The following is a 110,914-nucleotide window of genomic DNA, read 5'->3' on the forward strand; positions in this document are numbered from 1 at the left end:
TCGACAAGCAGGGAATGAAGGATGAGGCCGGCACCGCCGGGCATCCAGTGTTCGCGGCTGGGGTGATTGCGCAGCCCGTCCAGATGGACCCAGCTTTCACCGCCATCGGTGCTCTTGAAAAGCCCGGCCGGCTCCACGCCTGCATAGATCGCATCAGGCGCGACGCAAAGACTCCAGACGGCCTTCACCGGATCCTCGCCCTCCCCATAGGCAAGTCCCTTGCTCGAATGCGTCCAGCTTTTGCCGCCGTCGGTGGACTTCCACACGGCCGGCCCGAACCACTCATTGCCGCCGGCGGCGTAGATCGCCCCGGTTTTCGGATCCCCGACGACATGGTTGGTCGGCCACGTTTCGCAATGCGGCCCCGACATTTCCCACTCGCGGCGCTTCTCATCGCTTCTCAGAATAAAGGCACCTTTGCGGGTGCCGATCAGCAAATTGATGGATTGTCCCATGACGAGCCTCCCGCTGACTGGACATTTACGTTGATATCAACATTATATGGATATGTCAAAATCCGGTGATTTGCCTTTCTCAACGACGATCGAAGTGCGTGACCGCTGCCTGTGCCTTCGAGTCCAGCGGGCAGCGCGCCGTCTGGCCCGGCGCTTCGACGAGGCCCTGCGCCCGTTCGGCCTGACTCACGGGCAGTTTTCGATACTGATGGCGCTCAACCGACCTGCCCCGCCAACCATCGGACAGCTCGCCGATTTCCTGGCGATGGACCGCACGACGCTGACGGCCAATCTGAAGCCGCTGCATCGGCGCCAGCTCGTCACTCTCGCCATCGACAAGTCCGACAAGCGAAGCCGGCTTCCGTCATTGACGGATGAAGCGAGAGCCCTACTCGCAGAGGCCGCCCCCATCTGGCGCGCGACCCATGACGATCTGGATGCCGGCCTTACCGATCCTGTCGAACTGCGCGAACGGCTGGCCGAGATCGCCTGACCCCGACCGTCGCGCCTTGACCGTGCTTGGGCTTCTGATTATCGATACATGCAAATGGATATTTCCTGGCTGGGAGAGGATTGGCATCTGCCAAGCTTGCCGGGATCATGGGAGGACGATCATGAACAAGCTGACGCTTATTGCATCTGCATGCCTGCTGCTGACGGGCCCTGCGCTCGCTCAGGAAACCACTTTGCGTGCCGTTTCGGGCTTCGCCACGGGAACGGCCTTCTCCAGGCCTTATGAGGCATTGGTCCAGTGGATCAACGAGAACGGCGAAGGCGTGCTCCAGATCCAGAGCGTCGGCGGGCCTGAATCCATTCCGCCATTCGAAGTCGGGAACGCTGTTTCGTCCGGGGTCGTCGATATGGCCAATGTGACGGCGGCCTTCTACACGAACGTGCTGCCGGAAGGCGATGCCCTGAAACTCGCCCAGACCACAATTCAGCAACAGCGCGAGAATGGCTGCTATGAGGCCGTCGATACGCTTCACCAGGAAAAGATGAACGTCAAATATCTGGGCCGCACCGGCGATGGCGTGAACTTCCACCTCTATCTGACGAAGCCAATCGAAAGCGCGGACCTCAGCGGGCTCACCATCCGCACGACGCCTGTCTACCAGGCGATGTTCGAAGCTCTTGGCGCCACCCCCGTCACGACCGCCCCAGGCGATGTCTATACCGCGCTTGAGCGCGGCACGATCGACGGATATGGCTGGCCGATCCAGGGCGTGCTGGACCTCGGCTGGGACGAGCAGACGAACTACCGCGTCGACCCAGGCTTCTATCAGGTCGATGTCGAAATCCTCGTCAATCTCGAAACGTGGGAAGGCCTGAGCGACGAGCAGCGCGCACTGCTGGAGGAAGGCATGGCCTGGCTGGAAGAGCAGAACGCCAACAACGTTGACCTGAACGAGCAGGAGCGCGCAGCGCAGGCAGAAGCCGGGATCGAGACCATCGAACTCAGCGAGGCGGATTCGGCGACTTGGCTTCAGGCCGCGCAAGATGCCGGCTGGGAAAGCGCGATGACGGTCAATCCCGCATTCGCGGAAACGCTGCAGGGCTGCTTCCAGGAATAAGCCAGGTTCATGCGCACGCTTGCCCGCCTGCAAGACGCGACGATCCACGCTTTCGCCGTATTGGCGGGGATCGTTTTCGTCCTGATCACGCTCGTTCTCGTTCTCAATGTCGGCCTGCGGTTCTTCGCGGGCCAGAACGTCTACGGCATGATAGACGCGATCGAGATGGGACTGATGGCGGCGACCTTTCTCGGTGCGCCGTGGGTCCTTCGCAAGAATGCCCACGTCTCCGTCGACATCGTGCTGTCCGGCCTTTCGCCGGCGCGGCGACGGCTAGTCGATCGGCTCACCTCCCTTTTGGGCGCACTGCTGTCGGCGCTCTTCACCTGGGCGACGCTGAGCGCCTTGATGATCGCGCTGTCTCGCGGGTCGATGATGCGCGGCGTCCTCGTCATCCCCGAGTGGATACCGCTCTTGGCACCCTTCATCGGCGGACTTCTTTTGACGCTGGAATTTCTGAGACGCGCGGCGGTCGGTCCCGAGACCGAAGCGCATCAGGCAGGGCTTTGATATGGATTGGGCGCTGACGCTCTCATTGATGCTCGGCGCATTGATCCTGCTGCTCGCAACAGGTCTGCCGGTCGCGTTCGCTTTCATCGCCGTGAACGTCGTCGGCGCCTATTTCATCTTGGGAGGCGAGAGCGGCCTTATCCAGATGGCGCGAAACGCATTTCAATCGGTTGCGAACTATTCCCTCGCACCCATCCCGTTGTTCATCCTGATGGGCGAAATCCTGTTCCAATCGCGCGTCGCGCACCGCGCGATCGATGCGGTGGAGCGGCTGGTCACGCGCATTCCGGGCCGTCTCGCGGTTGTGACCGTCTTCGGCGGCACGATTTTCGCCGCGCTCTCCGGCTCGACCATCGCCAATACCGCCATGCTTGGCTCTACGCTGATGCCGAGCATGCTGAAGAAGGGCTATCATCCGACGCTGGCAATGGGCCCGATCATGGCATCCGGCGCCATCGCAATGCTGATACCGCCCTCTGCCCTCGCCGTACTGCTCGGCAGCCTCGCCGGCATTTCGATATCGCAAATCCTCGTTGCCGGGATCATACCGGCGCTGATCCTGTCGGCGGCGTTCGTGCTGATGATCGTCATCGCCGCGTCGATGCGGCCCGACCTGGCGCCGTCCGAAGACCTGCCGCAAATGACGATGTGGGAACGCTGGCGGCCGTTCTTCGTCTATGTCGTTCCGCTGTCGGGCATATTCGCAACCGTGATCGGCAGTCTCATAATCGGCATCGCGTCTCCTACCGATGCGGCCGCGCTCGGATGTCTTGCCGCGGTGATCGCCAGCCTCGCCTATCGGTCGTTGACCTGGGCCAACCTGGTCGAAGCGGTGATGGAGACTGTCAAGCTCACGGTGATGATCATGTTCATCATCGCCGCCAGCCAGACCTTCAGCCAGATCCTGTCATTCAGCGGCGCGACCAGCGGCCTCATCGGCCTGATCAATGGATGGGAACTGACATCACTTCAGGTCCTGATCGGAATGATCCTGCTGCTTCTGTTCCTAGGCTGCTTCATCGATCAGGTGAGCATGCTGATGATCACGATCCCGATCTTCATCCCGCTTGCAAACTCGGTCGGGATCGATCTGCTCGTGCTGGGCGTCATTTATCTCCTGACAATGGAGATCGCGCTTTTGACGCCACCGTTCGGCCTGCTGCTCTTCGTAATGCAGGGCGTCGTCCCGTCAACGATCACGATGCGCCACATCTACGCTGCAGTCGCACCGTTCGTGGCGATCAAGCTTGTGGTGCTGGCGCTGATTGTCGCCATGCCGCAACTCGGCACGTGGCTGCCGGGCCTTTTAGCGCGCTAGCCTACCAGCGATCGAGCCTGCGATCCCACAATTGGTCGGGACGCTGCACGTCCGGATCGGGCATTGGGATGTCTGAAGAGGCGGCCTGGGACGGCACGATCAGATCGCCGTCGCCGATCAGGACGCGCGGCTCCAGCGAAGCATTGTCCGGGTTTACCTGGGACTCTGGATGAAGACTTGGACTGGTCATTTCGCTAGCACCTCAATTGCGCGGTGTTCGGCAAAATAACACGGTGTCTGGGCGATTGTTCCGCCCCGCCGAAACCGGCGGCGCGGAACAAATTCGTTTGGCCTAGAGGGCCGGAAGATGGTCGAGCAGATCTTCCAGGTGGATCGGGAATTTCCGTGCCCGATACCCCGTCGCCGCATAAACGGCGTTGGCGATCGCCGGTCCCGTGCCGCAGATGCCGAGCTCGCCGATGCCCTTGCTGCCCAGAGGGTTTGAGGCCTGGTCGAACGTATCCAGCATCTTCACCTCCAGCCGCGGCACATCTCGATTGACGGCGATGTGGTACTCGGCAAGGTCCCGGTTCATGAACGACCCGAACCGCATGTCCATCAGGCTTTCTTCCATCAGCGCAGCGCCGAGCCCGAAGATCATGCCGCCCATCAACTGCGAGCGCGCGGTCTTCTCATTGAGAATACGGCCCGCATCGAAGACGCCGGAAAGACGCCGAACCCGGATTTCGCCGGTGTCGGCATGGACGGAAACCTCTGCGAACACACCGCCATAGGAATACTGGGCGAGTTCCTTGTGCGCCTTGCCGGGCTCGACCTGCCCCTTGCCCTTGAAGCTGTCGCCGCCGATGGCGTCGAGGATCGCGCCAAGTGACAAGCTGCGTCCGGCAACGATGGCATTGCCGTTCTCGATCCGCAGATCGCCGGAATTGACGCCTGCCCAATCGCTGTCCACCCGTGCGGCACGCTCGATGATCGTATCGCGGATCGACGCACATGCCTTGGAGACCGCCGTACCCGTGCTGCCGGCGCCAAACGAGCCACCCGACCCGCACGTCTTCGGATAGTTGGTATCGCCCAACCGCACCGCCACCGCATCCGGATCGAGACCAAGCGTTTCGGCCGCGATCTGCGTCAGGATGGTGTAGGTGCCGGTGCCAATATCCGTCATGTCGAGCTCGACGGTAAGACGCCCGTCCCGATCGAGTTCCGCTGCGGCTTCTGCCGGCTGCATCATGTTCGGCCGGATCGCCGCGGCAAGTCCACGGCCGATCAGAAGCGGTCCTTCGCGCACTGCACCAGGCGTTACGGGACCTTTTGTCCAGCCGAAAAGCTCCGCACCCTCGCGCAGGCACCGCGCAAGCGTGCGGGTGGAAAACTCCTTGCCGGATGCAGGCTCCTGTTCGGGCTCGTTCTTGAGGCGAAACTCGAGCGGGTCTATGCTGCACTGGACAGCCAGTTCATCGATGGCGGTCTCGTAGGTCAACGTACCGATCGCCTCCCCGGGAGCCCGCATCGAATCCACATGAGGGATGTCCGCCGCAACCACGCGATGGCGGATCTTCATCGCTTCGACAGCGTAGCTGCCCATCGTGGGTGAAGCGGCCGCCTCGGCAAACGGATAATCCCGCGACATTGCGCCGAGCGTCTCATGGGCAACGCCCAGTAGCTTGCCATCCGCAGATGCACCAAGGCGGACGCGCTGGCGATGGTTGGTGCGATGCGGGCCGTTAGAGAAGACATGACGGCGGGTCTGCGCAATCCGCACGGGCCGCTGAAGCTTGCGCGCCGCTAGTGCAGCCAGCACGCCCTCGCTGTGCACGCCGAGCTTGGAGCCGAAGCCGCCGCCGACGAATGGCGCGATGATGCGCACATTGGCCGGATCAATCTTCAGTGTGTTGGCGAACGCCTTGCGCGCCGAAGACAGGATCTGCACTGCGATGTGAACGGTGAGCTTGTCGCCATCCCACTCGGCAACGGTCGCATGAGGTTCCATCGCCGCCGCATGCTGAGCGGCCGTGTGGAAGGTGGCGTCGAGCGTTTCGGCGCTATCGGCCAATGCCGCATCGAAATCGCCTTTGTCGATATCCGCTTCCTCGGCGCCATCGAGGCTGTCAGGTGCAAAGGCGTCGTCCTCATGCTCGAACGCATCGAAGACGCCATCCTCGGCCGCGTAAGTGACCTTGATCAACCCTGCCGCATGACGCGCCTGTTCGAGCGTGTCGGCGACGATGAACGCGACAGGTGCGCCGAAATAGCGGACCTCGTCATTTTCAAGAACCGCATGCGACATGCCAAACCGGCCGGCATCGTCGTTGTCGCCGAAGGGAGCCTGCTCCGGTGCGTTCTGGTGGGTCATCACCAAATGCACACCGTGGGATGCCTCCGCCGCGGCGGTCTCGATCTGCGAGACCTTGCCGCTGCCGACCGTCGCCTCGACGATGAAGCCGATCGCTGCCTGCTGATCGCCGCGATAATCGGCGGCATAGGTGGCCGCTCCGGTTACTTTTGCTGGGCCGTCCACGCGATCGAGCGGCTTTCCGATCCATTTGTTCGTCGGTTGATCGTTCATGCCGAGTGCTCCTTGGCCGAATGCTCGCTGGAAAGATCCGTGAGGTCGCGCAGTGTTGCAACGATGAGGCGACGCACGAGCGGGATCTTGAAATCGTTGTCGCCGCGACCGACGGCATCCTGAAGTTCGGCGTCTGCAGCCTGTGCGAAGATGCTGGCATCGACCGCAGCACCTTCCAGCACGCGTTCAGCCTTCTTGGCACGCCACGGCTTGTGCGCGACGCCGCCGAGCGCGATGCGGACGTTCTTGAGGACACCGTTCTCGACGTCGAGAGCGACGGCGACCGAGACGACGGCGAAAGCGTAGGACGCGCGGTCCCGCACCTTGCGATAGAGCTGGCGGGCGGGTGGGTTCGCGGGCAACCGCACTTCCACGATCAGTTCACCGTCATCCAGCACATGGTCGCGTTCGGGCGTGTCGCCCGGAAGCCGCAGCAGATCACTCACAGGTATCGTCCGGCCCTCGCCATCTGCCGTCTTTGTGCGAACTTCGGCATCGAGCGCCGCCATGGCGACAGCCATGTCCGAGGGATGCACGGCAATGCAATGCTCGCTTGCGCCGAGGATCGCATGAAAGCGGTTGTGGCCTTCGAGCGCATCGCAGCCGCTGCCGGGCTCGCGCTTGTTGCAGGCACGCGCGGTGTCGTAGAAATAGTGACAGCGTGTCCGCTGGAGGAAGTTTCCACCGGTCGTCGCCTTGTTGCGCAGCTGCTGCGTTGCGCCCGACAGGAGCGCGGTCGACAGCAGCGGGTAGCGCTCGCGGATCAACGGGTCGGCCGAAAGAGCCGCATTGGTAACGCTCGCGCCGACGACGACCGCGCCATCGGTTTCGCTGATGTCACCGGGCAGGCGCGAAACGTCGACGAGATGCTCGGGCCGCTCGATTTCCAGTTTCATGAGATCGATGAGGTTGGTGCCACCACCGAGGTAGCGGGCACCCGCCGATGCTGCAGCCTTGTCGGCACGCTCGAAAGTAAACGGGGTCATCGGGCCACCTCCCCGCCTTGCGCAGCGGCTTCGACGATGGCGTCCACGATGTTGTTGTAGGCGCCGCAGCGGCAGAGATTGCCGCTCATGCGCTCGCGGATTTCCTCTTCGCTGAGAACGATCTTGCCATTGCTGACGACGCTCGGCTCGCCTGCCTCGACCTCTTTCAGGAGTGCCGTCGCCGAACAGAGCTGGCCGGGCGTGCAGTAGCCGCATTGGAAAGCATCATGGGTGATGAAGGCCCGCTGCAGCGGCGAAAGCGCCTCGTCGTCTGCTAGCCCCTCCACCGTCACGACGTCGTCGCCTTCATGGCTGGCCACGAGGGACAGGCAGGAATTGATGCGCCGGCCATTGACGATGACGGTGCAAGCGCCGCACTGGCCCTGGTCGCAGCCCTTCTTTGTTCCGGTCAGGTTGAGGTTCTCGCGGAGCGCATCGAGAAGCGTGGTGCGGATGTCCGCATCCACGGTCTCGGGGCGCCCATTGATCGTGAGCTGGGTCGAGTGCATGGGAGTCCTTGTCGATTGAGGCTCGTATCCGCGCGAAGGGCGGACCTGAGACCTAAACCGAGGACCATCGCCGAGGTTCCAGCGACCAAGCCAATGTGCGACGCAATGACCGCGCCTCGGCAACGATGGTCATCGCTTTCGCAATGCGCCCGGCGAGGAGGAGCGCTAGGATGGCGATGGCGGCTGGTCCGCCCTTGGAACAGCCCCGTCATGGACATGCTCATCGCCCGCCTTGGTCTGTCGCTCGCCATCGGCCTTCTGGTCGGGCTCGAGCGAGGGTGGCGCGAACGCAGCGAACCCGATGGCAGCCGAACGGCCGGCATCCGCACATTCGGCGTCGTCGGGCTGCTTGGCGGTATCCTTGCGGCACTGTCCGATGCTTTTGGGGGTCCAGCGATCTTCATCGCAGGCTTCCTCGCCTTTGCCGCAACGTTCGGCTGGTTCAAGTTCGCCGAAGCCAGGCATGACGGCAATTTCAGTGTAACGAGCACCGTTGCCGCGCTGTGTGTCTTCGCGCTGGGAGGCCTCGCGGTCGAAGGCGACTACCGGGCAGCCGCCGCCGGTGGGGCCGCTCTCGCTGCGGTTCTCGCCAGCCGCGACGCGCTGCACGGAATGCTTCGCCAACTATCCTGGGTGGAACTGCGCTCGGCCATCGTGCTCGCCGTCATGACGGTCATCATTCTTCCCCTGCTTCCGAACCGGACCCTGGACCCGTGGGGCGGCTTCAACCCCTGGCAGATCTGGTTCTTCACCGTGCTGACGGCGTCGATCTCCTTTGCCGGATACATCGCGACGCGCCTTCTCGGATCCGCCCGCGGATTGCTCGTCAGCGGTCTCGCCGGCGCGATCGTCTCATCGACGGCGGTCACGGTCGCCTTCGCGCGATCTGCCAATGCCGGTAAGCAGCATCGGGCCTATGCGGGCGCCGCGGCCCTTGCCGCGATGATCTCCATCTGCCGGGTGACCATCATCGTCGCCATCGTCGCGCCGCTCGTTCTCAACACAATGGTTCTGCCGGCGATGGCCGCCGCCATCTCGTTCGGCATCGCGGGCAGCCTTATGCTCTTCAGAGCCGGTGCCGACGGCTCGACATCCGAGTCCACCAACCCGTTCGAACTCGCGACGCTTCTGGTCTTCGCCCTTGCCTTCGCCGTGGTGGCGACGGCGAGCGCAGCCCTTTCGAGCCGGTTCGGCGACACGGGATTGGTGGCGACCTCCGCGCTGTCAGGCACTTTCGATGTCGACGTCGCGGTACTGAGCGCGCTGCGACTCGCGGCCCAGAACATCGGCCTCGCAACAATCGGCAGCGCCGTGCTTGCCGCCCTCGGCGCCAATGCCGTTGGCCGCCTCGCCCTCGCTATCGCCGCCGGGCCCCGAGCGTTCTGGGTTCCGCTGCTCATTGCGAACCTGCTCGCCGCCGCAGCCGGACTTGCCGTATGGCTGCTAACCTGAACCGTCCGGCCATCAATCCCGGTCGAATGCACCCGGACCGGCGCCACCGAGCGCGGGGTTATAGGCACCGAGCCCCTCCATTTCGCCCCACACTGCGAACAAAGGCGATGCCTCGACCTCTTTTGCCCTGATCAGGTGCTGCCAGATCGTGCAGGCCTCAAGAAAGACGTTCACGCCGCAGGGCCACATGAGATAACCCAGCGCCTCGGCGATCGCTTCCTCTGCGATGCCCAGTTCGTAGCAACGACGAATATGGTAAGCGATCGCATGACGCTCGCCGCGCGCCGCCTGCACGCTCAGCAGCGCCAGTTCCGATGCCTCGGCAGGCACGCCATCGCGGAGCCGGTCGAACCCATCCTGATAATGTCGTTGGGCATTTAGGCCAGGCAGGTAATCGCGCCAGTGACCGTCAGCAAAAGACAGAGCATCGAATACCGGCGCATATCCTGCGAGCCGGATCACCGATGCCGCCATCTCCGTATCGCCGCCCGCCTGCCGCAACAGCTCCAGATGGTGCGTGCCGATGCTTTCGCCCGTGGTCACCAGGATCGCCAGCCATACGATCTCTTTTTCGATCGGCGTCAGCCGGCGTTCCGTCAAGGTGACGGCTCGGTACATGTCGAGATAGGCGCGATGCAGGTCGGGCATCGCCGCGGCCATGACGCCATGATGCGGCAGAAGGAACCCGCGCGCCGCGCGCAGTTCTGCAAGCCGCTCGCGCAGCTCTTCCGGCGTCGGCTGTTGAATGGTCTTGGGGTCGGGCGACGAGGTCATCCCCCGCTCCTTCCCGAAGGCCCGCCGCCGTGGCCTTCCTGTCCGGCAAAGTTCGCCCACGCCTTGAAGGATGCCGACGCTTCGACGCTTCCCGAAACGATCAATTCGCGCCAGACCCGCGCAGCTTCCACGAAATACGGGACGCTGCCGGGAAACATGGTCAGCGACAGCGCTTCCGCCATCTCGAATTCCGGCACGTCATCACGATAGGCTGCGCGCAGTTGCCAGGCGAGACCGTCCCATTCGCCGTTGCAGGTCTGGACGGCGAGGCCGGCAAGATGGACGAGCCGCATGTCCGCACCCTGCCCCGCCCGGTGCAGGGCAGAATCCCAAGAGGCCTCCACGTTTATCTCCGGCAGATGCGTGGCCCAATGTCGCTCGGTGAAGCCATAGGCACGGAAGCCGCACAGAAACGCAGTCACCGAAAGAATGGCCTTGATCTCCGCATCGGTGCCGCCGGCCGCGCGAAACTTCGGGATATGATGCGTGGCGATCGCCTCGTCCGTCGCAATCAGGATTGCGAGCCAGACAAACTCCCGATCGTGATGGGAGAGAATACGATCGTCCAGCGCGAGCGCGGTGTAGGCGGCATCGTACGCCTCCAGAAGCTTCGGCGCCGTCAGCGCCATGAGGCCGTGGTGCGGCAGCAAATAACCGCGCTTGTCGCGCAGACCGGCAAGCTGCTGTTCGAGATCGTCAGGCGACTGCATCGACGGGCCCCTTTGCCAGAATGGACGACACGTCCGACTGCATGATGAACCCCGCAGCCCGCGCGCCGATCATCACCGAAGGCGCATGGGTGTTGCTGCCGGTCATCAGCGGCATGACCGATGCATCGGTGATCCGAAGACCCTCGATGCCGCGAACTTTGAGATGTTGGTCGACGACCGCCATGGGATCGTTGCCCATGCGGCAACTGCCGACCGGGTGGAACACGGTGTCGGCGCTCTGCCTGATCCAGGCATCGATCTCGGTATCGGTACGGATGTGCGCGCCCGGCGCCTTTTCCTCGCCGCGAAACGGTGCAAAGGCGGGCTGAGCGAAGATTTCCCGCAACAGCTTCACGCCCTGGCGCAGAACATCCATGTCCCGTGGGGCCGAGAGGTAGTTCGGCCGGATATGCGGTGAATCGAACGGATCGGCCGATCGAAGAGCGATCTCGCCGCGGCTTTCCGGCCGAAGCTGATAGATGTTGGAAAGGTAGCCATGACCGCTGACGGCATTGGTGTTGGAGAACGGCAGACGCAGCGCCGCCGTCGACAAGGCCGGCAGGAAGTGCGCCTGCAGATCCGTCATGTCGCGGGTCGGATCCGAACGCAGAAACGCACCCACTTCGAGCGGGAAACGCGCAGCCGGACCGGTTCCGGTGGCGAGCGCCTTTGCCAGCGCCACCGCTGCCCGATCCATGCGCAGCAGGTTGAACATGGTGATCGGCTCTCGGCAGAAATGCTCCACGCGGATCAAGAGATGGTCCTGCAGATTTTGCCCCACGCCCGGCAGGTCGGCGACGACGGGAATGCCCCGTTCCTGCAAGTGTTCCGCAGGACCAATGCCGGAAACCATCAATATCTGCGGGCTGTTGACCGTGCCGGAACTGAGCACGATCTCCGAGCCGGCATCGTAGCGCATGCGCTCCTTGCCCTGCGCGAGTTCGACGCCCACGGCACGGCCACCCTCGATGATGAGGCGTGTCACATGCGCGCCCGTCACCACCCTGACGTTCGGCCGATCGAGCATGGGATGGACGAATGCCCGCCATGCGCTGACGCGGCGCCCGCCAGAGATCGTGAAATCATACTGCCCGACCCCTTCCGCATCCGGGCCGTTGAAATCCGGGGAGAGCGCGTGGCCTGCTTGCTGGCCCGCATCGAGAAAAGCGCGCGACAGCGGATGAAGCGCTGCAAGCCGGCTGATCGGTTGCGGCCCGTCCCGTCCGTGGCTTGTCGGGTCGAGATGGCTGCAACGCTCGATCGCGCGATAGGCCGGCAACACCTTGTCCCAGCCCCACTCCGGCAGGCCGTGCTGTGCCCAGCCGTCGTAGTCTTCAGCGACGCCGCGCGTCCAGACCATGCCGTTGATGGCCGAGGAGCCGCCAAGAACCTTGCCGCGCGGCCAGAACAGCCGGCGCTGGTTCAGGTTCGGCTCCGGATCGGTGTGATAGAACCAATTGGCGTAGCGCCCCCGCAGCAGCACGCCGGTCATCAGAGGCACGCGCAGCAGCGGGTTCCAGTCCTTGCCGCCAGCCTCGACGATGAGCACATTGCAGTTGGGATCGCGCGCCAACAGGCCGGCCGCGGCGCTGCCGGCGGATCCAGCTCCAATGACGATGACGTCCGGCTTCCACCTGTCGGCCATGCATGCGTTTCCCTGCCGGTGACTGAAGCGTCTCGCTGCGGTACCGGCGCCGGCAGCGGATGGTTTGTCCTGTCAGATCGCCCGGCCGACCGCGTGCCCGTCGTGGACAGCCTCGAACAGCGAATGCGGCGTCAGCGCATCACCCACCGGGCGCACGTCGATCCCCTGAGCCTCAAGCTCGACCTGCATTCTGTGGGCGCCGACGCCGCGCGACGACACGAGAATGGTGTCGAGACCTTTGATCCGGCTCTCGGCGGCAGAGTATTTGTTGTCGAGGATCATCATCCCGCCGTCGATGCGGCGTGGCGATGTGCCTGGCAGCAGTTCGACGCCGAGATTTGCGAGACGCTCGAGCGCGGTCATCCGGCTGTAGATGTTGACGTCCCAGAACGGTGAATCGGGACGGGTGACGACTGTGACAGAGGCGCCGCGTTCCGCCAGCGTCCCGGCTGCCGAAAGGCTCGCCCACGATCCGGATATGTCCACGATGCAGACTTTGCGGCCGACCCAGTGGTCGGGGTCGTAGGCCAATGCCGCCTCGATCGGCATCAGTCCACCGCTGCCCGGAATGGTCGAGGGTTGTGCGACGGCGCCTGTCGCGAGCACGACCACATCCGCCTCTTGCTCGACGATGGCCGCGATGTCGGCCCGACGATCGAGATGAATAGCTGCGTTAGTCTGGCGCAGCCGCCGTTCCAGATAGTCCCGCATGCGGTGAAGATCCGCTCGCCCGTGGCAGGTTCCGGCGAGATTGAGCGCCCCGCCGAGCTGACCGGCCGCCTCCCAAAGCGTCACGTCATGACCGCGCTCGGCGGCGACGCACGCAGCTTCAAGCCCGGCAGGTCCGCCGCCGATCACCAGCACCGATTTCGGCTGCAAAGCCGGTTCCGGCACCAGCGGCCAAGCCTTTTCTTTGCCGACACGCGGGTTCATCATGCACGAGATGGGTCGATGAAACGCGATCTGGCCGATGCAGAAATTGTTGGAGACGCACGGCCGGATGTCCGCCTCCCGCCTCGCCCTTGTCTTCACGATCAGTTGGGGATCGGCCATGTGCGCGCGGTTCATGCCGATGAGATCGATCGCGCCCGTCGCCAACCCCTCCTCCGCCTCCGCAAGGCTCGTGTAGCGGTTCGCGGTCAGGAGCGGCAGGTCGCCGATGGCCTCGCGCAGGCGCACGGTCTGATCAAGGAACGGATGAGCCGGATAGCTCATGTCGGCGACATGATGACCGATGCTCGGCCAGCTATAGGCGGCGACAGACGCATTGACGAAAGCGACGCCGGGAACTGCAGCGGCCTGCCGGGTGATCTCGAAACTGGCCGCCTCGTCGCAGCCGCCTTCCATCAGGTCGTCGACGCTGACGCGGATCCCGATCGGCAGTCGACTGCCGACCTCGGCGATCACGGTTTGCAGAACTTCGAGCGGATACCGCATCCGGTTCTCGAAACTTCCGCCGAATGCATCGTCGCGAATATTCGATGCCGGCGAAAGGAACTGGTGCAGGAGATGGCCGTGGCCGAGATGAATTTCCGCGCCCTCGAAACCAGCGTCGGCTGCAATCTCCGCCGTCTCGACAAATGCTTCGAGAACGGCGTCCATGTCCTTGCGCGTCATGGCATGCGGAATGTCACCCCCAGCAATCCACGGCACGGCAGACGGACCCCAAGGCGGCAGCCGGTCGACGAAATTATCGCCGTGGCGGCCGGTATGGGTGATCTGCACGAAGACGTGCGCACCTTCCGCCTTCACCGCGTCTGTGATCGCCTTCAGACCGGCAACAGCGCGTCGATCCGATCCCGACAGACCGCCTGAACGTCCGAGTGACGACCGATGGACGCGCAGCGGTTCGACGATGATCAGCCCGACGCCGCCGGCTGCTCGCTCGCGCAGATAGTCCACATGCCGTTCCGTCGGCAGAAAGTCCTCGGCAAAATTCGTCGTGTGTCCCGGGAGGAATATGCGGTTGCGAACCGTAACGCCGGCAATGTCGAACGATTGGAAGACCAGCGGGTAGCGCGTCTCGGCCGTCATCGTCAGGCCTGGCCGGTGCCCGGCTGCCGAACGATCTCGGCATAGGCAGCAGCATCGACCGGCGCGCCCGTCGAACGGTCCACCAGCGCAAGCTCGACGAACACCTTGCCGGTGCCACCATGATCGATGCCGGTATCGAAGCAATCGAAATTGCGGAAGCTCGGACTGATCGGATGCAGCCCCTCGGCAAGCCGGTCCTGGATGACGAGCATCGCGGGCTGGAGTTTGGCGAGGATGCCGAGGCACATGGGCGCGTTCGAGCGCTTGGCGTCGAGGCGACCCTTGAGGTCGAAGATGAAGACCTGTTCCTCCTTGATCATGTTGGCGCAATGAAACGCCTTCGTGACCTTGGCGACCAGTTCAAAGCGCTCATGGACATCGGCGGCAGGCATCAGCGTGCTCATGCGTCTACCTCAGGCTTGGCGAGAATTCGGTCCGTCACGCGCTCATGCGTGTCCACGCGGCGCATGTGAACCTCGCAGCGCGCTTTCGAAGCGCCATGATCGGAACCGGTCATCGGACATTCCAGGTAGCGCCAGACGCAGGTGAGCGGGTTGAGGCCTTCGGCCGCCCGGTCGAAGGTCATGTAGAAGATCGAGAGCGCCGGCGACATGAGGTGCACGCACAGCGGCGCATCGGAGAGCTCCGGCTTCACCTTGTGGCGCATGTCGAACACGATCTTCTGTCCCTCCGCCACGCCGCAGCCGCAGCCACCAGGGCTCGAGGTGACTTCCACCACGATCTCGTAGTCGTCGAGCCAAGTGTGGCCGAGCTTGCGCCGCGCCGAGAACAGGTTGCGCGCTTCCGGCGAAAGGCGGCGCAGATCGTCTTCGGTCAGCCCAAGCGCCCGCTTCAGCTGAAATTTCATGTCGTCGAGATAGTCGTCTTCCTGCACATAATAGGGATCGATCATCTCTCACTCCCGAAGTTGGAAATTCAGATCGCCGTCACGCCGCCATCGACCACCATGATGTGGCCTGTGACGTAGCCTGCGGCAGGCGAGGCAAGGAAAAGTGCGGCCCGTGCGACTTCATCCGCTGTGCCGAAGCGCTTCATGGGCACGGCCTCGACGAGGCGCTCCGCACGTGCGCTGTCGGAACGCGCGACTGCCGTCATCGGCGTTTCGATCGGCCCGGGGGCAACGGCATTGACGCGCGCGCCGATCGCAGCGAATTCGATGGCGAGCGTCCGGGCCAGCGCGTTCACGCCGCCCTTCGATGCCGCATAGGCAGTTGCGCGCGGATGCCCGACCAAACCAATCTGGCTGGAGAAAAGCACAAGGCTTCCCCTGCCCGCCGCGGCAAAATGCGGACGGATCGCACGCGCCACATGAAAGGGACCGGACAGATTGATCGCGATCACCCTCTGCCAGTCCTGGGGCGTCGTTTCCTCGAGGCTGCGATGGTCGAAAACGCCTGCGGTCACGATGACAGCATCGATCCCGCCAAGAACATCCACCGCAACTGCGATGGCGTCCTCGACCGAACGCGCGTCGGTCACGTCGCAGGCGAAGGCAGCCGGGTCGTCGGAGACAGTTTCCACGCCCAGCTGATAGGTGATGGCCACTTCGGCACCGGCGGCGCGCGCAAGGCGAACCGCCGAAGCCCCGATTCCCGATCCACCGCCGACGACGACGATCTTCTGGCCGGCGAGGTCGACCAGAGGAACGACATCGCCTTCAGCGGCATGCGACATCAGGCGGCCTTCCGGGCAACGATCAGCGTCCAGGGGAAGCGCCAGTAGCCGAAGTCTTCCGACAGCGTTCCGGGCATTTCCTCAAACGGCACGATCTCGACGTCGTCGAAGCCGGCAGCCTTGTGGGCCGCAACGATGTCCATCTCGTTCAGCGGCGGCATGAAGGGCTCGTTGTTGCGCTTGCTGTGGCCGTAATGAACGAAGGTCTTGAACGGCTGGTCGCCCGTCAGGAAGTCGAGATGAATCGAAAGCCCACCCGGCGACAGCAGCCGGTGCGATTCCTTCAAAAGCTTCTCGATGTGCTTCGGTGGCATTTCGTGCAACACCATCGTGCTGGTCACGATATCCGCCTGCCCCTCTTCGAGGCCGGTGTCTGCGGCGTCCGCCTGGCGGAAGACGACGTTGCGTGCCTGCTCCTCGGCAGCCCGCCTCGCGGCGAGCCGGACGCAGGGCTCCGACAGCTCGACGCCGACGACTTCGATGTCCGGGTTGTCCTGGTAGAACGGGCGGGAGCTTCCGCCGAAACCGCAACCGAGATCGACGACGCGCTTGACCGGCTTGCCGGCCCGCGACAGTGCCTCGGCGGTCAGGCGATGGTGCAGGCTCGTGGCTTTGTCGAGCATCGGTGCTGTCGACTTTGCGCCCCGCTCGTAGACATAGCCCGCGATCTCGTCGCTCCACACGCCACCCGGATGCTGGTGGATGTCGATGGACGTATAATACTCCGGCTGCTGGAACTCAGGGTCGATCTGGATCAGCCGATCGGGGATCGATACATTGAGCTCGCTCACGAGCTTGTCGCGGTGCTGGCCGTAATGCAGCGCCAGGCCGTGGCGTCCGGAATACTTCATGCGCTGCAGATGTCGCTCGTACCAGCCAAAGAACTGATAGGTCGTGTCGTCGCGCATCAGCGTCTCGACTTCGGCGGCCGATTTCGGCTCGGAGCCTGCGCCGGACTTCGCCTCTTCATAACGGCTGCGCAGCTCGGGAAACATCTGCCGCGTCCAGTAGAGCTTGCAGTCGAGGACGAAGCTCTGGAAGGCCTCGAAGGGCCGATGTGTGGGAATGTCGTCGATCATGTGCGTGCTTTCCTGACCGGTGCAAAACAGTTGCCGGCGCGCCGCATGCAGCGCGCCGGAAAAGGCTCAATCCTTGTTGAACCGTTCGACCACATCCTCCGGCGCGCCGAGCGACACTTCGCGGCCGAGCGTGCACTGCATTAGGACATGAGCGAAGCTTTCCCGCTCTGCCTTCAGCTTTTCCGCCTGCTCGGCACTCGGCACGAAACCGTCCAGCGCGCCCGACGCGAGCGTGCCGGATTTCTCCAGGGTCATTTCCAGAGTGGCGAGCCGGTCCTTGGTCACGTGGAGCTCGGCTGCCAACGACATCACCATGGCGAGCAGCCGGTCGATGGCAGGATCCTTGAAGAACACCTGTTCGGGCTGCAGCGGCAAGCCGGTTGGATGGGATGCATGTTTCATCGGTTCGGACTTCCTGTTGACGGTGCGGCTCAAGCCGACTGGATGGTTTCCCATGCCCCGTCGCCGAAGACCTCGTTGGCGAGGCGCTCGTTGAGGGGTTCGAGTTCGGCCGAGATGTTGGAAGCGTCGAGCTCGATCAGGCTGTCTTCGCCGTTGGAATCGGACCAGGTCTTGAGGTCGACCGCCTTCAGGTCGAGGCCGACCTGGTGGTAATCCTGCTCTTCCAGCTCGTCGAAGGTCGTCTGCAGGATTTCCTGATTTTCAGGCGACAGGGAATCCCATGCCGCGGTCGAGATGACCTGCTTGTCGAGGGCAAGGCCGAAGTCAGCCGTCACGACGTACTTGCAGACTTCATAGAGCTTGCTTTGAACGCCGGGGTTCAATGCGGTCAGAACGCCGTCCACGATGCCGTTCTGGAGCGCGAGATAGATTTCGTTGAACGGGATCGGGGTCGGGATGGCGCCGAAGAAGCTCAGCCCTTCCAGGCAGCCCTCGATCTGGGCGCTACGGATCTTGCGGCCGCGCAGGTCGGCGAGCGACTCGATCGGCTCCTTGAGCATGAGATTGTAGGTGCCGAGACGGCCGACGCCGATCAGGCGGCTGTTGTAGCGCTCCTGCAGAACGGCCGACGACGCCTCGCCGATCCGCGTTCCGAGCACGTTGCTCGCATGTGCGCCGTCGCGGAAAAAGTAGGGGCTGTACATGATGTCGAATTCACGGGTGCCCGTGTAGGCGCCGTTGTACATATCGAGCGAACCGAGCGCCATCGACTCGATGAGCTTCTGCTCGCCGCCGAGCGACCCTGCGAAAATTTCGAACGAGAGTTCGCCGCCTGTGCGTTCGGACAGAGTGTCCGACAGCTTCGCGTTGAACGTGTTGGATAGCGTCTGAGGCCCGCCCGCATTGCCGTATCGCAGGATGGTCTGCGCGCGAGCAGCGGAGATCGGGAAAGCGGATGCGGCAGCAAGTGCGCCGGCACCGGCAAGCACGGAACGTCGTTTGAACATCAGAGTCATTGGCGGGTCTCCATTGGGTTCAGCGCATGAGAAGGGTTGGCAGGAAAAGCGTGATGGAAGGCACGTAGGTGAGCACGATAAGGAGGACGTAGAGGACGGCGTAGTAGGGCAGCCCGCCCCAGAAGACGTCCATGATGCTGACGCGCGCGACACGCGCCATGACGAACAGGTTGAGACCGACCGGAGGCGTCACGCCGCCCAAAACGAGGTTGTAGACCATCACCAATCCGAGATGGATCGGATCGACACCCATCGATCCCAGCATCGGGAACAGGATCGGCGACAGGATCAACATGAGTGGCACCGGTTCCATGACCGTGCCGAGAACCAGCAGTCCGATATTGACGAGCAGCAGGATCAGGATCGGGTTGTCCGTGATTGCCAGCATCGCGCTCGTCAGCGCCGTGCCAAGTCCCGCCATAATCGCAAGAGACCCGAAAATCTGGCTCATCGCGACCGTCATCATGATCACCGACGTGGTCATCGCAGCGCTGACGGCGGCAGACATGAAGTTTTTCGGTCCGAGATCACGGTAGATCAGGGCACCCAGAATGAGCGTGTAGAGCACGATCAGCGCCGCGGACTCCGTCGGCGTCGCGATCCCAAAGACTTTCGACAGGATGATGAGCACCGGCGCACCGAGAGGGAGAATGCCGCCGCGCACGATTGCCCAGAATTCGGCACCTTCGATGCGCCTTTCGACAGGCAGACCGCGGCGGCGCGCAATGACGCCGCTCGTCACGATCATGCAAACGAACATCAGAATGCCCGGGACGATACCGGCGACGAACAACTCCCCTACGGATATGTTGGCGATCGATCCCAGAAGGATGAACATGATCGATGGTGGAATGATCGGCGCGACGCATGCGGCAGCCGAGATCACACCGGCTGAATAGCTGGCGCTGTAGCCGCGCTTCTTCATCTCGGGCACGAGGATCGAACCAGTAGCGGCTGCATCGGCGATGGCGGAGCCGGAAATGCCGGCCATAAAGAAATTGCCCGTGATGCCGACATTTGCCAGGCCACCAGGACGGTGCCCGACAAGGCTGCTGGCGAGCGCGATCAATCGACGGGTCACGCCCGCCTTCGTCATCAATTCACCCGCGAATACGAACATGGGGATGGCGAGAAGCGCGAAGCTGTCGACGCCCGCGGTGAGTTCCTGAACGAACAGAACGGGATTGATCGGACGCGCATCGAACTGGCTGAAAGCGATGAAGGCAAGCGACGCGACGCCGACCGCGTAGGCAATGTCCATCCCCAGCAGAATGAACAGAAACAGAAGGATGACGACGATAGTCAAAAGCATTGGCGCCTCGCGGCTGATCATGGAGAGGATGATGGAAGGCGCTGGCCCCTTACATGTGCTCCTCGATGTCGGACGTGTGGGAATCCACCTCTCCACGGGCAATACGGTACAGGCGATTGAACTCGTTGATCAAAAGCAGCACGGCGCCGATCGGCAGGGCCAGATAGGTGATCATGTCTGGCAGACCCGTCGCGATCGATCGACCGCTGGATGTCAGCCTCAGAATAGGAATGGAATACCAGAGGATCGTCAGCAGCATTGCGACGATCAGGAGATGCATCGTGAACTCGATCGCACGGCGCGGCTGGTGGGGAACCTTGTCTATGAGCGAGGTCATGCGAATGTTCGCGCCCATCAGATAGGCAAATCCAGCCCCGACGAAGCTCAGCCAAACGAACAGGAGCTTCGGCAGATCCTCTCCCCACATCGGCGGCGCGCTGAAGAAATAACGCATTACAACCGAGTACAGAACGAGACCCGTGAACGTGATCAACGTGATAGCACAGATCAAGTAGGCAGCAGAACGCAGCCCACGCTTGAGCGTCAGCAAAGATGTACTCACTAGTCTTGGTACTCCCAATCGAAACCACAACTTTCGCTGTGGTCAGTTCCCCTGGGGTCCGGCTAAATCTGATTTTCAGTACCGGAACTTTGCGAATGGCTCTTGCATTGGCCATTTATCATTTGTCATATTGATATCTTAATATACTAACTTGTCTAGCCCGTTTGCAGAGAGAGCGTATTTTTCCGCAGGACGGTTTCGGGGGAGGACGCTGCACGTGTTGAAGGCCGATATCGTCATCATCGGAGCGGGCACAGCCGGCATGCCGTGTGCCATAGAGGCAGTCGCCACGGGCGCGCACGTCCTCGTCATCGAACAGTCGGACAAGCCCGGCGGAACGCTGCACGTAACGCTCGGCCACATGAGTGGTGCAGGCACGAGCAAACAGAAAGAACGCGGCATCGAGGATACACCCGCCGCGCACAAGGCGGACGTCGAGCGCATCAGCCGAAACACATCGCGCAGCGATCTTCTCGAGCGCTCATTGCCGCTTCAAGGCGACACCGTCGATTGGCTGCTGGCGAACGGTTTCGAGATGGACCCGTCCTGCCCGGAAATCCTCTATCTGCACGAGGCCTATCGCACGCCGCGAACCTATTGGGGCGTCAATCGCGGCATCTCGATCCTCAAAGTCGTGCGTCCGCTCTTCGAAGCCGCGATGGCCAAGCCCAATGCAGAAATCCGCTACCGAACAGAAGCCGTCGAGCTGATGACGGACGGGCAAGGCACAGTAACCGGCGTCCGTCTCAAGAACCTCGATAATGGCTCCGAGGACATCGTCAGCGCCGGTGCGGTCATTCTCGCAAGCGGCGGCTACGGCGCGAGCCCGGAGCGTTTCGCACAATGGAGCGGCGGACGCCCGCTCTATACCGCAGCCGTGCCCACTTCGACCGGATCCGGCATCGCCATGGCCGAGAAACTAGGCGCCAAGGTCGGCGGCCAGGATCTCTTTCTCCCCACCTATGCCGGTGTCGTCGAGGAAAGCGGCGGCCACCGCATCGTGTGGGATCACATGCCGAGCCTGACGCCCCAGGTGCGCCAGCCTTGGGAAATCCATGTCGACCGCACCGGCCGCAGGTTCGTCCAGGAGGACATCGAAAGCGTCGATGCGCGCGAAAACGCGCTCGACACCCTCCCCGACTTGAGCTTCTGGTGCGTCTTCGACGATCCCATCCTGCAGGAAGCACCTCCCCTGCTCCCGGGCTGGACACCGGAAGAGTTGTCGCAGGCTTGGGATAATCACGCGTCGTTCGTGGTGGCGACGAGCCTTTCGGATCTGGCCGATCAAACCGGGATGCCGCTCGAGGCGCTGGCCGAGACGATCGGCGCCTACAATTCTGCAATTACCTCGGGCGGCCCCGATCCCCTTGGAAGATCCCATCGCCCCATGCCGATCGAAGGACCGAATTATCGAGCCATCCTCATGCACGGCATGGTGCTGAAGACGGCAGCGGGGCTGACCGTCGATAGCGATCTGAATGTTCTCGATACGCAGGGCCGTCCGATCACCAATCTCTTTGCCCTGGGCGAAGCGATGGGCGGATCCACGCTTTCAGGCAAAGCCTTCGTCGGCGGCATGAGCGTCACCCCTGCCCTGACTTTGGGTCGATGGCTCGGACGCGAAATCGGCACGCGACTTCAGCGGGAGCAAGCCGCATGAGCTCCGCCGCAACGACCATCAAACGTGGCTTCTTCGATGTCGGCGAAAGCCAAGTTCACTATCGGACCGCTGGATCAGCAACCGGCCACCCGATCGTCATGCTGCACCAGTCGCCCGGCTCGTCTAAACAACTGGAAGGTCTGATCAGTGAACTGTCCGCGCGCGGTCGCCACGTCTTTGCCCCGGACACCGCCGGCAATGGCGATTCAGATCCGCACCCGGCGGCTGTCCCGACGATCGAGAATCTGGCGCAGACTGCGTTCGCTGCGATCGAACAGGGCGTCGATGGTCCCTTCGATCTCTATGGCAGCCATACGGGCGCGTCGATTGCGATGGAAATCGCCATCGCGCATCCCGACAAGGTGCGCCGGCTGATCATCGATGGGATGGGGCTTTATTCCAGCACCGAGCAATCCGATGTGCTGGACCATTATGCCCGCGAAATCCTGCCAGATCAGGAGGCCACGCATCTGATGAAGGTTTGGCATTTCTGCCGCGACCAGCATCTCTTCTGGCCCTATTACAACCGCACGGCCGAGGGCCGCATGCCCGGCGGCCTGCCGGATATCGATTACCTGCATGATTTCGTGGTCGAAGTGTTGAAGGCGATGCGGAGCTATCATCACTCCTACCGCGCAGCATTCCGGCACCCCAAGCGCGACCGGCTGCCGCTTATACAGGCGCCGACGATCGTCGTTTGCTCGCCCTCCGACATGCTGCACGGATATTTCGAACAGGTGGCATCCATCATCCCCGACGCGTCGTCCGCGGAATTGCCCGCATGGAACGACCCGAATTATCACGCCAAGACGGCGGACATTCTGGAAGGCTTCCTCGCATGAGCGCGGACTTGAACGAGACACGACAGGAACTGCGCACGGTCGGCAATTCGCCGCTGGTCATCTTCATCGTCTACACGGTCGGCGAGGAAGCTGAAAAGAACGGCTACTGGGAATGGCTGGAGCGCGTCGACAGCCCCTTCTTCAACGCCATACCCGGCGTGCGCCGCTACGAAAACTGGATCGTCGAGCGGAATCTCGGCGGCGCAAAAATCGAATGGGACTATTTCGATTTCCAGGGGATAGACGCTGAGGAAAGCCTCGAACCCGTTTGGTTCAACCCGGATCTCGATGGCTTTCGCAAGGAATGGATCCGCCTGTGGGGCTACGGCAGCAAGGAGCCTTCGCCGATCCTGCGCCATGCCTACATATTGCGGCCGGTGGTCAAGCTGCGGCCCGGCGTGGAGACCGATCATCTCGTCATGACGGCCGGGCGCGGCGAACCACCCTCCGAAGGTGATGGAGTCTTTCGCGTGGAAGCTGTGCTAAGCAAGCATTTCGCCACCGGTGGTCAGCGCGCCGAAGGATGGGTGAAGCCTGCGGCCGACTTCAATCCACTCGGTTTCGATTGGTTGTCGGTCACTTACGAAAAGAGCGGCGGCGAGGATGTTTCTATGAACGTGGCCGCCGCCGAACCAAATTTGACGCGCCTGACCGCGCGCCGCATCGCTTAGGCGAGATCCGGAAACGAAGGACGCAGAGATGCGACGCAGGTCGGAAGCAATGCCAGCAAACATCGTCCTGGATTCGGGCGTTAGCGCTTCGAGCAAATCGCCGCTGTATCATCAGATATATCTGGTCCTGCGCGATCAGATCCTCGCCGGCAACTACCGAGACGGCCAGATGCTGCCGTCCGAATTCGACATCGCCGAAGCCTTTGGCGTCTCGCGCATCACCGCCAAGCGCGCGGTGACCGAGCTTGCAGCCACCAGCCTCGTCGCCCGCTTTCGGGGTCGCGGCACGGTAGTCAAGTACAAGCCCGAAAACCCGCCCTTGCGGGCATCCGTGAACAACTGGCTGCAGGCCGTGTCGTCCATGGGCCGCACAACGTCGGTCCGGGTGCTCGACTTGACCTACGGCGAGGCCAATGACGAGGAGTCACAGGCGCTCCAGATCGCGCCGGGCACCGAGGTTCAACGCAGCCTGCGCGTGCGGTCGCACACCGGCGGGCCCTTTTCCCTGCTCTCCACGATAGTGCCAGCCGAGCTCGGCCGGCACTATTCGCAGCAGCAGCTGGAGACGACGCCGCTCTTGGAGCTGCTGCAGAGCACCGGCATCGTTCTGCACCACGCGGAACAGAAGATCACGGCGACGCTCGCCAACCAGTCGACCGCATCGCAACTGGAAATGGAGGTCGGCTCGCCGCTCCTGAAGGTGCAGCGTGTCGTCTTCGACAATGGCGACCGGCCGGTCGAATATCTGACGGCGCTTTACCGGCCCGATCAATACCAGCTCGAAATGGTCCTTACATCGGAACAGAAGCTTGCCTCGTTCGGCAACCCCGTAGGCGGTGGCGATGCGTTCGAAACCCCGGTGGCGCCCAAGACACGTCGCGAGAAATCGGCGGCCAGGCGCACTTCCAGCCTCAACGGCCAGTAGAACTCATTCATTTTCGTGGTCGGCATAGCGCTTGCCGGTCTCCAGCATTTCGGCGGTCCCGATACGCTCGTTCAGGCCGGCGAAATCGAACATGTTGGCTGAGAACGGCGCATTCGATCCGTGCTGCCTGAGGCTCGCGTAATAGTTCTCCGCGGTTTTGGCGAGCGCCCGCACGATGCCGCCGGGGAAGATCACGAGGTCGAAGCCGATCTTTTCGAGGTCCTTGGCCGACGAGATCGGCGTGGATCCACCTTCGACCATATTTGCCATGAGCGGTGCACGGCCCTTCAGCGTCGCCGCGACTTCGACGAGTTCTTCGCCCGTGCGCGGCGCTTCGATGAAAAGCGCGTCGGCGCCCGCCTCAAGGTACAACCCCGCACGGTCGATGGCTGCCGCAAACCCTTCCACGGCAATGGCGTCGGTCCGCGCGATGATCAATGTCTCGTCGCTCATCCTTGCATCGGCCATCGCGGCGATCTTGCCGGCCATTTCCGCAGGCGAGATCAGCGATTTCTCCGAGAGATGACCACAACGCTTCGGCGACGTCTGATCCTCGACCTGAAGCGCATTGGCACCGGAGCGCTCGTAGAGCCGGATCGTGCGCTGCGCATTGAGCGCGTTGCCGAAGCCGGTGTCGGCGTCGATGATGACGGGAATATCGATGCGGTCGCGGATCAGGCTCATCGTGTCCGCCATTTCCGACATCGTCGCAAGACCGATGTCGGGCCGACCGAGACGGGTGTAGGACACCGCAGCGCCGGACAGATAAAGCGCTTCGAAGCCCGCTGCGGCGGCGAGCGAAGCCGTCAGGCCATCGAAGATGCCGGGCGCGACGAGGATTTCAGGCTGGGTCAGACGGGTTTTGAGGGAGATCATATGTCCGCCTTGAGCTGGTTGACGACATCCTCGCAGCGCATGGCAGGTGCAACCGAGGACAGCGACATCAGCGTCGCTTCATGCATCTCGTCGCGGAAGGCCGCGCAGCCGTCGCTCAGGATGATGGTGTGGAAGTTGCGCAGATGCGCATCGCGGATCGTCGACGCCACACCGCCATTGGTCACGATGCCGCCGACGATCAGCGTATCGAGATCGAGCGCGCGCATGATGTATTCCAGTCGCGTCTGGTAGAAGGCCGAATAGTTGACCTTTTCGACCGTGTAGTCCGCCGGCTGCAGCGTATCGACCAGAGCGTGACCGAAACTTCCGGGCGCGAAATCGCCGCGTTTCAGGAAAGGCCGAAGCTCTTTCAGGTGGGGAGCGATCAACGGCTCGCCTTCGGGACGCGGCACCAGCGTGAACTGCGCCGAGATATAGGTCCCGCCGGCTGCCCGCAGTGCGTCCGCCACCGGCCGGATGCGTTCGGGCAACGGAAGGATCGAAGGCGCCCCCTGGCCGGCGCGGCCGTAAGCCCCGTCCGGATGGACGAAATCGTTCTGCAAGTCGATCGTGAGAAGCGCAGTTCGCTTCGGTTCGAAAGGCGTCATGCCCCCTCCTCCCGCTCGATGATGACATTGCCGAACCGATCGACTGTTCCCTTCAGGCCGGGTTCGATCAGGATCGTCGTATCCGGTTGCTCAAGGATCGCAGGGCCCGAAACGACCGCGCCGACGGGGAGTTCCAACCGCCGGAAGATTGCCGTTTCGTGCCAGGCGCCGGCCAGATAGACGCTGCGCACCCCGGATCGTGCCGTCTCGACGCTGGAACCAGCGACCGGCGCCAACGTCTCCAGATCGAACTTCGGGCGCTTGCCGATGACGGACGAGCGCAGGTTCAGCACCCGCGTCACGCCGCCCGAGAGCAGGCGGCCATAGACCCGGCGATATGTCTCGTCGAAGGCGGCAGTGATGTCGTCTCGCGACGGGTTCGCAATCTGTCCGTCCGCGACCGTCACCGGCAAAGGCACGGCGACCGTGTGCGTCTGCCCGAGATAGGCCATATCCAGTTCGAAGACCCATTCACGGCCGGCAAAGACGACGCCGGCAGCATCGAGCATCTGCAGACCTTCATCGAGATGGGCCTGCATGAGTGCGCCGAGGGCATCGACGTCGACATCCTTGGTCAGCGCGTTGATCGTCTGCACGAAGTCCTGACGCATGTCTGCGATGACGCAACCCATTGCAGAGGTCACGCCCGGATAGCGCGGCACGATCGCGCGCCCGATGCCCACATCGTGCAGCATCGCGCCGGCATGCAGCGCCCCGCCGCCACCGAAGGGCATGAATACAAAGTTTCGCGGCTCGAAACCGCGTTCGATCGACACAAGGCGGATGGCGCCGGCCATGCGCGAGTTCGCAACGCGGATGATCGCCTCGGCCGCCTCTTCGGTCGACAGTCCAAGCGGCTTGCCGATATGGGCGTCGATCGCCTGTCGCGCGGCTGCAGCATCCAGTGTTTTCAACCCGCCACCGATCGGCCGGTCGGGATCGATGCGCGCCAGAACGATGTTGGCATCGGTCACCGTTGGGCGCGTGTTGCCGCGCGCATAGGCGACGGGTCCGGGATCGGAGCCCGCGCTCTCCGGACCGATGTTCAGGAGCCCGCCCTTGTCGACCCAGGCGATGGATCCGCCGCCTGCCCCGATCGTGGCGATTTCGATCATCGGCGTGCGCACGACCATGCCGAAATCGATGCTCGTCTGCGGCGCCAGAACCGTCTGTCCTTCGGCGATCAGGGAAACATCGAACGACGTACCGCCCATGTCGCCAGTGATCACATTCGAGAAGCCGGCGCATTCGGCGATGTAGCCGGCCGCGATGACGCCTGCAGCCGGGCCTGACAAAGCCGTGCGAACCGGCAACCGGCAGGCCGTATCAACCGCCATGACGCCGCCATTCGACTGCACGATCAGAAACTCGCCGCCGAAACCGTTCGTCGCAAGCGCGTTGTCCAGCCGGTGCAGATAACCGGAGACTTCCGGCTGCAGATACGCATTGAGCGCGGTCGTCGAAAACCGCTCGAACTCTCGGATTTCCGGCAGGATCTCGTAGGAGGCCGAAACATGCGGATTGGGCCACATCTCGCGCAGCAACGCGACGGCGCGCTTTTCATTGGCCGGATTGGCGTAGCTGTTGACGAACATCACCGCGACGGCGAGGCAGCCTGCATCAAGCAGCTGCTGCGCGGCCGCCTGGACGGCCGCTTCGTCGACATCCGTGTGGACGGTGCCATCGGCCAGCGTGCGCTCCGGCACTTCGAGGCGCAGCTCGCGCGAAACGACCGGCTCGAAATTGCCCCTGAGACCCCAGGTATTGGGACGGTCGCGACGGCGCATTTCCAGCACGTCACGAAAGCCTTCGGTCGTGATGATGCCGATGCGCGCGCCCTTGCGCTCCAGAAGCGCATTGGTCCCCGCAGTGGTGCCGTGCACGACGGTCGCAACATCGGCGAGATTGTCGCCTCCCTGCGCGATGCCGCTCAAGAAACCCGCCGACTGGTCGGGCCGTGACGTCGGCACCTTGGCGACGGAGGCCTTGCCGGTGCTCTCGTTGAGCACGAAGACGTCGGTGAACGTGCCGCCGACATCGACGCCGATCATGATGCTGCGGGTCACTTGCTCTGCTCCTGCAAGTCCTGGCCGTAGAGACGGTCCGATTCTTCCGAACTGACATAGCCAAGGGCAACATCGCGGGCGACGGCACCTGGAGCGCGGTCGGCCGCCGCGCCGTAGCCACCTCCTCCCGGCGTTTCGAGACGGACGCGTTCGCCACGGCGCAGGCGGATGCCGACCGCCTTCGACGTCATCTCGGGTTCCGTCCAAACACCGTCCTGCTGGTATTGGAAGCGGTTCAGCGCCGCCTCGCCGCCACCGACGACGCCCTTCGGCGCATAGCGGCCACGTTCGCCGAAGAGAAACACATCGGCTTCTTCCTCCAGCAACTCGATTTCGTAGATCGCGCCGAGACCCCCGCGATGCGCACCACCGCCGGCGCTGTCGGGCCGCAACGCCCACTGCCGGAACATCACCGGATAGGCTGCTTCCAGGATTTCCACGGGCGGGATCGTCGCCGTCGAAATAGGAGCATTGGCATGGTTGAGGCCGTCACCTTCCGGAGTGCCGCCATGACCACCACCATAGAAGGAGAACATCACCCACCGCCTTCCGTCCTTGCGATGGCCGGCGAGCGAAAGCGCATTGATCGTGCCGTATGCATTGGCTACCACACGGTCGGGTGCCGCCTTGGCCATGGCGCAAAAGATCACGTCGATCATCCGCATGATGGTTTCGGTATAGCCGCCGGTCGGCGATGGAAACTGGGCCGACAGCAGGCACTTTTCCGGAATGGTGATATCGAGCGGGCGCATGACGCCGGCATTGGCCGGAAGCGCCGGGAAGATATGTTTGATCGCGACGTAAACACAGGCGATCGCCGTGCCGTAGGAAATGTTGACGGGACCAGCAGCGGGACCGGCCGTACCGGTGAAATCCAGCACCATGCGGTCGCCCGAGATTTCGATCGCCACCCGGATCGGCAATGGCACGTCGGTGATGCCGTCATTGTCGAGGAAGTCTTCTGCTTCCCAGCGCCCATTCGGCAAGGCTTCGACTTCGGCGCGGACCAGCGTTTCGGCCCGATCGCTGAGCGCCACGAGGGACTCCTGGACGACGTCGGCGCCATACTCGTCGAGCAGGGCATCGAGACGCTTCACGCCAAGGTCGAGCGCATTGATCTGGCCGTTGAGATCGCCCATCGCCGACTGCGGCAAGCGGGTGTTGCGCAAGACGATATCGACGATGTCCTGCTGGAGCACCCCACCGCGCATGACCTTGACCGGCGGCAGCACGAACGCCTCCTGGAAGACCTCCGTCGCGCGCGGATTGTAGTTGCCCGGCACCGCCCCGCCGACATCGTGCCAGTGGCCGACAGAGGCGAGATAGCAGAAGAGCTTGCCCTCGCGGAAATACGGGCGGACGAGCCGCATGTCCGACAGATGCGTACCGCCGATATGAGCATCGTTGAAAAGGTAGATGTCGCCATCGGCGAGATCGCCATCGCGTGCCGCCTTGTCGATGACCGCCTTGACCGCGAAAGCCATGACGCCGACGAAGATCGGCAAGCCGGACTTGCCCTGGACGAGCGTGTCGCCTGTATTTGCATCGTAAAGGCCGTGGCTCGCGTCGTGGGCCTCGGCGATGATCGGATTGAAGGCCGAGCGGAACAGCGTCGCGTCCATCTCGTCGGCGATCTGCTCCATGCGGCCGGCCAGCACGGCCAGCGTGATCGGATCGATGCTCATCGGTTGCGCACCTCCGCGATGTCGTTCCATACCTGCTGGACACGGATGCGCCCGTCCGACAGCTCGAACCGATCGATGAAGCGGATGCCGCTGAAGGGCTCTCCGTCCAGCCATTCGCCTGAGAGCGTCCCGACGCAGTAGACGACGTCGCCGGCCACATCGAAGCGGTCGAACGACTTGGTCACGAACCGGTAGCGCTTGGATGCAAACGCGCCGAGTTCTTCGAGCTGGCTCATGCGGTGGCCGCCCGGAAAAATCATCTCGAACCCGTCGGCCAGATGCTGCGATGCTGCGGCGAAGTCTCGCTTGCCGACTGACTCGAGAAAAGTCCTGACGATGTCTGCATGATGGCTGGATGGGTCGGCGTCGGGGGCGTTGGATGCAGCCCCACCAACCTGTGGTTCGGATGTCGCGATCATTGTTGTTCCCACTCTTTGTCACATCCTGAATTGCTCAAATGTATTTTGCAAGAGACATTTCAGACTGATGAAATGATACATTTCGCTTGAATGCCGTTTCCGAAAAGGTAGGATCGCGGGCAAGTGGAGAAGGTTTCGGTGGTGGCGACACGACAACTGTCTGATGGAGGCAAGGCGCAGCGCGTCTATCTTCTGCTGAGCAACGAAATCCTGCGCGGCGGATACGCTCCGGGGGACGTGTTGCCGGGCGAGATCAAGTTGACGGAGATGCACAGCGTGTCCCGCGTCACCATCAGGCGCGCGTTGACTATGCTTGCCAATGACGGGCTGATCGAGCGAAAGGCAGGTCTCGGAACCGTGGTTCGCGCGCCTGCCATGTCTCAGACCGGCATTTCCGCAGACTTCGCGTCCTTGATGCCGCAACTCGTGCGCATGGGCCAGGCCACGGAAGCCCGCCTCATCTCCTTCGCCTATGTCGCGCCACCGGCTCCTGTCGCCAAGCTGCTGCGTCTCGAAAGCGGCAATGTGCAGCGCGCCGTGCGCGTGCGTACCGTCGAAGGTGCGCCCTTCTCGCATTTGATGACGCATGTCCCGGAAGACATCGCCCAGAATTTCTCCGAAGCAGATCTGGCGACGACGCCACTGTTCCGGTTGCTCGAGCGCTCGGGCGTGATCGTCGACCATGCGCAGCAATCGATTTCGGCGACGCTGGCCGCACCCGACGTCGCCGAAGCTCTGGACGTGGCCGTCGGCACGGCGCTCATCGCCTTGACGCGTGTCGTCTACGACAAGTCCGGCCGCGGTGTCGAGCATCTTTCGGCACTCTATAGACCCGACCGCTTCAGGCTCGACATGACCCTCAACCGGATCGGACATCAGGGCGAGCGCCAATGGGCGTCCGTGCTGGAGATGGGAGGCAACGAATGAAGCCACAGGTGCTGTTCGACAAGGTGTGGGATGCGCATGCCATCGTGCAGCGCGAGGACGGCGCAACGCTGCTTTGGGTGGACCGCCACTACCTCCACGAAGGATCGCATCACGCCTTCGGGCGCATCAAGCAGTCGCAGCTGCCTGTCGCCGAACCGTCGCTCACATTCGGCTTTGCCGATCATTACGCGCCGACCGACCGGCGCGCGCGCCCGATTGCGGATCCGAACACCGAGCGCATGGTGTCGACGCTCGAGGCCAACACACACGAACATGGTATTGCGCTTTTCGGCCTGACCGATCCCCGCCAAGGCATCGTCCACGTGGTGGCCCCGGAACAGGGCCTGTCTCTGCCAGGAATGCTGATCGTCTGCGGCGATAGCCACACATCCACCCACGGCGCGCTTGGCGCCTACGGTTTCGGCATCGGCGCGACTGAAGTGGCGCACGTGCTCGCGACCCAGACGATCTGGCAGAAGAAGCCGAAGCGGATGCGCATCACCTTCTCCGGCAAAGCCGCGCCCGGTGTCGGCGCCAAGGATATGGCGCTCGCCTGGATCTCGCGGCTCGGTGCCGATGGTGCGCGCGGTCACGCCGTCGAATATGCAGGCGATGCCGTCCGCGATCTATCGGTGGAGGCCCGCCTGACGCTCTGCAACATGTCGATCGAAGGCGGCGCACGCTGCGGCATGGTGGCGCCGGATGCAACGACCTTCGCATGGATCAACGGCCGCACGCACGCGCCGAAAGAGACCTGGGACCAAGCCATGGAGAACTGGTCGAGCTTGGCCAGCGACCCGGACGCCATCTTCGACCGCGAAGTATGCATCGATATGGTGGACGTCGCCCCGATCGTCACCTGGGGCGTGACACCGGAAGATGCTCTGCCGATCACCTCCAGCGTTCCCAACCCGGATCGCATCGCCGATGCCGCGCGCGCCAAGCATGTGCGCGATGCGCTGGACTATATGGGACTGGTACCCGGGCAGACACTGGACTCGGTCGAGATCGACCAGGTCTTCATCGGTTCCTGCACCAACGCGCGCATCGAAGATCTGCGCGCAGCCGCAGCCGTCATGGCCGGTCGCAAGGCGCGCGTTCCCGGCATGGTGTCGCCAGGGTCATCGCTGGTCAAGGCGCAGGCGGAACAGGAAGGACTCGATCGCATCTTCCGCGACGCCGGGCTCGAATGGGTGGAATCGGGTTGCTCGATGTGCGTCGGCATGAATGGCGACATCGTCGCACCGGGGATGCGTTGTGCATCGACGACCAACCGCAACTTTCGCGGACGCCAGGGACCGGGAGCGCGCACGCACCTGATGTCGCCGGCCATGGTCGCAGCCGCCGCTGTCACCGGCAGGCTCGCCGACGTGCGGCCGCTTCTGGATGGGAGAAGCGTGGCATGAGCGGCTGGACACAGCATCGAGGCATGGCAGTCGGCCTGCCGCGCGAAGGTATCGATACCGATCAGCTGATCCCTGCCCGCTTCATGTCGGCGCCGCGTTCTGCTGGCTACGGCGACTTTCTGCTGCATGATCTGCGCCATGACGAGAACGGCCAGACATTACCCGACTTCCCGCTGAACGCACCTTCCGCCAAGGGCGCGAGTATCCTCGTTGCCCGCCGCAATTTCGGCGGCGGCTCCTCGCGCGAAGCAGCCGTCTATGCGTTGGTGGATGCAGGCTTTCGCGTGGTGGTCGCTCCAAGCTTCGGCGACATTTTCGCTGGCAACGCGGTCAACAACGGCATGCTTCCCGCCCGGATATCCGAAGCGAACGTCGAGCGGTTGCTCGCCAAGACACCGGCAGAACTCAGCGTCGACCTTTCCCGCTCTGTCATCGAAGGTTGCGGCGAGCCAATCTCTTTCGATCTCGATCCAATCTGGCGCATGAAGATCGAGAATGGCTGGGACGACATCGAACTGACCCGGTCCTACCATGACCGCATTGCTGCTTTCGCGCACGCACGCAGAGACGCCAGCCCCTGGATCTGGGGCAGCTGACAGCTCGTTGCAGGTCCGATTCTAGAGCCCTTTCGGGTGGGCCATGAATTCCTCGATGACCTCGAGAGGCGGCTTCACGTAGTCCGAGGTGCGGCTGATCCCGAGTCCCGTGAGCTTCTTCAACTTCACGGCCATCTCCGCCTGCTTGACGACGATCGGGATCCCGTTGATCACCGGAGCTCCATCCACGCGGTGATCGTGGAGTTGCGAGAACAGCAGCATCGGGATGCCGCCGCCGGGTATCAGCACATCCACGCCTTCTTCGACCAGTGGCCTCGCCTGCTCCTCGAACAAGGCCCTGACCGTCTCGAGCTTTTCGTCGGAGCCGAAGGCGTCCAGGATCTGGCCGGGCTCGAACTGCATCGCATGCACGCCCGTCACCCGCTCCTTCAGCCCATACTTGCCGATCTGGTGATGGAACCAAGGAATGTAGCGCCGATTGATCGTCACGATGCCCGAGCGCTGGCCGAGCTGGCAGGCATGCAGCATCGACGCCTCGCCCATGCCCAGAACCGGTATGTCGACCACCGAGCGCGCCTCGTAGAGACCCGCATCCTGGAAGTGCCCGATGATGAAGGCGTCATAGCCTTCCCGCTCCGCGCGCACGGCGTTGCAAATCACCTCGCGGGCGCAGCGGAACTCGACGATGGCATGCGCATAGGAATCGTGCGGCGTGATTCCCTTAATATCGATCTCGGTGCCTGGATCGATGATCTGGTCGAGATGCTTGCGCAGCTCGTCCCAGTAGCTCGCACCATGTTCGTAGTCGACGTAGCTTTGATACCAGATGCGCATCGTCAGTACCTGATCATGCTGGGAAGCCACAAAGCGATCTGCGGCCAGATGACGAGAAGCACGACCAGAAAGAGCGTGCATCCGATGTAAGGCAACGCCGCCCGGGCGACCTCGCCGATCGTGGTGCCCTTGGGTGCCACCCCGACCATGACAAACAGCAGTAGCCCGAACGGTGGCGTCACCAGACTAAGCTCCAGCACCAGCAGCATGATGATGCCGAACCAGACGGCATCGAAACCGGCGAGCGCCGACAGCGGCATGAAGATCGGCAGCGTCAGCATCATGATCGACAGCGGATCCATGAACATCCCCAGCACGATCAGCACCAGGACCATAAGGGTCAGCAGCACATAAGGCGAAACATCGAACCCGGTTGCAAAGCCGATCAGGCCTTGCGAGGCGCCGGAGAAAGCCAGGATCTGCGAGAATGTCGTGGAACCGACGATGATCATCAGCATCATCACCGAGACCGCGAGGGTGCCTTTCATCGACTTGACGACGGCCTCCCAGCTCAACTTGCCGTAGAGCGCTGCAAGAACGATCACGGCCAGCGCACCGAATGCCGCCGATTCCGTAGGCGTCGCCCAACCGAGCAGGATCAAGCCGACGACGGCGAAGACCACGATCCCCATCGGGGCCACGTCGACGATGAGCGCACGAGCGATCTCGCGTGCCGTTGCGCGCTCCGCCGCGTAGCCGGGCGCCGCGTCGGGATCGATGGCGATCTGCAGGCGGATCATCAGAGCGAACAGCAGCGCAAGCACGAGGCCCGGTATCAGGCCTGCGATCAAAAGCGATCCCACGTCGATCCGCCCGAGCGAACCGAGCAGCACCGCCAGCGAGGATGGCGGAATGATCATGGCGAGGCCGCCCGTCGCCAGGATCGGGCCCATGATGATGTGCTTCTTGTATCCGCGCTTGATCATGTCCGGCATCAAGGTGGTGCCGAGCATGGCGGCGTTGGCCATGGACGAGCCGGAAAGCGTGGCGAAGATCGTGCCGCCGCCGACGGTCAGATAGGCGAGCCGGCCGCGAATGTTGCCCATGCATTTGTCGAGCGCGTCGAAGACCCGGAACGCGAGGCCCGTATGGAAGAGCAGCTCTCCCATGATGAGGAAGAGCGGCACCGGCACGAGCGCGAAGCTGGTCACAGACGTCGTCGCGTTCGCAACCAGCTGATCGATTCCGACCACGCCGCCCATGAAGATCAGAACGCCGATGATATTGATGACAAGGAAAGCGATCGCGACCGGCATCCCGATGAGCATGAAGGCGAGAAGGCCGCCGATCATGATCAGCGTGGCGTCATACCAAGGCATCATGTCAGTGTCCCCCGCCCGCGCCGCTATAGGTCTCGCCGCGCAACAGGATGCGCAGGAACTCGATTGCCATCAGGAAGAAACCACCGCCCAGCATGGCGTAGAGCACCCAGGCCGGAAAATTGACCGACCGCATGTCCACAGACCGCGTTGCGATCATCTCCATGCCGACGGCAGCCGATCGCCAGGTGAGAAGGGCAAGCGCCAGGATCGAAATGACCAGAACGAGCCGACCCACCGCCACGCGCAGGCCATCCGGCAGCTTCGCGACGAAGGAGCCGATCGCCACATGGCCGTTTTCCCGCACCAGCCAGGGAGCCGCCGCCATGGTGGCGAAAAGCATCACATACTCGACGATCGCGCTCGTCGATTGGAACGGCCTGAAGCCGGTATTCCGCAGGATGACATCGACGATGATCAGCGCCGTGATGGCCGCGAGGCTGATCGCCCCGAGAGCCGCCAGGCCAACGATCAGCCGGTCATAAAATCTCATCATGGTCTTGGCGCCCGTCCCATTGAAAATGGAACCGGGCGAGGCGCTTGGCCCCGCCCGGTCAACCGATCACTCAGGATAGTAAGCTGCACGCAGCGCGTCGTAATGCTCGCTGCCGGCCGCCTGCATCCGCGCCCAGGCGCTTTCGAACGCCATGCGGCGGAACTCTTCCGCCTGCTCGCCTTCCAGTTCCACGACGGTCATACCTTCCTCGCGCACGGTGGCGTCCGTTTCGGAAATCACCTGCTGGAAGTTCTCATAGGAAGCCAGTTCGTATTCCACCGCGGCTTCCTCGATGATCGCCTTGGCCTCATCTGAAAGACCTTCCCATTTGGCCGGGTTGATCACGACGGCGAGATCCGTCTGGAAGACGCCCGGATCGATGCGGTAGCGCAGGAAGCGATCCCAGGAGAGATCCTTGATGCCGACGATCGGCCAGCCGGATCCGTCGAAGGTGGAGCGTTCGAGACCAGTGTAGACGTCTGGCACCGGCACGGAGACCGGGATCGCACCGATCTCCTCGAAGAACGCGTTGTAGATCGGCTGCGAACGAATACGCAGGCCGGAAAGATCGACGCCGCCTTCCTCGGTGCGCTGCGGCTCTTCGATCGTATAGACGTGGAACTCGACGCCAGTATCGAGATGCGCCAGGACTTCAACGCCTAGCTTTTCGCGGAACGCCTGCTGCATGATTTCGAAGCCGCCGTTCTCGCGTGCTTCCGCAGCAGTCACCGTCGAACCGACCCAGGCGTCCGCTTCCGGCATGGTGCCGAGGTAATAGGATGCCGGGCCGTACTGCATGTCGATCACGCCGCGGCGAACCGCGTCGACCTGCTGGTTCGGCGGAAACATTTCAGGACCGCCGGCATAGGTGATCTGGACGACGCCCTCGCCCTTTTCGTTCACGAGATCGACGAAACCCTGGAAACTCTGGGAGAAAGCGAGCGTCTGTGGGAAGGCTGAGATCGCCCGGATCTGCTCTTGGGCGTGGATCCCGGAAGCGCCGAGCGCAAGCACCGATGCGGTCGTCATGATGGCAAGTTTTGTACGATGTTTCTGCATGTTGAGTGTCCTCTCTGAATCTTTAAACGAGCTGCCGGCTTGCTGCCGATCTGTCATGAATTGCCCGCGAGAACCGGAGGGCGAACAAGCCCTGAAGCTTCGAGGGATCGTAGGAAATCTGCCATGCGTCGCTGCCGGTATGCGGCCACGTCCACGCCCTGGTAATCGAAGAAGCCGGCACCGGTCTTTAGACCGATCTTGCCCTCTTCCATGTTGCGGCTGATGATCGCCGGCGGCGCGAAGCGCTCGTCCTTGAAAGCGTCGCTCAGATAGTTCGACGCATAGTAGAGAATGTCGCCGCCGCCCCAGTCGATGAATTCGAGAAGACCGAGCACGCCAAAGCGCAGCCCGAAGCCGTAGGTCACGGCCTTGTCGACATCCTCTGCGCTGGCAACGCCTTCCTCCACCAGTCGCGCCGCTTCGTTCATAGCCAGCGCCTGGATGCGGGGGACGATGTAACCGGGCGACGCCTTGCAGGTGATCGGCACCTTACCGATGGATTCGAGAAACCCTCGCACGGCAGCGAGCGCCTCATCGGCCGTCTCGTCGGCCGGACTGAGCTCGACCAGCGGCATCAGGAACGCCGGGTTCAGCCAGTGCGCGTTGAGGAAACGGCTCGGATACTGAGTGAATGCTGCCAGATGCGTCGACAGCATCGTCGATGTCGTGGAGGCGAGCACGGCCCGCTCGTCGGCATTGGCATCGAAAACGGCAAAGGCATCACGCTTGGCTGCTTCGGTTTCCGGCACCGCTTCGAACACGATGGCGGCTTGTGCCAGCGCTTCTGAAGCCTGGTCGGACGGAAGCACCTGTACACGCGCCATGATCTCGCCGATGGCGGCTTTGTCGAAAGCGCCGAGCGACGCGATCGCCGCGAGTCCCGCTTCGATCTCGCCGAGCGTCTGCGCCTTCAGCTCCTCGAAGGCCGCAGCATCCCGCGGCTTGGCATCGAGCAGGCGGATGTCATGCCCGGCATAGGCGACGCACTGCGCGATGCCGCGTCCCATGCGTCCGGCGCCGATACAGGCAATGATCTCCCAGGCCATCAGATGCCGTCCTGCAGCATGGTCTGGACTTCGGCAGGGCTCCGATCGGCAAGACCGACGCTCTCCATGGTGCGGCCATGCTCTCGGAAATCCTGTTCCGCGACCGCACCGGCGATGGCGAGAAGGCCCTTGGCTACCGGGCACGGCACCCCGGCCCAATCACCGACCGACACGAGGAACGCGAGACCGAGACCGACGTCTTCGGTCATGTAACGGTGGTTCTTGAGATCGAGCGTCTCATGCCAGTCACCCGAGCCCACCAGCTTGTCATGGGCAAGGTTGCCGTACATCCAGTCGCTGGTTTCGTAGTGATCAGCGAGCGGGAAGTGCGGTGCGCCATAGCCGAGCTTTTCGCGGATCGCGATGCGCTCGTTGTCGAGCGCCGCATGCGTGCGCCGGATCGCTGGCTGCGTGCCCTCGTTATGGATGTCCCACTTGTCGAAATGCTCGATCGGACCTGCGTTCATCAGGATCAGTGGAGGGTGGATGATCGGTCCGGCATTCATCAAAGCGCCGGACAGGGCATCTTCCACCCGCTCGATCGCGCCGGGGAAAGCGGCCGAAATGACCTTGATGGCTTCGTCGGTCTTGCGGGCCGGCAGGACGCCCGTCGGCAGGCGCGAGGCGCGCGTCGTGATGCGAACCTCAAGCGCATTCTGCTTGCGGCAAAGCCAGGGAAGCGTTCCGGTCTCGGCAATCGCGATATCGGCGGTGGAGCCCGCATCGCGGATGCGCTTCATCATGATGTAGGAACCGAAGGTGCCCGGCGGCAGGTAGATCACCTGCCCGTCGACCAGATGCGATGCGAGCGCGTCGGCCATATCCGCTTGCGCGAAAGCCGGCGTCGGCGCGACGATCAAGACCGCCTCTTTGAGCGCTGCGCCGAGGTCGTCGGTCGGCGATACGGGCACCTTCCGGCTGCCCTTGTGGTCGGTGACGGTGATCGCGCCTGCGGCGGCAATATCGGAAAAGCTCGACGCCTCGCGACGCCACCACGCAACCTCATGGCCCGCCTCGGTAAAATCAGCCACCGCGGCATAGGACCCGTTGCCCCCACCCAGAACCGCAATCTTCATGAACGCACTCCCTGCTTCTGAACGTCTGAGACGAAGCCGATGGCTTCGAATGTCATCGGCGAGGTGGTTGCGGCGATGCGCATCTCCCTCACCGCTCCTCGTCTATAGTCTGGCCGGACGGGCGATCGCCGGCACGTGCCTCCGGCCCGTGCAGATCGACGATCCGCGCCAGCACATCCTTCAGGATTTCCGCCTGTCCCGGAGAAATCTGCTCGATGATCCCCGCCTCGTGCGCACGGGCTTCCGCAATCAGTTCGATGGCGAGCTTCCTGCCCTTCTTCGTGAGGTAAACCCTCACGCGGCGACGATCACGCTGGTCGCTGCGCCGCGAGACCAGGTCCTTCTCGGCCATCTGGTCGATTATCTTCGTCAGACGCGACTGCTCCATCAGCGCCAAAGCGGCCAGTTGGGTCACCATCTGGCCCTCCTCGTCGGCGAGGCAGGCCAGGATGCGCCACTCGGGCACGCGCACGCCGCGGGCTCGAACCAGCGCGTGGAATTCCGTCGACACGCCGTCGCTGGCAGCGGCAAGCAGATAGAGGAGGTAGTTGCGGACGAAGCCTTGATCGGCGGGTTTTCCGGTCTCGGCGGCAGTGTCAGCAAGGCGCTTCGGTACAGTCATCTGGTGCTCACATCGATTGGGGGATGAGGAGCGCCAGACTTGGCACGAAAATCAGCAGGACGAGACGCACGATGTCGACCGCAACGAACGGGACGACGCCGGCATAGATGCGTTCGATCGGCACTTCGGGCGCGACCGAGCGAATGACGAAGATGTTCATGCCGATGGGCGGCGTGATGTAGGAAAGCTCGGTTGCGATCACCACAAAGATGCCGAACCAGATCGGATCGAACCCCAGACCAACGACGATCGGGAAGAAGATCGGTACCGTCAGCGTCACCATCGACAGGCTTTCCAGCAGGCAGCCGAGGATCAGGTAGATGATGACGATGGAGAAGATGACCTGGTAGGGCCCGGCGCCCAGAAGGTTGATCCATTCGCGCAGATCGGTCGTTAGGCCGGAGAAGTTCACGTAGTTCAGGAAGAACAGCGCGCCGAACAGGATGAAGAACATCACTGCGGTGGTCTTCGCCGTATCGAAAAGCGTGACGAGTGTGTTGCGCAGCGTCAGCCGGCCCCGGGCAGCGGTGAGAAGGAACGCTCCGCCGGCGCCCATGCCCGCGGCCTCGGTGGCCGTGAACGCGCCGACATAGATGCCGCCCAGCACGAACACGAACAATGCCAGCGCCCAGAAAACGCCCTTCAAAGCTCGGAAGCGCTCGATCAACGGCAGCTTCGGCTGGACCGCGAACTCTTCCCTGTACATCACCAGCGAAAGCCGGACGGCGAAGATGTAGAAGACGATGCCGACCAGCCCCGGAAGCAGGCCGGCCAAAAACAGCATGCCGATATTCTGCTGGGTGAGGATCCCGTAGATCACCAGGATCACCGAAGGCGGAATGAGGATGCCGAGCGTGCCGCCGGAAGCGATCGACGATGCCGCTAGGCGGTCGGAATAGCCGAAGCGGCGCATTTCAGGCAGCGCGATGCGCGCCATCGTCGCGGTGGTCGCAAGCGACGACCCGCACACCGAGGAAAACCCGCCGCAGGCGACGATCGTCGCCATGGCAAGCCCACCCTTTCGGTGGCCGAGCCAGGCATTGGCTGCTTTGAAGAGCTCCGCCGCGACGCCCGACTGAACGACCAGGTTGCCCATCAACAGGAACAGCGGCACCACGGACAGCGTGTAGCTGCGACCGCCATCGAAATAGGTCTGGCCGATCAAAGAAAGCGTCGGCGTCCAGCCAATGATAGAGGCGACCCCGATGAGGCCCACACCCGCCATGGCGAAGGCGATGGGGATACCGCAGAAAATGAGGCCCAGAAGCAGGGCGACGCCGATCGGCCAATCCATCACACGGCCTCCTCTCGACCTTTGGACAGCCGCATGACGGCCATCACGAAGGTGACGATAGAACAGGCGCCGGCGATGACTGCGGCGGCCTTCGAAAACGGCCCGATCGGCGCGCGCAGAAAGACCGTGACCTCGTTGTAACTCGCCAGCTGGCTGCCGTGCTTCCAGAGCTGCCATGCGATGATCGCAAGCACGACGGATACGAAGAGCCGTGCGATCAGGAGTTGCGCGGTCTCCGCCCAACCCTTGAGCCGGGACGTGATGAGATCGACGGAGATATGCCCGTCATCGAGACAGACGGCCGGCAGCCCGCAGAAGATGATCGCCATCAGCAGGAGCTCCGTATATTCGGATGCGCCCGGCAAGGGACTGGACAGGAAATAGCGCCCGACGACGTCGGTCACCGTGACGAGTGTCAAGGCGACCAGCAGCGCTCCGCAGAGCACTGCCGTGACCATGCGCAATCCCCGCCGAGCCCTTTTGAAAAAGGCCTCGGGAGCGGGTGTCATCACTCGCTCGCGACGGCTTGTACTTCAGTTTCGAGCTTGGACAGGATCGCATCGAAATCGACGTCCTTGGCCTCGTAATTGGCCTTGATGCCGTCGAAGATCGGCTGCGCCGCCGTTCGAAGCTCCTCGACTTCTTCCTCGGTCGCATCATGGAACGTGACCGTATCGGCAATCACTTCCATGCCGGCTGCGTCCGCCGCATCCCAGGCCTGACCGGCCATGCGGGCGAAAGCTTCACCGGAAATTTCTTCGATCGCCGCCTGATCTTCTGCAGAAAGGCTGTCGAACTTCGCCTGGTTCATGACGAAGAAAAACGAGACGTTGTAGAGCCCGCCCGGAACGCGAAGCGCGGTATCGACCAAGCTCTCGAGCTTGAAGAACGGGATCGATTCCACCGGGAAGAAAATGCCGTCGGCGACGCCGCCCGACAAGATCTCGTAGGACTGCGGCGAAGGCGCCTGGATCGACACCATGCCGAGCCCCTCGGCGAGCACGTTGGTGATGTTGCCGGCGACGCGCACCTTTTGGCCGGAAAGACCCGAAATCGGCGTAACCGGCTGGCCCTTGGTGAAGAGCATGCCCGGACCATGCGCGAAAACGCCGAGCACCTTGGTTCCACGATGCTCGTCCGCAGCGGCAAGATCGCTTTCGTAGACCCGCTGAAACGCGACGGACAGGCTTTCCGACGTGTCGGCCACGAACGGCAGTTCTGCAATTTCCGTCAGTGCGAAACGGCCGGGCGTATAGGAATGCACGCCGAAGGTGAGATCGGCGACGCCGTTTGCAGCCAGATCGAAATGTGCGGGCGGCGGCCCCAGCGGCGCATCGAGAATCTGGACAGTGACACGGCCGTCCGTCGCTTCCTCGAGCTGCTCCGCCCAGGGCATCATCATGTCCTTGACGATCGGGTGCGAGGTCGGAAGCCAGTTCGACATGCGCAGGACAGTCTCTTGCGCGGAGGCTGAAACGCTGAGAGCAAGCAGCGAAATAGATGCATATGCAAGTTTCTTGAGCATGGCGGTCACCTTGGTTCCCCTTGTTATCGGACGCCTTACAAACGAAATGCTGACACAGCTTTTCGATCCCTTCAAGCTTGAAAAGATGAAATTGCATAAGTTCATGCCTGAAGGTTGACAGAGGAAAACATGATAATTCATATTCTTTCAGTCGCGACCGATCATGCCGTCGACGAGATGGCCGAAGCCAAAAGCGGAGGTACTGCGCATGTCGCACCTGCGACTGAAAGTTTCTTCTGTAGAGGTGCTGACGGACAGGATCCGGGCAGTCACGCTGACGTCGGCTGATGGCCGTAAGCTTCCCGGATACGGAGCCGGCGCGCACATCAAGATCACGCTTCCGACGGGCGGCGAACGCCATTACTCGCTGATCAATGCCGATGCAGAGGAAGACACGTCGAAGGGCGCGGACACTTACAGTCTCGGCATCCTGAAGGAAGCGGAGAGCAAGGGCGGTTCGCTCTTCATGCATGCGCTGACGCCCGGCGACACGATCGAGACGTCTGCTCCGAAAAACGACTTCGCGCTTGCATCACATGACGGCCCGGCCATCCTGCTGGCCGGCGGCATCGGCGTCACGCCGATCATCTCCATGGCCGCGGAACTGCAACGATCCGGCCGACCGTTCGAGTTTCACTATTCCGGCCGATCGCGTCCGTTGATGGCATTCGTCGATGAGATCGAAGCGGCTTGCGGCGAGGCCCTGAAGGTCTATTGCGACGACGAGGCGGAACGCTGTCTCGACCTGACTGGTCTCATCGACCAGGCACCGGCCGATGCGCATTTCTACGTCTGCGGCCCACGCGGCATGATCGAAGCCGTTCGTGAACGGGCGCTGGCAAAAGGGCACGACAAGGAACGCGTGCATTTCGAGCTCTTCGACCAGCCGGAGGAACAGGCCGGCGACCAGCCCTTCGACGTTGAGATCAAGTCGACCGGCGAAGTCTTCACGGTTGCACCCGGCCGAACGATCATCGAGGTTCTGGAGGAAGGCGGCGTCGATCTCGTGTACGACTGCCAGCGTGGCGATTGCGGCATTTGCCAGACGACCGTGCTCGAAGGCGTACCGGACCATCGGGATGTGATCCTGACCGACGAGGAGCGGGCGGCCAACGACGTGATGCAGATCTGCGTGTCGCGGTCCAAGACCCCGCGCCTCGTGCTCGATCTCTAGGAGGAAGCTCATGAGCCACCATGCCAATGACCGCTCCGCCATCGCCGCCCTGGTGCGACCGACGGAGGTGCACCGCGACATCTACATCGACGAGGATGTCTTCCAGCTCGAGATGAAGCACCTCTTTGCCAATTGCTGGGTGTTCGTCGGCCATGACAGCCAGGCCCCGAACAAGGGCGATTACTTTACGACCGAAATCGGCACGCAGCCCGTCATCATGGTGCGCCATTCCGATGACAACATCTACGTCCTGCACAACCGCTGCCCGCACAAGGGCACCAAGATCGCCATCGACCGCGCCGGCAACACCGGCAAGTTCTTCCGCTGCCCCTACCATGCATGGTCGTTCAAGACGAATGGCTGTCTGCTCGCGATACCGCTGCGCAAAGGCTATAAAGATACAGGGCTCGAGGAGAGCGAAAGCGTCAAGGGCATGGCGCCCGTCGGTGCCGTCAAGAACTACCGCGGCTTCGTCTTCGCCCGCCTTGCACCGGAAGGCGTGTCCTTTGAGGATTTTTTCGGCGACTCCCTGAGTTCGATCGACAACATGGTCGACCGTTCGCCGGCCGGCCGGCTCGAAGTTGCCGGCCCCCCTCTTCGCTACATGCACCGGTGTAACTGGAAGATGCTGGTCGAGAACCAGACGGACACCTGCCATCCGATGGTCGCCCATGAAAGCTCCGCCGGCACGGCGATCAAGCTGTGGGAAGAGATGGAGAAGCCCGAAGGCACGAAGACACCGATGGCCATGGAGGTCATCGCACCCTTCATGTCGTCCTACGAATTCTTCGAGAACATGGGCATTCGCACCTGGCCGAACGGCCACGGACATACCGGCGTGCACCATTCGATCCACTCGGACTATTCCGCGATCCCCGGCTATTTCGAACAGATGTGCGAGGCCTATGGCGAAGAGCGCGCGCGAGAAATCCTCGGCGAGAACCGGCACAACACGGTCTATTTCCCGAACATCATGATCAAGGGCCCGATCCAGCAGCTCAGGCTCTTCAAGCCGATCTCGGCGAATAAGACGCTGGTTGAAAGCTACATCTATCGGCTCGTCGATGCGCCCGACATGCTTCTCCAGCGCACCGCCATGTACAACCGCCTCATTAACGCCCCCACCTCCATGGTCGGCCACGACGATCTGGAAATGTACGAGCGCGCGCAGGAGGGGCTGCATTCCGACGGCCTCGAATGGGTCAACGTCCAGCGTCTCTACGAGCCGGGTGAGAGTTTCGAGCAGGAGGCGATTGAGAACGGCACCACCGAGCGCCAGATGCGCAACCAGTTCGACGCCTGGACGAAATACATGACGATGACGATGGACGAGGCCGCCCAATGAGCGTGCCGAGCAAGGACGACCTCATCGATTTCGTCTACGAAGAAGCGCGCATGCTCGACGACGGACGCTTCGACGAATGGCTGAACCTCTGGATGCCCGATGGTCTCTATTGGATGCCGCTCGAATACAACCAGCAGGACGAGAACCTTGTCACCTCGCTGCTGCATGAGGATTTCTTCATGATCAAGCTGCGCGTCGAGCGCTTCAAGGGCGAACGCACCTTCTCGCAGAAGCCGAAGACGCGATGCCATCATGTCATCCAGCGTCCTTTCGTCGACAAGCTGGACACTGAGGCCGGCGAGTTCGTCACCCATACGGCGTTTCACTATGTCGAGACGCGGCTGGACGACCAGACGCTCCTGGCCGCGAATGCACGTCACGATCTAGTGCTGGTGGACGGCAAGCTGAAGATCAAACGCAAGCGCGTCGATCTCCTCAATTCCGACGCTGCCTTCGGCAACATCCAGATGTTCCTGTAGGGCGCGCCATGATCGAGATTGCGCCATATGCCACTGTCTACACCGCGCTGCAGTCCGCTGCACGCCGGTGGCCCGACCGCCCCTTCCTCAACGTGCTCGAAGAGACGGCACGCATTTACGGCATCGAAGCGCGTGAATGGACCTATGCCGAAGCTCTCGGCGATGTGGAACGCCTGCGCGATGCCTATGCTGCCGCAGGATACACGGCCGGCGGGCGCGTCATGCTTCTCATGGAGAACCGGCCGGCCTTTTTTCTCCACTGGTTCGCGCTGAATGCGCTCGGTCTGTCGGTCGTGCCGGTCAATCCGGACCTTCAATCGTCCGAACTCGAATATATGGCTGGACACGCAGAGCCGGTTCTGGCCGTCGCCATTCCCGCGCGTATTGCCGATCTTGAAAAGGCATCTTTAGCGTCAGGAGTCGGCTTTCCGGTCATCGCTCCGGACGCCACGCCGCCTGAACTTTCAGCGGAGCTGGCCAGGCGAATCGTCGCGCCAACAGGTGATTCGCTTACGCTTGAAGCGGCCATGCTCTATACGTCCGGCACGACGGGCAAGCCGAAAGGCTGTGTTCTCTCCAACCTCTATTTCCTCGCGGCCGGCCGCTGGTACGCCGAAGCTGGCGGGCTCTGCACGCTGAGCGAGGATGGCGAGCGGATGATCACGCCGTTGCCGATCTTCCACATGAATGCGATGGCCTATTCGCTGATGGCGATGATCGGCGTCGGCGGCTGCCTGACGGCGCTCGACCGTTTTCATCCGAAAAGCTGGTGGCAGAGTGTGCGCCAGTCCCGCGCGACCTGCCTGCACTATCTCGGCGTCATGCCCTCCATCCTCATGAAGGCCGAACCGGCCGATGCCGACCGGGATCACGATGTCCGCTTCGGCTTCGGCGCCGGCATCGATCCGAAATTGCACGGCCCGTTCGAAGATCGTTTCGGCATCCCGCTCGTCGAGGCATGGGCCATGACGGAGACTGGCGCCGGCGCCGTGATCGCTGCCAATGTCGAGCCGCGCAAGCGCGGAACGAGCTGCCTCGGCCAGCCGCGCGGCGGCGTCGAGGCGCGCATCGTCACCGACGCGGGCAACGAGGCGGCGGTAAACGAACCTGGCGAACTTTTGGTCCGGCACGCCGGCGACGATCCGCGCTACGGTTTCTTCTCCGAGTACTACAAGAACCCGGAGGCAGCGGCGGAGGCCTGGGCCGACGGCTGGTTCCACACGGGCGATATCGTACGGCGCGATGGCGATGGCGACTTTTTCTTCGTCGACCGCAAGAAAAACGTTATCCGTCGATCAGGCGAAAATATCGCTGCGGTCGAGGTGGAATCGATCCTGATGCAGCACCCGGATATCAGATCGGCAGCGGTGGCCGCCGCACCGGACGAGATACGCGGAGACGAGGTCTTTGCGTGCCTGGTCGTCGATGGCGAACGCACGGATGCGAAAGCCCGTGCCATCGTTTCCTGGTGCCTGGAACGGGTCGCCTATTACAAGGCGCCCGGCTACGTCGCCTTTCTCGATGCCCTGCCGCTGACCGCGACGCAGAAGATCCAGCGCGGTGAGTTGAAAACCCTCGTGCCCCATTTGATGGCTGATCCCGCAACGATCGACACGCGATCCATGAAGAAGCGGCAGGCCGCCTGATGGCGCGTTCGCGGCAAGCCTATGATGGCGTGGTGCTCGCCGCTCCCACCACGATCCCCTATCAGCGCTTCTCGACCGACACGGCGCACTGGTGGATTGCCCGCGCGCTCGCGGAGTGCCTAAAGACGGCAGGCATCCGGCCCGCGGACCTCGATGGTTTCGCCGTATCCAGTTTCAGCCTTTTTCCCGACACCGCAGTTGGACTGACCCAACACCTCGGCCTCACGCCACGGTGGCTCGACCATATCCCCATGGGTGGCGCAAGCGGGATCGCAGCCCTTCGGCGTGCAGCGCGCGCCGTGCAGGCGGGTGACGTCGATGTGGTCGCCTGTGTTGCCGGCGACACGAACCAGGTCGACAGCTTTCGCCGCATGCTCTCGAGCTTCTCGCGCTTTGCGCAGGATGCCTCCTATCCATATGGCGCCGGCGGCCCGAATGCTTCCTTCGCCTTGCTGACCGACCACTACATGCAGAAATTCGGGGCGACGCGTGAAGATTTCGGCCGCATTTGCGTGGCGCAGCGCGACAATGCGCTGAAGAACCCGCATGCCGTGATGAAAGCGCCGCTGACGCTGGATCAATATCTTTCGGCGCGGATGATCTCCGACCCTATCGCCCTGTTCGATTGCGTGATGCCTGTCGCCGGTTCGGAGGCGTTTCTCGTGATGCGCGAAGATGACGCCCGCGCCGCCGGTCTGCCTCACGCACATATCCGCTCGACCATCGAGCGGCACAATGCTTTCCCGGAGGATGCCATCCAGATGCGTGGCGGCTGGGAGATGGACATCGACGAGCTCTATGCGATGGCTGATGCGAAGTCTGACGATGTCGATCTCCTCCAGACCTATGACGACTATCCCGTGATCTCGATGATGCAGTTCGAGGATTTGGGCTTCTGCGCCAAAGGCGAAGGCCCGGAATTCGTGCGCGGCAAGGATCTCACCATCGGCGGCGACTTTCCGCACAACACGTCCGGCGGCCAGCTCTCGGCCGGTCAGGCGGGTGCGGCCGGCGGCTACATCGGTCTCGTCGAAGCGATCCGGCAGGTGACCGGAACGGCCGGGCCGACACAGGTGGCCGGGGCAAGGACCGCGATGGTCTCGGGTTTCGGCATGATCAATTACGACCGCGGTGTCTGCTCCAACGTCGCCATCATATCGGGACCGGGCGCATGACCAATCCGCTTTCCCCGCCCCCCAGGAAAGACCCCCAGAAGCGCACGCGCGTTCCGTCGCTGCCGTCCGGCATGCGCAGCCGTGCAGCACTCGGGCTGGCGGTTGCCGCCTCAGAAGGCCGTTTCATGCTGCAGGGCTGCGAAGCCTGTGGCGCGCTGCAGTATCCGCCGCGCGATGCCTGCTCGACATGCCTTTCGGTCGATCTCAAATGGCGCGACGTGGACCCGACAGGCCAGTTGATCGCGGAGACGACGGTTCGAACCTCGACCAGCGTCTACTTTCGTGAACGGACGCCGTGGCGCATCGGCACGGTCCAGCTCGATGCGGGTCCATCGGTGATGGCGCATGTGCACGGCGATGTCGCGCGCGAAGCGTCCGTGCGGCTCATCAATCGCCTCGACAAATCAGGCCAGGGCGTCTTCTTCGCTCTGCCCGTGGATGGGAGTGCCAACATGGCGGACGATCCTCAACTGCGCGAACTGACCGCCGATCCGAAATTCCGCCGCGTGCTCATCACCGATGCGCGCAACGAGAATTCGGTGGCAATCGCCAAGGCGTTTGCGGATGCGGGCGCCGCGACCATCTTCGTCGGCGAACCGGAAGGCTGGCGTCCCTACCCGCATCGCGCAGCGTTGGCAGCAATCGCCAATGTTGCGATCGTTCCGCTCGACGTCACTGACACGCAATCGGTGACCGAACTTGCCGGAGAGATCGGCGGCAAGACCGACATACTCGTCAACAATGCGCGTTTCGTCCGCCCAGGCGGGATCATGGATCGCGGCGACACCGTTTTCGCCCGCGACGAATTCGAGACCAACGTGCTCGGCCTGATGCGACTGGCCCAGGCCTTCGGCCCCGCAATGCGGAACCGCGGCGCCGACGGCGTCAACAGCGCTGCCGCCTGGGTCAACATCCTGTCCGTGTATGCCTACGCCAACATGCCGGCCTTTGGCGTCTTCTCGGCGTCCAACGCAGCCGCGCTGTCGTTGTCGCAGTGCCTCCGAGCAGAAATGGCGCCGGGCGGCGTGCGCGTCCTCAACGTCTATACCGGCCCCACCGAAGACGAGTGGCACCAGCCGCTACCGCCACCCAAAGTCGCGCCCTCCGCGCTTGCGCGATCCGTCGTGTCGGGGCTGAAGGACGGGCTTGAGGATGTCTATGTCGGCGATGTCGCCAAGGATTTGATAGAGCGCTGGCGCCAGGGTCCGAAGCTACTGGAGCGCGAGATGATTGCCGAGGCGGGAGAAGGCCGATGAACGCGGTCAATACCACAAGCGCCGATCTGCTGGCGCATATGGCGGGCGCGATCGCCTCCGGCAGCATCGAAGTGGTGGATCTCACCCACACGCTCGACCAGGACTTTCCGGTGATCGTTCTGCCACCGGAATTCGGCCAATGCGCCCGCTTCCGCATGGAGGAGATCTCCGCCTACGACCATCGCGGGCCCGCCTGGAAATGGCACAATATCAGGCTGTGCGAACATACTGGCACGCATTTCGACGCGCCGTCGCACTGGATTTCCGGCCGCGACATCCCGAACGGCAATGTCGACGAAATCCCGGTCGATCGCTTCGTCGGGCCGGTCTGCGTGATCGATTGCTCGTCGGACGCGCGTGAGAACGACGATTTCGAGCTGACGCCCGAGATCATCCTCGATTGGGAAAAGTCCCATGGGCCGATCCCGGCCGATTGCTGGGTGCTGATGCGCACAGACTGGTCGAAACGGCGCGGTGCCGATTATCTCAACATGCGCGACGACGGCCCCCATTCGCCCGGCCCGACACCGGAAGCAATCCGCCTGCTCGTCGAAGAGCGTGGCATTCGCGGTTTCGGCACGGAGACGGTGGGCACGGACGCCGGCCAGGGCATGCATTATACGCCGCCCTACCCCGCGCACTTCATTCTGCATGGCGCCGGTCGCTACGGGCTGCAATGCCTCAACAATCTCGACCGCCTGCCGCCGACCGGCGCGGTGATCGTGGCGACCCCGCTCAAAATCAAGAAGGGCACGGGCAGCCCGCTGCGCGTCATCGCGCTCGTACCGGGAAAAGACGTATGAGCAAGGTTCAGTTCACGGCCGTCATTACTGGCGGCAACAAGGGCATCGGCGCCGATCTCGCCGATCGTCTTCTGGAACAGGGCTATAATGTCGTGTCGGTTGCACGCCGAGCGCCGGAAAAATCGCATGACCGGCTGTTTTCGGTGGAAGCCGATCTTCTCGATGCGGACGCCGTGAAGCAGGCGGCCGCGGCGATCGCGAAGAACCACTACGTTACACATCTGATCCACAATGCCGGCCTCATCTGGCCGAACCTGATCGAAGACGCAAAGCCGGAGGACATCACCGGCCTCGCGCAGCTTCATCTCGGTTCCGCACTGACGCTGCTTCAGGCATTTCTGCCGGCGATGAAAGAGGGGCACTTCGGTCGCGTCATGTTCAATGCCTCGCGCGCAGCGCTTGGCGCACCGACGCGCACTGCCTACAGCGCCTCAAAGGCCGGCATGATCGGTATGGCGCGGACTTGGGCGCTGGAATTGGCAAGGCACGGCATCACGGTGAACGTCGTCGCGCCCGGCCCGATCCTGACGGACAATTTCTGGGGCATCATCCCCAAGGACAGCGACCGCGAGGCGGAACTGGCCACAAAGATCCCCGTGGGTCGCCTCGGCACTGTGGAAGACGTGACAAACGCCTTCCTGTTCTTCTGCGACCCGAAATCCAGCTTCGTCACGGGCCAGACGCTCTATGTCTGCGGCGGCGCCAGCGTCGGCGGGTCGATTCTGTAGGTCGCACCTCACCCGCCATTGCCCCACCCCGCCAATCTGAAGCCGGCCGCTGAGACGGTATTGCAAAACGCGCCTGCCCGGCTTGGCAGTGGGTGCGGCGCATCATAGGGTCGATGTTCCTCCAACAAGGCATTTCACCCAATGGCGACGAAGTTCATTCTCGGCTGCGACCTTTCCTATGAGATTCAGTCCGAGGCCGTTTTCATTTTCAACTTCGAGGTCGCCAGGCTCGCTCGACATCTGGATGTCAGCGAGACGCTCACGATCTCCGCAGGCGACAATCGACGGACATACACCGACCCGACCTCGCTCAACCGCTTTCTCAGCATCACCGCACAGCCCGGACCACTAAATGTCCGCTATCGGGCGGAGGTCACTCTGGATGCCTATTCTGCGGACCCTGCCTCGATCGAAGAGACGCCGCTCGCCGATCTTCCCCTCGAGATCATGCCATTCCTGCTGCCGACGCGTTTCGTCTCGTCCGACAGGCTGGCAGCCTTCGCCAATCGGGAATTCGGCCACATGATGCGCGGCCACAGCCTGGTGACCGCGATCTGCAACTGGATCTACGAGAACATCGACTACGAGCGCGGCTCCTCCGATTCGCAGACCACGGCCGATGAAAGCCTCATCCTGCGGGCCGGTGTATGCCGCGATTTCGCCCATCTCGGCATCGCCTTCTGCCGCGCCTTGAACATCCCCGCGCGCTTCGTCAGCTGCTATGCCCACGGTCTCCACCCGTCCGACTTCCATGCCGTCTTTGAAGCTTATCTTGATGGACGCTGGTGGCTCTTCGATGCCACGCGCCAGGCCCATCTCGATGGACTGGTGAGGATCGGCGTCGGCCGCGATGCCGCCGAGGTGGCGTTTGCCACGCCGTTCGGCGAGGTCGAGCCCGGCCCGGTCACCATCATGATCGAGCGAACCGACGGCATCGCCGACGCGGATTTGCGAACATCGGATGCGGTGAGCACGGAATAGCAGCACAATTTAAACATCGGGTACCTGGGCTCTGCCCGGTATCCGATGCCATGCTGGAAATCGCTGGCCGCGCTGCGCGAAGCCACCGCTAAAATCATGGATCGATCCTCCGGGATGCTTGCACGATCGTCCGAAAGAACGCGGCCGGTTCTTTTCGCCGACGGCCCTGTGTGCAAGAAAGCGTCATGCAAAACCTTGCCCAACTCGTCGACATTCTCGGCCGACAGACGCCGACCGACGGCTCCCATCGCTGTCCGCTTCCCGGCGTGAAGCTCATCCGTTCGTCCTCGCCGACCATGCCGATGCCGGTGATCTACGAACCGACGCTTTGTCTTGTGGCGCAAGGACGCAAGCGGGCCATGCTCGGCAACAGCAGCTATGTCTACGATCCCACGAGCTACCTGATTGCTTCTGTGGACTTGCCTGTCATGGGTTCGGTCATCGAGGCCACCCCCGATCGGCCTTATCTCTGCCTTCAGATCGATCTCGATATGGATGTTCTCGGCGAGATGATCGTCCGCTACCCGCCGCGCAGTTCACAACAGCCGGCAAAGGCCGCAGGCTTGTCGCTCAATCGAACGACACCGCCGCTTCTTGATGCAGCGATACGTCTGGCGCGCCTTCTCGAAACGCCGGAGGATATCGACGCGCTCGCGCCTTTGGCGATGAGTGAAATCCTCTATCGCCTGCTCAGCGGCGAGAGCGGAGCGACCATCCGCCAGATGGCTCAGTCCGACAGCCGGCTCAATCAGATTGCCCGTGCCATCGTCTGGATCAAGACGCATTTCAGGGATGCCTGCCCAATCGAGATGGCAGCGGAAATCGCAGGCATGAGCCGCTCGACCTTCCACGTGCATTTCAAGGCGACCACCTCGCTCAGCCCGCTGGAGTATCGCACCCATTTGCGTCTGCAGGAGGCGCAACGCCTCATGGTGGGCTCCGGCCTCGATGCGGCAAGTGCAGGGTTCGAGGTAGGATATGCGAGCCCGTCGCAGTTCAGCCGCGACTACAGTCGCATCTTCGGGATGCCGCCCTCGAAACATGTCGCCGGACTGAAGCACGAACCGGCTAGCCCGTCACGAAGGTCGGAACGAGCCGCGGCGGCCTGACCTTATAACGGCTCGCAGCAGCTAAAGTGCTTCGCCGAACCGGACATTGGTCATGTCTTCGGACACATCCCAGAGTTTTCGCGCCACGTTTTCGTCCGCCGCCTGAGGGATCGGCTTGGCGACGACCGGATAGCCTCGCGTCTCCCCCAGGCGGTGGGGTCCGTAATATCCGCCGGGCTGCGCATCGGGGGCCGTCGCCGCGTAAAGTGTGGGAAGCGCGCCCTGTGCCGCGGGCTGGAACAGGAACCAAAGGAACGTCCGGGCGATACCGTTGAGGCTCCGGCGGCCCGGCGCATTGTGCAGGAGATCCGTTCGCGAAACGCCGGGATGTGCGGCGATACTCGCGATGCCCCAGTTCGCCGCGTCGCTGCGACGCTGAAGCTCGTAGGCGAACATCAGGCAAGCCAGCTTCGACTGGCTGTAGATCGGCATCGGCGTGTAGGATCGCTCGGCATTAAGGTTCGCAAAGTCGATCGCACCCTGTCTTGCCGCGACGCTCGACAAACTGACGACGCGCGACCGGTCCCCTCTGGTGAGCAACGGCAACAACTGCGCGGTGAGCGCGAAATGTCCGAGATAGTTGGTCCCGATCTGCAATTCGAAACCGTCTTCCGTCATCTGCCGTGTGGGCGGGACCATGATGCCGGCATTGTTGATCAGCACATCGAGCCTGCTTCTCGTCCGCCGCAGGCGTTCACCGAAAGCGGTAATGGAGGTGAGGCTGGCAAGATCGAGCATCTCGAAGCTGATCGTCGCGCCAGCGACCGACGCGCGGATCTTGTTCACTGCTTCCTCCCCTTTCGAGGCATTGCGGCCGGCGAGGATGACCTCGCCTCCCGCTCGCGCCAGCGCCAGGCCACATTCGTAGCCGAGGCCACCCGTACCGGTGACGACGAAGCTCCGTCCGGCCTGCGAAGGCATGTCGGTGGCGGTCCAGTTCGTTTTCATGATCGTGCCTTGTGGTGATTGTCGACGCAAAGCGCCCTCGGCGACCGGGCGTCGCCGTTGGAACGGAGCGTTCGTGGATGGGGGGTGGTTAGATGGAAGGCGTTGACGGCGTCCGCCTGCGGATACGGTAGACCGCGGCGGGCGGCAGGTTCCGCCAGGTTCCACCGACCCGCTCGGCCTCGAGCCCAAGGCGATCGAGGATCGATGCTCCAATCGGACACTGCGGGCCGTAGGTGAACTGATAGAATGTGCCTGATGGGCGCAAATAGGAAAACGCACCGGACAGGATCGACATCACGGCGCGCGGCGACATCGAGAGAAGCCCGAGGCCGCTGATGACCGCTCCCGCCTGGCCACCCGCGAAGAGCTGCATCCCTTTGAGTTTGGTCGCATTGCCATGCACGACTGTTGCATTCGGAAAGCGCAGGCGCAGCAGGTCGGCGAATTCATCGTCGAACTCGACGAGCGTCAGGTTCTCTTCCCCGATGCCGCGGTCGACCAGCGCCTGCGTGAAAACGCCAGTACCCGGACCGAGCTCCAGAACCGGCACATCTGCAGCCGCGATGTTCTCCGTCATCAACCGAGCCAGGGGCGCGCCGGATGGTGCGATCGCTGCAACGCGCAAAGGATCCTGAAGCCAGGAACGGAAGAAGCGCGCGCCATCCGTCGATGCACACGGCATGCGGTCTGGTCCTTGAGGCTGGGGCAGCATGGGGAACCTTTGAACTGTTTCTGTGAGACCACTATGGCGGGTGGCACCGCTTCGTTCGCGCTTGAACCGGCAAAAAACTTGCCTGATCCTCCAACCTACTTTCGCCCAGATGGCGGTTTGTCTACGGTGACGAGATCGAAGGCCGACGAGGACCAGATGCCTATAGCAGACCTGACGCAGACAGTCGCACACTACGTCGCGGCCCATCGTGGCCCGGACGCGGTTTCTGCAACGCCGATGCGCGATGTCAGCATCATGTGCAGCACGCAGGCGCGCCTGCCCTTCCGCCATATCTACAAGCCTTCGCTCTGCGTCGTGGTTCAAGGCAGCAAAAAGATCGAACTGGAAGACCAGATTTTCGACTACTCGGCCGGCACCGCGCTCATCGTCAGCGTGGAGCTGCCCGGCTTTGGAAGCGTCACCCAGGCGTCAAAGGCCGTCCCGTTTTTGGGAATGACGATCGAGTTCGATATCGGTCTTATGCGTGAAGTCATGGAGCAGATGACCAACCCTCTGAGACCTGCCGGCGAGCGTCTCGCGGTCTTTGTCGAGCAGCTCTCAGAGCCAGTCCAGGACTGCCTCGATCGCCTGGTACGGCTCTTCGACAGGCCGGAAGCGGTGCCGGTTCTCTATCCATCGATCATGAAGGAGCTCTATTACTGGTTACTGACCGGGCCGAACGGCCGCGAGATCTGCAAGATCGCGCACAGCGACAGCCACACGCAGCGCATTGCCGATGCGATCTACCTAATGCGGGAGCATATCGCCCGTCCGCTCAGCATTGAGGACATGGCCAGCGCCGCCCGAATGGGGGTCTCCTCGTTTCACCAGCACTTCAAAATGCTGACCAGCATGACACCGCTCCAGTACCACAAGCAGCTGCGGCTGCTGGAAGCGCGCCGGCTGATGGTCGTCGAGGCCGCCAATGTCACGAGCGCCGCTTTCCATGTGGGCTATGAAAGCCCATCGCAGTTCAGTCGCGAATACGCGCGCCTCTTCGGGCAGGCACCAAAGCGCGATTCCATGGCGCTCAAGTCGTTGGGCGCTGCTCTGTAACGGGCAGGTCACCGGCACCGACAGGCAAACCGATGCTGTCACTTTCAGCGCAGAGTTGGCGCATCTTGTCGATGTCGCGCTCGGTCGCGGGGTTATAGACCATAAGCTTGAGATCGGGCCGACCGTCGATGGCAAAGGATGAGAATTCGAAAGTCATCTCGCCCATACGCGCATGCCGGATGGTTTTTGCGCCCTCCCCGGACGACTGGACGTTCTGCTCGGTCCAAAGGCGCACGAAATCCACGCTTCTGGCACTGAGTTCGGCGACGAGCTGTCTGGCGTGATCATCGTCGCCGATCCGTGCCGTTTCGGCACGGAATGTCGCCACCAGGAATCGCGCCACCGCTTCCCAGTCCGCTTGGGCCGCGCGTGTAGAGGGGTCCAGAAACATGCGCCGCAGGATATTCCGATCGTCCGGCGCCAGGGCCTCGTAGTCGGTAAGGGCGAGGCGTGCGGCCCGGTTCCAGCCGATGATGTCCCAGGTCGATGTTGCAATGGTCGCCGGGATCAAGGGCATGGCATCGAGCAATCGTTGAAGCCGCCAGGATATGCTCTCTCTCTGCGCCACCCGTGCTTTCGGTGGGCGGCCGATCCCGACCAGAAACAGATGCTCCCGCTCAGCTTCCGTCATCAACAGCGCATCGGCGAGGCTGTCCAGCACGCGCGGTGACGGCGCACCACCGCGCCCCTGCTCGAGCCAAGTGTACCAGGTCGTGCTGATGTGCGCGCGCTGGGCCACTTCCTCGCGCCTCAGGCCACGCGTACGCCGCCGGCCGCCCAGCCCGAGCGCTGCAGGGTCGAGCCGCGTCCGCCTATCCCGCAAGAAGGCCCCAAGGCGCGTCGGCTGCTCGGGTGAGCTGTCCATCATGGTAGCCATTATACCCCTATAAGCTCACATCTTTAACTGTTTGCAGATTGGCCGATATTGCCGCCATCAGCAATGTGGAGATGAGCAATGAGAATATTCGTGACAGGCGCCACCGGCTTCATCGGCTCGGCGATCGTGCAGGAACTTTTGGCCTATGGGCACACGGTCTTGGGCCTCGCGCGCTCGGACGCGAGTGAAGAAAAGCTGCAAGCCGCAGGTGCCGAAGCTCTTCGCGGCGACCTGCAAGATCTGGATGCGCTTCGCAAAGGTGCCGAGACATCCGACGCCGTCATCCATGCCGGATTCGTGCATGACTTCTCGCGTTTCGCGGAAGCCTGCACCATCGACCGCGTCGCGATCGAAACGCTCGGCGCAGCAATCGCGCAAACCGGCAAACCAATGATCGTCACGGCAGGCGTCGCCTTTTTGAACTCAGCCGATGCCGTGACCGTCGAAATGGATCAAGCTTTTCCCCCGACGGACATCTATCCGCGCGCGTCGGAACAGACCGCGAGGGCGCTCACCGAACGCGGGATTCCGGTCGGTGTCGTGCGGCTTCCCCCTTCGGTTCACGGCGAGGGCGACCACGCCTTCGTCCCGATGCTGATCGACATGGCGCGACGCACCGGCCGGTCGGCCTATATCGACGAGGGCACGAATGCCTGGTCGGCGGTCCATGTGAAGGATGCCGCAGCCTGTTTCCGCTTGGCCATCGAACAAAGCCAGACCTCAGAGACGTGGCATGCCGTGACCGAGGAAGCCATCCCGTTCAGGCACATCGCAGAACTGATCGGAGAACGACTGAATCTCCCGAGCGTCTCGCTGTCGCCGGCCGAAGCACAACAGCATTTCGACTGGTTCTTCCCCTTCGCTTCCATCGATCAGCCCACCTCCAGCGAGATTACGCGCAGAAAGCTTGGCTGGCAGCCCATCGAGCCAGATCTTCTGACCGACATGAGGCACGCCGGCTACTTCGAAGCCAGTTGAGGGGCCTGGTCGCTGCAGGCAAAGCGGCCGCTTTCCGCGCCACCCTGCAGCCGCGGCATGAAAATCGCATGATTTTGAGGCTTGATGTCGGATCCGGGGCGCGTCTTGCGTCCTTGGATTATGCTCGATGGAAAGGAGAACTTCCATGACCGGACTTCAAGCCAAATCATCCTCCGCGATCGTCGCGGTGCATGACCTTGCGAGGGCGAAGCATTTCTATGGCGATGTCCTGGGCCTCGAACTCAGCGACGATGCGACGGAGGCAGTGCTGGTCTATAAGACCGGCCAGACGCATCTCGTCGTCTACCCCTCCGAATCCGCGGGTACGAACCGGGCAAACGCCGTGGTTTGGGGCTGCGGTTCCGATCTCGACGCGATCACGAACGCGTTGCGCGCAAAGGGCGTGACGTTCGAGCACTATGAGATGGATGGCGCGACCTATGAGGACGGCATCCATAGCGCCGACGGCTTCAAGATGGTCTGGTTGAAGGATCCCGACGGCAACATCCTGCATTTGAACAGTGCATAGGCGAGCCGCATTGCTGCCCCCTGCCAACGCCAATGCTCAATCGGAGGTCCGAGAATGTCCAACCATCTGATCATCTGGACATATGACTGGGTGCCGGAGGGTCCCCGCGGCTTCGTGCGCGACGCACGGTTGCGGTGGGCCTGCGAGGAAGCCGGCCTCGACTATCATGTCAAAACCGTCTCCTTCGAAGACCGCGGCCCTTCGCACTTCGCACGCCAACCTTTCGGACAGGTGCCGTTTCTGGAAGACGACGGAATCGTCATGTTCGAAAGCGGCGCTGCAGTTCTGCATCTCGCTGCCAAGAGTGAGACCTTGATGCCGTCCGACCCTCAAGGTGCCGCCGAAACGCGGCAATGGATCATCGCGGCGTTGAACTCCATCGAAATGGTCAGCGTTCCGTGGTGGTTCGTCGGCATGTCCAACCCCGATATCAACCCGCTTGAAGACTGGCTGACTTCACGCCTCGAACATCTCGAGACGGTGCTCGCCGAACGGGAATGGCTGGCGGCAGGCCGTTTCACTGCCGCCGATCTTCTGATGGCGGACGTGCTCCGAGTCCCGAAATTGCGCGCATTCGGGACGTTCCCGGCACTTACCGCCTATGTCGACCGAGTCTGTTCGCGCCCGGCGTTTGAAAAAGCGAAGGCCGACCAGATCGCGCATTTCGCACAAGCAGATGCGCAGCGGGAGCTGGCGAAATGACGGACAAGACCTTTGAAGACGATGCGTTGGAGCCGGAAGGCGGAAAACCAGGTTTGGCGAGACTGTTCAACCCCGCGCTCAAGGGACCCTGGCGCGGATCGATCGCGGGTGAAGCGCTCGGGGCGCCGGTCACGGTGCTCGCCTACGGAACGGATCAGATCGGCGACGGCCCTCGCCTTCACGTGCACCCTTACGACGAAGTCTTCGTCGTCATAGAGGGTCGCGGCCGATTTTTCGTGGGAGACACGGTCGTGGATGCCACTGCGGGCGAAATCGTCTTTGGCCCGGCCGGCATCCCGCACCGCTTCGAGAACTTAGGCCCGGGCCGTGTCCAGACCGTCGACATCCATCATTCACCACGCTGGATCCAGACCGATCTCGATTAGCCTGCACGAAGTGGAACGAAATAGAAACTTTATCCGCTTGCAGTCAATCCACCCTGGTGACAGTGTCCGCCGGCAAAGTCGCCCAGGTCAGAGAACCCAGTGCCCGATAAAACCCTCTTCATCGTCCAGCAGTTTGAAAAGCAGGGCAAAAAGCTCGTTCAAGGAAGACAGATGGAACTGCCATCCGCCGAACAGGCGATCGCGCGCGCCGAGCGCGATGCCGGACGTTTCGCGGGTGTGATTGCCGTGGCGCAGACGGTCGACACCGAAACCGGCGAAGTGCTCGACGAACCCGTCATCCTCGCCCACCACGGCGAGCTGCCCACCGGCATGATCGGAGATTGATCCGGACCGCGCGCTGAGGCCGCTTTTCCAATTGGGCCGCTTACGTCTGGCAAAAAACCGTGAACGATTTAGGATTTTGGTGGGCCCGGCAGGACTCGAACCTGCAACCAAGCGGTTATGAGCCGCCGGCTCTAACCATTGAGCTACAGGCCCCACCTTCGGGCGCGTCGCCCTTGGAATGGTGTAAAGCACACTCGGCGTGGCGCAGACAAGGGTTCATGCTTGAGCGCGGATCGGCATCGCATCCGGGACGCCGCAATTGTCACACAATCCGCGATCAACACTGGCGCCTCACGCAGTGCGCCCATTCGGCGCAAACGATCAATCGAGGAGCTCCAATGATCGCCAGAATGAATGTTTACGCCCTCGCCTCTGCCCTTGCGATCGTGGCAGCACAGCCGGGCTTTGCCCAAAGCGAAATGAACGGCGACGAGAAGCGCCCGGCGACGATTTCCGTGATGGGCGAAGGTGAGGCGGCCGTCGCTCCCGACATGGCCATCGTCACCCTGACCGTCGTGCGCGAAGCCGAAACCGCGCGCGAAGCGCTCACCGCCAGCAATCAGGCGATGGACGAAGTGCTGGCCGCCATGCGCGCCGCGGAGATCGCCGACCGCGATCTTCAAACCTCCAACTTCGCCATCCAGCCGCAATATGTCTACCCGGACGGTGATACCCAGCCGCAGCAGCCGCGAATCACCGGGTATGAAGCGTCCAACACGCTGACGGTGCGCCTGCGCGACCTGGAAAAGCTTGGCGGGCTCCTCGACGAGGCAGTGACGCTCGGCGTCAATCAGGGCGGCAACATCATCTTTACGAATGACGACCCGAGCACGACTCTGAACGAAGCACGCCGCGATGCTGTCGGCGATGCCCGCGAGCGTGCCGAGATCCTGGCCGAAGCGGCAGGCGTCGAGCTCGGCCGTATCCTGTCGATCGACGAGCAGACGATGATGCCACAGCCGATACCGATGGCGCGCATGGAAGCCCGCAGCTTCGATGCGGCGGCGCCCGTGCCGGTGGCGGCCGGCGAAAATGCGTACCGGATCACCGTCACCATGCGGTTCGAAATCGAGGAAGGCGCTGCCGAGTAGGTCGGCGGCCCAGTTCTATCCCGAGCGTGTAACGAAAATCCCCGCCGGTAAGTCGCCGGCGGGGATTTTTTCATGCAGCATCTGATGAACGGCAGCGCTTACCGGTAGCCGATCACCGGGCAGCCGCGCTGGTTGGCGAACACGACGCGAACCTGCTGTCCGCGCTGGAAGCCGGCCACGGCGACACGGCGCGGCGCATTCCGTACCACGTGGGCGCGGCGGATCCCCATGCTTTGCGCTTTGCCAAGTGCGTGGCGCGGATCGCAGAAGTTGGGTGCGAAATGTCTGCCGCCCTGCCGATAGCGCGGTGCGTGGCCGTTGCCGAAACGAAGCTCGATCGACTGGGCTGCTGCCTGGTTGCTCGAGGATGCGGTGACCGCAAGTGTGCCGATTCCGCCGGCCACGAGGGCGGCGCTGAGCACGACGGCTTTGATCATTTTCTTGAACATGACTGTCTCTCCACCAGGAAATCTTTGGACCGAAGATCGCCGTCCCATGCGACCGAGGTTGAGATTAGGTGGAGAAGTGTGAACGGTGCCGGAACCGCGCATTCATCCGGCATTCATTGGAATGACGCGGCCACCCTGGACCTTACTTCAGGGCAGCGGTCATCGCCCGCTGATCGAGATATCGGCTGAAGCGCACGATCTTTGCACCCTCGACCTCGAAGAACAGACCTGCTGGCACCGAGAATGACTGACCACCCGCTTCCGGCCAGCCATCCAGCGAACGCTCGTAAGTGCCGCGAAGCGTGGTCTCGACCGCGACGCGATCACCGGCTTGCGATACGAGCACCAGCCGATCGGTGTGGCGCTCGTTCAGTGCCGAAACGCGTTCGATGAGCGCATCGCGGATCGCACTGCCGCCGACGATACGCTCGCCATGGCCATCGTCATGGACTGCGTCTTCATCGAGAAAACCGACAAGAGCGTCTCCGTCGGAGCTTTCGAGAGCATCCAGAAAAGAAGTGATGATGGTCGTGCTGTCCATTCGAAACTCCTCAGCAGGCAGTGGCGGCGTTGGTGAGCGGATCGACGCAGATCGCAGCCGATCCCCGACGCGTCTGGACGCTGGGGCCCGAGGGCCCAACGGCTGCCGTTGCGCTGCGGCTCTCCACGGCGACGCGACCATCGCTCATCGATGCTCCTGCGACGCCACCCGATACGAAGCCGCTGCAGCCCGAAAGGGCGACCGCCGTAGCAAGCGCGACACTGGCCCGCATGCCGAATTTCAAACCGTGACTGCCGATCAACATCGTCGATCTCCTCGATTCACCCATGTCGAAAATAGATCAAAGCGTCTGCCGTTCAAAAGAAAATGCCCGGCAGAGCCGGGCATAAGTCGAAGCAGGCAGCTTGATTGTTGGTTTCATCCCTCAGCGGGAATGCTGCCATTGCGTCCGGTTACTGTGCCGGAGCAGGAGCCGGGGCAGCAGGAGCTTCCGGTGCGGCTGGGGCTTCCGGTGCAGCGGGAGCTTCCGGTGCTGCAGGAGCTTCGGGTGCTTCTGGAGCTGCATCAGGCGCTGTGTCGGTCGCAGCCGGTGCATCTGTGCCCGTGTCGGCAGGCGCAGTCACGTCCACATCAACGCCGGCACCATCGCCGCCACCGGAGTTCATGTAGAAGAAAGCTGCGATCGCGACCGCCACAACCAGAAGGCCCGCAATAAACCAGCTGGCACCGCCGCCGCTTCCGCCGTTGTTGCTGACAACGGTCTCGCGCGTCGTGTGGGTGTGAAGGGGGTCAGCCGGACGCGTCGGGTCTGCAGGACGTGCCGGGTCAGTGTAGCGAGGATCTCTATTATCGACCATCTGATGGCCTCCATTATCGTTTGTCCGTCGCGAAAAGAACGCGGATCGTGCGGTAACGTTCCCGTGAAATCGTCACATCGCTAATTCAGAGACCTCGAATGGCGGATTTGATCCAAAAATGTCGCTCAAGACGACAAATGAAGCAAAATTTCCCGACGGTGCGGCCGATCGCGGTGCTCGAAAAGATAAATGCCCTGCCAAGTTCCCAGAAGCAGCCGGCCGTCGGCTACTGGTATGGAGAGGGACACCGCCGTCAGTGCAGCCTTGATGTGAGCCGGCATGTCATCGACGCCTTCGGAGCGGTGAATGATCCAGCCCATGGCCGGGTCATCGGCCGGCGGCACGAGGCGACGGAAGAAGACATCCAGATCGCGGCGCACGTCAGGATCCGCATTCTCCTGGATGAGCAGAGAACACGACGTGTGACGCACGAACGCCGTAAGCAATCCGGGACCCGACGGTTGAGCCGCCACAAAGGCACGGGCCCTGTCGGTAAATTCGTAGAGCCCCTGCCCGTCGGTTTTGAGCGTGATCAGTTCTTGCTTGGCCATGTCGCCAGTCTAGGGCGGCGACATGGCCAGTTGAAGTCTTTACGCGGTGAGCAGCATCAGCGGCTCGGTCCGCTCGGCGACACAGAGCCGGTTTCGGCCTTCCTTCTTGGCCCGGTAGAGCGCGTCGTCTGCCAGCGCGACGAGATCGGTGAAGTCGAAGCCGTTTTCCGGGAACATTGCCATGCCCACCGAGATCGTGACCTTCGGCAAAGCACGCTCTTCGTGCGAGAGCTGAAGTGCGGCGACGCTTGTGATAATGCGTTCGAACCGTGATTGCGCGTTCTCGGGCGAAACGCCCCGCATCATGACGAGGAACTCTTCCCCGCCATACCGGAAGAGCCAATCGCCGGAGCGGAGGTTCTCCTGCAGATGATCGACGACGCCCGAGAGCGCGACGTCGCCTGCCAGATGGCCGTTGAGATCGTTGAACCGCTTGAAATGGTCGATATCCAGCATGGCGATGGCGACGTTCTGGCCGAGACGACGCGCCTGCGAGATTTCCTTCTCCGCCACCATGTCGAGATAGCGTCGATTGAAGGCATTCGTCAGCGGGTCGCGGATGGACTGCTCGTTCAACGTCTCGCGCAGGCGGATGTTGGAAAGCGTCAGGCCAAGCTGGTGAACGAGCATGTTGGCGAGCCGGATCGTCTCCGGAGAAATCTGACCGCCGCCTGCAGGTACTTTGAGCGCCAGCACGCCGATCGCTTCGCCATGGGCGAGCAACGGCAGACACAGCGTGTCGCCCGTATCGTGGTGGTGGCGGCACGAGGGTGTAGAACCAGCCTCTTCATGGTGGTGGACCATACCGCGGCGCAGAGCCCAGCATTCCTGCGGATCGATCACTTCGTCCGGGGTGCCTTCACCCCACTGAACCAGGATGGTCAATTGATTGCGCGATGCCGCGTAGATGTAGAGCCCGCCGTCAAGCGCAGGGAACAGCCGCTGCATGAACGGGCCGGCAAGATCGGCCACCTCCGACATCGTGTTGCAGCTTTGGAGGAAGCTTCCGGCTTCGTTCAAGAGCGTGATCTCGGAACGTTCGACCGTCAGGCGCGAGACGGTATCGTTCAGCGAGTTCGCATAAGTCTCGATCTGCTTGGCGGCTTCGTACTTGTTGAGGACGGCACGCCTCGTGCTCAACCAGATGGTGGCAAACAGGCCCACCACAGCCACCATGAGCACAACAAAGGAAATGAAGGAGACGATCCGCGCTGTTTCGTAGCGCGCTTCCCGCTCCCCTAGTTCCTGGCTCTCGAGTTGCTGCAGTTCATTGATGAGAAGCCGCAGCCGATCCATCATGAACTTCCCGCGATTTTGCGCGACCAGCCCGTTGGAAGCGGTGCTTCCCTGTTCGGCGTGCACCTTGATCGTGCTGGCCATCTCGTCCAGCTTCTGATCGATGAGCCGGTCCATCTCCCGGAAGCGGCGTCGATATTCCTCGGTCTCGGCAAGCGTCTGGTCGAGCGCTTGCATCTTCTGGCGCAGTTCCACCTCCGCCTGGTGGTAGGGCGCCAGATAAAGCTGTTCCGACGTGAGCAAATAGCCACGCTGGCCCGTCTCGGCGCTCAATATATCCGCCTTGATGCCGATCAGCGTCTCGCGAACCTCGAGCGACTGGCGAACCCACTGGCTCGCCAGGAACAATTGGTTGACGCTTGAGTGGAGAAACCAACCGTTGATGCTCAGAAGAACAAGCGGTATCGCGACCGCCAAAATACGATTTCGACGTCCTGAATGTGTCATGGACCACCCCAGCAGCACTGGGACGACTAGGCTCAGGACCTATTAATTCCGTTTGATGTGTGATTCACGGTCTCCGAGAAGGAGGCTGTGATGGGTGATTTATTTTTGCTGAGCGAGCGCCAGATGGCGCGGATATCGCCGTTCTTCCCGCTGTGCCGTCGTCCACCGAGCCGCAGGTCAGGAAACGCAGGAAGGATTTGCTTTCCTGCTTGGCCAGGTAATCGGCAACGGTCGCGGCGGCATCGCCGGCTGCTTCGTTCGTCGTCGCCTCTGAAATCGCTGTGGCGCGCATCAGAAATATCCCTCGCGCTTCTTCTTTTCCATGGAGCCCGATTCGTCGCGGTCGATCAGGCGACCCTGCCGCTCGGAGGTGCGCGCGATCAGCATTTCACGCACGATGCCCGGCAGATCGTCGGCTTCCGACTCGATCGCACCCGTCAGCGGATAGCAGCCGAGCGTGCGGAACCGCACCATCTTCTCTTCGATCTTCTCACCGGGTTGCAGTTTCATGCGGTCGTCGTCGACCATGATCAACATGCCGTCGCGCTCGACGACCGGCCGCTTCTTGGCAAAGTAGAGCGGCACGATCGGGATGCTCTCGGCCAGAATGTACTGCCAGATATCGAGTTCGGTCCAATTCGAAAGCGGGAAGACTCGGATCGATTCGCCCTGGCCGACGCGCGTGTTGTAGATCTTCCACATCTCCGGCCTTTGGCCTTTCGGGTCCCAGGCGTGGCTGGCATTGCGGAAGGAGAAAATGCGCTCCTTCGCCCGGCTCTTTTCCTCATCGCGGCGCGCACCGCCGAAAGCCGCATCATAACGGCCTGCGTCGAGCGCCTGTCGCAAAGCCACCGTCTTCATGATGTGGGTGTGGGTGTTCGAGCCGTGCACGAAGGGGCTGATGCCCTGCTCCACGCCGTCCTGGTTGATGTGAACGTCGAGATCGAAGCCGCGCTCGCGCGCCATGCGGTCGCGAAACTCGATCATCTCCCGGAACTTCCAGGTCGTATCGACATGCAGGAACGGAAATGGCGGCTTGGCGGGGTAAAACGCCTTCATCGCCAAGTGCAGCATGACGGAGGAGTCTTTGCCCACGGAATAGAGCATGACAGGACGCTGGAACGTCGCTGCGACCTCGCGGAAAATATGGATCGACTCCGCTTCGAGCCGTTCGAGATGGGAGAGAGGTTTGTTCATCAGGGCCTGACCGGGGGCTTGTCGAAATGCAGAAGGACCGGGGCCCGATTCAACCGGCCCCGGCTCCTCCAATTGGCAGCACGCTATCGAAAGCCGACACGCGATCCGAGAGATTTTATTGCAAGTTTGCCGATGGGCTCGGAAAGATATTCTTGCAGCCCGTCACAAAAAAGGAGGCCACGCACCGCGCGGCCTCCTCTGGATTGTGTACCGACTGGATTGGATCAGCGGGTGAACTTGGCGATCAGGCCCCAAATCGCGGGCACGATCGATGCTGCGAGCGCAGCCTTGATCAGGTCCGGAACGATGAACGGAACGACACCGAACTGCCAGGATTGCTCGGCTCCGATCAGCAGTGCCAGCCAGGCGAAGCCCATGGCGAGCATGACGACATCGGCAACGACGATCGCACCGAAAAACTTGAAGGGGTTACGATCCCAGCCGCGATCCGCGGCCCAGCCGACGATGGCCGCCATGACGACGAAGCCGGCGAGATAGCCGCCGGTCGTGCCGAGCATGTAAGCGATGCCGATGCCCTTTTCAGGCGTGCTCTGGAACACGGGCAGACCCATGGCGCCCTGGGCGAGATAGAGAACAAGCGTCGCAACGGCGAGGCGCATGCCGAAGGCTGCGGCGATCAGGAAGATGGCGAGCGTCTGCAGCGACAGGTCGACCGGTCCGAACACGACCTTTGCCTTGGCGGAGACCGTCAGGAGCAACGTGCCGGCGACAGCCAGCATGATCTGGGCAACGATGCGGCCGGTGCCGGACTGCGGCAATGCGGTTGAAACGAGAGAGCGGGAGGTCAGTGCGGTTGCCATGAATGGTTCCTCATGCAAATGGGGCGCAGCGTCGATCGCCGAATACCGTGACTCTTCCTATATTGCCAAGGGCGAGGAGCGGCAACCATCCTCCCCCAAGGCTCCCCGAAAGAACGCTGATGTCCCTCACCTTCGATACCAAATTCGAGCCTGCTCATGGGACGCCCGTGCCGGTGGCGGAGGGTGTCGTCAGGATCACCGCACCGAATTCGGGGCCTCTCACCTTCCACGGCACCAACAGCTACATCGTCGGAACGGAGACGCTTTGCGTCATCGATCCGGGTCCCGAGATGGAATCGCACTATCAGGCCCTCATCGCCGCGATCGCCGGCCGGCCGGTCAGCCATATCGCCGTCAGCCACACCCATCGGGATCATTCGCCCCTGTCGCGGCGCCTTGCGAAAGACACCGGCGCGATGGTGATTGCTGAAGGACCGCACCGGGCCGCACGCCCGCTCTATCTCGGCGAGGTCAATCCGCTCGAAGAGGCCTCTGACATGGAGTTCATACCGGATCTCTCGCTCGAAGACGGTGCGGTTATCGACGGCGACGGCTGGCGCCTGACGACGATCCACACGCCAGGCCACACGGCCAATCATGCCGCTTTCGCGCTGGAGGATGGCGTGGTTTTTTCGGCCGACCACGTGATGGCGTGGGCAACGACCATCGTGGCCCCGCCGGACGGTGCGATGTCCGATTTCATGGCGTCCCTCGACCGGATGCTGGAACGCGACGACCGCCTCTATCTGCCGGGCCATGGCGGCCCGGTGTACAAGCCTCGCGCGTTTCTCAGAGGGCTGAAGACCCATCGGCGGATGCGCGAAACGGCGATCCTCGAGCGGGTCCGACAAGGCGACCGCACGGTCGCCGATATCGTGGCGGTGATTTACCGGGAGACAGACAAACGGCTTCACGGGGCGGCTGCTCTGTCCGTGCTCGCCCATTTGGAAGACCTCGTGGCGCGCGGCGCCGTCACCACCGACGGCCCCCCGGCCATCGATGCGATCTATCTGCCGGCCTGATGCGTTACCGTGTACCGCGCGGCATCAAGCACCCTGATGCGCATCGCCGGCATGCAGATCGTGATGATCGAGACCGGAGATGACCCCGGACATGCGGTTTCGAGAGCGATATTCGATCACGCGAGGTGGGCTGCGGAAATCCCCGAAATACTCAGATCCTACTCTTCGCGACCCGTTCCATCACGATCGCCTTCATATCGTTTGGCAAGCTGAAACGGCGGCAGCCACGACTCACGACGGATTGTCCAGAGTTCGTAGGTCGGGATCAGTTGGTCGGTATCGTCCAGAACTCCGAGGCTCACTTCAATCTCGTCCGCGCTGCGAGCGAAGACGGACGACCCGCAGCGAGGACAGAAGAACCGCCCAGCATAGCTTTGTGTTTCGCCATCGATCGACACTGCATCTTGAGGGAAAATTGCAGATGCATGGAACAGAGCGCCATGATGCTTGCGGCAGTCGCGGCAGTGACAAAGACCAACTCGGTAGGGTTCTCCCGAAGCCACGATCCGGACATTGCCGCACAAGCACCCACCTGTGAACCGATTCATGCCTGCGTCTCCTGATGAAATCGGATCACTAACATTCCTTTACATCGCCTAGCGACGCGATGCTAATCGACCGCGACGCCCAGCAGTTCGGCATCCAACGCCGTCAGAAACCGCTCGATCGTGCCGGCATTCAAGCCCAGATCATGGCCGGCGTGACGGGTGGAGGACCGCATGTCGACGCGCGTCGTCTCCACCTCCTCGATGAGCCGGATCACGACATCGGACTTGATGGCAAGGATCGGGGTCGACGCCTCGCCCTGGATGACCGCCCTCGACGGTCGCACGATCGGAGCCGCCGTCAGCGGATCGCGCGGCGCCGGCATTGGCAGCGGCGGATTGACGATTTCGGGCGGCGGCGTGCTTTCGACCGCGTTGTCTTCGACAGTCGCCTCTTCCTCCAGTTCGGGAAGTTCGGCGGGGACGACGGGATTGAACCCCTCCGTCTCGACGATGACGATGCCGCGCTGGTCGAGGACGGTCGCGACGGCGGTGGAGACGCGATCGATCGCGCCTTCGTAGCGACGCCCGGTCAATCCGGGATAGGCGGCGGTTTGTTCCGCCAAGGTCGGTTCCCGCCGGGGCGGTACCATGCTGGACAGCCAGCTTTCTGCGAACACCGGCTCGCGCAGGAACTGGGGCTCGTCGAGGCTGTCGGTCGAGATGTCGCGCAGGTAAGGCTTTTCGATGAATTGTGCCGCCCCGATCGCCGATGGGATGACCACGGCCAGCGCCAGCATCATGCCCCAGAAGGAAGACCGCCCGCCCTTGGCGCCGACCGACCACAAACGCCAGATACCGACAAGCCCAAGCAGCAGCGCAAGCGCCGCGAAAAGCACGGACAAGGCGGTGATGGCTACGAAATTGTCGGTCTGCAGCATTCCGAAGCGCTGGCCCGTTGCGGCGAAGCCGAACAGCAGGATGCCGAAGACGCCCAAGCGGCCGGCCCATGCCCCGCTTCTCGACCCTGGCCGTTCGTATCGCACCGCCGTCCGGATCAAATGCTTCTCCTTGCCTGCCCCTGTCTGCTCTTATCCGACTCCCGCCCATCGTGTCAGCCGGTACTCAAGCTCTAGCTGCCACAGTTAAGCCAAGCTTTGCCGAAATGTATAAGCGCGTGGGCGAAAGCTCGCGGGGCGGGTCTGGTTTGGTTCAGGTACGGAGAGACCTATGGGGACCTTTATCCCGTCGGCCGCGGCCGGCGTTTCCGCCAATGCAGCACCCTTATTGCCGCGACCGCGTCGCGACTACGCTCTTGATCTTCTCGAACTCGAAATGGCGCTCGACAGCGCTCAACCCTGTGCCAACGGTTTCGCAGACAGTGTCCGCGAAGTCACACGAGCACTCGGCGGCACCTACCTGTTCGATCTTCCGGCATCCGGCATTCTGGAGGGCAAGCAGCGCATCGCAGCCCTCAGCATGCCGATCGGAGCGGGTGGCACGGTCGTTTTCGTGCTGCTGAGCGAAGATGGCTCATCGGTCAGCGTCGACATGGTCACGGAGGAAACGGCCGACCTTGCCCGTTTCGCCGAGGCTTTTCTGACGCTCCACCAACATCTTTGAGCTCGTCAGAGCCCTGAAGGCGCTTCGCTGAGCGGTATGTAAGAAGGACGGAATATTTCCGTTCATTTTGCATATCGCCGGTGCTATGTGCCGGATTACAGACTCCCCGACGCCTCCACTGCGCCGCTGAGCCCGTCTGTGTGGCTTGCCGAACGTCAATCGGTGGGCCCGCTCTGCTCTTTTCGGGTGCGCTCCATTGAACGCTATGTCCACAACTGCCGATCCGACGATACTCACGCTGAAGTGGGGCGATCGATATGGCTCCGACTATGTCAACACGCTCTACCGGGCTGCGGAGAGCCAAATGGCCGGGCGCAGGTTCCGCTTTCTGTGCTTCACCGATGAAAGCAGCGGACTTCTGAACACGATCGAGACGCGCCCGATCCCCGACATGCCGATCGACCGGTCCGTCTGGACGCACGGCATGTTCCCCAAGCTTTTCATGTTCATCCCGGAAATCATCGCAATCGGCACACCGGTCCTCTTCCTCGATCTCGACGTCATGATCACCGGAGATCTGGCGCGGATGTTCGATCGCATCGCGGCTGTTGGCGGACTGCACGTCATTCGGGAATGGAACCCGACGATCTGGCGCGCCCTTCCGGTCAAGTGGCGGCCGAACCGGGGCTCGAATTCGTCCGTGGTCGGTTTTCGCGCAGGCGAGCAGCCTCATCTCTGGTCAATGTTCCAGAAAGATCCCGAAGGCGTGATGACGACCTATCGGAACGACCAGATCTTCATCGATGCGCATGCCAAAGACCGGCATTATTGGCCGAACTCCTGGTGCGGCAGCTTCAAGCGGCATTGCGCCTGGCACTGGCCGCTGAACTACGTCTTCACAACCCCTGCCCGTCCAAGAGACTTTAGCGTACTGACATTCCACGGGCGGCCGGACTACCACTCGCTGCTTCTGGAAGACGGCGCAAAGCGCTGGGGCACGGAATGGCGGTTCGGCAGAAAGCCGGTGTCCTGGGTAAAGGACTATTGCGACCGTTTCCGGTCGCTCTGAAAGGCGCTGTCCTTCAAGCGTATGGCCGGGATGCCTTGCGCGGCACCCCGACCGGATCGGAAAACCAGCCTATTCGGACTGTGCTCCGCGGATCGAGGCCTGCGCCGCCGCAAGCCGTGCGATCGGCACGCGGAACGGCGAGCACGACACGTAGTCGAGCCCGGTCGCTTCGCAGAACGCGATTGAGGACGGATCGCCGCCATGCTCGCCGCAAATGCCGAGCTTGATGTCTGGCCGCTCGGCCCGTCCCGCCTTTGACGCGATTTCCACGAGCGCGCCGACGCCGTCGATGTCGATGGAGACGAACGGGTCCTGTTCGATGATGCCCTTCTGCTGATAGGTTTGCAGGAAGGTGGCGGCATCGTCGCGCGAAATGCCGAAGGTCGTCTGCGTCAGGTCGTTCGTACCGAAGGAGAAGAACTCCGCCGTCTCGGCGATGGAGCCGGCGCGAATGGCGGCCCGCGGCAGTTCGATCATCGTGCCAACCAGATAATCGAAGCGGGCGCCGTTTTCTGCCATCACCTCTTCGGCCACGGCATCGATGCGCGCCTTCACGAAGTCCAGTTCGCTCTTCAGGCCTACCAGCGGAACCATGACTTCGGGCACAACCATCTCACCCGCCTTGCCGGCAGCTTCGACGGCCGCTTCGAAGATCGCGCGCGCCTGCATCTCCGCGATCTCGGGATAGGAGATTGCCAGGCGGCAGCCACGATGGCCGAGCATTGGGTTGAATTCGTGCAGCGCCTCGACGCGTTCACGCAGCAGGTCCTCGGCGACACCCATCGCCTCGCAGACTTCCGCGATTTCCTCGTCCGTCTTGGGCAGAAACTCGTGCAGCGGCGGATCAAGCAATCGGATCGTCACGGGAAGGCCCGCCATGATGTCGAACAGTTCGACAAAATCCGAGCGCTGCATCGGCAGGAGCTTGGCAAGCGCCTCGCGGCGGCCTTCTTCGTTGTCGGCGAGGATCATCTCGCGCATCGCCACGATGCGCTTGCCTTCGAAAAACATGTGCTCGGTGCGGCAAAGCCCGATGCCCTCGGCACCGAACGAGCGCGCGGCTTTAGCGTCCGCCGGCGTTTCGGCGTTGGTGCGCACCTTCATGCGCCGCGCGGCGTCGGCCCACTCCATGAGCTTGCCGAAATCGCCCGAGAGTTCGGGCTGCAGCATGGTCACCTTGCCGCGGATGACCTGACCGGTCGAACCGTCGAGCGTGATCACATCGCCCTTTTTCAGCAGTCCGGACGGCGTCTGGATCGTTTCCGCCTTCATGTCGACGCGGATGCCGCCTGCACCCGAGACACAGGGCGTTCCCATGCCGCGGGCAACGACAGCCGCGTGGCTCGTCATACCGCCGCGCGTCGTCAGAATGCCTTCCGAGGCATGCATGCCGTGGATGTCTTCCGGGCTCGTCTCGATGCGAACGAGGATAACGGGCCGGCCCTCCTTGGCCTTGGCTACGGCATCTTCGGAAGTAAACACGATCTCGCCGGTCGCCGCGCCCGGCGATGCCGGCAGGCCTTTGGCAATCACGTCGCGCGTCGAACCCGGGTCGATGGTCGGATGCAACAACTGGTCGAGCGATGCGGGATCGACGCGGCACACGGCCTCGTTCGGGGTGATGACGCCTTCCGCCGCCATGTCGACGGCAATCCTCAAAGCGGCCTTCGCCGTCCGCTTGCCGGAGCGCGTCTGCAGCATCCAGAGCTTGCCGCTTTCGACCGTGAACTCCACATCCTGCATGTCGCGGTAGTGCGCTTCCAGCCGGTCGCAGATGGCGGTGAATTCGCCGAACGTCTCCGGCATCAGCTTTTCAAGCGATGGCTTGTCGGAACCGGACTCAATGCGCGCCTGTTCGGTCAGGTCCTGGGGCGTGCGGATACCGGCGACGACATCCTCACCCTGCGCATTGACGAGGAACTCGCCGTAAAGCCGCTTCTCACCGGTCGATGGATTGCGCGTGAAAGCCACGCCCGTCGCCGAGGTATTGCCGAGATTGCCGAACACCATCGCCTGCACGTTGACGGCAGTGCCCCAGGCGGCGGGAATGTTGTGGAGCTGTCGGTAGGTGATCGCGCGTGCGTTCATCCAGCTCGAAAACACCGCGCCGATCGCGCCCCATAGCTGGGCGGAAGGCTCCTGCGGGAACGGTGCGCCGGTTTCCTGCTCGACCAATGCCTTGAACCGCGTGATCACGCCCTGCCAGTCGGCGGCGCTCATATCGGTGTCCAGCTCGTAGCCGAGCGTCGCCTTGGCATCTTCGAGGATTTCCTCGAAATGCTCGTGTTCGACATCGAGAACGACGCTCGAATACATCTGGATGAAGCGGCGGTAGCTGTCGTAGGCGAAGCGTTCGTCACCGGCATCCTTGGCGAGAGCGACGACCGTGTCGTCGTTGAGGCCGAGATTGAGGACGGTGTCCATCATGCCCGGCATCGATGCGCGCGCGCCGGAGCGCACGGAAAGGAGCAGCGGCTTTTCCTGGCCACCGAACTCACGGCCGACCGACTGACCGACGGAAGCCAGCGCGGCATCGACGTCCGCTTCGAGCGTCTCCGGATAGGCTTTGCCGTGATCGTAGAACCACTTGCAAACCTCGGTCGTGATGGTGAAACCTGGCGGCACGGGAAGCCCCAGACCGCACATCTCTGCGAGATTGGCGCCCTTGCCTCCGAGGAGATTACGGTCGGAAGCGCTACCCTCAGCCTTGCCGTCGCCGAAACCATAGACCCACTTTGCCATCCAGCTTCTCCCGTTGGACGTCGAACCGTCTGCAGTGCGCTTATAGAATATCTACGCCGGAATAAACGGTCTCTTTGGTGGTGTGCACCATCGTCTGAAGAGTTAGCAGGGGACGGCGTCGGCCGATCAGGCGCGGGCGAGCGCCCCCGACCGGAAGAACGATTCGACCTTGGCCGTGGTGTTGGTCGAGTTCTTGAACATGACGCCGATGCGCTGTGGCGACCGCCACACGATCCGACCCTGCAGCCAACCAAGCTCTGGAGAATGAATGTCGACTTCATCGCCCTTGTTCAGCGATGCGTAGGCACTGATCCGAATGGAAATGCCGGTGCGCGATAAATCGAAGGCTCGACCGCGATGGACGCGCTCGCCATGCCTGACTTCTACATCGATCTCGCAGCGCCGTCTCGGCTCACGCCGCTTGCCTGGAAGCATCATGCTCTCCGACAATTTCAAATCACTCGTAGCATGCCCGATCAGGCGTTAAGTTTCAGGAAATGCGCAAATTCGACTTTGCTGCACTTTAGGCGGCTCAGCTCGCCTCGCGGATCTGCTCGGCGGTTTCGAGATCGACCGAGACTAGCTGTGACACGCCCTGCTCGGCCATGGTGACGCCAAAAAGCCGGTTCATGCGCGCCATGGTGATCGGATTGTGGGTGATGAGAATGAAGCGCGTCTCGGTCGATGCCGCCATCTCATCCATCAGGTTGCAGAAGCGCTCGACATTGTGGTCGTCGAGCGGCGCATCGACCTCGTCCAGCACGCAGATCGGTGCCGGGTTCGTCAGGAACACCGCAAAGATCAGCGCCATCGCCGTCAGCGCCTGCTCGCCGCCAGAAAGCAGCGTCATGGTCTGCGGCTTCTTGCCGGGCGGACGGGCGAGGATTTCTAGCCCTGCCTCCAGCGGATCGTCGGATTCGATCAATTGCAGCTCCGCCGTTCCACCACCGAAGAGATGCGTGAAAAGCCGCTGAAACTGCGCATTGACGACATCGAAGGCGGCAAGCAGGCGCTCGCGACCCTCACGGTTGAGGCTCTGGATAGCGCCGCGCAGCTTGCGGATCGCTTCGATCACGTCTTCACGTTCGCCGACGATCTGGTCTAGCCGCTCGGTTAACTCCTGGCTTTCCGCTTCAGCTCGAAGATTGACGGCGCCGAGCCGCTCGCGATCGACCTTCAGTTGCTCCAGCCGTCGATCGGTCACCATCGCGTCGGGCAAGGGCTGGTCGTGGGCAAGCCCGGTGTGCCGGATTGCCTCGTGCGGATGGCAGCCAAGCGCATCGCGGATGCGCGCCTCGATCTCGTCGCGCCGTTCCCGCGCGGCGTGCAGGCGCTCTTCCGCCCGTCCGCGCTCCTCGCGCGACGTGGCCAGCGCGGAAAGGGCGTCATTGGCGCCTTGGTCGAGCTTCTTCTGGCGGGCATCGGCCTCATTCAGCCGGTCGCGGGCCTCGCGCCGCAACCTGTCGGCTTCTTTCAACTGCCCGGAAAGTGCTGCGCGCTTCTCGTCCATGTCGTCGGGCGACGTGTCGAGCGTCTCGGCCTCGGCGGTCGCTTCTTCCTGGCGCTTCTTGAGCTCGGCAATGTGCGCTTCGGCACCGGCGGCGCGCTCCATCCACGCCCTGCGCTCGTCGTCGATGGCATCGACGCGGCGGCCGCGTGCTTCCTTCTCCCGCAAGCCCGAATCGTGTCGTGACCGAGCTTCCGCTGCGGCCGTGCGGCTTTGCGCCAGTACGAGCGTTGCAGCGGACAAGCGCTGATCGAGGGCCGAAAGATCCGGCGCTTCGGCAAGCTGCGCCCTTGCCTCTGCCGACGCTTCGCTCAGTTCGGCGAGCGTGGCGGACGTCTGGGCAGTGGTTTCATCGAGTACCGCCTTGCGGCTCGCAAATTGGCCGGCCGCCCGCTCGGCGTCCTGCAATACGTCGCGCGCACGATCGACGTGCCGTGCCGCCTCGTCGCGCTTGCTGCGCAGAAGCTTCATCGCTTCCGTGGACGCCTGAACGGCCGCCTTGGCAGCGTTAAGAGCGGCGTCGGCCTTCTCGACATTCTCGGAGGCAGAGACGGCTTCCGCATCGAGCTCGGCCAACCGGTTCTTCTGTTCGAGCCTGAGTGCCGCTGCCGTCGGCGCGTCCGCCCCGGCCACGAAACCATCCCAGCGCCACAAGGCCCCGTCGCGAGACACGATCCGCTGCCCGGGCTTCAACAGCGTTTGGATGCGCGGTCCGTTCGAAGCTTCGACGAGCCCCACCTGCCGCAGCCGTCGCGCCAGTGCCGGGGGCGCATCGACATGGTCTGCCAGCCGCTCAACGCCCTCCGGCAGGTCACCATCTGCCTCGCCTGTGCCGGTCAAACGCCAGTAGGCTGGGGCGCGCTCGTCGAGCGGCTGGTCGAGATCGTCGCCAAGTGCAGCCCCCAAGGCTTTCTCGAAGCCGCGGTCGACCCGCATGCTTTCCACGGCGGCCGGATAGTCGCCGGCGCCCGCACCGCCCGCGAGCATCTTTCGGATGGTGCGCGCTTCCGTCTCTATGGCGTTCAGCGCCGCGCGCGCATTGTCGAGCGGGCCGCGCATCTGCGGCTCGCGCTCACGGGCCCGCTCCAGCGCGGTTTCCGCATCGGCCAGCTGAAGCCGCAGCACTTCCGCCTCGGCCAGCACGGCCTCCAGCGCCTGCCGTTTCGCTTCCGGATCGGGCAAGCCGGCGATCTTCGCATTGATCTCGTCGCGTTCCTTCTCGATCGCGCGCAGTTGCCCGGCCGTGCGCGCTTCCCGCTCGCTCAAGTCGCGCAGGCTGCGCTCCAGCTGATTGCGCGCGGCTGCAGCCTCCGCCCGCTCGGCAGTGATCGCGGCGACGACCGCTTCCGCCTCGGCCAGAGCACCTGCAGTTCGTTCGACCGCCGCCTGCGTCTGTGTTTCGAGATCGACGGATGCGGCCAGCAACGATTTCAGTTCGGCCTGCTCGGTATCGAGCTTTGCGATCGCGCCTTTGTTGTCGGTGATCAGCGCTTCTTCGCGGGCGATGTCGCGAACGAGCTGGGCCAACCGCTGCTGCAATTCGCTGCGGCGGCGGGTGATGCGATCGGCTTCGGCGTCGAGCTGAGTCCTGGCGATTTCCAGGCGCTGCAGCGCGGCCCCGGCCTTTCCGGCCGCGTCGCGCAATTCGGGGATACGATGCGCGCCGATGGCCTGAGCCTTCACCGCTTCCATCTGCGCCTGCGCCCGCTCGGCCACCGTGCGCGTCGCCTGCGCAAGGACGGACTGAGCATCGCCTTCAGCCTTCTTGTCGCCAACCCAGCGGATATGCAGCAATGTCGCCTCGGCGGCGCGAATGTCGGCGGAAAGCTGCTTGAAGCGGTTCGCCTGCCGCGCCTGACGCTTCAGGCTATCGATCTGGCTGCGCAGCTCGCCGGTCACGTCGTCGAGGCGCTCGAGGTTCGTTTCGGCTGCCCGCAGGCGCAGTTCCGCCTCGTGCCGCCGGGAATGCAATCCCGAAATGCCGGCTGCTTCTTCCAGCAGTTGGCGGCGGGCCTGGGGCTTTGCCTGGATGAGCTCGCCAATACGGCCCTGCCCCACCATCGACGGCGAGCGCGCGCCGGTCGAGGCATCGGCAAAGAGCAGCTGCACGTCCTTGGCTCGCGCTTCCTTGCCGTTGATGCGGTAGACGGACCCAGCCTCCCGCTCGATCCGGCGCGTTACCTGGATTTCGTCCTGGTCGTTGAAACCAGCCGGTGCCGTGCGGTCCGAATTGTCGAGGTAGAGCCCGACTTCGGCCGTGTTGCGCGCCGGACGATTGCCGGATCCCGAGAAGATCACGTCGTCCATGCCGGACGCGCGCATGTTCTTGTAGGAGTTTTCGCCCATCACCCAGCGGATCGCTTCCACGAGGTTGGACTTGCCGCAGCCATTGGGACCGACGACGCCGGTCAAGCCGCGCTCGATGATGAATTCGGACGGCTCGACGAAGGATTTGAAGCCGATCAGGCGAAGCTTTGTGAACCTCATCCGTCACGTTCCAGCATGACGAAAGATGAGCTCAAAGAAAAAGGCGGACGCGCGAGCGCATCCGCCTTTTCCGAAACTGAAAATGTGCGGTCAGAGATTGGCGTCGATGATCGCGGACATCTGGTCAATCGACATGTTCCCCGCATAGCGTTCGCCGTTGATGAGGAAGGTCGGCGTGGACTGAACGTCGAATTCCTCTGCGCCCTTCTGCCTGACTTCATTCACATCATCCAGAAGTTCCTGGTTCGTCAAGCAAGCCTCGAAGGACTCTTGTGTAAAACCGGCCATCCGCGAAATCTGAAGCAGTGCTCCGCGTGCATCCTGTGCAGCAGCCCAGCTCGACTGTTGTTCGAACAGCATGTCGACCATCGGGAAATACTGTCCCTCAGGCGCACAGCGGGCGAGCATCGCACCAGCGGCAGCGCGCGGATCGAAGGGGAAGTCTCGCACAATGAAGCGAACCTGGCCGCTGTCGATATACTTTTCCTTCAGCTCAGCGAAGGTCTCGTTATGGAACGATGCGCAATGCGGGCAGGTCAGCGACATGTATTCGACGATCGTGACCGGCGCATCGGCTTCGCCCAGAACCATGTCGGGCAGAGGGCCTTCCTCAAGCACCGCTTCCATGTCGACGCTTCCCTGCGATGCGGGCGCTTCGACGGCAGCAGTCGAGCCAGTGTCGGCCTGAGCAAGCTCGATCGGCGTCTCGCTGGATGCCGTTTGCGAATTGGCTTCCTCGGCGCAGGCCGCGACGGCGAGCGCCACGAGGCTCACGGCGGCGAGGCGCGCGACTGTCTTGCGCGTGGCGGTTAGCGTCGTGGTGCGGTTCGTCATGAAGCGTTCAACCTTTTTAGCAACTGCGGGTTCACCGACCGATATAGTGACAATTGTGGCGGAACAAGAGAGCCGGCGCTTGAGCGCTTCAACAAGGCGTGAGCCTAACCGTGCTTCTTTTGCGTCATGACCGCCCGCCCAAGCTTCTCCAGGGCGGCCTTCAGACGATCGTCCTCGATGTCGCCGAGCATTCTCGAAAGATGCTGTGCCTTGTCCTGCGGCAGCGGCAAAGCCCGGCGCTTCGGCCGGTTCATGGAGACCACCGGCTTCTGGACGATCTTGATGCGCTGGACCGCCGGAAAGCCGAAGAAGCCGTTGATCCTGTCGATGAACTCGCCAAGCTGATGGCTCAGGAAAAGGGCGCGCGCGCCTTCGCAGGCAACGACGAGCGTACCCGGCTCGAAGCCGCCATCCGCCTGCCCTTCGCTGGCGCGTCGCTGCCAGACGATCTTTTCCGGCTTCGTGCAGTCTGCGAATTCCGGCCCTGCAATATCTTCCCAGGAGCCGAGCAGCATGGTGTTGATGCCCGCCCGCTTGGCGAGGATCGGATCGACGAGGCCATTGGCGATCTCGGCGATCTGGAAGAGCGTTTTGCGTCGCATCTCGGCTTGTCGTTCCCGTGGAAAGCGGCTGAAGGCCGTGGTATCGAGCCGGTGATGAAGCTTCAATCCCCACATCCTTACAGGATCGGCGCAGCTGCCGAAAGGCTGGCCTGAGTGACCCTGTCCGACGCGCAACCCGCCCCGTCCCAGAGCATCGCCGATGCCCTGCTCGCCTGGTACGACCGGCACCACCGCGAGCTGCCATGGCGGGTCACACCTAGCCGGCAACAGGCGGGAGAGCGTGCCGATCCGTATCGCGTGTGGCTCTCGGAAATCATGCTGCAGCAGACCACCGTGCAGGCTGTCGGACCCTTTTATGCCAAGTTTCTTGCGCTGTGGCCGACGGTCACCGATCTCGCCGCGGCCGATGAAGAAGACGTGCTGAAGGCCTGGGCCGGGCTCGGCTACTACTCGCGCGCCCGCAATCTGAAGCGCGCGGCCGAAGCGGTCGTTCATGATCATGGCGGCGAGTTTCCATCAGACGCCACCGGTCTGCGCTCGCTGCCGGGCGTGGGTGACTACACCGCCGGCGCCGTTGCAGCGATCGCCTTCAACCGCCCCGAACCCGTCGTCGACGGCAATGTGGAGCGGGTCTTTACCCGGCTTTTCGCCATCGAGACGCCCCTGCCCGCCGCCAAGCCCGAAATCCGGAGGCTGGTGGCGACTGAGGTTCCCGACGACCGTCCGGGAGACTTTGCGCAGGCGACCATGGATCTCGGTGCGACGATCTGCACGCCGCGACGGCCTTCCTGCATCCTTTGCCCGCTGCGCGACCGCTGCATGGCGCTTCGCAATGGCGATCCGGAGCGATTTCCGCTGAAGGCGGCAAAGAAGGAAAAGCCGGTCCGACGTGCGGCGGCCTTCGTCGCGGTCGATCCCGCTGGCGCCGTTCTGCTTCGGAAACGACCTGGGACCGGGCTCCTCGCCGGCATGAGCGAAGTGCCGACCTCCGCGTTCACGGCGCGTCTCGATGGCGATACTTCGGTCGAGGCCGCGCCGTTCCCGGGAGCCTGGAAGCTTGCCGGCACGATCAAGCACGTCTTCACGCATTTCGAATTGCGGCTCGATGTCTACCGCGTCGAACTTCCCGCAAGGCCAGCCGAGAGCGTCGGCTGGTGGTCGGCGCGCAGCGAAATTTCGGATGAAGCATTGCCGACTGTCATGAAGAAGGCGCTCGCCTGCGCTATCCCCCACATCTTCTAGCCCGCAATCTTCAAGTCTCGAGACCGGACACAATCGCATGACCACTGCCATCCGCCACATCGTCTTCGACATCGGCAAGGTGCTGATCCACTACGATCCCGACCTGCCCTACAAGCGCCTGATCCCCGACGAGGCCGAGCGGCAGCGCTTCTTCGCCGAGATATGCACCAACGAATGGAACATCGAACAGGATCGCGGCCGCACATGGGAAGAGGCGGAGACGCTTCTGATCGCCATGCATCCGGATCACGCCGAACACATCCGCGCTTTTAGGCAACACTGGCACGAGATGGTGCCGCATGCCTATCAGGACAGCGTGGACATCATGCTCGGACTGATCGATGCCGGCCATGACGTGACGATGCTGACCAACTTTGCCGCCGATACGTTCGCCGAGGCCAGAAAGCGCTTCGATTTCCTCAACAAACCGCGCGGCGTCACGGTTTCGGGCGAGATCAAAGTCATCAAGCCGGATCGCGCGATCTACGACATCCATGCCGAGACCTTCGGGCTCGACCCCGCGGCATCGCTCTTCATCGACGACACGCTGGTCAATGTTCAGGGCGCGATCGACGCCGGTTGGCAGGCCATTCACTTCAAGAACGCAGAAACGCTCAAGGCGGACCTTGAGCGTTTCGGCCTCTCGACGTGACTGGAGGTACTCACACCGCCGAGGGGTTCTGAGGGCGGCGTCCTTCTCGACGCTGCCTATGAAGTCTTTCGATCAGCCGGCGATCGCCATCTGATCGCGGACAATGCGGCGCAGCGCGTCGATCGGATCCAGACGTCCATCGCGGCGCACATGCCAGAACGTCCAGCCATTGCAGGCCTCGAAGCCCTGGACCTTCGCGCCGATCCGATGGATCGAGCCCGCTTCGCCGCCGCTCGTCACCGTGCCGTCGGCGCGGACGATCGCGCTGTACTTGCCGCGCTGGTCCGTGAGCACGGTGCCCGGAAGGATCAATCCGGATTCCACCAGCGCACTGAAGGCAACGCGCGGTTCGGCACGTTTGCTCGAAACAATCGTCAATTCGGCTTTTCCGAGCGGTTCGACTGCAGCGATGCGCCGCTCGGCAACGTCGATATAGGATTGTTCGCGTTCGATTCCGACATAATTGCGACCCAGCCGCTTAGCGACGGCACCCGTCGTTCCCGACCCGAAGAAGGGATCAAGCACGAGATCGCCCGGCCGCGATGAGGCCATCATGATGCGAGCAAGCAGTGCTTCCGGCTTTTGGGTCGGGTGCGCCTTGCGGCCGTCCTCGTCCTTGATCCGCTCGCCGCCCGAGCAGATGGGGAACAGCCAGTCCGAGCGCATCTGCACGTCGTCATTGGCCGCCTTCATCGCGTCGTAGTTGAATGTGTAGCCCTTTGAGTCTGGATCGCGGCTCGCCCAGATCAGGGTCTCGTGGGCATTCTGGAAACGACGCCCGCGAAAGTTCGGCATCGGGTTGGTCTTGCGCCAGACGACGTCGTTCAGGATCCAGAAGTTCAGATCCTGCAGCGTCGCGCCGACGCGGAAGATGTTGTGGTACGAGCCGATGACCCAGATCGAGCCGGTTGGCTTCAGCACTCTGCGACAGGCGAGCAGCCAGGCCCGGGTGAAGGCGTCGTAGGCCTCGAAGGAGGCGAACTGGTCCCAGTGATCGTCCACCGCGTCGACCTTCGACTGGTCCGGGCGATGCAGATCACCGCCCAGTTGCAGATTGTAGGGCGGATCGGCGAAGATCAGATCGACGGACTGCGACGGCAGCTTCTCGAGCGCTGCGACGCAATCGCCTTTCAGGATCGTATTGATGGGAACATCCGTCGAACTGGACGGCTTTGGATTGGTCGCCCTGACGCGGGCGGCGGAGGCAATCACGGAGGCCATTGGATACCCGGTTACGCATTACTCGGAACAACTTGACCTCATGGTTGACGAATATGGTTACGAAACCCTGAAGCTGGCCTGAATTATGCGCCGATCAAAGACGGGCCATGCAGGAGCGACGGTTGTTCGAAGGCGGCGGGCCATGATATGCGGGCCGCAAATTCCAAATATTGTCGAGTGAGAAAGCCTGCGCGCCATGGACGGACTGGACCTCATCATATTCGATTGCGACGGCGTGCTCGTCGATTCCGAGATCATCGCGGCCGAAGTCGAGGCGCGTATCCTGACCGAGGCAGGCTACCCGATCGAGGCCGGCGAGATGGCCGAGCGCTTCGCCGGCCTGACCTGGAAGGATATCCTGTTGACGGTCGAGCGCGAAGCGTCGATCCCGCTTCAGGCGACGCTTCTGGAAAAATCCGAGAAACTTCTCGACGAGCGGCTGGCCAAGAGCGTGAAGGCGATCGACGGCGTCGCGTCCGCACTGCGCCAGCTCGATGCGCCGCGGTGCATCTGCTCGAATTCCTCGACGAAGCGGCTCGAGATCATGCTGAAGCGCACGCAGCTATGGGACAGTTTTGCGCCGAACATCTATTCGGCCAAGTCACTCGGCGAAAACCGCACCAAGCCGAAGCCGGACATCTTCCTGCACGGCGCCGAGCAGATGAAGGCAGACCCTGCCCGCGTCGTCGTGATCGAGGATTCAGTGCACGGCGTGACTGCGGCGCAGGCCGCGGGCATGCGCGTCATCGGCTTCACCGGCGCCTCGCACGCCTACCCGGCGCTTGCCGGCCGATTGATGGATGCGGGCGCCCAGACGGTCGTGTCGCGGATGGCGGATCTGCCGGCAACCGTGAAGGCGCTTGCCGGCTGGTCGGAACTCATCTGAGTTTGGTCGTTCGGGTCGACGCGCTTACGGCGTATCGTACGGACCTTCATCAAATCCGACAAAGACGCGGACGCCACGCACGTTGGTGGCGGGAATGCGCACATTCGCGTCCGAGAAGAGAAACTGCCCGCTGCCCTGATCGACCGTGGCCGAGAAATTGGTGAGCTGGGAGTAGAGAACCTCTTCGCCCCGGATCGCCGCGACGCGGATCGGCATCTGGACCGTGCCGGGCGCACCCGCCGGGCCGACGACGATGCGGCCGGCAGCGGTGACGTTCATCACGATTTCGCCGCCGCTCAGCGTGCACTGCCGCGTCGTTTCAGCCAGCGAGACCTGATAGCGGACCTGCGAGTCGTCGCTTTGGTCGCTGCCGGCATAGGTACGATAAAAAGCGGTGCCGTCGCGAAGTCCGACGGTCGGGCACGTGCCCTGGACCACCGGCGTCGTTGCCGCGGCCGTATCCGGCCCGCCACGCACTGCAGTGGCCAACGTACCGCCGCCCCCACCCGAGGGGGAACAGGCCGCAAGGGCGACCAGCGACATCAGCGCAGCACCACGACGAAGATTGAGAACTGACACAGACAAGAGCCTCCGTTCTGACCGGTTGGTGGACGATATACACGAGGCGCGCTCCGCATCAAACGGCTTGCTAACCATATCCCGGCCTGACCACGCCGGTCCGCAACGGTATCCATCGGCCTTTCCTTGAACCGCGGCGATGGTCTATAGGTCGCCGCGACCGTTTACGGCGGCCACTCTCTTCGCAGACATGGGAATCAATCGGTGGACTATGTTTCGACGCGGGGCAACGCTCCGGCTCTCGGCTTCAGCGATGCATTGCTCGCCGGCCTCGCCGACGATGGCGGCCTCTATGTACCACGCGTGTGGCCGCATTTCTCCGCAGCCGACATCAAGGCCATGCGCGGAAAGAGCTACCAGGACATCGCCTTCACCGTGATGCATCCGCTTGTCGGCGACGACATTTCTTCCACCGATCTGCGTCGGATGATCGACGAGGCCTATGCCACTTTCCGCCACCAGGCGATCGTGCCGCTCGTGCAGACCGGTTCGGACCGGTTCCTGATGGAGCTCTTCCACGGTCCGACGCTGGCGTTCAAGGACGTCGCGATGCAGTTGATCGCGCGCCTGATGGACCACGTGCTGATCGAGCGCGACCAGCGCGCCACGATCGTCGGCGCGACTTCGGGCGATACGGGCGCCGCTGCGGTCGAGGCCTTTGCCGGCCGCGACCGGACCGACATGTTCATCCTGTTTCCGAAGGGCCGCGTCTCGCCGGTGCAGCAGCGCCAGATGACGACGACCACGGCGGCCAATGTCCGCACGTTGGCGATCGAGGGCAATTTCGACGACTGCCAGGACCTCGTGAAGGCGATGTTCGCCGACGCACCGTTCCGCGACCGGGTCAGGCTGTCGGGCATCAACTCGATCAACTGGGCACGCATCATGGCCCAGATCGTCTATTACTTTTCGTCGGCCGTTTCGCTCGGCGCACCCGATCGTGCTGTCTCCTTCACCGTCCCGACCGGCAATTTCGGTGATATCTTTGCCGGTTACGCAGCCAAGCGCATGGGCCTTCCCGTCGAGCGGCTGGTGGTCGCGACCAACGAGAACGACATTCTCGCCCGCGCAATCCAGACCGGCCGCTACGAGATGCAGTCGGTCGTCGCCACCACCTCGCCGTCCATGGACATCCAGATCTCGTCCAATTTCGAACGGCTTCTGTTCGAAACACTGGGCCGGGACGCGGAGCGGGTCCGGCAGGCAATGGCGCGGCTGAAACAGTCTCGCGCCTTCGACATCGAAGCCGATGCGCTCGCGGAAATTCGCGCGGGCTTCGGCGCCGGACGCGCCTCCATGGACGAGGTCGCGGCCGCGATCGGCTCCGTGTTCAAGACAACCGGCATGGTGATCGATCCGCACACTGCGACCGGCATGCATGTCGCAGCGTGCGAATCGGTGGCGCAGGCACCGATGGTCACGCTTGCCACCGCACACCCGGCCAAATTCCCAGACGCCGTAAAATCTGCGTGTGGTATTGACCCGGCCTTGCCGGCGTGGCTCTCTGATCTCATGGACAGGGAGGAGCGCTTCGATACGCTGCCGGGCGACCTTTCCGCGGTCGAGGCCTATATCCTCGCCAACGCCCGTGCCGCCGATGGCCGGGCGCAGAAAGACTGAGAGTTCATGAGCGTACAATGTACCCGGCTTGCAAGCGGCCTGACAGTCGTGACCGAACTGATGCCTCATCTGGAGAGCGTCGCGCTCGGCGTCTGGATCAAGGCCGGTTCTCGCAACGAGACTGAAAATCAGCACGGCATCGCCCATCTGCTCGAACACATGGCCTTCAAAGGCACGGCGCGTCGCACCGCCCGCCAGATCGCCGAGCAGATCGAAAATGTCGGCGGCGAGGTCAACGCCTCAACCTCTGTCGAAACGACCGCCTATTACGCGCGCATCCTGAAGAACGACGTGCCGCTGGCCGTCGATATTCTCGCCGACATCCTCACCGAATCGAGCTTCGAGGAAGAAGAACTCGAGCGCGAACAGCACGTGATTCTTCAGGAAATCGGCGCTGCCAACGATACGCCAGACGATGTCGTGTTCGACCGGTTCTCCGAAGTCGCGTTCCGCGACCAGCCGCTCGGCCGCGCCATTCTCGGCACACCCGAGACGGTGAAATCGTTCACGCCGCAGGATCTGCGCCATTATCTCGACCGCCATTACACGAGCGAACGGATGATCATCGTCGCCGCGGGTGCGATCGATCATGACAGCTTCGTGCGCCAGGTCGAACAGCGTTTCGCCTCGATCCCTACGGGCGGCACCGACAACAGCTTCGTCACGCCGGCGAAGTATATCGGCGGCGACTATCGCGAATCCCGCAATCTCATGGATGCGCAATTCCTGCTCGGTTTCGAGGGCCGCGCCTATCATGTGCGCGACTTCTACTGCTCGCAGCTCCTCGCCAACGTGCTCGGCGGTGGAATGTCCTCGCGCCTCTTCCAGAAGGTGCGGGAAGAGCGTGGCCTCTGCTACTCGGTCTACGCGTTCCACTGGGGCTTTTCCGACAGCGGCGTCTTCGGCATCCATGCGGCAACGGGTGGCGACGACCTGCCGGAACTGGTGCCGGTTCTGATCGAGGAACTGCGCAACGTCACCGAAAGCGTCGATGTGCAGGAGATCGACCGTGCGCGGGCGCAGACACGCGCGCAATTGCTGATGGCGCAGGAAAGTCCTGCCGCCCGTGCCAGCCAGATCGCGCGTCAGATGCTGCTTTACGGGCGCCCCATCCCCAACGAGGAACTGATGGATCGGCTCGCCAATTTGACCCCGGCGCGCCTGACGGACCTTGCCGGACGGCTATTCTTCGACACCGTGCCGACCATTTCCGCGATCGGACCGCTGGAAAGCCTGCCGTCCTTCGAAGAAATCCGAGACAGCCTCTCGACGGGCGGTGGAGGCGCCGCTTCCGCGCGCGCCGCCAGCGCCTGACCGCGACCGGTTAAGGCACGGTCGTGTTCGGCTTCCTGTCTCGACGCAGCGATCCGCTTCCGATCGAGACGCCCGACAGCTACATGCGCTTCCCTGCACGCTCGGACTTTGCCGCCTGGCGCGCGCTACGGATGGAAAGCCGCGCATTTCTCCAGCCCTGGGAGCCGAGCTGGTCGCCCGATGAATTGTCGCGCGTATCGTTTCTCGGCCGGATCGGTCGCTACGAGCGTGATTTCGCCGAGGGGCACGCGATCCCGATGTTTCTGTTCCGCAAGTCGAACGACGAGCTGATGGGCGGTTTGACCATCGGCTACATCCGCCGCGGAGCAGCACAAAGCTGCATGGTCGGCTACTGGATGGGCGAGCGTTATGCCGGCCAGGGGCACATGTCGCGAGCGCTCCAGGCACTCATTCCCCACATCTTCTCGCAGTTGAAGTTGCACCGCATCGAGGCAGCCTGTATCCCCGATAACGAGCGAAGCATTCGGCTCCTTGAAAAGGCCGGATTTCGCCGGGAAGGCTACATGAGGGGCTACCTCAAGATCGACGGCGTATGGCGTGACCACCTGCTCTACGCACGCTTGACGAACGATGCGGCTTCAAGCCGTCTCGAGACCGATCCGCACTCCGCGGATGCGGGTTCGACTGTGATGAAGATCGAGGCTCGATGATTAGGACGGACAGCAACAGCCGGCCCGCTATCGCCCTGATTTCGATAGTCCTCATGCTCGCAGGCCTGTTGGCAGCCATGCTGCCGGGCCTTGCACGGGCTGCGGATCCCGTTGCCATATCCCGCGACGAAACCGCGCTCGACTTAACGGCAGTCACCGACATCTATGCCCATCGCGGCGAGGCGTTCCAGGTGTCCACAGCGCCTGGAACGGACGGCATCGTGCGTCGCATCGAAGTGCGGGCCTCGTCCGAAGAGCACTCGGGCGACTGGGCCGTCTTCTCGCTCGCCAACGTTTCAGACGAACAGCTCGACCGCCTGATCGTCGCGCCGCATTTCCGGCTCGTCGGCTCGCGCATGATCTGGCCCGATCTCGGCTCGCAGCGCATCATCTCTGTCACGCCGAGCGAGGGGTTCGCGCTCGATCGCCAGGCAAGCCCCGATGCAGACGTGTTCCAGATCACCCTCAATCCGGGATCGATCGTCACCTTCGTTGCCGAACTCTCGTCGCCGGAACTGCCGCAAATCTATCTGTGGGAGCCGGATGCCTACAAGGATACGGTCAACGCATTCACGCTCTATCAGGGCATCGTGCTCGGTATTGCCGGCCTTCTCGCGGTGTTCCTCACCATTCTCTTCGTCGTGAAGGGCACGTCGATGTTGCCGGCAACGGCTGCGCTCGCCTGGGCGGTGCTGGCCTATATCTGCGTCGATTTCGGTTTCCTGTCGAAGCTGATCAGCGTCACGCCGGCCGATGAACGCATCTGGCGGGCGGGCACGGAAGTGTTCCTTGCGACCGGGCTCGTCATCTTCCTTTTTACCTATCTCAACCTCAATCGCTGGCACACCAATCTCAGCTACGCGACGCTCGCCTGGATCATCGCGCTCGGCCTGATCTTCGGCGTCGCCATCTACGATCCTGCGATCGCGGCAGGCCTCGCGCGCATTTCCTTCGCCACGACCGGCGTCGTCGGCCTCCTGCTCATCGCCTATCTCGGCTTCAACCGATACGACCGGGCAATCATGCTCGTGCCGACCTGGGTGCTCATTCTTGTCTGGCTCTTCGGGGCATGGATGACGGTGACGGGCCAGCTCGACAACGACATCATCCAGCCCGCGCTCGGCGGCGGCCTCGTGCTCATCGTGCTTCTGATCGGCTTCACGGTCATGCAGCACGCCTTTGCCGGCGGCGTCCTGCAACAGGGCCTTTTCAGCGATCTGGAACGGCAATCTCTGGCGCTCAGCGGTGCCGGCGATACCGTCTGGGATTGGGACGTGGCGCGCGACAGGGTCGTCACGATCCCCGATATCTCCGGGCAGCTCGGCTTGGCCGACGGTTCGCTGAACGGCCCTGCCCGCAACTGGCTGCCGCAGATCCATCCCGACGATCGCGACCGCTTCCGCAGCGCGCTCGACGTGATGCTGGAGCACCGCAAGGGCCGGCTGAACCATCAGTTCCGTCTTCGTGCCGAGGATGCGCATTATCACTGGATGTCGCTGCGCGCGCGCCCGGTCGTCGGTTCCAACGGCGAAGTCATCCGTTGCGTCGGCACGATGATCGATGTGACAGAGCAGAAGAGCTCGGAGGAGCGCCTGCTCCACGATGCGGTTCACGACAATCTGACGGGCCTGCCGAACCGCGAATTGTTCCTCGACCGGCTGGATGCCCTCACCCGCATGTCAGCCTCTCAGGAAGCCATGCGCCCGACGGTGTTCATGATCGACATCGACCGGTTCAAACAGGTGAACGACAATCTCGGTATGTCGGCCGGCGATACGATCCTGCTGACGATTACCCGTCGTCTGAAGCGCCTTCTGAAGCCGCAGGACACGCTTGCCCGCATCACCGGCGATCAGTTCGGCCTCATACTTCTCTCCGAGCAGGCGCCGGCGAAGGTCGCGGCGCTCGCCGAGGCGATCAACAAGGCGATCATGGTGCCGATCGTCTTCGCCAAGCGGGAAATCATTCTGACTGCCTCGATCGGGCTCGTCTCGTTCGTCGACGACAGCACCTCGGCCTACGATCTCATGAAGGATGCCGAACTCGGCATGTATCACGCCAAGCGTCAGGGCGGGAACCGGATCGAACCCTTCCGCCCTGCCTTCAAGACGGTCGGTACGGATAAGCTGCATCTGGAATCCGACCTGCGCCGGGCGCTAGAACGCAACGAGATGGGGCTCGCCTATCAGCCGATCGTGCGCCTGGAGGACGGCGAGATCGTTGGTTTCGAGGCCCTGATGCGGTGGGAACACCCGCGCCGAGGCGCCATCCCACCATCGGAATTCATCCCAATCGCCGAGAGCTCGGACCTCATCTTCGCGCTCGGTCTCTTCGCAATCGAACAGGCCGCATCGGATCTGAAGGACTGGCAGGGCGAAGTCGGCGAAGTTCCGGTTTCTGTTTCCGTGAACATCTCCAGTGCGCAGCTCCTGCGCAACGATCTCTGCAACGACGTGCGGGCGGCGCTGACGAAGACCGGCTGCAAGCCTCATCACCTGAAGCTCGAACTTACCGAGTCCGTCGTGATGGAAAATCCCGAACAGGCGGCGCTCGTTCTCGGCCGGATGGGCGAGATCGGCATCGGTCTGGCACTTGACGATTTCGGCACCGGGCATTCCTCTCTCGCCTATCTGACGCGTTTCCCCTTCGACACGCTGAAGATCGATCAGTCGCTCGTGCGCGACACCAGCGACAAGCGCACGGTGCTGCTGCGCTCGATCATCACCATGGCCAAGGATCTGGACATGAAGGTCGTCGCCGAGGGTATCGAGCACGACGAGGATGCGGGCGAATTGTTCGAGATGGGCTGCGATTTCGGCCAGAGCTTCCTGTTCGGCCCGGCCATGCGTGCGCCGGCCATCAAGCAGCTGCTGCGCGAACGCTTCCCGCTTTCCAAGGCAAGCTGATCAGCCTCTCAGGCGTGACCGCTTTCGCGTGACAGTCTCGCGGGATCGATGCCCATGGACGCCAGAACGCGCTCGTACTTGTCGGAAATCGCCCGGTCGAACACGACATCGTCGGTTGCCGGACAGGTCAGCCAGCCGTTTTCGCTGATTTCCATTTCCAGCTGGCCTGGGCCCCAGCCGGCATAGCCGAGCATCATCATGGCGCGATGCGGGCCACGGCCTTGCGAAATGGCGCGCAGGATATCGACCGTTGCGGTCATGCACATCTCGTCCGAAACGGGCATGGTGGAATCGCCGATATAATCGTCGCTGTGCAGAACGAAGCCGCGCCCCGTTTCGACCGGGCCGCCCGCCTGCACAGAAATCGTCTGCGCTCGGCGCGGCAAGCGGATCGCCTCGGTGCTCTTGATCACGTTCAGCTGGACCAGAAGATCCGAGAAGGTGATCGGCTGCGGCCGATTGAGAATGAAGCCCATGGCTCCGTCGCTCGAATGCGCACACAGGTAGATCACGGTGCGATCGAAATTGGTGTCCAGCATATGCGGCATGGCAATCAGCAGCTGCCCGTCGAGGTAGCTGCGTTCCTTGCTGCCATGCTTGAGCGCGCCGATGACCATGCGCAGAGGGTAACAAGCCACGACGAAATGGAAAGCAATTTCGGCGTGATTCGACGTATCAATATTTCGCGACGCCCAGACCGTCGCGATCTCACTCGTTTATGATCATCGCGCCTCAAGCTGTGAGTTGCTGCGGTGAAACTGAGCCGCTAAGCCAGATGTCATGACGCAAAATGCTGCCAGCCGCCGGAAAATCCAGCCATTCGCCCTCGTTGGGCGTTCGGTCGCAACTTTCGCCCTGGTTGCAGCGCTGGCTCACGGGCCGGCCTTCGCCGCATCGTCGGATTGGGTCGAGCATGAAGGCGGCCGCCTGCGGATCGTCACGAGCACACCCGATGCCGATGGTGTCGTGCGGGGCATGCTCGACATCGAACTGACGCCCGGCTGGAAGACCTATTGGAGCGACCCGGGGGACAGCGGCCTCCCGCCCCAGATGAACATCTCGGGCAGCACCAATCTGTCCGCCGTCGAGCTTCTCTTTCCAGCGCCAGAACGGGTCGACGACGGATATGCCGTCTGGGCCGGCTACACATCCTCCGTGCGCCTGCCGTTTCGCCTTCATCAGGAGACTGCCAACGATGCAGCGAGCCTCGTCGCGGACATCCTGATCGGCGTGTGCAAAAGCGTCTGTATTCCCGTCGACGCGCAGTTGGATGTCGCACTGTCGCAGGCCGCTTCGCCGATCGAAACGGCGCTGGTCGATCAGGCGTTTTCGACCCTGCCGGGCGAGAAAAGCGCAGACATGAGCATCGACGCGGTCACGCTCGATCCCAGCGACGACCATCGACTGCTGGTCGATGTCCGCCTCCCCTCTGACGAAGCCGCTGCGGCAGCCGAACTCTTCATCGCCACACCAACGGGGTGGAGGCTCGGAACGCCGAAGAGGGTCGAGACGGAGGGGCAGACGAGCCGCTTCGCCGTCAAGATCAAGCGGCAGCCGGACGATTTAGGTGCGGAGGCGGCGCCGCTGACGTTCGTGCTCAAGACCCACACGCACAGCATTCAGCAGGACCTGCACGCTGATTGAATCAATCGGTTGGCGGGCCTTGGTTCGGCCGGAAACGACATTGGCGGCGCTACGCCTTCTTCCATGCAACGCTTAAATTCTCTAGCGTGCGATCCGCGCCATTCGGCTCACTCATCAAGCCACACAGGAGAATTGCCTTGACCGTATCAGTCGGTGACAAGCTGCCGGAAGCAAAATTCAAGGAGAGGACGTCGGACGGGATGGAAGAGGTCTCCACCGATGACGTCTTCGCTGGCAAGAAAGTCGTCCTGTTCGCAGTTCCCGGCGCATTCACGCCGACCTGCGACATGAACCATCTGCCCGGTTATATCGAACATCGCGAGACCATCCTCGGCAAGGGCGTCGACGACATTGCCGTCGTTGCCGTCAACGATGCGTTCGTGATGTCGGCCTGGAGCAAGTCCTCCGGCGGCGAAGGCAAGATCCGCTTCCTGTCCGATTGGGACGCTTCGTTCACGAAGGCCATCGGCATGGATACCGATCTCTCGGCTGGCACGCTCGGCGTGCGGTCCAAGCGCTATTCGATGGTCGTCGAGGACGGTGTCGTCAAAGCACTAAACGTGGAAGACGCTCCGGGCCAGGCGACCAAGTCTGGTGCCGCAGCCATCATCGAGCAGCTCTGATCCTCAATCAGCCGGCACGCCTTGCCGCCTTGAAGGGCGCCATGGCGAGGCGTGCCAATTCGTCGGCCCGCTCGTTTTCCGGGTGGCCGGCATGGCCCTTTACCCAGTGCAGGCGAACTTCGTGGCGATTGCGCGCCGCATCCAGCGCTTGCCATAGCTCGGCATTCTTGACCGGTTTCTTGTCGGCGGTCTTCCAGCCGTTCTTCTTCCAGCCGTGGATCCACTTAGTCAGGCCGTCGCGCACATAGACGCTGTCGGTATACAGATCGACGGTGCAGGGCGTCTTCAGGGCTTCGAGCGACGCGATCGCCGCCATCAGTTCCATGCGGTTGTTCGTCGTCTCGGCCTCGCCGCCGGACAATTCCTTCTCGGCGTCGTTGAAACGCAGGATCGCGCCCCAGCCGCCCGGCCCCGGATTTCCCGAGCAGGCGCCGTCGGTATAAATCTCAACTATCTTCATGCTGTTTCGCGAAGCCCGTATTCGGCCGCGTCCTTGATCTGTCTGTGGAAGCGCAAGCGCCTCAGATATTCCTTGGGGTCTTTCTTCACGACAAGTGCGCCTTCCGGCGTGGTCAGCCAGTCGTAGAGGCGGGTCAGGAAGAAGCGCAGGGCCGAGCCTCGCGCCAGAAGCGGCAGAGCGGCGCGCTCCGCATCCGTCAGCTTGCGTACCGAATCGTAGCCGTCCAGAAGCGCCATGCCCTTCGTCATGTTGAAGGATCCGTCCTTCTCGAAGCACCAGGCATTGAGGCAGATGGACACGTCATAGGCCAGCAGGTCGTTGCAGGCGAAATAGAAATCGATCAGCCCGGATACTTCGTCTCCCAGGAAGAAGACGTTGTCGGGAAAGAGATCGGCGTGGATGACGCCGCTCGGCAGGTTGGACGGCCAGGAAGCCTCCAGGCTGTCCAGTTCCCGCTCGATCTCGGCCACAAGCCCTGGCTCGACCGTTTCGGCTCTGTCACGCGACATGTCCCAGAGGGGACGCCAGCCCGAAACCGACAGCGCATTGGCGCGGCCGAGTTCGAAGCCATCGCCGGCCACATGCATGCGCGCAAGCGCGGCACCCACCTCGCGGCAATGCTCCGCCCGCGGACGCCTCAGCCACATGCCTTCCAGAAAGGAGATCATCGCTGCCGGACGGCCGGCAAGCTCGCCCAGAACGCCGTGATCTCGCTTGCGGATCGGGAGCGGGCAATTGAGCCCCTGCCCCGCAAGATGCTCCATCAAGCCGAGAAAGAACGGCAGGTCCCGCCTGTCGACCCGCTTTTCGTAGAGCGTGAGGATAAAGGAGCCGACCGTGGTGTGGAGCAGGAAGTTGGAATTCTCCACCCCTTCGGCGATGCCCTTGTAGCTGAGCAGCGTGCCGACGTCGTAGTCGGCAAGAAAGACTGCAAGTTCATCCTCGGTGATATCGGTGTAGACGGCCAAAGTCAGCGCGCTCCGTTGGCGACGGCTTCGCCATTGACGAAAGCCATGTCGGCAACCGTCAGCTCCGTGTCACGCAGCTCGCGATTGACAAGGAAAGTCTCGTCTTCCTGCACGGTTTCGGCCAGTTCGACGGTGACGTCGAACCGCTGCCTGAAGGCCTCGATGATTTCACTGACGATCGTTTCCGGCGCCGAGGCCCCGGCCGACAACGCGACGGTCTTCAAGTCGCCGAGCCCTTCCCAGTCGATCTCGTCCGCCCGTTGGACCAGCAGGGCGTGCCGGGCACCTGCCCGCACGGCCACTTCGACCAGGCGCTTGGAATTGGATGAATTCGGCGCACCGACGACGAGAAAAAGATCGGTTCCCGGTGCCGCGGCCTTCACCGCATCCTGCCGGTTGGTCGTCGCATAGCAGATCGATTCGGCCGCTGGCGCCTTCAGATTGGGAAAGCGCTCTGTCAGCGCCGCGATGACGCCGGCCGTATCGTCCACCGACAGCGTCGTCTGGGTGACGAAACCGAGATTGTCGGGGTCTGCCGCTTCATAGGCGTGGGCATCGTCGACGGTCTCGATCAGTGATACGGCGCCTTCCGGCAATTGCCCCATGGTGCCGATCACTTCCGGATGAGCCGCATGGCCGATCAGGAGCACATGGCGGCCCTGCCGCTCATGGCGCATCGCCTGCTTGTGCACCTTGGAGACGAGCGGACAGGTTGCATCGAGATAGAAGAGATTGCGCGCTTCCGCATCGGCCGGCACGGATTTCGGCACGCCGTGGGCCGAGAAGATGACGGGCTGCCCCCGGTGTTCCTCGGGTATCTCGTGGAGTTCCTCCACGAACACCGCGCCCTTGGCCTCCAGGCCTTCCACCACATAGCGGTTGTGGACGATCTCGTGGCGGACATAGACGGGTGCGCCGTACTTCTTCAGCGCGAGAACGACGATCTGGATCGCGCGATCAACGCCTGCGCAAAACCCTCTCGGGCCGCACAGCCGGATCGTCAAAGGAATCCTCGCCTCGTTCATCGCCTCTGTCATCATGCCTCGCGGTCGGTGTCCTGCGGCCTGCGTAGAAACATGAAACCGACCACACCTGCAAGGGCCGCGGCAAGCCCATACCAGGTGACGGCATATTGCAGATGGTTGTTCGGCAGTGAGATCTGGGTCACGCCGGGGATCGGATAGCTGTTCTCGGGCGCATCATAGGTGCGGATATCCGCGAAGAACGGCACTAGTGTCTCCGTTTCGAGACCCATGGCGACGCGCATTGCCTCGAAGTCCTTCCAGTACCAGAGATTGTCGGCGGGCGCGTTGTCGGGCACCACGAAGCCCGGTTTCTCGAACAACGGATTGCGCGCCAAGGCATCAAAACCGACGATACCGGTCGGTTCCTGCCAAGGACGATCCGCGATGTCCTTCATGTCGTAAGGCACAAAACCGCGATTGACGATGATCGTGCGGCCGTCTTCCAGAGCAAGGGGCGTGTAGACATACCAGCCGGACTGGCCCTGATGCGTAGCGAGAAAATGTTGCTCGGAGCCGTGATCGAACGTCCCGCTCAGGCGGATGGGCACATACTCCACGTCCTGTTCGGCGGCAAAAAGCGCTTCCGCGTCGGCCAGTTCTATCGGCTCGGCGACGATGCGCTGCTCGATCCTTGCCAGCAAGGCCTCCTTCCACTGAAGGCGCTCCACCTGCCACGTGCCAAGCGCGATCAGGACGCCGAAGGCGGCGAGAATCACGACGAGGAAGATCGGCCCAGGCCTGCGCCGCTCGGGCACTACGGTGGGCGTATCAGCGTTTGCCGTCATCAATCGCTCCCTCGCGTGCGGTGTGCTTGTATTGCAGCGTGATCAGCACGCCCTTCAGCGCCCGCAAAAGCGCGAGGCACAGAACGAGCGTCACAGGCGCCCAGAGAAGAAGATGCACCCACAGCGGCGGCTCGAATGTCAGCTCCGTCCATAGCGCCATCCCCACGACCACGAAGCCGATGATCATAATGACGAAGACGGCAGGTCCATCACCGGCATCGGCAAAGCCATAGTCGAGGCCGCACGCCTCACAATTCGGCTTCAAGCTCAGGAACCCGTCGAAAAGGCGCCCCTCGCCGCAGAGAGGGCAGACACCCTTCAACCCTGCTCGAACCGGATCTACGGCTGGGAAATGGGCGTGGTCCTCGTGCATCATCGGCCTCACGCAATGAAAATGGGCGGCCCGATTGCCTCGGACCGCCCCAGATATAAGCATTCCGGACCGTTCGGGCCATGGCCCGAACGGCGATGCGACATCAATGCGCAGCGATCGGCGCGCCCCAGGATGCCCAGACGTAGATCGAGAAGAAGAGAAACAACCACACCACGTCGACGAAGTGCCAGTACCAGGCGGCAGCTTCGAAGCCGAAGTGCTTCTCCGGCGTGAAGTGATCCTTCATCGCACGAATGAGGCAGACGGCGAGGAAGATGGTTCCGACGATGACGTGGAAGCCGTGAAAGCCCGTCGCCATGAAGAAGGTGGCGCCGTAGATCGAGTTCGCGAACTCGAACGGTGCGTGCACGTACTCGTAATACTGAACGTAGGAGAACAGCACGCCAAGCGCGACTGTCAGCCCCAGGCCGTAGATCAGACCCTTGCGGTCGTTGTGCAGCAGCGCATGGTGCGCCCACGTGACCGTCGTGCCCGAAAGCAGCAGGATGACGGTGTTGTAGAGCGGCAGGTGCAGCGGATCGAGCACCTCGATGCCGGCCGGTGGCCACTGGCCGCCCGTAAAGGCCACGCGGGCTTCCTGGATCGATTCGTCGGCGAAAAGGCTCGCGTCGAAGAACGCCCAGAACCAGGCAACGAAGAACATCACCTCGGAGGCGATGAACATGATCATGCCGTAGCGCAGGTGCAGCGAGACGACGCGCGTGTGATGGCCTTCGCGCGATTCCTTCACCGTGTCCGACCACCAGCCGTACATCGTGTAAAGCACGATCGCGAGGCCGATATAGAAGAGCCAGGGGCTCGCCCAGTTCAGGCCGAACAGGTTGAAGGAGCCGCCGGACAGATAGCGCATGTAGCCAACGCCACCGAAGGCCATGACCAGAGCGCCGACCGAAGCAACCAGGGGCCAGGGTGATGGATCGATGATGTGATAGTCGTGATTTTTGGTATGTGCATCGGCCATGAACTGATCCCCGATTGACCTTTCCTTGCAGGCGAAACCCGATGGTCCGCCTTATTCCTTTAGAGACTGTCCGAATTCTTCTCGTCGCCGGTCGGCGCTGCGGCAACGGGTGCAGCTTCCGTGGCGTGCGGGAAGAACGTGTATGACAACGTAATCGTTTCGATGTTCTGCGTCTCGCGTTGATCGACAATCGCCGGATCGACGAAGAAGACCACAGGCATGTCGAGCGTCTCGCCCGGCTCGAGGCTCATCTCGGTGAAGCAGAAGCACTCGACCTTGTTGAAGTAGGCGCCGGCGGTCTGTGGCGTGACGTTGTACGTCGCCTGCCCCGAGACCGTCTGGCTGCCATTGTTGACCGCGACATACTCGATCTGGATCGTCTCGCCGATGCGGACTTCGACCTCGCGCTGCTTCGGCCGGAAGGTCCATGGAAGACCGTTCACATTGGCGTCGAAGCGCACTTTCACCGTGCGGTCGAGGATCGTATCGGAATATTGTTCTGCGCGCTGCGTCGTGCCGCCATATCCGGTGACCTGGCAGAACAGCTGATAGAGCGGCACCGCCGCATAGGCCATGCCGCCCATCGTGGAGGCGAAAACCAGGCACGCGATGACGATCCCGCGATTATTGGCGGGTTTCTTCGTCTCTGCTGCGATGTCGTTGCGATCGGCCACGTGCGTCTCCCTCAGATCATCGGCTTGTTCATGATCTCCGGCCCGATCTTGATGACCGTTGCCGCATAGAACAGGATGACGAGCAGCGCCAGAACGATGCCGATTGCGATGGACCGGTTGCGGCGCGCGCGCTTCTGCTTTTCCGTCAGTTCAACAGTTTCCATTGCCGCCTCCATCATGCCGCAAACGCTGTGAAGGCCCGCATCGCCCAATCGTCGATCAGGAACAACGCGAAGATAGCGAAGAGATAGATCAGCGAGTAACCGAACAGCTTCTTGGCCGGAACCATGACGCGATCGTCTTCCGGCATCGTCCAGACCTTGTAGGCATGGCGAATGAACTCGGCGCCAAGCAGCAGCGAAACGGCGGCGTAGACCGGGCCGGCGAAGCCGAGGAAGTACGGCGATACGCCGACGATGGCCGTTGCGACCGCGTACCAGAACATCTGCGTCTTGGTGGATGCCTCGCCCTTGACGTTGGGCATCATCGGAACGCCGGCATCACCATAGTCACGCAGCTTGAACAGCGCGAGAGCCCAGAAGTGCGGCGGCGTCCACAGGAAGATGATCAGGAAGAGCACGACGCTTTCGATCGAGATCGAACCGGTAACGGCGACCCAGCCGATCATGGGCGGGAACGCGCCGGCAGCACCGCCGATGACGATGTTCTGCGGCGTCATGCGCTTCAGCCACATCGTGTAGACGACGGCGTAGAAGAAAATGGTGAAGGCGAGAAGCGCGGAAGCGGCCCAATTGACGAGCAGGCCGAGCGTGATCACCGAAAACACGGACAGGATCAGGCCGAAGCCGAGGGCTTCGCCACCGGTCACGCGGCCATCGGGGATGGGGCGCTTTGCGGTGCGCGTCATCACGGCGTCGATATCGGCGTCGTACCACATGTTGAGAGCGCCGGAGGCGCCTGCACCGACTGCGATGCAGAGCACGGCAACGCCGGCGATGAACGGATGGATGTCACCGGGCGCGAGGTAGAGGCCGACGAAAGCCGTGAAGATTACGAGCGACATGACCCGCGGCTTCAGGAGATCGAAGAAGTCGCGTGCACTGGCCTCGGACATGCGGACATCGGACCCGCCAACGATTTCAGGCACGGCGACATCATGATCGCTGGTGTAGGCCATTCAACTCAACCTTTCGCGCGGGACGCGCAGAATTCAGTCTTCTCTCAAGTCGGAGACCGCCAAACGATGCTGGCGGCCTCATGTTCATCAACCCTGGTAGGCCGCCGCTTACTTGATGCGCGGCAGCTGCTCCCACTGGTGGAACGGCGGCGGCGAAGACAGCTGCCATTCGAGCGTCGTTGCACCCTCGCCCCAAGGATTGTCGCCGGCGATCCGCTTCTTGGCGAAGGCTTCCCAAACGCCATAGAGGAAGATCAGGACGCCGACAGCGGCGATGTACGAGCCGTAGGACGAGATCGCGTTCCAGCCTGCGAACGCATCCGGGTAGTCGATGTAGCGGCGCGGCATGCCGGCCAGACCCAGGAAGTGCTGCGGGAAGAACACGAGGTTCACGCCGATGAAGGTGACCCAGAAGTGGGTCTTGGCGACCAGCGAGTTGTACATGTAGCCGGTCATCTTCGGGAACCAGTAGTACCAGGCGGCGAAGATCGCGAACACAGCTCCAAGCGACAGCACATAGTGGAAGTGCGCCACCACGTAATAGGTGTCGTGGAAGGAGCGATCGAGACCGGCATTGGCGAGCTGAACGCCCGTGACGCCACCGACCGTGAAGAGGAAGATGAAGCCGATCGCCCACAGCATCGGCGTGCGGAACGAGATCGAACCGCCCCACATCGTCGCGATCCACGAGAAGATCTTCACACCCGTCGGAACCGCGATGACCATCGTGGCGAAGACGAAGTAGCGCTGCGTGTCGAGCGACAGGCCGACCGTGTACATGTGGTGTGCCCACACGATGAAGCCGACGGCGCCGATTGCGACCATGGCGTAGGCCATGCCGAGATAACCGAACACGGGCTTGCGCGAGAAGGTCGAGATGATGTGGCTGACGATGCCGAAGGCCGGCAGGATCAGGATGTACACTTCCGGGTGACCGAAGAACCAGAACAGGTGCTGGAAGAGGATCGGGTCACCACCGCCGGACGGATCGAAGAATGCCGTTCCGAAGTTGCGGTCCGTCAGAAGCATGGTGATGGCACCAGCCAGAACGGGCAGCGACAGAAGAAGCAGGAAGGCGGTGATCAGCACCGACCAGGCGAAGAGCGGCATCTTGTGCAGCGTCATGCCCGGAGCGCGCATGTTGAAGATCGTGGTGATGAAGTTGATTGCACCGAGTATCGACGAGGCACCGGCGATGTGCAGCGACAGGATCGCGAGATCCATGGCTGGCCCGGGTTGGCCGGAAGTCGAGAACGGCGGATAGATCGTCCAACCGCCACCGACGCCGTAGGCACCGGCCGGACCTTCGACGAACATCGAAAGCAGCAGCAGGATGAAGGCGGGCGGCAGAAGCCAGAACGAGATGTTGTTCATGCGCGGGAACGCCATGTCCGGCGCACCGATCATGATCGGAACCATCCAGTTGGCGAAGCCGCCGATCAGCGCCGGCATGACCATGAAGAAGATCATGATGAGGCCGTGGGCGGTCGTGAACACATTGTACATGTGCTTGCCGCCGTCGAGGGCTGCATCACCCTCGAAGCCGTAGACCATGGCCGCGAGGCCGTGGAAGATCTGGATGCCCGGCTCCTGCAGCTCCATGCGCATGAAGATGGACAGGGCGCCACCGATGATGCCCGCCATGATCGCGAAGATCAGGTAGAGCGTACCGATGTCCTTGTGGTTGGTGGAAAACATCCACCGTTTCACGAAGCCCTGCGGCTTGTGATCGTGATGGGCGTCGTGAGCAGCGGTCGAACCGGCCATGAGCCTCGCTCCTAGTTCTTACTGTGCATCGTTGTCGGCAACGTCGACGGACTTTTCAGCCTCGATCGATGCCATAAGGGCGCGGTTGGCTTCACCGATGTTATCGGCCGCTGCGGTCGCCCAGGAATTGTACTGCTCTTCGCTCACAACGCGGATCGCGATCGGCATGAACGCGTGATCCTTGCCGCAAAGCTCGGAACACTGGCCGTAGTAGAGGCCTTCACGTTCTGCCTTGAACCACGTTTCGTTCAAACGGCCCGGCACGGCATCCATCTTCACGCCGAAAGCGGGCATGGCAAAGGAATGTAGCACGTCGCCTGCGGTGATCAGCATGCGAACTGTTTGATTAACGGGAACCACGACTTCGTTGTCGACGGCGAGAAGACGCGGATAGGCGGCTACGTCCGTTTTGCCTGCGGCTTCACGATCGGCGTCCTGCAGCATGAATGAGTCGAAGACGACTTCCGTAGGCTCGCCGCCCTCTTCCGCTTCAGCCTGATATTCATACCCCCAGTACCACTGGAAGCCCGTAGCCTTAATCGTCAGCGCAGCTTCTTCCGGCGGATCGTACTGGGCAGAGAGGAGTTGGAAGGACGGTACGGCGATCGCCAGGAGAATCACGACCGGCGCGACGGTCCAGACGACCTCGATCAGCGTGTTGTGGCTCGTGCGCGATGGAACCGGGTTCGCCGACTTGCGGAATTTAAGGGCGCAATAGCCGAGAAGACCGAGAACGAGCAGCGTGATCGGAACGATGAACCACAGCGTGTAGACTTCGAACCACGTGATTTCCTGCATGATTCCAGTCGCTGCCGGCTGAAAACGCACCTGCCAGTCGACCGGCTGATCTGCGTTGGCCCCGGTAGCAGAAAGCAGCGAAACCATAGCGGTCAGCGCTGCAAATGAGATGTATCTCACACCCAATCTCCTTGAAGCATGGCCCATTGCAGGCACAATCTTGTACCGAGCCGGACTTTCTTGCCCGCTTAGAACCATAATTTACAGGGTATCGCAACATGCGGAAGGCGCTTCTCATGCGGCATTTTGCACCGAACGCGCCATACTCTGACGGCGGGCCATCAGCGCTTGTCGCCCTTCTCGCCGACCTGATGCAAATTGCGGAGCGCTGCACGATTCTGGCCGTTATTGATGGATATGCGGGTACGGTCATTCGGCCGGGCTTTCAATTTCAGTCGCGCGCCGTCAAATTCCTGCCTGTGATTCGCCAATCCGAGGTCGCCGATGCCGCCGAGCCCCCTGTCTGCCTTTATCCGGAGCGCCTCTGCCGGCGCCGCATTCCTGGCCCTGGCCGCATTGTCCTTTACTGCCCACGCGCAAGATGCCGAGGCTCCCGCAGAAGCGCCAGCAGCAGAAGCGCCGTCTGAAGGCGCGCCCGACGCTCAGACTTTGCCCGAGACTCAACCTTCGCCGTCGCAAAGTGGCGCCGTTCGCTCCACCCACGGCGCCTGGTCCATCGTCTGCGACGAACAGGCCGGAGCGCCCGACGAGCAATGCGCCCTCATGCAGAACGTCATCGCCGAGGATCGCCCTGAAGTCGGGCTTTCGGTCGTCGTTCTGAAGACTGCCGACGATCAGGCCCGCATCCTGCGGGTCCTCGCCCCACTCGGCGTTCTTCTGCCGAACGGCCTCGGTCTCAATGTCGATGGCGAGGACATCGGCCGCGCCTATTTCGTGCGCTGCTTCACCGACGGCTGTTACGCAGAGGTGATTTTGGAAGACGAACTGCTCGAAACCATGGGTAGCGGTACGACCGCGACGTTCATCGTGTTTCAAACGCCGGAAGAAGGCATCGGCATACCGGTCGATCTGGACGGCTTCGAAGCAGGCTTCGCTGCCCTGCCCTGAGGCTGCCTCGGCCGCCACGCGTATTCCAAAGCCGCCTCATGGGCGGCTTTGCCGTTTCTGAGGGTGTGATTCCATCCGGCCAGGGCCTATATGACCCGGACTACTTCAAGCGCCCGGGAGCCTCTTCGTGACCGATCAATTGCTCGACAAGTTCGATATATCCGCCGCCTCGATCGAGCGGATCGTTTCCGACACGCTACGCGGCGCCGATGATGGCGAGCTCTTCCTTGAATATCGCCAGTCCGAAGGGCTTCTCTTCGACAATGGACGGTTGAAGAGCGGAACGTTCAACACCGACCAGGGCTTCGGGTTGCGGGCGGTGGCCGGTGAAGCCATCGGCTACGCCCATGCGGGCGAGCTGTCAGAGGCTGCGCTGAAGCGCGCGGCCGATGCGGTTTCGGCCGTGACCGTCGGGCATTCAGGCAGCTATGCGGCTGCTCCCCAGCGCACCAATCGCAGCCTTTATGGCGAGGAAAACCCGATCGGCCAGCCCGATTTCGAGCAGAAGGTGAAGCTTCTGCAGGAGATCGACGCCTATGTGCGCGCCAAGGATCCCAAGGTGCGGCAGGTGTCGGTGTCGCTCGGCGCAAGCTGGCAGGTGGTGGAAATCGTCCGGGCGGATGGCGAGCGTCGGCGTGACGTGCGGCCTCTGACGCGCGTCGGTGTCTCCGTGGTCGTCGGCGATGGCGACCGCCAGGAAAGCGGCAGCTTCGGCATGGGTGGCCGGCACGGCTTCGGCGATTTCGTCATGGCCGAGAATTGGCGCACTGGGGCCGACGAGGCTCTCCGCCAGGCGCTGGTCAATCTCGAAGCGCGCCCGGCCCCGGCCGGCACGATGGACGTCGTGCTCGGCAATGGCTGGCCCGGCGTGATGCTGCATGAAGCCGTCGGCCACGGCCTCGAGGGCGACTTCAACCGCAAGAAAACCTCCGCTTTTGCGGGGCTTCTCGGCGAGCAGGTCGCGGCCAAGGGTGTGACGGTCGTCGACGACGGGACGATCGGCGAACGCCGCGGCTCGATCACCATCGACGATGAAGGCACGCCGTCCGCCTACAATGTCCTCATCGAGGACGGTAAGCTCGTCGGCTACATGCAGGATCGCCAGAACGCCCGGCTGATGGGCATGAAGCCGACCGGCAACGGCCGCCGCGAAAGCCACAGCCACGCACCGATGCCCCGCATGACCAACACCTACATGCTCGGCGGCCAACATACGCCGGAAGAAATGATCGCCTCGGTCAAGAAAGGCATCTACGCCGTATCCTTCGGCGGCGGTCAGGTCGACATCACGTCCGGCAAGTTCGTCTTTGGCTGCACCGAAGCCTACATGATCGAGAACGGAAAGATCGGTCATCCGATCAAGGGCGCCATGCTGATCGGCAACGGTCCCGACGCCATGAAGCGCATCTCGATGATCGGCAACGACCCCAAGCTCGACACCGGTGTCGGCAACTGCGGCAAGGCGGGCCAGTGGGTGCCGGTCGGCGTCGGCCAGCCGCACCTCAAGATGGACCAGACGACGGTCGGCGGGACCGAAGCCTGACTCCAGGGCTCTCGGTCATGGCGTTTCGCCCCTCCTCCATCGTCATTCTCACCGGTGCCGGCATTTCAGCGGAATCGGGCGTGGCGACATTCCGGGACAAGGGCGGCATCTGGTCGAGGGTTCGCATCGAGGATGTGGCCACGCCGCAGGCCTTCGCGCGCGATCCTGACCGCGTGCACGATTTCTATAATAAGCGGCGCGCCGGGCTGGACAGTGTCGCGCCCAATGCTGCACATCTTGCGCTCGCACGGCTGGAGCAGGAATTCGCTGGCGATTTCCTGCTGGTCACCCAAAACATCGATGATCTGCACGAGCGCGCGGGCAGCCGGAAGCTGATCCACATGCATGGCGAACTGGCAAAGGCGCTCTGCCTCCACTGCGGGCAGCGCAATGCGTGGCGTGATGAGATGGATACTCTGACGCCATGCCCGTCCTGCAGCATGGGTGGCGGCATGCGCCCCGACGTCGTCTGGTTCGGCGAGATGCCCTATCAGATGGACAGGATTTCCGACCGATTGCAGGCGGCCGATCTCTTCGTGTCGATCGGCACGAGCGGCACCGTCTATCCCGCCGCCGGTTTCGTGGAAGAAGCACGCAGCGCCGGCGCCCTGACCATCGAGCTCAACCTCGAGCCCTCGGCCGGGCATTCGCACTTTCATCGCTCAGAAACCGGAACGGCGTCAGCGCTCGTGCCCGCCTTTGTCGACAGTCTGCTCGCGGGGACGATCTTCAACAAAGATTAATGTCCATCCCCTATCACTCCAAGCTGAATGCAGCACGATCGGCGTTGGGGGATCGAGGGCGGCGTGGGAACGACACTCGCCAGACATGGCCTGGGAAAAGCTGCGGTCGCAGCAGCGCTGGAGACGTTTCACCTCGCCTCCCGCGCCGGCATCGGCCGCGCCAGGCGCCCCCGTGCGCTGATTTTCACACTTCACCATGTTCGCCCGGCCGTGCCCGCGCCTTTCGCGCCGAACGCCCATCTGGAAGTGACGCCTGAATTTCTCGACGTCGCGTTGTCCTCCCTTATCGCTGACGGTTTTAAGCCCGTGCGTTTGGAGGACCTCCCCGAGCATGTGCGCAACGGTAATGCGAGCGACAGCTATTTCGCCTTTACGCTCGACGATGGGTATCGGAACAACCGAGATCACGCCCTCCCCGTCTTCAAACGACACAACGTGCCGCACACAATCTTCGTGACACGCGGCTTCGTGGAGCGAACCCACACGGCCTGGTGGGAAACGGCGGCGACGCTGCTTCGAGACCGCACCTCGCTGACGTATGATTTCGGCAGCGGCCAAGAGACGCTGACGACCACCACGACTGCTTTGAAATGCCTGGCGTTCGCGCGTCTCGCGGCTGCGATCCGGTCCTGCCATGAGGATGATCGGATCGAGGCGTTGAACGTCGAGGCCCGGCAAGCAGGGCTCGAGCCGCTCGATTTCATTGATCGTGAGGTGATGGATAGTGCCGAACTGGCGGCCCTTGTAGCATCGGAGCCGCTGGTTTCGCTGGGGGCCCATAGCCTCACCCATCCAAGCCTGGCGCATGTCACGCCGGAGCGCCTTCACGAAGAACTGAGCGGGTCTGCCGATTACATCGGCGAGATCACCGGCAAGCGCCCGGAAGTCTTTGCCTATCCCTACGGTAGCGTCTGTGCGGCGGGGCCACGGGAATTCGCAGCTTCCGGAACAGCGGGCTTCAAGCTCGCCGTGACGACACAGCCCGGCGTGATCGACCTTGCTGGACTTGCTCTTGCACCATTCAGCCTGCCGCGGATTTCGCTCAACGGCCACTTTCAGCGGGCGCGCTATGTGCGTGCGCTCGCTTCCGGATTGCCGTTCCGCATGATGAAGCGCCGATCAGGGATAGAGGCGTAGACGATCCCAGGCCGCGCTCTCACTCTCGCGCGTGAACTTGATGCGGTCATGCAGGCGGAACGCACCGTCCTTCCAGAATTCGATTGCAACGGGCTTGATGCGGAAGCCCGACCAGTGCGGCGGGCGCGGGATCGTCTCGTCGCCATAGCGTTCGGTCAGGTCGGCCACCGCCTTTTCCAGGGTCGCCCGATCGTCCAAAGGCCGTGATTGGGCCGATGCCCAGGCGCCGATCTGACTGCCCCTCGGGCGCGATGTGTAATAGGCATCGGCCTCGGCCTCGGTCACGATTTCCACCGGCCCGCGAAGACGGACCTGCCGGCGCAACGATTTCCAGTGGAAGCACATGGCGGCCTTCATGGTCGCCTGGATCTGGGAGCCCTTGGCGCTTTCGAAATTGGTGTAGAAAACGAAGCCGCGATCATCGAAGCCCTTGAGCAGCACCATTCGCACGTCCGGAAGGCCGTCCGTGTCGACCGTCGCCAATGCTGTCGCGGTCGGATCGTTGACCTCGCTCGCCACCGCCTCTTCCAGCCAGCCCGCGAAAAGCGCGACCGGGTCCATCGCCTCGGTGAAGTTACCTTGAATTAAGGATGTATCGCTCATTGTCGATCCAGACTGCCTGCGTTCTCAATTGCGTCGACCATATGGTGCCCGCCCTGCACAAGTCCATGACATTGCGCGATCGTTCGAGCCCAGCTCTCAGGGCTGTGTGTCTCGGCATCCTTACGCTTGGCCTTGGCGGATGTATCGGCACCGACGTGGACATGGCGCTCGGCGTCGATCACACGGTGACCGGCTCCATCAACAGGCCGGCTGGGCCTGTCGCCGGCAGCGACGATGCGGCGCTCATCGCTGCGATTGCGGATATCGACCTTGCCCGGACACCGGATGGGCCCTTCGCCTGGGCCAATCCCTCAACGGGCACGACCGGCGTCATCGGCTATGTGGCGGAAGAACAGCGGGACGACGCCACGTGCCGCCGGTTTTCAACGACGCGTCGCGACGTATTCGGCCGCCGGCAGTTCCAGGGCCTCGGCTGCAGCAGCGACGGCGAACGCTGGCAGATCATCGATCTTTCGCCCGGCACATGAAAAAATCGGCATAAACCCTCAATTAGCAATCTCTTTCTAGACTGCACTTCGGTCCATGGAAGAATCTGTCATGCGTAATCCGTATTTTATACTCGGCGTCCAGCCGGATGCCGGGAAAGATGAGATCAAGAGCGCCTTCCGGCGGCTCGCCATGGCATTTCATCCGGACCAGAATCCCGGGGATTTCGGTGCGCAGGAGCGCTTCTCCGAAATCAACGCGGCCTACCAGATCCTCGGCAATCCCGACCGCCGCCGCGAATTCGACGAAGGGCTCATCGATGCGCGCGGACGCAGGCGGCCAGCCAGCGCTGCGGGCAAGCGAACCGCCGACCCGTTCGCCGCATCCGACATCAACCGCCGCCGGCCCGAGCCTCAGGAACGGCCCGAAGACATCGCGGAACGCATCTTCGGCGAGGCCTTCCAGCAGGCAAAGCCTGCCGCCGATGCAGCGCGGGCTGCAGGACGCACGACCATCAACGATGCGCCGGGGATCGACGACGTGCCGCTGGACGGCGCGCCTGCCGAGCCGCGCACCGAAAAAGCCACCCCCGCTCGGCCGCAGCGCAGCTGGTCGCTCTTCGATCGCGCCCTGAAACCGCTTTTCGGCCTGATGACGCCACGTGACGAAACCAGAACGAGCGACAGCCACACGCGGCTCGAGGTGCCTCTGACAACGATCATCAATGGCGGCGAGCACGACGTGCGACGCAGCGATGGATCGATGGCCTCGGTGAAGGTTCCGCGTGGCACGATTGAAGGCGACATCATCCGCGTCCCCGGCCAGGGTGACGGGTCGGAGGCCGGCGGGCGTGGCGATCTCTGCGTCGCGATCGTCTACGAAAAGCACGAGCGGTTCCGCAGCGACGGCCGCGACCTTGTTCTCGCTGTGCCACTCAACCTGGATCAGGCCGTCTTCGGCGTGACGTTGAGCGTCGAAAGCCTCGACGGGCCCGCGACGATCAAGATCGATCCTTGGTCGGATTCCGCCGCCAGCATCCGCGTGACCGGTCGGGGACTGCCGACCAATGGCGGTGCGCGCGGCGATCTCGTCTGCGAGCTGCGGCTGATGCTGCCGGCTGAAACGGATGAAAAGCTGACCGATCTTCTGCGCATGCAACGGGGCGCCTGGTTCGTCTGAACGGCGAAAACCGCCCCGGGATAGCGTGCAGCGCTCCCTTGAACCATCGGAAGGCCTGTGCAATAGGCTCTCGCACTTGGAAAGCCGAGGAGAGAGACATGGATCAGGCAACGGGGCTGATGCGCGGTAAGCGCGGCGTCATAATGGGCCTCGCCAACAACCGCTCGATTGCCTGGGGCATTGCGAAGACCTTGGCGGAGAACGGTGCCGAAATCGCACTCACCTACCAGGGCGACGCGCTGCGCAAGCGAGTCGAGCCCCTGGCGGCAGAGCTTGGCGCGATCGTCGCCGGCCATTGCGATGTTGCAGATGAAGAGACGATCGATGCCGTTTTCGCCGAAATCGAACGCCAGTGGGGCAAGATCGACTTCGTCGTCCACGCGATCGCATTTTCCGACAAGGACGAGCTGACCGGCCGCTACCTGGAAACGTCGCGTTCCAACTTTGCGCGCACGATGGATATCTCCGTCTATTCGCTGACGGCGGTGACCAAGCGCGCCGAAAAGATGATGAATGACGGCGGCTCGATCGTCACGCTCACCTATTACGGCGCCGAAAAGGTCATGCCGCACTACAACGTCATGGGTGTCGCCAAGGCAGCGCTCGAGGCGAGCGTGCGTTATCTCGCAGTCGACCTCGGCAATCGCGGCATCCGCGTCAACGCGATCTCGGCTGGACCGATCAAGACGCTCGCCGCGTCCGGGATCGGCGACTTCCGCTATATTCTCAAGTGGAACGAGTACAACGCGCCACTGAAGCGGACGGTCACGATCGAAGAAGTCGGGCGCTCGGCGCTTTACCTCCTTTCGGACCTTTCGACGGCCGTCACGGGCGAGATCCACCATGTCGACATGGGCTATCACACCGTCGGCATGAAGGCGGTCGATGCGCCGGACATTTCCGTCGTCAAGGACTGAGCATCCCCTGCCACGAGGCCGTGACGTGCTGATTTATGCCATCCGCCACGGCCAGACGGACTGGAATGCCGAGGATCGTTTCCAGGGTGCCCGCGACATTCCGTTGAACGATGTCGGGCGCGCCCAGGCGCGGGGCAATGGCCGGCGGCTCGCCGAGGAACTCGGCAGCGCAATCACCGATTTCGACTTCGTCGCAAGCCCGCTCGGGCGAACCCGCGAGACGATGGAGCTGATCCGCGCGGAACTCGGTTTGCCGGTCTCGGACTACCGAACGGACGATCGCATCATCGAAGTCTGTTTCGGCGAATGGGAGACCCGCACGCTCGAGGAACTCTCGCTCGATCAGGCCGACGCCGTCGCACAGCGCGATGCCGACAAATGGCATTTCATTCCGCCTGGAAGTGACGCCGAGAGCTACGAAATCCTGTCCTGGCGCGTTGCGTCCTGGCTTTCGACCGTCGAGCGTCCGACGATCTGCGTCTGCCATGGCGGCGTCATCCGTTCGCTGTTCAAGCTGGTCGGCCAGTTGCCCGCCGAGGATGCGGTGGTCATGCCGGTGCATCAGGACCGCATCGCGCTCATCAAGGACAAATCCGCATCCTGGCTGCCCGTCGCCGGTGGTTGACGCTGCGGCACCCGCCCTGCTCCCATTTACCGTGCGGCCGACGTTTGCGCATGGGCAAGGCATGGGTTAGATCAAGCTCCGCTTTCTCTTGAGATGCACCCGGGCACCCCATGTCGCACAACACTTTCGGCCATCTTTTCCGCGTGACAACCTTTGGCGAGAGCCACGGCGTCGCGCTTGGATGCGTGGTCGATGGTTGCCCGCCCGGCCTCAAGTTCACGCTCGCGGAACTCCAGCACTGGCTCGACAAGCGTAAGCCGGGACAATCGCGGTTCGTGACGCAACGCCGCGAGGACGACGTGGTGAAGGTCCTGTCCGGCGTCATGCCGCAGGAAGACAGGTTCACCTTCCTCACCACCGGCACGCCGATCGCGCTCGTCATCGAGAACACCGATCAGCGCTCGAAGGATTATTCGGAGATTTCCCGCCAATACCGGCCGGGTCATGCCGATTACACCTACGACGTCAAATACGGCGTGCGCGACTATCGCGGTGGCGGGCGCTCGTCGGCACGCGAAACGGCGGCACGGGTGGCAGCCGGCGGCATCGCCCGCAAGGTCCTGCCCGACGTGCGGTTTCGTGGCGCGCTCGTCCAGATCGGCGATCGTCCGATCAACCGGCGCAACTGGGACTGGGATTGCATCGACAACAACCCGTTCTTCGCGCCCGACCCGGAGATCGTGCCGGTCTGGGAAGCCTATCTCGACGAGGTCCGCAAGGCCGGCTCATCGGTCGGCGCCATCATCGAGGTTGTGGCCGAAGGCGTGCCGGCCGGGCTCGGCGCTCCGATCTACGCCAAGCTCGACCAGGACATCTGCGCTGGGCTGATGTCGATCAACGCCGTCAAGGGCGTGGAAATCGGCAACGGCTTTCTGGCAGCGACGATCCGCGGAGAAGACAATGCCGATGAAATGCGCATCGGGCCGGATGGCAAGCCGATTTTCCTTTCCAATCACGCTGGCGGCATTCTCGGCGGCATTTCCACCGGCCAGCCGATCGTGGCGCGCTTCGCCGTGAAGCCGACGTCGTCGATCCTGAACGAGCGCCGCAGCATCGATGCCGACGGCAACGAAGTCGATATCCGCACCAAGGGTCGCCATGACCCATGCGTGGGGATTCGCGCCGTTCCGATCGGCGAG

Annotated in this window: 116 protein-coding genes and 1 tRNA gene (2 of these 117 running past the window's edge); 50 read left to right on the forward strand and 67 right to left on the reverse strand. The window is 62.6% G+C overall.

Going from position 1 to position 110,914, the window contains the following annotated elements; translation table 11 throughout:
• Nucleotides 1-455, reverse strand: the start of a protein-coding gene (locus GC125_RS15640; RefSeq protein ID WP_151986493.1) for a WD40/YVTN/BNR-like repeat-containing protein. 622 nt of this gene lie to the left of the window's left edge; 455 of the gene's 1,077 nt are visible here — the first part of the coding sequence; its start codon is at nt 453-455; its stop codon lies beyond the left edge, outside the window.
• A gap of 52 nt (nt 456-507) precedes the next feature.
• Here GC125_RS15640 and GC125_RS15645 point away from each other — a divergent pair, with 52 nt between their 5' ends.
• The 4 genes from GC125_RS15645 (at nt 508) to GC125_RS15660 (ending at nt 3,854) form a co-directional block, all read left to right on the forward strand.
• Entirely contained in the window at nt 508-948 is a 441-nt protein-coding gene (locus GC125_RS15645) for a MarR family winged helix-turn-helix transcriptional regulator (RefSeq protein WP_151986494.1), read from the forward strand.
• Nucleotides 949-1,069: 121 nt separating this feature from the next.
• Complete coding sequence (gene dctP, locus GC125_RS15650; protein WP_151986495.1) at nt 1,070-2,026, forward strand: TRAP transporter substrate-binding protein DctP; 957 nt, start codon at nt 1,070-1,072, stop codon at nt 2,024-2,026.
• 9 nt (nt 2,027-2,035) lie between these two features.
• Entirely contained in the window at nt 2,036-2,536 is a 501-nt protein-coding gene (locus tag GC125_RS15655; RefSeq protein WP_151986496.1) for a TRAP transporter small permease, read from the forward strand.
• 1 nt (nt 2,537) lies between these two features.
• Complete coding sequence (locus GC125_RS15660) at nt 2,538-3,854, forward strand: TRAP transporter large permease (protein WP_151986497.1); 1,317 nt, start codon at nt 2,538-2,540, stop codon at nt 3,852-3,854.
• A gap of 1 nt (nt 3,855) precedes the next feature.
• Here GC125_RS15660 and GC125_RS15665 read toward each other — a convergent pair whose 3' ends face one another.
• The 4 genes from GC125_RS15665 to GC125_RS15680 form a co-directional block, all read right to left on the reverse strand.
• A complete protein-coding gene (locus GC125_RS15665; protein WP_151986498.1) occupies nt 3,856-4,044 on the reverse strand; it encodes a hypothetical protein in 189 nt (62 codons plus the stop codon).
• 102 nt (nt 4,045-4,146) lie between these two features.
• Nucleotides 4,147-6,384 carry a xanthine dehydrogenase family protein molybdopterin-binding subunit gene (locus tag GC125_RS15670; RefSeq protein WP_151986499.1) on the reverse strand — a complete coding sequence of 746 codons (2,238 nt, stop codon included), beginning with the start codon at nt 6,382-6,384 and terminating at the stop codon, nt 4,147-4,149.
• Nucleotides 6,381-7,370: an FAD binding domain-containing protein gene (locus GC125_RS15675; RefSeq protein ID WP_151986500.1), complete on the reverse strand. Its 990-nt coding sequence runs from the start codon at nt 7,368-7,370 to the stop codon at nt 6,381-6,383. The genes GC125_RS15670 and GC125_RS15675 overlap by 4 nt, the downstream gene beginning before the upstream one ends.
• Nucleotides 7,367-7,879, reverse strand: coding sequence for a (2Fe-2S)-binding protein (locus GC125_RS15680; protein WP_151986501.1), 513 nt, complete (start codon nt 7,877-7,879; stop codon nt 7,367-7,369). The genes GC125_RS15675 and GC125_RS15680 overlap by 4 nt, the downstream gene beginning before the upstream one ends.
• A gap of 210 nt (nt 7,880-8,089) precedes the next feature.
• Here GC125_RS15680 and GC125_RS15685 point away from each other — a divergent pair, with 210 nt between their 5' ends.
• Nucleotides 8,090-9,331, forward strand: coding sequence for an MgtC/SapB family protein (locus GC125_RS15685; protein WP_151986502.1), 1,242 nt, complete (start codon nt 8,090-8,092; stop codon nt 9,329-9,331).
• A gap of 12 nt (nt 9,332-9,343) precedes the next feature.
• On the opposite strand, the gene GC125_RS15690 is transcribed toward GC125_RS15685, so the two are convergent.
• The 12 genes from GC125_RS15690 to GC125_RS15745 all read right to left on the reverse strand — a co-directional run bounded on the left by GC125_RS15690 (nt 9,344) and on the right by GC125_RS15745 (nt 20,560).
• Nucleotides 9,344-10,105 (reverse strand): carboxymuconolactone decarboxylase family protein, encoded by a 762-nt coding sequence (locus GC125_RS15690; protein ID WP_151986503.1) that lies wholly within the window; start codon nt 10,103-10,105, stop codon nt 9,344-9,346.
• A complete protein-coding gene (locus GC125_RS15695) occupies nt 10,102-10,815 on the reverse strand; it encodes a carboxymuconolactone decarboxylase family protein (RefSeq protein ID WP_151986504.1) in 714 nt (237 codons plus the stop codon). The genes GC125_RS15690 and GC125_RS15695 overlap by 4 nt, the downstream gene beginning before the upstream one ends.
• A complete protein-coding gene (locus tag GC125_RS15700; RefSeq protein ID WP_151986505.1) occupies nt 10,802-12,460 on the reverse strand; it encodes a GMC family oxidoreductase in 1,659 nt (552 codons plus the stop codon). The genes GC125_RS15695 and GC125_RS15700 overlap by 14 nt, the downstream gene beginning before the upstream one ends.
• A 72-nt stretch (nt 12,461-12,532) precedes the next feature.
• The gene (locus GC125_RS15705; protein WP_151986506.1) at nt 12,533-14,494 is read right to left on the reverse strand and encodes an oxidoreductase; all 1,962 of its coding nucleotides are present in this window, start codon (nt 14,492-14,494) and stop codon (nt 12,533-12,535) included.
• Between the two features lie 2 nt (nt 14,495-14,496).
• Nucleotides 14,497-14,898 carry a hypothetical protein gene (locus tag GC125_RS15710; protein ID WP_151986507.1) on the reverse strand — a complete coding sequence of 134 codons (402 nt, stop codon included), beginning with the start codon at nt 14,896-14,898 and terminating at the stop codon, nt 14,497-14,499.
• Nucleotides 14,895-15,407, reverse strand: coding sequence for a hypothetical protein (locus tag GC125_RS15715; protein WP_151986508.1), 513 nt, complete (start codon nt 15,405-15,407; stop codon nt 14,895-14,897). Before GC125_RS15715 ends, GC125_RS15710 begins: the two co-directional genes overlap by 4 nt.
• Nucleotides 15,408-15,430: 23 nt before the next feature.
• On the reverse strand, nt 15,431-16,189 hold the full coding sequence (locus tag GC125_RS15720) for an SDR family NAD(P)-dependent oxidoreductase (protein ID WP_151986509.1): 759 nt from the start codon (nt 16,187-16,189) through the stop codon (nt 15,431-15,433).
• Nucleotides 16,189-17,268: a class I SAM-dependent methyltransferase gene (locus GC125_RS15725; protein ID WP_151986510.1), complete on the reverse strand. Its 1,080-nt coding sequence runs from the start codon at nt 17,266-17,268 to the stop codon at nt 16,189-16,191. Before GC125_RS15725 ends, GC125_RS15720 begins: the two co-directional genes overlap by 1 nt.
• A 66-nt stretch (nt 17,269-17,334) precedes the next feature.
• Nucleotides 17,335-17,670, reverse strand: a complete 336-nt coding sequence (locus GC125_RS15730; protein WP_151986511.1) for a hypothetical protein — start codon at nt 17,668-17,670, stop codon at nt 17,335-17,337.
• A gap of 29 nt (nt 17,671-17,699) precedes the next feature.
• Nucleotides 17,700-18,686, reverse strand: coding sequence for a TRAP transporter substrate-binding protein (locus tag GC125_RS15735; RefSeq protein WP_151986512.1), 987 nt, complete (start codon nt 18,684-18,686; stop codon nt 17,700-17,702).
• Between the two features lie 19 nt (nt 18,687-18,705).
• Complete coding sequence (locus GC125_RS15740) at nt 18,706-19,998, reverse strand: TRAP transporter large permease (protein ID WP_199864606.1); 1,293 nt, start codon at nt 19,996-19,998, stop codon at nt 18,706-18,708.
• A gap of 49 nt (nt 19,999-20,047) precedes the next feature.
• The gene (locus GC125_RS15745) at nt 20,048-20,560 is read right to left on the reverse strand and encodes a TRAP transporter small permease (protein WP_151986514.1); all 513 of its coding nucleotides are present in this window, start codon (nt 20,558-20,560) and stop codon (nt 20,048-20,050) included.
• Nucleotides 20,561-20,777: 217 nt separating this feature from the next.
• On the opposite strand from GC125_RS15745, the gene GC125_RS15750 reads away from it, so the two are divergent.
• The 4 genes from GC125_RS15750 to GC125_RS15765 are packed head-to-tail and all read left to right on the forward strand — an operon-like array spanning nt 20,778 to nt 24,658.
• Nucleotides 20,778-22,220 (forward strand): FAD-dependent oxidoreductase, encoded by a 1,443-nt coding sequence (locus GC125_RS15750; protein ID WP_151986515.1) that lies wholly within the window; start codon nt 20,778-20,780, stop codon nt 22,218-22,220.
• Nucleotides 22,217-23,062, forward strand: coding sequence for an alpha/beta fold hydrolase (locus GC125_RS15755; RefSeq protein WP_199864607.1), 846 nt, complete (start codon nt 22,217-22,219; stop codon nt 23,060-23,062). The genes GC125_RS15750 and GC125_RS15755 overlap by 4 nt, the downstream gene beginning before the upstream one ends.
• Nucleotides 23,059-23,733: a hypothetical protein gene (locus GC125_RS15760; RefSeq protein ID WP_151986517.1), complete on the forward strand. Its 675-nt coding sequence runs from the start codon at nt 23,059-23,061 to the stop codon at nt 23,731-23,733. The genes GC125_RS15755 and GC125_RS15760 overlap by 4 nt, the downstream gene beginning before the upstream one ends.
• 28 nt (nt 23,734-23,761) lie before the next feature.
• Nucleotides 23,762-24,658, forward strand: coding sequence for a GntR family transcriptional regulator (locus GC125_RS15765; RefSeq protein ID WP_151986518.1), 897 nt, complete (start codon nt 23,762-23,764; stop codon nt 24,656-24,658).
• A gap of 3 nt (nt 24,659-24,661) precedes the next feature.
• Here GC125_RS15765 and GC125_RS15770 read toward each other — a convergent pair whose 3' ends face one another.
• Genes GC125_RS15770 through GC125_RS15790 form a run of 5 tightly spaced genes read right to left on the reverse strand, consistent with a single transcriptional unit; the run spans nt 24,662 to nt 30,312 of the window.
• The gene (locus GC125_RS15770; protein ID WP_151987982.1) at nt 24,662-25,531 is read right to left on the reverse strand and encodes an isocitrate lyase/PEP mutase family protein; all 870 of its coding nucleotides are present in this window, start codon (nt 25,529-25,531) and stop codon (nt 24,662-24,664) included.
• Complete coding sequence (locus tag GC125_RS15775) at nt 25,531-26,142, reverse strand: cysteine hydrolase family protein (protein WP_151986519.1); 612 nt, start codon at nt 26,140-26,142, stop codon at nt 25,531-25,533. Before GC125_RS15775 ends, GC125_RS15770 begins: the two co-directional genes overlap by 1 nt.
• The gene (locus tag GC125_RS15780; protein WP_151987984.1) at nt 26,139-28,193 is read right to left on the reverse strand and encodes a hydantoinase/oxoprolinase family protein; all 2,055 of its coding nucleotides are present in this window, start codon (nt 28,191-28,193) and stop codon (nt 26,139-26,141) included. Before GC125_RS15780 ends, GC125_RS15775 begins: the two co-directional genes overlap by 4 nt.
• 11 nt (nt 28,194-28,204) lie before the next feature.
• The gene (locus GC125_RS15785; protein WP_151986520.1) at nt 28,205-29,893 is read right to left on the reverse strand and encodes a hydantoinase B/oxoprolinase family protein; all 1,689 of its coding nucleotides are present in this window, start codon (nt 29,891-29,893) and stop codon (nt 28,205-28,207) included.
• Nucleotides 29,890-30,312, reverse strand: a complete 423-nt coding sequence (locus GC125_RS15790; RefSeq protein WP_151986521.1) for a nuclear transport factor 2 family protein — start codon at nt 30,310-30,312, stop codon at nt 29,890-29,892. Before GC125_RS15790 ends, GC125_RS15785 begins: the two co-directional genes overlap by 4 nt.
• 123 nt (nt 30,313-30,435) lie before the next feature.
• Here GC125_RS15790 and GC125_RS15795 point away from each other — a divergent pair, with 123 nt between their 5' ends.
• From GC125_RS15795 to leuD, 3 genes are read left to right on the forward strand one after another with little or no spacing between them, the layout of a single operon-like run.
• Nucleotides 30,436-31,239: a GntR family transcriptional regulator gene (locus tag GC125_RS15795; protein WP_151986522.1), complete on the forward strand. Its 804-nt coding sequence runs from the start codon at nt 30,436-30,438 to the stop codon at nt 31,237-31,239.
• Nucleotides 31,236-32,645 carry a 3-isopropylmalate dehydratase large subunit gene (leuC, locus tag GC125_RS15800; RefSeq protein ID WP_151986523.1) on the forward strand — a complete coding sequence of 470 codons (1,410 nt, stop codon included), beginning with the start codon at nt 31,236-31,238 and terminating at the stop codon, nt 32,643-32,645. The genes GC125_RS15795 and leuC overlap by 4 nt, the downstream gene beginning before the upstream one ends.
• Nucleotides 32,642-33,241 (forward strand): 3-isopropylmalate dehydratase small subunit, encoded by a 600-nt coding sequence (gene leuD, locus GC125_RS15805; protein ID WP_151986524.1) that lies wholly within the window; start codon nt 32,642-32,644, stop codon nt 33,239-33,241. The genes leuC and leuD overlap by 4 nt, the downstream gene beginning before the upstream one ends.
• 21 nt (nt 33,242-33,262) lie before the next feature.
• Here leuD and GC125_RS15810 read toward each other — a convergent pair whose 3' ends face one another.
• From GC125_RS15810 to GC125_RS15855, 10 genes are all read right to left on the reverse strand, one after another.
• Nucleotides 33,263-34,036, reverse strand: coding sequence for an aspartate/glutamate racemase family protein (locus tag GC125_RS15810; protein ID WP_151986525.1), 774 nt, complete (start codon nt 34,034-34,036; stop codon nt 33,263-33,265).
• A 2-nt stretch (nt 34,037-34,038) separates the two neighbouring features.
• Entirely contained in the window at nt 34,039-35,355 is a 1,317-nt protein-coding gene (locus GC125_RS15815) for a TRAP transporter large permease (protein WP_151987986.1), read from the reverse strand.
• A 4-nt stretch (nt 35,356-35,359) separates the two neighbouring features.
• Nucleotides 35,360-35,851 (reverse strand): TRAP transporter small permease, encoded by a 492-nt coding sequence (locus GC125_RS15820; RefSeq protein ID WP_151986526.1) that lies wholly within the window; start codon nt 35,849-35,851, stop codon nt 35,360-35,362.
• A gap of 66 nt (nt 35,852-35,917) precedes the next feature.
• Nucleotides 35,918-36,910, reverse strand: coding sequence for a TRAP transporter substrate-binding protein DctP (gene dctP, locus GC125_RS15825; RefSeq protein WP_151986527.1), 993 nt, complete (start codon nt 36,908-36,910; stop codon nt 35,918-35,920).
• A 53-nt stretch (nt 36,911-36,963) separates the two neighbouring features.
• Nucleotides 36,964-37,956, reverse strand: a complete 993-nt coding sequence (locus GC125_RS15830) for a 3-hydroxybutyryl-CoA dehydrogenase (protein WP_151986528.1) — start codon at nt 37,954-37,956, stop codon at nt 36,964-36,966.
• Nucleotides 37,956-39,032 (reverse strand): NAD/NADP-dependent octopine/nopaline dehydrogenase family protein, encoded by a 1,077-nt coding sequence (locus tag GC125_RS15835; protein ID WP_151986529.1) that lies wholly within the window; start codon nt 39,030-39,032, stop codon nt 37,956-37,958. Before GC125_RS15835 ends, GC125_RS15830 begins: the two co-directional genes overlap by 1 nt.
• An 88-nt stretch (nt 39,033-39,120) precedes the next feature.
• Nucleotides 39,121-39,654 carry a MarR family winged helix-turn-helix transcriptional regulator gene (locus GC125_RS15840; protein ID WP_151986530.1) on the reverse strand — a complete coding sequence of 178 codons (534 nt, stop codon included), beginning with the start codon at nt 39,652-39,654 and terminating at the stop codon, nt 39,121-39,123.
• Between the two features lie 7 nt (nt 39,655-39,661).
• Nucleotides 39,662-40,948, reverse strand: a complete 1,287-nt coding sequence (locus GC125_RS15845; RefSeq protein ID WP_151986531.1) for a TRAP transporter large permease — start codon at nt 40,946-40,948, stop codon at nt 39,662-39,664.
• On the reverse strand, nt 40,948-41,406 hold the full coding sequence (locus GC125_RS15850; protein WP_286165536.1) for a TRAP transporter small permease: 459 nt from the start codon (nt 41,404-41,406) through the stop codon (nt 40,948-40,950). The genes GC125_RS15845 and GC125_RS15850 overlap by 1 nt, the downstream gene beginning before the upstream one ends.
• 50 nt (nt 41,407-41,456) lie before the next feature.
• Nucleotides 41,457-42,473, reverse strand: a complete 1,017-nt coding sequence (locus tag GC125_RS15855) for a TRAP transporter substrate-binding protein (RefSeq protein WP_151986533.1) — start codon at nt 42,471-42,473, stop codon at nt 41,457-41,459.
• A 208-nt stretch (nt 42,474-42,681) separates the two neighbouring features.
• Between GC125_RS15855 and GC125_RS15860 the strand changes: the two genes are divergently transcribed.
• The 10 genes from GC125_RS15860 (at nt 42,682) to GC125_RS15905 (ending at nt 53,169) form a co-directional block, all read left to right on the forward strand.
• On the forward strand, nt 42,682-43,647 hold the full coding sequence (locus tag GC125_RS15860; protein WP_151986534.1) for a PDR/VanB family oxidoreductase: 966 nt from the start codon (nt 42,682-42,684) through the stop codon (nt 43,645-43,647).
• Between the two features lie 10 nt (nt 43,648-43,657).
• On the forward strand, nt 43,658-44,992 hold the full coding sequence (locus tag GC125_RS15865) for an aromatic ring-hydroxylating dioxygenase subunit alpha (protein ID WP_151986535.1): 1,335 nt from the start codon (nt 43,658-43,660) through the stop codon (nt 44,990-44,992).
• The gene (locus tag GC125_RS15870) at nt 44,989-45,471 is read left to right on the forward strand and encodes an aromatic-ring-hydroxylating dioxygenase subunit beta (protein ID WP_151986536.1); all 483 of its coding nucleotides are present in this window, start codon (nt 44,989-44,991) and stop codon (nt 45,469-45,471) included. The genes GC125_RS15865 and GC125_RS15870 overlap by 4 nt, the downstream gene beginning before the upstream one ends.
• A gap of 8 nt (nt 45,472-45,479) precedes the next feature.
• Nucleotides 45,480-47,117: an AMP-binding protein gene (locus tag GC125_RS15875; protein WP_151986537.1), complete on the forward strand. Its 1,638-nt coding sequence runs from the start codon at nt 45,480-45,482 to the stop codon at nt 47,115-47,117.
• Nucleotides 47,117-48,292, forward strand: coding sequence for a thiolase family protein (locus tag GC125_RS15880; RefSeq protein WP_151986538.1), 1,176 nt, complete (start codon nt 47,117-47,119; stop codon nt 48,290-48,292). The genes GC125_RS15875 and GC125_RS15880 overlap by 1 nt, the downstream gene beginning before the upstream one ends.
• Nucleotides 48,289-49,548 (forward strand): SDR family NAD(P)-dependent oxidoreductase, encoded by a 1,260-nt coding sequence (locus GC125_RS15885; protein ID WP_151986539.1) that lies wholly within the window; start codon nt 48,289-48,291, stop codon nt 49,546-49,548. The genes GC125_RS15880 and GC125_RS15885 overlap by 4 nt, the downstream gene beginning before the upstream one ends.
• Nucleotides 49,545-50,351 (forward strand): cyclase family protein, encoded by an 807-nt coding sequence (locus GC125_RS15890; protein WP_151986540.1) that lies wholly within the window; start codon nt 49,545-49,547, stop codon nt 50,349-50,351. The genes GC125_RS15885 and GC125_RS15890 overlap by 4 nt, the downstream gene beginning before the upstream one ends.
• Nucleotides 50,348-51,079, forward strand: a complete 732-nt coding sequence (locus tag GC125_RS15895) for an SDR family NAD(P)-dependent oxidoreductase (protein WP_151986541.1) — start codon at nt 50,348-50,350, stop codon at nt 51,077-51,079. The genes GC125_RS15890 and GC125_RS15895 overlap by 4 nt, the downstream gene beginning before the upstream one ends.
• Nucleotides 51,080-51,220: 141 nt before the next feature.
• Complete coding sequence (locus tag GC125_RS15900; protein WP_151986542.1) at nt 51,221-52,060, forward strand: transglutaminase-like domain-containing protein; 840 nt, start codon at nt 51,221-51,223, stop codon at nt 52,058-52,060.
• 185 nt (nt 52,061-52,245) lie between these two features.
• Entirely contained in the window at nt 52,246-53,169 is a 924-nt protein-coding gene (locus GC125_RS15905) for an AraC family transcriptional regulator (protein WP_151986543.1), read from the forward strand.
• Nucleotides 53,170-53,190: 21 nt separating this feature from the next.
• On the opposite strand, the gene GC125_RS15910 is transcribed toward GC125_RS15905, so the two are convergent.
• A complete protein-coding gene (locus GC125_RS15910; protein ID WP_151986544.1) occupies nt 53,191-54,117 on the reverse strand; it encodes an oxidoreductase in 927 nt (308 codons plus the stop codon).
• Between the two features lie 88 nt (nt 54,118-54,205).
• Nucleotides 54,206-54,799, reverse strand: coding sequence for a class I SAM-dependent methyltransferase (locus GC125_RS15915; RefSeq protein ID WP_151986545.1), 594 nt, complete (start codon nt 54,797-54,799; stop codon nt 54,206-54,208).
• Nucleotides 54,800-54,985: 186 nt separating this feature from the next.
• Between GC125_RS15915 and GC125_RS15920 the strand changes: the two genes are divergently transcribed.
• Nucleotides 54,986-55,885 (forward strand): AraC family transcriptional regulator, encoded by a 900-nt coding sequence (locus tag GC125_RS15920; RefSeq protein ID WP_151986546.1) that lies wholly within the window; start codon nt 54,986-54,988, stop codon nt 55,883-55,885.
• Here the strand turns inward: GC125_RS15920 and GC125_RS15925 are convergent.
• Nucleotides 55,860-56,750 (reverse strand): helix-turn-helix transcriptional regulator, encoded by an 891-nt coding sequence (locus tag GC125_RS15925; protein ID WP_151987988.1) that lies wholly within the window; start codon nt 56,748-56,750, stop codon nt 55,860-55,862. The two genes, GC125_RS15920 and GC125_RS15925, sit on opposite strands and share 26 nt — an antisense overlap.
• 90 nt (nt 56,751-56,840) lie before the next feature.
• Between GC125_RS15925 and GC125_RS15930 the strand changes: the two genes are divergently transcribed.
• From GC125_RS15930 to GC125_RS15950, 5 genes are all read left to right on the forward strand, one after another.
• Nucleotides 56,841-57,740, forward strand: a complete 900-nt coding sequence (locus GC125_RS15930) for an SDR family oxidoreductase (RefSeq protein WP_151986547.1) — start codon at nt 56,841-56,843, stop codon at nt 57,738-57,740.
• A 145-nt stretch (nt 57,741-57,885) separates the two neighbouring features.
• Nucleotides 57,886-58,269 carry a VOC family protein gene (locus tag GC125_RS15935; protein WP_151986548.1) on the forward strand — a complete coding sequence of 128 codons (384 nt, stop codon included), beginning with the start codon at nt 57,886-57,888 and terminating at the stop codon, nt 58,267-58,269.
• Between the two features lie 54 nt (nt 58,270-58,323).
• Nucleotides 58,324-58,971, forward strand: a complete 648-nt coding sequence (locus GC125_RS15940) for a glutathione S-transferase family protein (RefSeq protein ID WP_151986549.1) — start codon at nt 58,324-58,326, stop codon at nt 58,969-58,971.
• Nucleotides 58,968-59,357, forward strand: coding sequence for a cupin domain-containing protein (locus GC125_RS15945; RefSeq protein WP_151986550.1), 390 nt, complete (start codon nt 58,968-58,970; stop codon nt 59,355-59,357). Before GC125_RS15940 ends, GC125_RS15945 begins: the two co-directional genes overlap by 4 nt.
• 171 nt (nt 59,358-59,528) lie before the next feature.
• Nucleotides 59,529-59,702, forward strand: a complete 174-nt coding sequence (locus GC125_RS15950; RefSeq protein ID WP_286165537.1) for a hypothetical protein — start codon at nt 59,529-59,531, stop codon at nt 59,700-59,702.
• Nucleotides 59,703-59,779: 77 nt separating this feature from the next.
• Here the strand turns inward: GC125_RS15950 and GC125_RS15955 are convergent.
• Nucleotides 59,780-59,855, reverse strand: a tRNA-Ile gene (locus tag GC125_RS15955).
• 185 nt (nt 59,856-60,040) lie between these two features.
• On the opposite strand from GC125_RS15955, the gene GC125_RS15960 reads away from it, so the two are divergent.
• A complete protein-coding gene (locus tag GC125_RS15960) occupies nt 60,041-60,793 on the forward strand; it encodes an SIMPL domain-containing protein (RefSeq protein WP_199864609.1) in 753 nt (250 codons plus the stop codon).
• A gap of 98 nt (nt 60,794-60,891) precedes the next feature.
• Here the strand turns inward: GC125_RS15960 and GC125_RS15965 are convergent, their stop codons facing one another.
• From GC125_RS15965 to GC125_RS16000, 9 genes are all read right to left on the reverse strand, one after another.
• Complete coding sequence (locus GC125_RS15965) at nt 60,892-61,242, reverse strand: hypothetical protein (protein ID WP_151986553.1); 351 nt, start codon at nt 61,240-61,242, stop codon at nt 60,892-60,894.
• 142 nt (nt 61,243-61,384) lie between these two features.
• A complete protein-coding gene (locus GC125_RS15970; RefSeq protein ID WP_199864610.1) occupies nt 61,385-61,783 on the reverse strand; it encodes a nuclear transport factor 2 family protein in 399 nt (132 codons plus the stop codon).
• 10 nt (nt 61,784-61,793) lie between these two features.
• Nucleotides 61,794-62,048, reverse strand: a complete 255-nt coding sequence (locus GC125_RS20075) for a hypothetical protein (RefSeq protein ID WP_199864611.1) — start codon at nt 62,046-62,048, stop codon at nt 61,794-61,796.
• Between the two features lie 148 nt (nt 62,049-62,196).
• On the reverse strand, nt 62,197-62,601 hold the full coding sequence (locus tag GC125_RS15975) for a hypothetical protein (protein WP_151986555.1): 405 nt from the start codon (nt 62,599-62,601) through the stop codon (nt 62,197-62,199).
• Between the two features lie 125 nt (nt 62,602-62,726).
• Complete coding sequence (locus GC125_RS15980; protein ID WP_151986556.1) at nt 62,727-63,152, reverse strand: secondary thiamine-phosphate synthase enzyme YjbQ; 426 nt, start codon at nt 63,150-63,152, stop codon at nt 62,727-62,729.
• Nucleotides 63,153-63,191: 39 nt separating this feature from the next.
• Nucleotides 63,192-64,895 carry a diguanylate cyclase gene (locus GC125_RS15985; protein WP_151986557.1) on the reverse strand — a complete coding sequence of 568 codons (1,704 nt, stop codon included), beginning with the start codon at nt 64,893-64,895 and terminating at the stop codon, nt 63,192-63,194.
• A 64-nt stretch (nt 64,896-64,959) separates the two neighbouring features.
• Nucleotides 64,960-65,187 (reverse strand): hypothetical protein, encoded by a 228-nt coding sequence (locus GC125_RS15990; RefSeq protein WP_151986558.1) that lies wholly within the window; start codon nt 65,185-65,187, stop codon nt 64,960-64,962.
• Nucleotides 65,187-66,092, reverse strand: a complete 906-nt coding sequence (gene cysD / locus GC125_RS15995) for a sulfate adenylyltransferase subunit CysD (RefSeq protein WP_151986559.1) — start codon at nt 66,090-66,092, stop codon at nt 65,187-65,189. The genes GC125_RS15990 and cysD overlap by 1 nt, the downstream gene beginning before the upstream one ends.
• A 224-nt stretch (nt 66,093-66,316) precedes the next feature.
• The gene (locus tag GC125_RS16000) at nt 66,317-66,913 is read right to left on the reverse strand and encodes a biotin transporter BioY (protein WP_151986560.1); all 597 of its coding nucleotides are present in this window, start codon (nt 66,911-66,913) and stop codon (nt 66,317-66,319) included.
• A 119-nt stretch (nt 66,914-67,032) separates the two neighbouring features.
• On the opposite strand from GC125_RS16000, the gene GC125_RS16005 reads away from it, so the two are divergent.
• Nucleotides 67,033-67,935 (forward strand): MBL fold metallo-hydrolase, encoded by a 903-nt coding sequence (locus tag GC125_RS16005; RefSeq protein ID WP_151986561.1) that lies wholly within the window; start codon nt 67,033-67,035, stop codon nt 67,933-67,935.
• A 158-nt stretch (nt 67,936-68,093) separates the two neighbouring features.
• Here the strand turns inward: GC125_RS16005 and GC125_RS16010 are convergent, their stop codons facing one another.
• Both GC125_RS16010 and GC125_RS16015 read right to left on the reverse strand, forming a co-directional pair.
• The gene (locus GC125_RS16010) at nt 68,094-68,483 is read right to left on the reverse strand and encodes a GFA family protein (RefSeq protein ID WP_151986562.1); all 390 of its coding nucleotides are present in this window, start codon (nt 68,481-68,483) and stop codon (nt 68,094-68,096) included.
• 62 nt (nt 68,484-68,545) lie between these two features.
• Nucleotides 68,546-69,418 carry a DUF1499 domain-containing protein gene (locus GC125_RS16015; RefSeq protein ID WP_151986563.1) on the reverse strand — a complete coding sequence of 291 codons (873 nt, stop codon included), beginning with the start codon at nt 69,416-69,418 and terminating at the stop codon, nt 68,546-68,548.
• A gap of 232 nt (nt 69,419-69,650) precedes the next feature.
• On the opposite strand from GC125_RS16015, the gene GC125_RS16020 reads away from it, so the two are divergent.
• A complete protein-coding gene (locus tag GC125_RS16020) occupies nt 69,651-70,043 on the forward strand; it encodes a hypothetical protein (RefSeq protein WP_151986564.1) in 393 nt (130 codons plus the stop codon).
• Between the two features lie 196 nt (nt 70,044-70,239).
• Nucleotides 70,240-71,052 (forward strand): hypothetical protein, encoded by an 813-nt coding sequence (locus GC125_RS16025; RefSeq protein ID WP_210251657.1) that lies wholly within the window; start codon nt 70,240-70,242, stop codon nt 71,050-71,052.
• Nucleotides 71,053-71,121: 69 nt separating this feature from the next.
• Here the strand turns inward: GC125_RS16025 and ppdK are convergent, their stop codons facing one another.
• From ppdK to GC125_RS16050, 5 genes are all read right to left on the reverse strand, one after another.
• Nucleotides 71,122-73,794: a pyruvate, phosphate dikinase gene (ppdK, locus tag GC125_RS16030; RefSeq protein ID WP_151986566.1), complete on the reverse strand. Its 2,673-nt coding sequence runs from the start codon at nt 73,792-73,794 to the stop codon at nt 71,122-71,124.
• A gap of 126 nt (nt 73,795-73,920) precedes the next feature.
• Nucleotides 73,921-74,229 (reverse strand): PilZ domain-containing protein, encoded by a 309-nt coding sequence (locus GC125_RS16035; protein WP_199864612.1) that lies wholly within the window; start codon nt 74,227-74,229, stop codon nt 73,921-73,923.
• A 97-nt stretch (nt 74,230-74,326) separates the two neighbouring features.
• On the reverse strand, nt 74,327-77,788 hold the full coding sequence (gene smc, locus GC125_RS16040) for a chromosome segregation protein SMC (RefSeq protein ID WP_151986568.1): 3,462 nt from the start codon (nt 77,786-77,788) through the stop codon (nt 74,327-74,329).
• A 90-nt stretch (nt 77,789-77,878) separates the two neighbouring features.
• Nucleotides 77,879-78,622: a DsbA family protein gene (locus GC125_RS16045; RefSeq protein WP_151986569.1), complete on the reverse strand. Its 744-nt coding sequence runs from the start codon at nt 78,620-78,622 to the stop codon at nt 77,879-77,881.
• 104 nt (nt 78,623-78,726) lie between these two features.
• The gene (locus GC125_RS16050; protein ID WP_151987990.1) at nt 78,727-79,224 is read right to left on the reverse strand and encodes a DUF721 domain-containing protein; all 498 of its coding nucleotides are present in this window, start codon (nt 79,222-79,224) and stop codon (nt 78,727-78,729) included.
• 114 nt (nt 79,225-79,338) lie between these two features.
• Here GC125_RS16050 and mutY point away from each other — a divergent pair, with 114 nt between their 5' ends.
• Together mutY and GC125_RS16060 are read left to right on the forward strand one after the other, a co-directional pair.
• On the forward strand, nt 79,339-80,427 hold the full coding sequence (gene mutY, locus GC125_RS16055; protein ID WP_286165538.1) for an A/G-specific adenine glycosylase: 1,089 nt from the start codon (nt 79,339-79,341) through the stop codon (nt 80,425-80,427).
• Between the two features lie 37 nt (nt 80,428-80,464).
• Nucleotides 80,465-81,079, forward strand: coding sequence for an HAD family hydrolase (locus GC125_RS16060; protein WP_151986570.1), 615 nt, complete (start codon nt 80,465-80,467; stop codon nt 81,077-81,079).
• Nucleotides 81,080-81,151: 72 nt separating this feature from the next.
• On the opposite strand, the gene GC125_RS16065 is transcribed toward GC125_RS16060, so the two are convergent.
• A complete protein-coding gene (locus tag GC125_RS16065; RefSeq protein WP_151986571.1) occupies nt 81,152-82,300 on the reverse strand; it encodes a site-specific DNA-methyltransferase in 1,149 nt (382 codons plus the stop codon).
• Between the two features lie 196 nt (nt 82,301-82,496).
• Here GC125_RS16065 and GC125_RS16070 point away from each other — a divergent pair, with 196 nt between their 5' ends.
• On the forward strand, nt 82,497-83,186 hold the full coding sequence (locus GC125_RS16070) for an HAD family hydrolase (RefSeq protein ID WP_151986572.1): 690 nt from the start codon (nt 82,497-82,499) through the stop codon (nt 83,184-83,186).
• Between the two features lie 24 nt (nt 83,187-83,210).
• Here GC125_RS16070 and GC125_RS16075 read toward each other — a convergent pair whose 3' ends face one another.
• On the reverse strand, nt 83,211-83,765 hold the full coding sequence (locus GC125_RS16075) for a hypothetical protein (RefSeq protein ID WP_286165539.1): 555 nt from the start codon (nt 83,763-83,765) through the stop codon (nt 83,211-83,213).
• A gap of 204 nt (nt 83,766-83,969) precedes the next feature.
• On the opposite strand from GC125_RS16075, the gene thrC reads away from it, so the two are divergent.
• The 4 genes from thrC (at nt 83,970) to GC125_RS16095 (ending at nt 90,276) form a co-directional block, all read left to right on the forward strand.
• Entirely contained in the window at nt 83,970-85,385 is a 1,416-nt protein-coding gene (gene thrC, locus GC125_RS16080) for a threonine synthase (RefSeq protein WP_151986573.1), read from the forward strand.
• 6 nt (nt 85,386-85,391) lie between these two features.
• Entirely contained in the window at nt 85,392-86,699 is a 1,308-nt protein-coding gene (locus GC125_RS16085) for a M16 family metallopeptidase (RefSeq protein WP_151986574.1), read from the forward strand.
• Between the two features lie 83 nt (nt 86,700-86,782).
• A complete protein-coding gene (locus tag GC125_RS16090; protein ID WP_151987996.1) occupies nt 86,783-87,370 on the forward strand; it encodes a GNAT family N-acetyltransferase in 588 nt (195 codons plus the stop codon).
• Nucleotides 87,371-87,423: 53 nt separating this feature from the next.
• A complete protein-coding gene (locus tag GC125_RS16095) occupies nt 87,424-90,276 on the forward strand; it encodes an EAL domain-containing protein (protein WP_286165541.1) in 2,853 nt (950 codons plus the stop codon).
• An 8-nt stretch (nt 90,277-90,284) separates the two neighbouring features.
• On the opposite strand, the gene GC125_RS16100 is transcribed toward GC125_RS16095, so the two are convergent.
• Entirely contained in the window at nt 90,285-90,893 is a 609-nt protein-coding gene (locus GC125_RS16100; RefSeq protein WP_151987998.1) for a YqgE/AlgH family protein, read from the reverse strand.
• A gap of 163 nt (nt 90,894-91,056) precedes the next feature.
• On the opposite strand from GC125_RS16100, the gene GC125_RS16105 reads away from it, so the two are divergent.
• Both GC125_RS16105 and GC125_RS16110 read left to right on the forward strand, forming a co-directional pair.
• A complete protein-coding gene (locus GC125_RS16105; RefSeq protein ID WP_151986576.1) occupies nt 91,057-91,920 on the forward strand; it encodes a protein-disulfide reductase DsbD domain-containing protein in 864 nt (287 codons plus the stop codon).
• Between the two features lie 137 nt (nt 91,921-92,057).
• Nucleotides 92,058-92,543 carry a peroxiredoxin gene (locus tag GC125_RS16110; RefSeq protein WP_151986577.1) on the forward strand — a complete coding sequence of 162 codons (486 nt, stop codon included), beginning with the start codon at nt 92,058-92,060 and terminating at the stop codon, nt 92,541-92,543.
• Nucleotides 92,544-92,550: 7 nt separating this feature from the next.
• Here GC125_RS16110 and rnhA read toward each other — a convergent pair whose 3' ends face one another.
• The 11 genes from rnhA to coxB form a co-directional block, all read right to left on the reverse strand.
• Nucleotides 92,551-93,003, reverse strand: coding sequence for a ribonuclease HI (rnhA, locus tag GC125_RS16115; protein WP_151986578.1), 453 nt, complete (start codon nt 93,001-93,003; stop codon nt 92,551-92,553).
• Nucleotides 93,000-93,971 (reverse strand): homoserine kinase, encoded by a 972-nt coding sequence (locus GC125_RS16120; RefSeq protein WP_151986579.1) that lies wholly within the window; start codon nt 93,969-93,971, stop codon nt 93,000-93,002. The genes rnhA and GC125_RS16120 overlap by 4 nt, the downstream gene beginning before the upstream one ends.
• Before the next feature lie 2 nt (nt 93,972-93,973).
• On the reverse strand, nt 93,974-95,008 hold the full coding sequence (gene ispH / locus GC125_RS16125; RefSeq protein ID WP_502706106.1) for a 4-hydroxy-3-methylbut-2-enyl diphosphate reductase: 1,035 nt from the start codon (nt 95,006-95,008) through the stop codon (nt 93,974-93,976).
• On the reverse strand, nt 95,008-95,781 hold the full coding sequence (locus GC125_RS16130; RefSeq protein ID WP_151986581.1) for an SURF1 family protein: 774 nt from the start codon (nt 95,779-95,781) through the stop codon (nt 95,008-95,010). Before GC125_RS16130 ends, ispH begins: the two co-directional genes overlap by 1 nt.
• Nucleotides 95,765-96,154, reverse strand: a complete 390-nt coding sequence (locus GC125_RS16135) for a DUF983 domain-containing protein (protein WP_151986582.1) — start codon at nt 96,152-96,154, stop codon at nt 95,765-95,767. Before GC125_RS16135 ends, GC125_RS16130 begins: the two co-directional genes overlap by 17 nt.
• 103 nt (nt 96,155-96,257) lie before the next feature.
• A complete protein-coding gene (locus GC125_RS16140) occupies nt 96,258-97,136 on the reverse strand; it encodes a cytochrome c oxidase subunit 3 (RefSeq protein WP_151986583.1) in 879 nt (292 codons plus the stop codon).
• Nucleotides 97,137-97,195: 59 nt separating this feature from the next.
• Complete coding sequence (locus GC125_RS16145) at nt 97,196-97,810, reverse strand: cytochrome c oxidase assembly protein (protein WP_353617088.1); 615 nt, start codon at nt 97,808-97,810, stop codon at nt 97,196-97,198.
• 11 nt (nt 97,811-97,821) lie between these two features.
• Nucleotides 97,822-97,974, reverse strand: coding sequence for a cytochrome c oxidase system small membrane protein (locus tag GC125_RS20080; RefSeq protein WP_164527743.1), 153 nt, complete (start codon nt 97,972-97,974; stop codon nt 97,822-97,824).
• Nucleotides 97,975-97,985: 11 nt separating this feature from the next.
• Nucleotides 97,986-98,948 (reverse strand): heme o synthase, encoded by a 963-nt coding sequence (gene cyoE, locus GC125_RS16150; protein ID WP_151986585.1) that lies wholly within the window; start codon nt 98,946-98,948, stop codon nt 97,986-97,988.
• Nucleotides 98,949-99,056: 108 nt separating this feature from the next.
• A complete protein-coding gene (ctaD, locus tag GC125_RS16155) occupies nt 99,057-100,715 on the reverse strand; it encodes a cytochrome c oxidase subunit I (RefSeq protein WP_151986586.1) in 1,659 nt (552 codons plus the stop codon).
• Between the two features lie 18 nt (nt 100,716-100,733).
• Complete coding sequence (gene coxB, locus GC125_RS16160) at nt 100,734-101,633, reverse strand: cytochrome c oxidase subunit II (RefSeq protein WP_199864613.1); 900 nt, start codon at nt 101,631-101,633, stop codon at nt 100,734-100,736.
• Between the two features lie 324 nt (nt 101,634-101,957).
• Here coxB and GC125_RS16165 point away from each other — a divergent pair, with 324 nt between their 5' ends.
• The 4 genes from GC125_RS16165 (at nt 101,958) to GC125_RS16180 (ending at nt 106,004) form a co-directional block, all read left to right on the forward strand.
• The gene (locus GC125_RS16165; protein WP_199864614.1) at nt 101,958-102,581 is read left to right on the forward strand and encodes an invasion associated locus B family protein; all 624 of its coding nucleotides are present in this window, start codon (nt 101,958-101,960) and stop codon (nt 102,579-102,581) included.
• Between the two features lie 127 nt (nt 102,582-102,708).
• The gene (gene tldD / locus GC125_RS16170; RefSeq protein WP_151986588.1) at nt 102,709-104,124 is read left to right on the forward strand and encodes a metalloprotease TldD; all 1,416 of its coding nucleotides are present in this window, start codon (nt 102,709-102,711) and stop codon (nt 104,122-104,124) included.
• Nucleotides 104,125-104,141: 17 nt separating this feature from the next.
• Nucleotides 104,142-104,867 (forward strand): NAD-dependent deacylase, encoded by a 726-nt coding sequence (locus tag GC125_RS16175; protein WP_151986589.1) that lies wholly within the window; start codon nt 104,142-104,144, stop codon nt 104,865-104,867.
• 63 nt (nt 104,868-104,930) lie between these two features.
• Entirely contained in the window at nt 104,931-106,004 is a 1,074-nt protein-coding gene (locus GC125_RS16180) for a polysaccharide deacetylase family protein (RefSeq protein ID WP_199864615.1), read from the forward strand.
• Here GC125_RS16180 and pdxH read toward each other — a convergent pair.
• The gene (pdxH, locus tag GC125_RS16185; RefSeq protein ID WP_151986591.1) at nt 105,987-106,607 is read right to left on the reverse strand and encodes a pyridoxamine 5'-phosphate oxidase; all 621 of its coding nucleotides are present in this window, start codon (nt 106,605-106,607) and stop codon (nt 105,987-105,989) included. The genes GC125_RS16180 and pdxH overlap by 18 nt on opposite strands.
• On the opposite strand from pdxH, the gene GC125_RS16190 reads away from it, so the two are divergent.
• The 5 genes from GC125_RS16190 to aroC all read left to right on the forward strand — a co-directional run.
• Nucleotides 106,607-107,095 (forward strand): RT0821/Lpp0805 family surface protein, encoded by a 489-nt coding sequence (locus GC125_RS16190; protein ID WP_199864616.1) that lies wholly within the window; start codon nt 106,607-106,609, stop codon nt 107,093-107,095. The genes pdxH and GC125_RS16190 overlap by 1 nt on opposite strands.
• Nucleotides 107,096-107,165: 70 nt before the next feature.
• A complete protein-coding gene (locus GC125_RS16195; RefSeq protein WP_199864617.1) occupies nt 107,166-108,233 on the forward strand; it encodes a DnaJ C-terminal domain-containing protein in 1,068 nt (355 codons plus the stop codon).
• 98 nt (nt 108,234-108,331) lie between these two features.
• Nucleotides 108,332-109,150, forward strand: a complete 819-nt coding sequence (gene fabI / locus GC125_RS16200) for an enoyl-ACP reductase FabI (protein ID WP_151986594.1) — start codon at nt 108,332-108,334, stop codon at nt 109,148-109,150.
• A 25-nt stretch (nt 109,151-109,175) separates the two neighbouring features.
• Complete coding sequence (locus GC125_RS16205) at nt 109,176-109,775, forward strand: histidine phosphatase family protein (protein WP_151986595.1); 600 nt, start codon at nt 109,176-109,178, stop codon at nt 109,773-109,775.
• Nucleotides 109,776-109,885: 110 nt separating this feature from the next.
• A protein-coding gene (gene aroC, locus GC125_RS16210) for a chorismate synthase (protein ID WP_151986596.1) crosses the window boundary here: on the forward strand, nt 109,886-110,914 show its 5' portion. The gene runs 84 nt beyond the window's last position; only the first 1,029 of its 1,113 coding nucleotides appear in the window; the start codon lies at nt 109,886-109,888; the stop codon falls past the right edge of the window.

The organism is Rhizobium sp. EC-SD404 (assembly GCF_902498825.1).
Taxonomy (GTDB): domain Bacteria; phylum Pseudomonadota; class Alphaproteobacteria; order Rhizobiales; family Rhizobiaceae; genus Georhizobium.

What these genes read in the sequence shown, in the direction of transcription:
- GC125_RS15645 (WP_151986494.1), top strand. Translation starts at nt 508, where the DNA reads ATGTCAAAATCCGGTGATTTGCCTTTCTCAACGACGATCGAAGTGCGT.
- dctP (WP_151986495.1), top strand. Translation starts at nt 1,070, where the DNA reads ATGAACAAGCTGACGCTTATTGCATCTGCATGCCTGCTGCTGACGGGC.
- GC125_RS15655 (WP_151986496.1), top strand. Translation starts at nt 2,036, where the DNA reads ATGCGCACGCTTGCCCGCCTGCAAGACGCGACGATCCACGCTTTCGCC.
- GC125_RS15660 (WP_151986497.1), top strand. Translation starts at nt 2,538, where the DNA reads ATGGATTGGGCGCTGACGCTCTCATTGATGCTCGGCGCATTGATCCTG.
- GC125_RS15665 (WP_151986498.1), bottom strand. Translation starts at nt 4,044, where the DNA reads ATGACCAGTCCAAGTCTTCATCCAGAGTCCCAGGTAAACCCGGACAAT.
- GC125_RS15670 (WP_151986499.1), bottom strand. Translation starts at nt 6,384, where the DNA reads ATGAACGATCAACCGACGAACAAATGGATCGGAAAGCCGCTCGATCGC.
- GC125_RS15675 (WP_151986500.1), bottom strand. Translation starts at nt 7,370, where the DNA reads ATGACCCCGTTTACTTTCGAGCGTGCCGACAAGGCTGCAGCATCGGCG.
- GC125_RS15680 (WP_151986501.1), bottom strand. Translation starts at nt 7,879, where the DNA reads ATGCACTCGACCCAGCTCACGATCAATGGGCGCCCCGAGACCGTGGAT.
- GC125_RS15685 (WP_151986502.1), top strand. Translation starts at nt 8,090, where the DNA reads ATGGACATGCTCATCGCCCGCCTTGGTCTGTCGCTCGCCATCGGCCTT.
- GC125_RS15690 (WP_151986503.1), bottom strand. Translation starts at nt 10,105, where the DNA reads ATGACCTCGTCGCCCGACCCCAAGACCATTCAACAGCCGACGCCGGAA.
- GC125_RS15695 (WP_151986504.1), bottom strand. Translation starts at nt 10,815, where the DNA reads ATGCAGTCGCCTGACGATCTCGAACAGCAGCTTGCCGGTCTGCGCGAC.
- GC125_RS15700 (WP_151986505.1), bottom strand. Translation starts at nt 12,460, where the DNA reads ATGGCCGACAGGTGGAAGCCGGACGTCATCGTCATTGGAGCTGGATCC.
- GC125_RS15705 (WP_151986506.1), bottom strand. Translation starts at nt 14,494, where the DNA reads ATGACGGCCGAGACGCGCTACCCGCTGGTCTTCCAATCGTTCGACATT.
- GC125_RS15710 (WP_151986507.1), bottom strand. Translation starts at nt 14,898, where the DNA reads ATGAGCACGCTGATGCCTGCCGCCGATGTCCATGAGCGCTTTGAACTG.
- GC125_RS15715 (WP_151986508.1), bottom strand. Translation starts at nt 15,407, where the DNA reads ATGATCGATCCCTATTATGTGCAGGAAGACGACTATCTCGACGACATG.
- GC125_RS15720 (WP_151986509.1), bottom strand. Translation starts at nt 16,189, where the DNA reads ATGTCGCATGCCGCTGAAGGCGATGTCGTTCCTCTGGTCGACCTCGCC.
- GC125_RS15725 (WP_151986510.1), bottom strand. Translation starts at nt 17,268, where the DNA reads ATGATCGACGACATTCCCACACATCGGCCCTTCGAGGCCTTCCAGAGC.
- GC125_RS15730 (WP_151986511.1), bottom strand. Translation starts at nt 17,670, where the DNA reads ATGAAACATGCATCCCATCCAACCGGCTTGCCGCTGCAGCCCGAACAG.
- GC125_RS15735 (WP_151986512.1), bottom strand. Translation starts at nt 18,686, where the DNA reads ATGACTCTGATGTTCAAACGACGTTCCGTGCTTGCCGGTGCCGGCGCA.
- GC125_RS15740 (WP_199864606.1), bottom strand. Translation starts at nt 19,998, where the DNA reads ATGCTTTTGACTATCGTCGTCATCCTTCTGTTTCTGTTCATTCTGCTG.
- GC125_RS15755 (WP_199864607.1), top strand. Translation starts at nt 22,217, where the DNA reads ATGAGCTCCGCCGCAACGACCATCAAACGTGGCTTCTTCGATGTCGGC.
- GC125_RS15760 (WP_151986517.1), top strand. Translation starts at nt 23,059, where the DNA reads ATGAGCGCGGACTTGAACGAGACACGACAGGAACTGCGCACGGTCGGC.
- GC125_RS15765 (WP_151986518.1), top strand. Translation starts at nt 23,762, where the DNA reads ATGCGACGCAGGTCGGAAGCAATGCCAGCAAACATCGTCCTGGATTCG.
- GC125_RS15775 (WP_151986519.1), bottom strand. Translation starts at nt 26,142, where the DNA reads ATGACGCCTTTCGAACCGAAGCGAACTGCGCTTCTCACGATCGACTTG.
- GC125_RS15780 (WP_151987984.1), bottom strand. Translation starts at nt 28,193, where the DNA reads ATGATCGGCGTCGATGTCGGCGGCACGTTCACCGACGTCTTCGTGCTC.
- GC125_RS15785 (WP_151986520.1), bottom strand. Translation starts at nt 29,893, where the DNA reads ATGAGCATCGATCCGATCACGCTGGCCGTGCTGGCCGGCCGCATGGAG.
- GC125_RS15790 (WP_151986521.1), bottom strand. Translation starts at nt 30,312, where the DNA reads ATGATCGCGACATCCGAACCACAGGTTGGTGGGGCTGCATCCAACGCC.
- leuC (WP_151986523.1), top strand. Translation starts at nt 31,236, where the DNA reads ATGAAGCCACAGGTGCTGTTCGACAAGGTGTGGGATGCGCATGCCATC.
- leuD (WP_151986524.1), top strand. Translation starts at nt 32,642, where the DNA reads ATGAGCGGCTGGACACAGCATCGAGGCATGGCAGTCGGCCTGCCGCGC.
- GC125_RS15810 (WP_151986525.1), bottom strand. Translation starts at nt 34,036, where the DNA reads ATGCGCATCTGGTATCAAAGCTACGTCGACTACGAACATGGTGCGAGC.
- GC125_RS15815 (WP_151987986.1), bottom strand. Translation starts at nt 35,355, where the DNA reads ATGCCTTGGTATGACGCCACGCTGATCATGATCGGCGGCCTTCTCGCC.
- GC125_RS15820 (WP_151986526.1), bottom strand. Translation starts at nt 35,851, where the DNA reads ATGATGAGATTTTATGACCGGCTGATCGTTGGCCTGGCGGCTCTCGGG.
- dctP (WP_151986527.1), bottom strand. Translation starts at nt 36,910, where the DNA reads ATGCAGAAACATCGTACAAAACTTGCCATCATGACGACCGCATCGGTG.
- GC125_RS15830 (WP_151986528.1), bottom strand. Translation starts at nt 37,956, where the DNA reads ATGGCCTGGGAGATCATTGCCTGTATCGGCGCCGGACGCATGGGACGC.
- GC125_RS15835 (WP_151986529.1), bottom strand. Translation starts at nt 39,032, where the DNA reads ATGAAGATTGCGGTTCTGGGTGGGGGCAACGGGTCCTATGCCGCGGTG.
- GC125_RS15840 (WP_151986530.1), bottom strand. Translation starts at nt 39,654, where the DNA reads ATGACTGTACCGAAGCGCCTTGCTGACACTGCCGCCGAGACCGGAAAA.
- GC125_RS15845 (WP_151986531.1), bottom strand. Translation starts at nt 40,948, where the DNA reads ATGGATTGGCCGATCGGCGTCGCCCTGCTTCTGGGCCTCATTTTCTGC.
- GC125_RS15850 (WP_286165536.1), bottom strand. Translation starts at nt 41,406, where the DNA reads ATGGTCACGGCAGTGCTCTGCGGAGCGCTGCTGGTCGCCTTGACACTC.
- GC125_RS15855 (WP_151986533.1), bottom strand. Translation starts at nt 42,473, where the DNA reads ATGCTCAAGAAACTTGCATATGCATCTATTTCGCTGCTTGCTCTCAGC.
- GC125_RS15860 (WP_151986534.1), top strand. Translation starts at nt 42,682, where the DNA reads ATGTCGCACCTGCGACTGAAAGTTTCTTCTGTAGAGGTGCTGACGGAC.
- GC125_RS15865 (WP_151986535.1), top strand. Translation starts at nt 43,658, where the DNA reads ATGAGCCACCATGCCAATGACCGCTCCGCCATCGCCGCCCTGGTGCGA.
- GC125_RS15870 (WP_151986536.1), top strand. Translation starts at nt 44,989, where the DNA reads ATGAGCGTGCCGAGCAAGGACGACCTCATCGATTTCGTCTACGAAGAA.
- GC125_RS15875 (WP_151986537.1), top strand. Translation starts at nt 45,480, where the DNA reads ATGATCGAGATTGCGCCATATGCCACTGTCTACACCGCGCTGCAGTCC.
- GC125_RS15880 (WP_151986538.1), top strand. Translation starts at nt 47,117, where the DNA reads ATGGCGCGTTCGCGGCAAGCCTATGATGGCGTGGTGCTCGCCGCTCCC.
- GC125_RS15885 (WP_151986539.1), top strand. Translation starts at nt 48,289, where the DNA reads ATGACCAATCCGCTTTCCCCGCCCCCCAGGAAAGACCCCCAGAAGCGC.
- GC125_RS15890 (WP_151986540.1), top strand. Translation starts at nt 49,545, where the DNA reads ATGAACGCGGTCAATACCACAAGCGCCGATCTGCTGGCGCATATGGCG.
- GC125_RS15895 (WP_151986541.1), top strand. Translation starts at nt 50,348, where the DNA reads ATGAGCAAGGTTCAGTTCACGGCCGTCATTACTGGCGGCAACAAGGGC.
- GC125_RS15900 (WP_151986542.1), top strand. Translation starts at nt 51,221, where the DNA reads ATGGCGACGAAGTTCATTCTCGGCTGCGACCTTTCCTATGAGATTCAG.
- GC125_RS15905 (WP_151986543.1), top strand. Translation starts at nt 52,246, where the DNA reads ATGCAAAACCTTGCCCAACTCGTCGACATTCTCGGCCGACAGACGCCG.
- GC125_RS15910 (WP_151986544.1), bottom strand. Translation starts at nt 54,117, where the DNA reads ATGAAAACGAACTGGACCGCCACCGACATGCCTTCGCAGGCCGGACGG.
- GC125_RS15915 (WP_151986545.1), bottom strand. Translation starts at nt 54,799, where the DNA reads ATGCCGTGTGCATCGACGGATGGCGCGCGCTTCTTCCGTTCCTGGCTT.
- GC125_RS15920 (WP_151986546.1), top strand. Translation starts at nt 54,986, where the DNA reads ATGCCTATAGCAGACCTGACGCAGACAGTCGCACACTACGTCGCGGCC.
- GC125_RS15925 (WP_151987988.1), bottom strand. Translation starts at nt 56,750, where the DNA reads ATGGACAGCTCACCCGAGCAGCCGACGCGCCTTGGGGCCTTCTTGCGG.
- GC125_RS15930 (WP_151986547.1), top strand. Translation starts at nt 56,841, where the DNA reads ATGAGAATATTCGTGACAGGCGCCACCGGCTTCATCGGCTCGGCGATC.
- GC125_RS15935 (WP_151986548.1), top strand. Translation starts at nt 57,886, where the DNA reads ATGACCGGACTTCAAGCCAAATCATCCTCCGCGATCGTCGCGGTGCAT.
- GC125_RS15940 (WP_151986549.1), top strand. Translation starts at nt 58,324, where the DNA reads ATGTCCAACCATCTGATCATCTGGACATATGACTGGGTGCCGGAGGGT.
- GC125_RS15945 (WP_151986550.1), top strand. Translation starts at nt 58,968, where the DNA reads ATGACGGACAAGACCTTTGAAGACGATGCGTTGGAGCCGGAAGGCGGA.
- GC125_RS15950 (WP_286165537.1), top strand. Translation starts at nt 59,529, where the DNA reads ATGGAACTGCCATCCGCCGAACAGGCGATCGCGCGCGCCGAGCGCGAT.
- GC125_RS15960 (WP_199864609.1), top strand. Translation starts at nt 60,041, where the DNA reads ATGATCGCCAGAATGAATGTTTACGCCCTCGCCTCTGCCCTTGCGATC.
- GC125_RS15965 (WP_151986553.1), bottom strand. Translation starts at nt 61,242, where the DNA reads ATGTTCAAGAAAATGATCAAAGCCGTCGTGCTCAGCGCCGCCCTCGTG.
- GC125_RS15970 (WP_199864610.1), bottom strand. Translation starts at nt 61,783, where the DNA reads ATGGACAGCACGACCATCATCACTTCTTTTCTGGATGCTCTCGAAAGC.
- GC125_RS20075 (WP_199864611.1), bottom strand. Translation starts at nt 62,048, where the DNA reads ATGTTGATCGGCAGTCACGGTTTGAAATTCGGCATGCGGGCCAGTGTC.
- GC125_RS15975 (WP_151986555.1), bottom strand. Translation starts at nt 62,601, where the DNA reads ATGGTCGATAATAGAGATCCTCGCTACACTGACCCGGCACGTCCTGCA.
- GC125_RS15980 (WP_151986556.1), bottom strand. Translation starts at nt 63,152, where the DNA reads ATGGCCAAGCAAGAACTGATCACGCTCAAAACCGACGGGCAGGGGCTC.
- GC125_RS15985 (WP_151986557.1), bottom strand. Translation starts at nt 64,895, where the DNA reads ATGACACATTCAGGACGTCGAAATCGTATTTTGGCGGTCGCGATACCG.
- GC125_RS15990 (WP_151986558.1), bottom strand. Translation starts at nt 65,187, where the DNA reads ATGCGCGCCACAGCGATTTCAGAGGCGACGACGAACGAAGCAGCCGGC.
- cysD (WP_151986559.1), bottom strand. Translation starts at nt 66,092, where the DNA reads ATGAACAAACCTCTCTCCCATCTCGAACGGCTCGAAGCGGAGTCGATC.
- GC125_RS16000 (WP_151986560.1), bottom strand. Translation starts at nt 66,913, where the DNA reads ATGGCAACCGCACTGACCTCCCGCTCTCTCGTTTCAACCGCATTGCCG.
- GC125_RS16005 (WP_151986561.1), top strand. Translation starts at nt 67,033, where the DNA reads ATGTCCCTCACCTTCGATACCAAATTCGAGCCTGCTCATGGGACGCCC.
- GC125_RS16010 (WP_151986562.1), bottom strand. Translation starts at nt 68,483, where the DNA reads ATGAATCGGTTCACAGGTGGGTGCTTGTGCGGCAATGTCCGGATCGTG.
- GC125_RS16020 (WP_151986564.1), top strand. Translation starts at nt 69,651, where the DNA reads ATGGGGACCTTTATCCCGTCGGCCGCGGCCGGCGTTTCCGCCAATGCA.
- ppdK (WP_151986566.1), bottom strand. Translation starts at nt 73,794, where the DNA reads ATGGCAAAGTGGGTCTATGGTTTCGGCGACGGCAAGGCTGAGGGTAGC.
- GC125_RS16035 (WP_199864612.1), bottom strand. Translation starts at nt 74,229, where the DNA reads ATGCTTCCAGGCAAGCGGCGTGAGCCGAGACGGCGCTGCGAGATCGAT.
- smc (WP_151986568.1), bottom strand. Translation starts at nt 77,788, where the DNA reads ATGAGGTTCACAAAGCTTCGCCTGATCGGCTTCAAATCCTTCGTCGAG.
- GC125_RS16045 (WP_151986569.1), bottom strand. Translation starts at nt 78,622, where the DNA reads ATGACGAACCGCACCACGACGCTAACCGCCACGCGCAAGACAGTCGCG.
- GC125_RS16050 (WP_151987990.1), bottom strand. Translation starts at nt 79,224, where the DNA reads ATGCGACGCAAAACGCTCTTCCAGATCGCCGAGATCGCCAATGGCCTC.
- GC125_RS16060 (WP_151986570.1), top strand. Translation starts at nt 80,465, where the DNA reads ATGACCACTGCCATCCGCCACATCGTCTTCGACATCGGCAAGGTGCTG.
- GC125_RS16065 (WP_151986571.1), bottom strand. Translation starts at nt 82,300, where the DNA reads ATGGCCTCCGTGATTGCCTCCGCCGCCCGCGTCAGGGCGACCAATCCA.
- GC125_RS16070 (WP_151986572.1), top strand. Translation starts at nt 82,497, where the DNA reads ATGGACGGACTGGACCTCATCATATTCGATTGCGACGGCGTGCTCGTC.
- GC125_RS16085 (WP_151986574.1), top strand. Translation starts at nt 85,392, where the DNA reads ATGAGCGTACAATGTACCCGGCTTGCAAGCGGCCTGACAGTCGTGACC.
- GC125_RS16090 (WP_151987996.1), top strand. Translation starts at nt 86,783, where the DNA reads ATGCGCTTCCCTGCACGCTCGGACTTTGCCGCCTGGCGCGCGCTACGG.
- GC125_RS16095 (WP_286165541.1), top strand. Translation starts at nt 87,424, where the DNA reads ATGCTCGCAGGCCTGTTGGCAGCCATGCTGCCGGGCCTTGCACGGGCT.
- GC125_RS16100 (WP_151987998.1), bottom strand. Translation starts at nt 90,893, where the DNA reads ATGGTCATCGGCGCGCTCAAGCATGGCAGCAAGGAACGCAGCTACCTC.
- GC125_RS16105 (WP_151986576.1), top strand. Translation starts at nt 91,057, where the DNA reads ATGACGCAAAATGCTGCCAGCCGCCGGAAAATCCAGCCATTCGCCCTC.
- rnhA (WP_151986578.1), bottom strand. Translation starts at nt 93,003, where the DNA reads ATGAAGATAGTTGAGATTTATACCGACGGCGCCTGCTCGGGAAATCCG.
- ispH (WP_502706106.1), bottom strand. Translation starts at nt 95,008, where the DNA reads ATGACAGAGGCGATGAACGAGGCGAGGATTCCTTTGACGATCCGGCTG.
- GC125_RS16130 (WP_151986581.1), bottom strand. Translation starts at nt 95,781, where the DNA reads ATGACGGCAAACGCTGATACGCCCACCGTAGTGCCCGAGCGGCGCAGG.
- GC125_RS16135 (WP_151986582.1), bottom strand. Translation starts at nt 96,154, where the DNA reads ATGCACGAGGACCACGCCCATTTCCCAGCCGTAGATCCGGTTCGAGCA.
- GC125_RS16140 (WP_151986583.1), bottom strand. Translation starts at nt 97,136, where the DNA reads ATGGCCGATGCACATACCAAAAATCACGACTATCACATCATCGATCCA.
- GC125_RS20080 (WP_164527743.1), bottom strand. Translation starts at nt 97,974, where the DNA reads ATGGAAACTGTTGAACTGACGGAAAAGCAGAAGCGCGCGCGCCGCAAC.
- cyoE (WP_151986585.1), bottom strand. Translation starts at nt 98,948, where the DNA reads ATGGCCTACACCAGCGATCATGATGTCGCCGTGCCTGAAATCGTTGGC.
- ctaD (WP_151986586.1), bottom strand. Translation starts at nt 100,715, where the DNA reads ATGGCCGGTTCGACCGCTGCTCACGACGCCCATCACGATCACAAGCCG.
- GC125_RS16165 (WP_199864614.1), top strand. Translation starts at nt 101,958, where the DNA reads ATGCCGCCGAGCCCCCTGTCTGCCTTTATCCGGAGCGCCTCTGCCGGC.
- GC125_RS16175 (WP_151986589.1), top strand. Translation starts at nt 104,142, where the DNA reads ATGGCGTTTCGCCCCTCCTCCATCGTCATTCTCACCGGTGCCGGCATT.
- pdxH (WP_151986591.1), bottom strand. Translation starts at nt 106,607, where the DNA reads ATGAGCGATACATCCTTAATTCAAGGTAACTTCACCGAGGCGATGGAC.
- GC125_RS16195 (WP_199864617.1), top strand. Translation starts at nt 107,166, where the DNA reads ATGCGTAATCCGTATTTTATACTCGGCGTCCAGCCGGATGCCGGGAAA.
- fabI (WP_151986594.1), top strand. Translation starts at nt 108,332, where the DNA reads ATGGATCAGGCAACGGGGCTGATGCGCGGTAAGCGCGGCGTCATAATG.